This window comes from Kitasatospora sp. NPDC086801, from assembly GCF_044745805.1.
Taxonomy (GTDB): Bacteria; Actinomycetota; Actinomycetes; order Streptomycetales; family Streptomycetaceae; genus Kitasatospora.
Genome location: NZ_JBIVAX010000038.1, coordinates 1 through 85,468, shown reverse-complemented (window position 1 = coordinate 85,468; position 85,468 = coordinate 1). Strand labels below are relative to the sequence as shown.

General features: G+C 72.3%; 67 protein-coding genes, 2 tRNA genes, 1 pseudogene and 1 riboswitch. Of the genes and pseudogenes, 19 read left to right on the top strand and 51 right to left on the bottom strand.

Annotation, left to right across the window (positions count from 1 at the left end):
* Together ACIPLC_RS30025 and ACIPLC_RS30020 are read left to right on the top strand one after the other, a co-directional pair.
* Positions 1-91, top strand: a pseudogene (locus tag ACIPLC_RS30025) (ABC transporter ATP-binding protein); the annotation flags it as partial.
* 63 nt (positions 92-154) lie between these two features.
* Complete coding sequence (locus tag ACIPLC_RS30020; RefSeq protein WP_400476159.1) at positions 155-2,713, top strand: ABC transporter permease; 2,559 nt, start codon at positions 155-157, stop codon at positions 2,711-2,713.
* A gap of 202 nt (positions 2,714-2,915) precedes the next feature.
* Here ACIPLC_RS30020 and ACIPLC_RS30015 read toward each other — a convergent pair whose 3' ends face one another.
* The 7 genes from ACIPLC_RS30015 to ACIPLC_RS29985 form a co-directional block, all read right to left on the bottom strand.
* Positions 2,916-4,283 carry an NAD(P)/FAD-dependent oxidoreductase gene (locus ACIPLC_RS30015; RefSeq protein ID WP_063348030.1) on the bottom strand — a complete coding sequence of 456 codons (1,368 nt, stop codon included), beginning with the start codon at positions 4,281-4,283 and terminating at the stop codon, positions 2,916-2,918.
* A 428-nt stretch (positions 4,284-4,711) separates the two neighbouring features.
* Positions 4,712-5,647, bottom strand: a complete 936-nt coding sequence (locus tag ACIPLC_RS30010; RefSeq protein ID WP_400476164.1) for an exopolyphosphatase — start codon at positions 5,645-5,647, stop codon at positions 4,712-4,714.
* Between the two features lie 2 nt (positions 5,648-5,649).
* Positions 5,650-6,318 carry a DUF501 domain-containing protein gene (locus ACIPLC_RS30005; RefSeq protein ID WP_400476163.1) on the bottom strand — a complete coding sequence of 223 codons (669 nt, stop codon included), beginning with the start codon at positions 6,316-6,318 and terminating at the stop codon, positions 5,650-5,652.
* A complete protein-coding gene (locus tag ACIPLC_RS30000) occupies positions 6,290-6,787 on the bottom strand; it encodes a septum formation initiator family protein (RefSeq protein ID WP_400476158.1) in 498 nt (165 codons plus the stop codon). Before ACIPLC_RS30000 ends, ACIPLC_RS30005 begins: the two co-directional genes overlap by 29 nt.
* Before the next feature lie 206 nt (positions 6,788-6,993).
* On the bottom strand, positions 6,994-8,280 hold the full coding sequence (gene eno, locus ACIPLC_RS29995; protein ID WP_363588371.1) for a phosphopyruvate hydratase: 1,287 nt from the start codon (positions 8,278-8,280) through the stop codon (positions 6,994-6,996).
* Positions 8,281-8,547: 267 nt separating this feature from the next.
* Positions 8,548-9,459 (bottom strand): transglycosylase family protein, encoded by a 912-nt coding sequence (locus ACIPLC_RS29990; protein WP_400476157.1) that lies wholly within the window; start codon positions 9,457-9,459, stop codon positions 8,548-8,550.
* Positions 9,460-9,464: 5 nt separating this feature from the next.
* A riboswitch (cyclic di-AMP (ydaO/yuaA leader) is annotated at positions 9,465-9,632 on the bottom strand.
* Between the two features lie 210 nt (positions 9,633-9,842).
* Positions 9,843-11,138 carry a cytochrome P450 gene (locus ACIPLC_RS29985; protein ID WP_400476156.1) on the bottom strand — a complete coding sequence of 432 codons (1,296 nt, stop codon included), beginning with the start codon at positions 11,136-11,138 and terminating at the stop codon, positions 9,843-9,845.
* A 275-nt stretch (positions 11,139-11,413) separates the two neighbouring features.
* Here ACIPLC_RS29985 and ACIPLC_RS29980 point away from each other — a divergent pair, with 275 nt between their 5' ends.
* A complete protein-coding gene (locus ACIPLC_RS29980) occupies positions 11,414-11,839 on the top strand; it encodes an SDR family NAD(P)-dependent oxidoreductase (protein WP_400476155.1) in 426 nt (141 codons plus the stop codon).
* A gap of 17 nt (positions 11,840-11,856) precedes the next feature.
* Here the strand turns inward: ACIPLC_RS29980 and ACIPLC_RS29975 are convergent, their stop codons facing one another.
* The 3 genes from ACIPLC_RS29975 to ACIPLC_RS29965 form a co-directional block, all read right to left on the bottom strand.
* Positions 11,857-12,885, bottom strand: a complete 1,029-nt coding sequence (locus ACIPLC_RS29975) for a MazG family protein (protein WP_400476154.1) — start codon at positions 12,883-12,885, stop codon at positions 11,857-11,859.
* A 71-nt stretch (positions 12,886-12,956) separates the two neighbouring features.
* Positions 12,957-16,610 (bottom strand): transcription-repair coupling factor, encoded by a 3,654-nt coding sequence (gene mfd, locus ACIPLC_RS29970; protein ID WP_400476153.1) that lies wholly within the window; start codon positions 16,608-16,610, stop codon positions 12,957-12,959.
* Between the two features lie 593 nt (positions 16,611-17,203).
* A complete protein-coding gene (locus ACIPLC_RS29965; protein WP_400476152.1) occupies positions 17,204-17,464 on the bottom strand; it encodes a hypothetical protein in 261 nt (86 codons plus the stop codon).
* A 361-nt stretch (positions 17,465-17,825) separates the two neighbouring features.
* Here ACIPLC_RS29965 and ACIPLC_RS29960 point away from each other — a divergent pair, with 361 nt between their 5' ends.
* Entirely contained in the window at positions 17,826-18,545 is a 720-nt protein-coding gene (locus ACIPLC_RS29960) for a hypothetical protein (RefSeq protein WP_400476151.1), read from the top strand.
* Positions 18,546-18,560: 15 nt separating this feature from the next.
* On the opposite strand, the gene ACIPLC_RS29955 is transcribed toward ACIPLC_RS29960, so the two are convergent.
* From ACIPLC_RS29955 to ACIPLC_RS29935, 5 genes are all read right to left on the bottom strand, one after another.
* Complete coding sequence (locus tag ACIPLC_RS29955) at positions 18,561-19,952, bottom strand: hypothetical protein (RefSeq protein WP_400476150.1); 1,392 nt, start codon at positions 19,950-19,952, stop codon at positions 18,561-18,563.
* A gap of 266 nt (positions 19,953-20,218) precedes the next feature.
* Positions 20,219-22,888: an SUKH-4 family immunity protein gene (locus tag ACIPLC_RS29950; RefSeq protein ID WP_400476149.1), complete on the bottom strand. Its 2,670-nt coding sequence runs from the start codon at positions 22,886-22,888 to the stop codon at positions 20,219-20,221.
* 60 nt (positions 22,889-22,948) lie between these two features.
* Positions 22,949-23,950 (bottom strand): SMI1/KNR4 family protein, encoded by a 1,002-nt coding sequence (locus ACIPLC_RS29945; RefSeq protein ID WP_400476148.1) that lies wholly within the window; start codon positions 23,948-23,950, stop codon positions 22,949-22,951.
* Positions 23,951-24,055: 105 nt separating this feature from the next.
* Positions 24,056-25,186 carry a DegT/DnrJ/EryC1/StrS family aminotransferase gene (locus ACIPLC_RS29940; protein WP_400476147.1) on the bottom strand — a complete coding sequence of 377 codons (1,131 nt, stop codon included), beginning with the start codon at positions 25,184-25,186 and terminating at the stop codon, positions 24,056-24,058.
* Entirely contained in the window at positions 25,183-26,367 is a 1,185-nt protein-coding gene (locus ACIPLC_RS29935; RefSeq protein WP_400476146.1) for a Gfo/Idh/MocA family protein, read from the bottom strand. The genes ACIPLC_RS29940 and ACIPLC_RS29935 overlap by 4 nt, the downstream gene beginning before the upstream one ends.
* A 380-nt stretch (positions 26,368-26,747) precedes the next feature.
* On the opposite strand from ACIPLC_RS29935, the gene ACIPLC_RS29930 reads away from it, so the two are divergent.
* A complete protein-coding gene (locus tag ACIPLC_RS29930) occupies positions 26,748-27,209 on the top strand; it encodes a YwqJ-related putative deaminase (protein ID WP_400476145.1) in 462 nt (153 codons plus the stop codon).
* Positions 27,210-27,289: 80 nt separating this feature from the next.
* Positions 27,290-27,799 (top strand): SUKH-3 domain-containing protein, encoded by a 510-nt coding sequence (locus ACIPLC_RS29925; RefSeq protein WP_400476162.1) that lies wholly within the window; start codon positions 27,290-27,292, stop codon positions 27,797-27,799.
* A gap of 76 nt (positions 27,800-27,875) precedes the next feature.
* Here the strand turns inward: ACIPLC_RS29925 and ACIPLC_RS29920 are convergent, their stop codons facing one another.
* Positions 27,876-29,144, bottom strand: a complete 1,269-nt coding sequence (locus ACIPLC_RS29920; protein ID WP_400476144.1) for a sensor histidine kinase — start codon at positions 29,142-29,144, stop codon at positions 27,876-27,878.
* A gap of 334 nt (positions 29,145-29,478) precedes the next feature.
* Here ACIPLC_RS29920 and ppc point away from each other — a divergent pair, with 334 nt between their 5' ends.
* Complete coding sequence (ppc, locus tag ACIPLC_RS29915) at positions 29,479-32,214, top strand: phosphoenolpyruvate carboxylase (protein WP_400476161.1); 2,736 nt, start codon at positions 29,479-29,481, stop codon at positions 32,212-32,214.
* Between the two features lie 147 nt (positions 32,215-32,361).
* Here the strand turns inward: ppc and ACIPLC_RS29910 are convergent, their stop codons facing one another.
* The 6 genes from ACIPLC_RS29910 to ACIPLC_RS29885 form a co-directional block, all read right to left on the bottom strand.
* Positions 32,362-32,685, bottom strand: coding sequence for a hypothetical protein (locus ACIPLC_RS29910; RefSeq protein WP_400476143.1), 324 nt, complete (start codon positions 32,683-32,685; stop codon positions 32,362-32,364).
* Positions 32,686-32,822: 137 nt separating this feature from the next.
* On the bottom strand, positions 32,823-33,401 hold the full coding sequence (gene pth, locus ACIPLC_RS29905; RefSeq protein WP_400476142.1) for an aminoacyl-tRNA hydrolase: 579 nt from the start codon (positions 33,399-33,401) through the stop codon (positions 32,823-32,825).
* Between the two features lie 109 nt (positions 33,402-33,510).
* Positions 33,511-34,098: a 50S ribosomal protein L25/general stress protein Ctc gene (locus ACIPLC_RS29900; protein ID WP_400476141.1), complete on the bottom strand. Its 588-nt coding sequence runs from the start codon at positions 34,096-34,098 to the stop codon at positions 33,511-33,513.
* A gap of 283 nt (positions 34,099-34,381) precedes the next feature.
* Positions 34,382-35,359 (bottom strand): ribose-phosphate diphosphokinase, encoded by a 978-nt coding sequence (locus tag ACIPLC_RS29895; protein ID WP_400476140.1) that lies wholly within the window; start codon positions 35,357-35,359, stop codon positions 34,382-34,384.
* 201 nt (positions 35,360-35,560) lie between these two features.
* A complete protein-coding gene (glmU, locus tag ACIPLC_RS29890) occupies positions 35,561-37,015 on the bottom strand; it encodes a bifunctional UDP-N-acetylglucosamine diphosphorylase/glucosamine-1-phosphate N-acetyltransferase GlmU (RefSeq protein WP_400476139.1) in 1,455 nt (484 codons plus the stop codon).
* A gap of 144 nt (positions 37,016-37,159) precedes the next feature.
* Positions 37,160-37,230, bottom strand: a tRNA-Gln gene (locus ACIPLC_RS29885).
* A 247-nt stretch (positions 37,231-37,477) separates the two neighbouring features.
* Here ACIPLC_RS29885 and ACIPLC_RS29880 point away from each other — a divergent pair.
* Positions 37,478-38,470 (top strand): acyl-CoA desaturase, encoded by a 993-nt coding sequence (locus ACIPLC_RS29880; RefSeq protein WP_400476138.1) that lies wholly within the window; start codon positions 37,478-37,480, stop codon positions 38,468-38,470.
* A 26-nt stretch (positions 38,471-38,496) separates the two neighbouring features.
* Positions 38,497-39,252 carry a TetR family transcriptional regulator gene (locus tag ACIPLC_RS29875; protein ID WP_400476137.1) on the top strand — a complete coding sequence of 252 codons (756 nt, stop codon included), beginning with the start codon at positions 38,497-38,499 and terminating at the stop codon, positions 39,250-39,252.
* A 61-nt stretch (positions 39,253-39,313) separates the two neighbouring features.
* Here ACIPLC_RS29875 and ACIPLC_RS29870 read toward each other — a convergent pair whose 3' ends face one another.
* On the bottom strand, positions 39,314-40,105 hold the full coding sequence (locus ACIPLC_RS29870; RefSeq protein ID WP_400476136.1) for a methyltransferase domain-containing protein: 792 nt from the start codon (positions 40,103-40,105) through the stop codon (positions 39,314-39,316).
* A gap of 110 nt (positions 40,106-40,215) precedes the next feature.
* Between ACIPLC_RS29870 and ACIPLC_RS29865 the strand changes: the two genes are divergently transcribed.
* Positions 40,216-40,713, top strand: a complete 498-nt coding sequence (locus tag ACIPLC_RS29865) for a MarR family winged helix-turn-helix transcriptional regulator (RefSeq protein WP_063348053.1) — start codon at positions 40,216-40,218, stop codon at positions 40,711-40,713.
* Between the two features lie 15 nt (positions 40,714-40,728).
* On the opposite strand, the gene ACIPLC_RS29860 is transcribed toward ACIPLC_RS29865, so the two are convergent.
* From ACIPLC_RS29860 to ACIPLC_RS29840, 5 genes are all read right to left on the bottom strand, one after another.
* Complete coding sequence (locus tag ACIPLC_RS29860; RefSeq protein WP_400476135.1) at positions 40,729-41,676, bottom strand: LuxR C-terminal-related transcriptional regulator; 948 nt, start codon at positions 41,674-41,676, stop codon at positions 40,729-40,731.
* A gap of 299 nt (positions 41,677-41,975) precedes the next feature.
* Positions 41,976-42,938 (bottom strand): UDP-glucose 4-epimerase GalE, encoded by a 963-nt coding sequence (gene galE, locus ACIPLC_RS29855; protein WP_063348055.1) that lies wholly within the window; start codon positions 42,936-42,938, stop codon positions 41,976-41,978.
* 152 nt (positions 42,939-43,090) lie between these two features.
* Positions 43,091-43,759 (bottom strand): LuxR C-terminal-related transcriptional regulator, encoded by a 669-nt coding sequence (locus tag ACIPLC_RS29850; RefSeq protein WP_063348056.1) that lies wholly within the window; start codon positions 43,757-43,759, stop codon positions 43,091-43,093.
* A gap of 169 nt (positions 43,760-43,928) precedes the next feature.
* Positions 43,929-44,004, bottom strand: a tRNA-Thr gene (locus ACIPLC_RS29845).
* 272 nt (positions 44,005-44,276) lie between these two features.
* The gene (locus tag ACIPLC_RS29840; RefSeq protein WP_400476134.1) at positions 44,277-44,744 is read right to left on the bottom strand and encodes a winged helix-turn-helix transcriptional regulator; all 468 of its coding nucleotides are present in this window, start codon (positions 44,742-44,744) and stop codon (positions 44,277-44,279) included.
* 177 nt (positions 44,745-44,921) lie between these two features.
* On the opposite strand from ACIPLC_RS29840, the gene ACIPLC_RS29835 reads away from it, so the two are divergent.
* A complete protein-coding gene (locus ACIPLC_RS29835) occupies positions 44,922-45,518 on the top strand; it encodes a flavodoxin family protein (protein ID WP_400476133.1) in 597 nt (198 codons plus the stop codon).
* Positions 45,519-45,538: 20 nt separating this feature from the next.
* On the opposite strand, the gene ACIPLC_RS29830 is transcribed toward ACIPLC_RS29835, so the two are convergent.
* From ACIPLC_RS29830 to ACIPLC_RS29815, 4 genes are all read right to left on the bottom strand, one after another.
* Entirely contained in the window at positions 45,539-46,873 is a 1,335-nt protein-coding gene (locus ACIPLC_RS29830) for an MFS transporter (RefSeq protein ID WP_400476132.1), read from the bottom strand.
* A 125-nt stretch (positions 46,874-46,998) separates the two neighbouring features.
* A complete protein-coding gene (mycP, locus tag ACIPLC_RS29825) occupies positions 46,999-48,387 on the bottom strand; it encodes a type VII secretion-associated serine protease mycosin (RefSeq protein WP_400476131.1) in 1,389 nt (462 codons plus the stop codon).
* A 99-nt stretch (positions 48,388-48,486) separates the two neighbouring features.
* Positions 48,487-50,151 carry a WXG100 family type VII secretion target gene (locus tag ACIPLC_RS29820; RefSeq protein WP_400476130.1) on the bottom strand — a complete coding sequence of 555 codons (1,665 nt, stop codon included), beginning with the start codon at positions 50,149-50,151 and terminating at the stop codon, positions 48,487-48,489.
* 43 nt (positions 50,152-50,194) lie between these two features.
* Positions 50,195-50,641: a hypothetical protein gene (locus ACIPLC_RS29815; RefSeq protein WP_400476129.1), complete on the bottom strand. Its 447-nt coding sequence runs from the start codon at positions 50,639-50,641 to the stop codon at positions 50,195-50,197.
* 419 nt (positions 50,642-51,060) lie between these two features.
* Between ACIPLC_RS29815 and ACIPLC_RS29810 the strand changes: the two genes are divergently transcribed.
* A complete protein-coding gene (locus ACIPLC_RS29810; protein WP_400476128.1) occupies positions 51,061-52,959 on the top strand; it encodes an FUSC family protein in 1,899 nt (632 codons plus the stop codon).
* Between the two features lie 27 nt (positions 52,960-52,986).
* Here the strand turns inward: ACIPLC_RS29810 and ACIPLC_RS29805 are convergent, their stop codons facing one another.
* The 8 genes from ACIPLC_RS29805 to rsmI all read right to left on the bottom strand — a co-directional run bounded on the left by ACIPLC_RS29805 (position 52,987) and on the right by rsmI (position 61,928).
* Positions 52,987-54,846 carry an ABC-F family ATP-binding cassette domain-containing protein gene (locus ACIPLC_RS29805; protein WP_400476127.1) on the bottom strand — a complete coding sequence of 620 codons (1,860 nt, stop codon included), beginning with the start codon at positions 54,844-54,846 and terminating at the stop codon, positions 52,987-52,989.
* Between the two features lie 246 nt (positions 54,847-55,092).
* Complete coding sequence (locus tag ACIPLC_RS29800) at positions 55,093-56,010, bottom strand: 4-(cytidine 5'-diphospho)-2-C-methyl-D-erythritol kinase (RefSeq protein WP_400476126.1); 918 nt, start codon at positions 56,008-56,010, stop codon at positions 55,093-55,095.
* Positions 56,007-56,993: a 16S rRNA (adenine(1518)-N(6)/adenine(1519)-N(6))-dimethyltransferase RsmA gene (gene rsmA / locus ACIPLC_RS29795; RefSeq protein WP_400476125.1), complete on the bottom strand. Its 987-nt coding sequence runs from the start codon at positions 56,991-56,993 to the stop codon at positions 56,007-56,009. Before rsmA ends, ACIPLC_RS29800 begins: the two co-directional genes overlap by 4 nt.
* 28 nt (positions 56,994-57,021) lie before the next feature.
* Positions 57,022-57,621 carry a Uma2 family endonuclease gene (locus tag ACIPLC_RS29790; protein ID WP_400476124.1) on the bottom strand — a complete coding sequence of 200 codons (600 nt, stop codon included), beginning with the start codon at positions 57,619-57,621 and terminating at the stop codon, positions 57,022-57,024.
* 70 nt (positions 57,622-57,691) lie between these two features.
* Positions 57,692-58,570, bottom strand: coding sequence for a TatD family hydrolase (locus ACIPLC_RS29785; RefSeq protein WP_400476123.1), 879 nt, complete (start codon positions 58,568-58,570; stop codon positions 57,692-57,694).
* Positions 58,570-60,189 carry a methionine--tRNA ligase gene (gene metG, locus ACIPLC_RS29780; RefSeq protein ID WP_400476122.1) on the bottom strand — a complete coding sequence of 540 codons (1,620 nt, stop codon included), beginning with the start codon at positions 60,187-60,189 and terminating at the stop codon, positions 58,570-58,572. Before metG ends, ACIPLC_RS29785 begins: the two co-directional genes overlap by 1 nt.
* Before the next feature lie 126 nt (positions 60,190-60,315).
* A complete protein-coding gene (locus ACIPLC_RS29775) occupies positions 60,316-60,741 on the bottom strand; it encodes a hypothetical protein (protein ID WP_400476121.1) in 426 nt (141 codons plus the stop codon).
* A gap of 287 nt (positions 60,742-61,028) precedes the next feature.
* The gene (gene rsmI / locus ACIPLC_RS29770; RefSeq protein ID WP_400476120.1) at positions 61,029-61,928 is read right to left on the bottom strand and encodes a 16S rRNA (cytidine(1402)-2'-O)-methyltransferase; all 900 of its coding nucleotides are present in this window, start codon (positions 61,926-61,928) and stop codon (positions 61,029-61,031) included.
* A 106-nt stretch (positions 61,929-62,034) separates the two neighbouring features.
* On the opposite strand from rsmI, the gene ACIPLC_RS29765 reads away from it, so the two are divergent.
* Entirely contained in the window at positions 62,035-63,912 is a 1,878-nt protein-coding gene (locus ACIPLC_RS29765) for a dolichyl-phosphate-mannose--protein mannosyltransferase (protein ID WP_400476119.1), read from the top strand.
* Positions 63,913-64,086: 174 nt separating this feature from the next.
* On the top strand, positions 64,087-65,853 hold the full coding sequence (locus ACIPLC_RS29760; RefSeq protein ID WP_400476118.1) for a penicillin-binding transpeptidase domain-containing protein: 1,767 nt from the start codon (positions 64,087-64,089) through the stop codon (positions 65,851-65,853).
* Between the two features lie 44 nt (positions 65,854-65,897).
* Here the strand turns inward: ACIPLC_RS29760 and ACIPLC_RS29755 are convergent, their stop codons facing one another.
* The 6 genes from ACIPLC_RS29755 to ACIPLC_RS29730 all read right to left on the bottom strand — a co-directional run bounded on the left by ACIPLC_RS29755 (position 65,898) and on the right by ACIPLC_RS29730 (position 73,841).
* Positions 65,898-67,307 (bottom strand): glycosyltransferase 87 family protein, encoded by a 1,410-nt coding sequence (locus ACIPLC_RS29755; RefSeq protein ID WP_400476117.1) that lies wholly within the window; start codon positions 67,305-67,307, stop codon positions 65,898-65,900.
* Positions 67,308-67,441: 134 nt separating this feature from the next.
* The gene (locus ACIPLC_RS29750) at positions 67,442-69,010 is read right to left on the bottom strand and encodes an amino acid permease (protein WP_400476116.1); all 1,569 of its coding nucleotides are present in this window, start codon (positions 69,008-69,010) and stop codon (positions 67,442-67,444) included.
* Between the two features lie 236 nt (positions 69,011-69,246).
* Entirely contained in the window at positions 69,247-70,767 is a 1,521-nt protein-coding gene (locus tag ACIPLC_RS29745) for a penicillin-binding transpeptidase domain-containing protein (RefSeq protein WP_400476115.1), read from the bottom strand.
* On the bottom strand, positions 70,767-72,125 hold the full coding sequence (locus ACIPLC_RS29740) for an FtsW/RodA/SpoVE family cell cycle protein (protein WP_400476114.1): 1,359 nt from the start codon (positions 72,123-72,125) through the stop codon (positions 70,767-70,769). Before ACIPLC_RS29740 ends, ACIPLC_RS29745 begins: the two co-directional genes overlap by 1 nt.
* A 187-nt stretch (positions 72,126-72,312) precedes the next feature.
* A complete protein-coding gene (locus ACIPLC_RS29735) occupies positions 72,313-72,996 on the bottom strand; it encodes an ABC transporter (protein WP_400476113.1) in 684 nt (227 codons plus the stop codon).
* The gene (locus ACIPLC_RS29730) at positions 72,993-73,841 is read right to left on the bottom strand and encodes an ATP-binding cassette domain-containing protein (RefSeq protein WP_400476112.1); all 849 of its coding nucleotides are present in this window, start codon (positions 73,839-73,841) and stop codon (positions 72,993-72,995) included. The genes ACIPLC_RS29735 and ACIPLC_RS29730 overlap by 4 nt, the downstream gene beginning before the upstream one ends.
* Before the next feature lie 186 nt (positions 73,842-74,027).
* Between ACIPLC_RS29730 and ACIPLC_RS29725 the strand changes: the two genes are divergently transcribed.
* From ACIPLC_RS29725 to ACIPLC_RS29705, 5 genes are all read left to right on the top strand, one after another.
* Positions 74,028-75,347, top strand: a complete 1,320-nt coding sequence (locus ACIPLC_RS29725) for a VWA domain-containing protein (RefSeq protein ID WP_400476111.1) — start codon at positions 74,028-74,030, stop codon at positions 75,345-75,347.
* Between the two features lie 2 nt (positions 75,348-75,349).
* Positions 75,350-76,225: a peptidase gene (locus tag ACIPLC_RS29720; RefSeq protein ID WP_400476110.1), complete on the top strand. Its 876-nt coding sequence runs from the start codon at positions 75,350-75,352 to the stop codon at positions 76,223-76,225.
* A 107-nt stretch (positions 76,226-76,332) separates the two neighbouring features.
* Positions 76,333-76,788, top strand: coding sequence for a universal stress protein (locus ACIPLC_RS29715; RefSeq protein ID WP_400476109.1), 456 nt, complete (start codon positions 76,333-76,335; stop codon positions 76,786-76,788).
* A 669-nt stretch (positions 76,789-77,457) separates the two neighbouring features.
* On the top strand, positions 77,458-77,811 hold the full coding sequence (locus tag ACIPLC_RS29710) for a hypothetical protein (protein WP_400476108.1): 354 nt from the start codon (positions 77,458-77,460) through the stop codon (positions 77,809-77,811).
* Positions 77,812-77,891: 80 nt separating this feature from the next.
* Complete coding sequence (locus tag ACIPLC_RS29705; RefSeq protein ID WP_400476107.1) at positions 77,892-78,866, top strand: hypothetical protein; 975 nt, start codon at positions 77,892-77,894, stop codon at positions 78,864-78,866.
* Between the two features lie 130 nt (positions 78,867-78,996).
* On the opposite strand, the gene ACIPLC_RS29700 is transcribed toward ACIPLC_RS29705, so the two are convergent.
* From ACIPLC_RS29700 to ACIPLC_RS29680, 5 genes are all read right to left on the bottom strand, one after another.
* Positions 78,997-80,610 (bottom strand): DUF2079 domain-containing protein, encoded by a 1,614-nt coding sequence (locus tag ACIPLC_RS29700; RefSeq protein WP_400476106.1) that lies wholly within the window; start codon positions 80,608-80,610, stop codon positions 78,997-78,999.
* 1 nt (position 80,611) lies between these two features.
* Positions 80,612-81,748 carry a glycosyltransferase 87 family protein gene (locus ACIPLC_RS29695; RefSeq protein WP_400476105.1) on the bottom strand — a complete coding sequence of 379 codons (1,137 nt, stop codon included), beginning with the start codon at positions 81,746-81,748 and terminating at the stop codon, positions 80,612-80,614.
* Between the two features lie 353 nt (positions 81,749-82,101).
* Positions 82,102-83,304, bottom strand: coding sequence for a cupin domain-containing protein (locus tag ACIPLC_RS29690; RefSeq protein WP_400476104.1), 1,203 nt, complete (start codon positions 83,302-83,304; stop codon positions 82,102-82,104).
* Between the two features lie 769 nt (positions 83,305-84,073).
* Positions 84,074-84,730, bottom strand: coding sequence for a response regulator (locus tag ACIPLC_RS29685; protein ID WP_400476103.1), 657 nt, complete (start codon positions 84,728-84,730; stop codon positions 84,074-84,076).
* 55 nt (positions 84,731-84,785) lie between these two features.
* A complete protein-coding gene (locus tag ACIPLC_RS29680) occupies positions 84,786-85,367 on the bottom strand; it encodes a sensor histidine kinase (protein WP_400476160.1) in 582 nt (193 codons plus the stop codon).
* Between the last annotated feature and the right edge of the window lie 101 nt (positions 85,368-85,468).

Below are 85,468 nucleotides of genomic sequence, written 5' to 3'. Positions count from 1 at the left end.
CGGCCGCATCGTCGACGAACTCCACCACCCCACCGCCGACACCGTCCTGGACCGCATGCGCCGCTTCGACGCCAAGGGCCGCACCAGCTAGAGCCACGACCAGCCAGGGCCCGCCAGCCCAGCCGCCGCCCCTACGCGAAACCCAGGACACCCCATGTATCGCACCGCACTGCGCAACGTGCTGGCCCACAAGAGCCGACTCCTCATGACGATGCTCGCCGTGCTGCTCGGCACCGCCTTCGTCGCCGGCACCATGGTCTTCTCCGACACCTTCGGCAAGGCCATGCGGGACAGCAACTCCAAGAGCTACTCGGACGTCTCGGTCCAGGTCGTGGACTACTCGGCCGGCTCCCGCGCCAGCGCCAGGACGAAGAGCGAGAACGGCGACGCCGCACTCACCGACGCCACCGTCCAGCAGCTGGCCGCCCTGCCGGGCACCGCCGCTGCCCGCGGCGTGGTCGGCGGCTTCACCGGCGTCGCCGACCGGAGCGGCAACCTGATAGGCCAGTTCTGGGCGGCCAGGGGCGCCAACTTCGCCCCGGGCCAGGACGGCAAGGACCCGCGTTACCCGATGGCCGAGGGCCAGGGCCCGAAGAACGGCAAGGAGATCGCCCTCGACCGCAAGACCGCCGACAAGGCCGGTTACAAGGTCGGCGACACCGTCCGGGTCGCCATCAACGGCCCGGTGATCGAGGCGAAGCTCACCGGCGTCTTCACCACCGACGACCCGGTGGTGAACAGCGGCGGCACCCTCACCCTGTTCGACCGCGCCACCGCCCAGCAGCTGCTGCTGGAGCCCGGCCACTTCAGCAGCATCGTGCTCACCGCCAAGCCCGGCACCAGCGAGGACGCGCTGCTCGCCCAGGTCGAGCCCAAGGTGCCGTCCGACCGGGAGTTCGACGTCGAGACCGGCGCCAAGCTCAAGGCCGACGAGCAGGCGATGATCGCCAAGGGCACCGACAACCTGCGCACCATGCTGCTCGTCTTCGCCGGGATCTCGCTCTTCGTCGGCGTCTTCATCATCGCCAACACCTTCACCATGCTGGTCGCCCAGCGCACCAAGGAACTCGCGCTGCTGCGGGCGATCGGCGCCAGCCGCAGGCAGGTCACCCGCTCGGTGCTGATCGAGGCCCTGGCGATCGGCGCCGTCGCGGCGCTGGCCGGGCTGCTCGCCGGCGTCGGGATCGGCGCCGGCATGCAGTCCCTGATGGGTCAGCTGAACGAGAACATGCCGCACGGCACGCTGGTGATCAAGCCGCTCACCATCGCGGTGACCCTGGTGGTCGGCGTCCTGGTGACGGTGCTGTCGGCCCTGCTGCCGGCCGTGCGGGCCGCCCGGATCGCCCCGGTGGCGGCGATGAGCAGCGGCGACCAGCCGACCAGTCAGAAGAGCCTGCTGGTCCGCAACGCGATCGGCTCGGCGCTCACCGCCGGCGGCCTCGCGCTGATCGGCTTCGGCGCCTCCACCGGCAACGGCAGCGGCCGCATCCCGGTCGGCATCGGTGCCCTGCTGGCCCTGATCGGCGTGTTCGTCCTGCTGCCGCTGCTCTCCCGCCCGGTGGTCGCGCTGATCGGCCCGCTGCTGCGGGGGCTCGGCGGCACCCCGGGCAAGCTCGCCCAGCAGAACGCGGTCCGCAACCCGCGCCGCACCGCGTCCACCGCCGCCGCGCTCACCATCGGCCTGACCCTGGTCAGCGGTCTCACCGTGATCGGCGCCTCGGTCGGCGGTGTGCTCGACAAGGCCGTCACCAGCTCGATGAAGGCCGACTACATGGTCTCGGGCGCCAACAAGATGGGCCTGTCCGAGCAGGTGCCCGGTGAGATCGCCAAGGCCCCCGGGGTGGCCGCCTCCTCCCCGGTGACGACCGCCTACTGGAAGTTCGACGGCACCAACGTGTCGGTCACCGGCATGGACGCGAACACCTTCGACCAGCTCGCCGAGGTCAAACTGGCCAGCGGCGCCACCGCCGCGCTCGGCCAGGGCAAGGTCCTGGTGGACCAGGAGCTCGCCACGAAGCTCCACGTCACCGCCGGCTCGACCATCGCGGTCTCCTACCCGGACAAGTCCACCGGCCAGCTCACCGTCGGCGGCGTGTACGAGAAGGGCGGCATGCTCGGCCAGGTCGTCCTGGCCAACAGCGAGGTCGCCAAGCACGAGCCGAAGCCGTACATCGCCGACGTCCTGGTCAAGGGCAAGGACGGCGCCACCGCCGCGCTCAAGCAGTCCCTCAAGGACGCGACCGGCGCCAACCCGGTGATCGCGGTCAAGTCCAAGCAGGACGTCCGGGACGACTTCAGCCAGGACATCACCTTCGCGCTGAACCTGATGTACGGCCTGCTGGGGATGGCGGTCCTGATCGCGATCCTGGGCGTGATCAACACGCTGGCGATGTCGGTCTTCGAGCGCAAGCGCGAGATCGGGATGCTGCGGGCGATCGGCCTGGACCGCCGGGGCATCAAGCGGATGGTCCGCCTGGAGTCCGTGGTGATCTCGCTGTTCGGTGCCGGCATCGGCCTGCTGCTCGGCTGCTTCATCGCCTGGGCGATCAACGGCACCCTGCAGTCCAGCCTGAGCGGTCTGACCACCGTCCTGCCGTTCGGCCAGCTGGCGCTGTTCCTGGCCCTGGCCGGGGTGGTCGGCCTGGTGGCCGCGATCTGGCCCGCCCGCCGGGCGGCCAAGCTGGACATCCTGGAGAGCATCAAGACCGACTGACAGCCCCTCACGAGCCCGCCGAACGGGCGGACGACACGAGAAAGGGCCCCTGCCGGAGGGTTTCGGCAGGGGCCCTTCTACTTCTGTACTCCGCCCGGTCGCACGGCCGGCTGAGCACCACGGAGGTCGTGGTCCGGCGACACTGCCGGGCGGAGGGCCTCCGACTCATACCCCGGTGCTCCCACACCGGGGTCTCAGTCGCTTACTTGCTGGCGAGTTCCTTCTCGGCGGCCGGCTTGGCGGCCTCCACGGGCTTCGTGGGCGCCGTGACCTCCTGGATCGGCAGGCGCGGCTGCTCCATCTGGGAGAGGCCGACCATCTCGCGCTTCAGGAACATCGCCAGCGTCCAGTCGGTGAAGACCCGGACCTTGCGGTTCATGGTCGGGACCATGGCGCCGTGGTACGCGCGGTGGAACCACCAGGCCAGACGGCCCTTCAGCTTGACCTTGCCGAAGAGGATCGCGACACCCTTGTGCAGGCCCAGGCCGGCGACCGCACCGAGGTTCTTGTGCTCGTAGTTCTTCTGCGGGAAGCCCCGCATGCCCGAGATGACGTTGTCACCGAGGACGGCGGCCTGGCGCACGGCGTGCTGCGCGTTCGGCGGGCACCAGGCGCCCTCGCCGGAGGCGAGGTCCGGGACCTGGGCGTTGTCGCCGGCGGACCAGACGTAGTCGAAGCCCTGGACCTGGAGGGTCGGCGCGGTGTCGACGTGGCCGCGCGGGCCCAGCGGCAGGCCGAAGTTGGCCAGCACCGGGTTCGGCTTCACGCCAGCCGTCCACACGATGGTGGAGGCGTCCATCTCCAGGCCGTTCTTCAGCACCACGTGCTGGTCGACGCAGGAGTCCATCGAGGTCTCGATGTAGACCTCGATCTTCCGCTCCTCGAGCTTCTCCTTGGTCCACAGACCGAGGTCCGGGCCCATCTCCGGGAGGATGCGGTTGGCCGCCTCCACCAGGACGAAGCGCATGTCGTCACGGCTGACGGTCTTGTAGATCTTGGCGGCGTCGCGCGCCATGTCCTCGACCTCGGCGATCGTCTCGACACCGGCGAAGCCGCCGCCGATGACGACGAAGGTCAGGGCCTTGCGGCGGACCTCCTCGTCGGCGGTGGACTCGGCCTTGTCGAGCTGGGCCATGACGTGGTTGCGGAGGCTGATGGCCTCCTCCACCGTCTTCATGCCGATGCCGTGCTCCGCCAGCCCCGGGATCGGGAAGGTGCGGGAGACCGAGCCGGTCGCGACGACCAGGTACTCGAAGGGCAGCTCGTAGCTGTCGCCGGCCGCGGGCTGGATGGTGGCGACCTTGCGGGCGTGGTCCACACCGGTGACCGCACCGGTGAGCACCTCCGCCTTCTTGAGGGCGCTGCGCAGCGGCGCGACGAGGTTGCGGGGCGCGACGTTGCCGCCGGCCGCCTCGGGGAGGAAGGGCAGGTACGTCATGTACGACCGCGGGTCCACGACCGTGACGGTCGCTTCGCCGTAACGCATCTTCTTGAGGATGCGCATCGCGGCATACAGGCCGACGTAACCACCGCCGACAATGAGGATGCGAGGACGCTCCGTGGTGCTCATATCCGAAAGTATCCAGCACCGTCCGGAGTAGCCTTCGTGAGCCCGGTCACAAGCTTCTGGACACCCCGTGCTACACTGCGCGGCCGCAAATCCGGCCCCGGCACGGCGGCCGACGACCCCGCGCGACCCCTCGCGAGTGCGCGCCGGAACATCACCCGGCTGAGCAGCAACGATCCGTACAGCGCCCGGGTTCCCGCTCGTGATTTCGATTTTCAAACCTCAACCGAGGCCTGGCCTGCGATCCAGGGGTCGTCACGGCGAGCAGACCTTCGGTCCCACATTTCGGACGTAGCGGGCGAGCGGGTGCGACGAATGACTGGATCGCCATGTGAAGAAATTCACGAACTTTCCCGCAGGGGTCCGGGCGCGCCCCGGCCCCGGACCCCCGAAAGGGGTGCCGGGGCCGGTCGGGTAAGGCCCGCAGGAGGTCAGGAGGCCATACTCCAGGCGATGCCGTCCAGGATGTCGTGCTCGCTCACGACCACCTCGGCCGCGCCCGTCCGCTCCATGATCTCCAGCAGCTCCAGCGCGCCGGCCGCGATCACGTCCACCCGGCCCGGGTGCATCGACGGGATGGCCGCGCGCTCCGCGTGGGTGGCGCCCAGCAGCTCGCGGGCGATCCCGGCGACCCGCTCCCGGCCGATCCTCGAGTGGTGGATCGCCGCCGAGTCGTAGGCCGGCAGGTCCTGGGCGATCGCGGACACCGTGGTGACCGTCCCGGCCAGGCCCACCAGGGTGGCCGCGCCGCGCAGCGGGACGACCTCCTCGGCCTTGTCCAGCTCGGCCCGCACGTGCGCCCGGGCCGTCTCGATCTGCTCCGGCGAGGGCAGCTCGGCGCCGCCGAAGTGCCGCTCGGTGAGCCGGACGCAGCCGATGTCCACCGAGCGCGCCGCCTGCACGTCCGCACCGCCCAGCACGAACTCGGTCGAGCCGCCGCCGAGGTCGAACACCAGGTACGGCGCCGGGAACTGGCCACCGGTCAGCTCCTTGGTGGCGCCCACGAAGGACAGGTGCGCCTCCTCCTCGCCGCTCACCACCTCGGGCTCGACGCCCAGGATCGCGCGCACGCCCTCGACGTACTCGTCGCTGTTCTCGGCGTCCCGCGAGGCGCTGGTGGCGACGAAGCGGGTGCGCTCCGGGCCGACCCCGAACCCGGCGATGACCTCCCGGTACTCGCGGCAGGCCGCGAAGGTGCGGGCCAGCGCGTCCGGGTGCAGCCGGCCGGTCTGGTCCACGCCCTGGCCCAGCCGGTTGATGATCATGCGGCGGTCGAGGTCGGCGATCTCCCCGGTGGTCGGGTCCAGATCGGCGACCAGCAGCCGGATCGAGTTGGTGCCGCAGTCGATCGCGGCCACCCGGGTCATGCTCACGCGGACTCCCCGGGCTCGGACTCCTCGGCGGCCCGCTTCTTCGCGGCGCGCTCGGCGGCCTTCTGCTGCTTGGCCTCGATCACGGCCTGGTGGTCCTGGTCCTTGGCCCGGTTGCGGGCGACCCGCCCACCGGCGGCCTCGACCTCGGCCGGGGAGACGCACGGGCCCTTGGCCCACCAGTCCTCCAGCAGGCCGATCGCCTCGTCGCCGAGCGGGTTGACGCCCTCGCCGGCCGCCAGTGAGTGGCCGACCAGCACGTGCAGGCACTTCACCCGGTCCGGCATGCCGCCGGCGCTCGGGAAGCCCTCCAGCACCTCGATGGCGTCGCGCCGGGCGATGTAGTCCTCGTGCGCCTTCTGGTAGGCGGCGGCCAGCTCCGGATCCTCGGCGAGCCGGGCGGTCTGCTCCTTCATCACGCCGTCCGCCTCCAGGGTGCCGATCAGCGAGGCGGCCTTGGGGCAAGTCAGGTAGTACAGCGTCGGGAACGGCGTGCCGTCCGGCAGTCGGGGGGCCGTCTCCACGACGTCCGGGTTGCCGCAGGGGCAGCGGTGCGCCACGCCGCGCAGGCCGCGCGGCACCCGGCCGAGCTGGGCGGCGATGGCGGCGACGTCGGCGTCGGAGACGGCGGGGTGGTTCTCAGTGGTCATGGGGGGAGGTGTCTCCAGCGGGGGACGGGGGGAGCGGACGGGGGGAGGCGGGGGCCGGGGCGGCGGCGTCGGCGGTGTCGGCGGCGTCGACCGAGTCCCAGATGCTGGCGTACCAGGGCTTGGCCGCGGCCCTCGCCGAGCCGGTGGCCGCGCCGCCGGAGGCGGCGGTGCCGGCGGCGGACGCCGAGGGCCGGGCGGCGGCCGGGCCGGCCGGATCCACCGCGATGTACGGGGTCTCCCCCGGCATCGCGTAGTGCAGCCGGGCGCGGGCCTGCGCCTTGACGTACTCGGGGTCCTGCCAGCGGGCCTTCTCCCGGCGCAGCTGTTCGACCTGCTGGCGGGAACGGTCGGCCTTCGCCTGCTGGGCGGAGATCTCGGCGCGCTGGGAGATGAACTGCCGCGTCGGGTAGGCGAGGATCGCCACCAGCGAGCAGAGCACCAGGACGAGGACGGTCGCCCGGCTCGTGAAGCGAGGCCGGGCCGCCAAGCCCGGGATCCTCCAGCCTGCCATCTCCCGTTCCCCTCCTGGTCGCGACGGTGCCCCGCCGTCCACCCTACGGGGTGAACGGCGGGGCACCGGTCAGGCGTGCTCATCGGTCGGCGGAGCGACCGTGCTCGCCGCTCCGAGGAGCGGCTGAGCCTGCTGCTCCGCGGAGCGGCTGTGCGCGCTATTCCGCGGAGCGGCTGTGCTTGCTATTCCGCGGAGCGGAAGCGCGGGAAGGCGCCGCGGCCGGCGTACTCGGCGGCGTCGTCGAGGATCTCCTCGATGCGCAGCAGCTGGTTGTACTTGGCGACGCGCTCGGAGCGGGCCGGGGCACCGGTCTTGATCTGGCCGCAGTTGGTGGCGACGGCCAGGTCGGCGATGGTGACGTCCTCGGTCTCGCCGGAGCGGTGCGACATCATGCAGCGGTAGCCGTTGCGCTGGGCCAGCTCGACGGCGTCCAGGGTCTCGGTCAGCGAGCCGATCTGGTTCACCTTCACCAGCAGCGCGTTGGCGGTGCCGGTCTCGATGCCCCTGGCCAGGCGGGCCGGGTTGGTGACGAACAGGTCGTCGCCGACCAGCTGGACCTTGTCGCCCAGCTTGACGGTCATGGCCTTCCAGCCGTCCCAGTCCGACTCGTCCAGCGGGTCCTCGATGGAGACCAGCGGGTAGGCGTCGACCAGCTCGGCGTAGTACTCGATGAGCTCGGCGGCGGAGATGGCCTTGCCCTCGAACTGGTAGGCGCCGTCCTCGTAGAACTCGGACGCGGCGACGTCCAGGGCGAGCGCGATGTCACGGCCGGGCACGTAGCCGGCCTTCTGGATGGCCTCGGTGATGAGGTCCAGGGCCTCGCGGTTGCTGTCCAGGTTCGGCGCGAAGCCGCCCTCGTCGCCGAGGCCGGTGGACAGGCCGCGCTCCTTCAGCACGCCCTTGAGGGTGTGGTAGACCTCGACGCCCCAGCGGACGGCCTCGGAGAAGGACTCCGCGCCGATCGGGGCGATCATGAACTCCTGGATGTCGACGTTGGAGTCCGCGTGCGAACCGCCGTTGAGGATGTTCATCATCGGAACGGGCAGCACGTGCGCGTTCGGGCCGCCCAGGTAGCGGAACAGCGGCAGGTCGCTGGCCTCGGAGGCGGCGTGCGCCACGGCCAGCGAGACGCCCAGGATCGCGTTGGCGCCGAGCGAGGACTTGTCCGGGGTGGCGTCCAGGTCGAGCATGGCCTGGTCGATCAGGCGCTGCTCGGTGGCGTCGTAGCCGACCAGCTCCGGGCCGATCTGCTCGATGACGGCCAGGACGGCCTTCTCCACGCCCTTGCCGAAGTAGCGGTTCTTGTCACCGTCGCGCAGTTCGAGCGCCTCGAAGGCGCCGGTGGAGGCACCCGACGGGACAGCGGCACGGCCGGTGCTGCCGTCGTCGAGGCCGACCTCGACCTCGACCGTGGGGTTGCCACGCGAGTCGAGGATCTCACGGGCTACGACGACATCGATGGACGGCACGAGGCATCTCCTTGCGGAAGCAGGGTCCGGCTGACGTTGGGTGCTGCCGGCGGGACGATTGCGGAGTCGTTACGACCAGAGCCTAACCGCCCCGGCCCCCGGGGCCGCGCTGGCCTCGGCCCCGTCTCAGCGTGTGGCCCGGCTACCCACCGGTAGTTCACCTGCTTGCCCGATCGAAGCGGGCGAATACGGGGGAATGCGGGCGAAGGGGGACGGGTCCCGTCCCCCTTCGCCCGCCGGGCCCGGGCCGTTCAGGGCCCGGGCCGCTCAGCCGAGGTGCAGCACCTGGCCGGGCATGATCAGGTCGGGGTTGCCGCCGACGGTGCCGCGGTTGCCGTCGTACACCGACTGCCAGCCGCCGGAAACGCCCTGGGCGGTGGCGATGGTCGACAGCGTGTCGCCGGCCCGGACGGTGTAGTCGTGACCGCCCTGCGCGGCGGCGGGCTGCGCGACCGGGGCGGACTGCGCGGGCTGCGCGGCGCGGGGCGCGGACTGCGGCTGGGCGGCGGCCTGGCCCGCGTACTGCTGGTAGACGTTCTGGTGGCTGGTCCAGTACCAGGCGCCGTTGCTCTGGTACCAGTACACCTTCGTGTCGGCGTCCCAGCCGGCCTTGCCGGAGAAGCCCTGCGGCTGCGTCTGCTGCGGGGCCTGCTGGGCCTGCGGCTGGGCGGCCGGCTTCGGGGCGGCCTGCCGCACCGGCTGCTGGGCGGGCTTCGGGGCCTGCGCCTGCTGGGTCGGCTTGGCGGCGGGCTGCTTGGCGGGCTTGGCGTCCGAGGAGGTGTCCACGGAGGCCGGGGCGCCGCCCTTGCTCAGACCGGCCTTCTGCGAGCAGACCGGCCAGGCGCCGGGGCCCTGCGCGGCCAGCACCTTCTCGGCGACCGAGATCTGCTGCGCCTTGCTGGCCTGGTTGGCCTGCGCGGCGTAGGAGGTGCCGCCGTACGCCTTCCAGGTGCTGGGGGTGAACTGCAGGCCGCCGGAGAAGCCGTTGCCGGTGTTGATGCTCCAGTTGCCGCCGCTCTCGCACTGGGCGACGGCGTCCCAGGTGGAGGCGGGGGCGGCGGAGGCGCCGGTGGCGGTGAGGAGCGGCATCGCGAGTCCGACGCCGGCCACACCGGCGACGGCGATGGCCTTCTCGGCCTGGGTGCGACGACGGTGACGGCCAGTTCCAACGAACAGCATGAAGAGGTCCCTCTCCGCACGCCTGCGAGGTGAGCTGTCGGGTTCGGACCGGGAGGTGGCCCGGCCGCCGAAAGCGGAAACGATTCCGCTCGGGCGGCTTCACCCCAAGCCGTCGGGGAACGGCAACAAACCTGGTTCCCCCGCCCCTGCCCAGGGTCTGGTCGGTTTCCCGTGACGCGGCGGGCAGGATTCGGCGTTCCGCGCACGAGGTCCGCAGCTGCGAACTCCAGGGAGAGTAGACAGATCCTCAGACCAATCACAAGCTCATATCGCCGATATCACACACAAATTACGGCGCGTGGTCAATCGCCTACCAACGGCGGCGGTATGTCCGGATTGATGCTGGTTCAGACTCTCCTCCACGGGTGATCGGAGACGTCCAGTCAGCGTGTCGGAGCGTCGACCGGCGCGACCGGAGGTGCGTGCGGGGACCGGCTCTCGGGACTGAATTCGACCGGGAGTTCCCGCAGCCCACGCATGATCAGGCCACCCCGCCACCGCAGATTCTCCGGACTTTCCGCGAGCCGCAGATCCGGCAGCCGGGAAAGCAGCGTGGCCAGTGCACTCCGCCCCTCCAGGCGGGCCAGCGGAGCGCCGATGCAGTAGTGGATCCCGTGGCCGAAACCCAGGTGCGGATTGTCCGTCCGGGCCAGGTCCAGGGTGTTCTCGTCCGCGAACCTGGCCGGATCGCGATCCGCCGCGGCCAGCACCACCAGCACCGGATCACCCACCGGGATGTCCACCCCGCCGATCGACAGCGGCCGCGTCGCGAAACGCCACGTCGCCAGCTCCACCGGCCCGTCGTAGCGCAGGAGTTCCTCGATCCCGGTCTCCAGCAGCGCCGTCTCGCCGCGCGCCACCGACTCCTGCAACAGCCCGCGCTGCTCCGGGTTGCGCAGCAGCGCGTACGTGCCGTTGCCGATCAGGTTGACGGTCGTCTCGAACCCCGCGAACAGGAGGATGAACGCCATCGCGGCGGCCTCGTTCTCGTTGAGGTGCTCGCCGTGGTCGCTCGCCCGGATCAGGCCCGAGATCAGGTCCTCGCCCGGATCCGCCCGCTTGCGGTGGATCAGCTCCAGCAGGTACGCCCGCATCCGCTTCACCGCCCGCCCCACACCGCCGCGTTGGCCGCCGCCGTGCCGGATCATCATCCCGGCCCAGTCCCGGAAGTCGTCCTGGTCCTCGGCCGGCACGCCCAGCAGGTCGCAGATCGCGTAGATGGGGAGCGGGAACGCGAACTCGTGGATCAGGTCCGCCGAACCGCGCTGCGCGAAGCCGTCGATCAGCCGGTCCGTGAGCTGCTGCACCCTCGGCTCGAACTCCGCCACCCGGCGCGGTGTGAACGCCTTCGACACCAGCCGGCGCAGCCGGGTGTGGTCCGGCGGGTCGATGTTCAGCAGATGCGTCATCAAGTCCGCCTGGCGCTCCCCCGGAATCCCCACCCGCCCGGTGCGGTGCGCCTGCTCGCTGTGGTGCGCCGGATTCTTCGACAGCCTGCCGTCCGCCAGCGCCTGCCGCGCGTCCGCGTAGCGGGTCACCAGCCAGGCCTCCACCCCGCTCGGCAGCGTCGTGCGGTGCACCGGGGCGTGCTCGCGCAACCAGGCGTAGGCGGGGTACGGATCGGTGGCGAACTCCCAGGTGAAGAGCTGCGGGGCGGCGGGATCGGGCTGCACTGGCATGCGTCGACCGTATCCGGTGGGTCGGGGCCGCACCGCCCCCGACGGCCGCGACCGGCGGGACCGGATCGTCACCACCCGGCGGACGGCCCGCCAACGCTCCGTGGACGCCCCGTGGACGGTCCGTGGACAGCTCTTGGACAGCTCTTGGCCGGGTGGCGGGCGTGACCCTGGTCACCTGAGGGGTAATCCCTGTTGCGGAGGGTCAGGACCTGCCTACGATCCTCCGCAGAAATCGTGGGCGCCGGTGCGGTGTCGCCCACAGGGAGGAGCAGACCATGCGGGTCAGCGGGGCAGTCGTCGTCATCGCGGTACTCGACGGCGGATCGGGAGCCGAGCTCGCCCGCCGGTTCACCGCCGCCGGCGCCGCCGGAGTCCTGATCGCCGACCAACGGGCCGGCGTCGCCGAGGACCTCGCCACCGAACTCGACCGGCCGGGCTGCCCCGTCGTCGGCGTCGGCGGCGACATCCGCCGCCCCAGCGACGTCGCCGCCCTCGTCGACACCGCCGAGAAGCACCTCGGCCCCATCGACCTGTTCTGCGTCGCCGGCCCCGACGGCGAACGCATCGTCTCCCTCGCCGAACTGCCCGACCGTCTCGACCTCGAACGTCTCGCCGAACTCCTCGCCCTCGTGGGCGAGGCCATCGGCGAAGTCGTCCCCCCGCAGCGCCGCCCGGTCGAGAACACCGCCACGGCCGCCTGAGGCCCTGCCCGGGCCCGCTACTCGCCGACCGGCCCGAGGCCCTCGGCCGCGCGCACCGCGTCCCGGTAGCCGCGCGCGGCCGAGCGCAGCGCCGCGTCCACGTCCACCCCGGCGTCGTGCGCCCGCTGCGCCACCGCCAGCAGCAGCCGGCCCGCCGACTGCGCCGTCAGCCCCGCCGGCAGCGCGTACGGCTCGTCCGGCACGCCCGCGAAGCCCGCCCGGCGCACCCGCGACACCAGCTTCGCCGCGTACGCCAGCGACGGCAGCCCGGCCGGCACGCCGTCCAGCACCGACTCCCGATCCGCCTTCTCGGCCGCCTTCAGCTGCTCCCAGTTCGCCTCCACCTCGGCGGCACCCTCCGCCTCGACGTCCCCGAACACGTGCGGGTGCCGGTACATCAGCTTCTCGACGATGTCACCGGCCACGTCGTCGATCGAGAACGCCTCCGCCGGGTGCTCCTCGGCGATCCGGGAGTGGAAGAACACCTGGAGCAGCACGTCGCCCAACTCCTCGCGCAGCGTCTCCCGGTCACCCTCCTCGATCGCCTCGACCAGCTCGTACGCCTCCTCGACCAGGTACTTCACCAGGCTCTCGTGCGTCTGCTCGGCGTCCCACGGGCAACCGCCCGGCGAGCGCAGCCGGTCCATCACCGACACCAGGTCCAGCAGCCGCGCCCCCGGCAGGTCGTACGACCCCGGCAGCACCTCGATCTCCGGCACCTCACCGGCGTGCTCCACCGCCAGCCGCGCCAGCGCGTCCGTCAGCCCCGGATCCCCGTCCGGGCTGCCCAGCCACACCGTCGGCCCAGCCCCGCCCGGCTGCCCGGTCAGCAGCCGCGCCAGCGCCGGTGCCGATCCCGCCGCCACGACCTCGACCTCCACCCCGGCCTGCCGCACCGCCGCCACCTGCGGATGCCCCGCGTCCCCCGCCAGCACCCGCCCCGCCGACCGCAGCGCCTCCCACGCCGGCCACGCCAGCAACCCGGGGGCCACCCGGTGGGTGGTCGTCAGCAGGATCAGCTTCGCGTCCGGAACATTCGTCGTCACACCCCGAACCTACCCGCCGCCCGCCCGGGGCGGGGACGGGCCCGACGGGACCCGCCCCTCCCGCCGGGGTCCTACTTCTTCGACCCCGCCAGGTCGTCGAACATCGCCGACAGGAACTCGCTGCACCAGCCCAGCAGCTCCCGCCCGACCAGCGGCTTGCCGCCGATCCGCCCGGTGCTCGGCCGCGGCACCAGCAGCTGCTGGGCGGCCGCCTTGACCTGGCTGCGCGGGTAGAGCCGGTTCAGCCGCAGCTGCTGGGACTCCCGCAGCTCCACCGGCCCGAACCGGACGTTGGCCCCCTGCAGGGTGATGTCCGAGATGCCGCACCGCCGGGCGTACAGCCGCAGCGCCGCGACCAGCAGCAGGTTCTCCACCGGCTCGGGCAGCTTGCCGTAGCGGTCGGCGAGTTCGTCCCGGACCTGCTGGATGTCCGCCTCCGAGTTGACCGCCGCGATCGAGCGGTACGCCTGCAGCCGCAGCCGCTCGCCGGGCGCGTAGTCGTGCGGCACGTGCGCGTCGACCGGCAGCTCGATCTTCACCTCCAGCGGCTCCTCCTCCGGCTCGCCGCCGTTCGCCAGCGACTCGCGGAACTCGGCCACCGCCTCGCCGACCATCCGCATGTAGAGGTCGAAGCCGACGCCCGCGATGTGCCCGGACTGCTCGCCGCCGAGCAGGTTGCCCGCGCCGCGGATCTCCAGGTCCTTCATCGCCACGTACATGCCGGCGCCCATCTCGGTGTGCTGGGCGATGGTGGCGAGGCGCTCGTGCGCGGTCTCGGTGAGCGGCTTCTCCGGCGGGTACAGCATGTACGCGTAGCCGCGCTCGCGGCCGCGGCCGACCCGGCCGCGCAGCTGGTGCAGCTGGGAGAGGCCGAAGGTGTCGCCGCGCTCGACGATCAGGGTGTTGGCGTTGGAGATGTCGATGCCGGACTCCACGATCGTGGTCGACACCAGGACGTCGAACTCCTTCTCCCAGAAGTCGACGACGACCTTCTCCAGCTGGGTCTCCCCCATCTGCCCGTGCGCGGTGGCGATCCGCGCCTCGGGGACGAGGTCCTTGAGCCGGGCGGCCGCCCTGTCGATCGACTCCACCCGGTTGTGGATGTAGAACACCTGGCCCTCGCGCAGGAGTTCACGCCGGATCGCGGCCGAGATCTGCTTCTCGTCGTAGGGGCCGACGAAGGTCAGCACCGGGTGCCGCTCCTCCGGCGGGGTGGTGATGGTGGACATCTCGCGGATGCCGGTGACGGCCATCTCCAGGGTGCGCGGGATCGGCGTCGCGGACATGGTGAGCACGTCGACGTTGGCGCGCAGCTTCTTCAGCTGCTCCTTGTGCTCGACGCCGAAGCGCTGCTCCTCGTCGACGATGACCAGGCCGAGGTCCTTGAACCTGGTCTCGGCGGAGAACAGCCGGTGGGTGCCGATGACGACGTCCACCGAGCCCTCGAACAGGCCCTCCAGCACGGCCTTGGCCTCGCTGTCGGTCTGGAACCGGGAGAGTGCCTTCACCGACACCGGGAAGTTGGCGTACCGCTCGGCGAAGGTGGAGAAGTGCTGCTGCACCAGCAGCGTGGTCGGCACCAGCACCGCCACCTGCTTGCCGTCCTGCACCGCCTTGAACGCGGCGCGCACCGCGATCTCGGTCTTGCCGTAGCCGACGTCGCCGCAGATCAGCCGGTCCATCGGGACGGACTTCTCCATGTCGGACTTGACCTCGGCGATGGTGGTCAGCTGGTCCGGCGTCTCCGCGTACGGGAAGGCGTCCTCCAGCTCGCGCTGCCAGGGGGTGTCCGGGCCGAAGGTGTGGCCGGGGGCGGCCATCCGGGCCGAGTACAGCTTGATCAGGTCGGCGGCGATCTCCTTGACCGCCTTCTTGGCCCGCTGCTTGGTCTTCGCCCAGTCCGCGCCGCCGAGCCGGTGCAGCGTCGGGGCCTCGCCGCCGACGTACTTGGTGACCTGGTCGAGCTGGTCGGTCGGCACGAACAGCCGGTCGCCGGGGTGGCCGCGCTTGGCCGGGGCGTACTCCAGCACCAGGTACTCGCGGGTGGCGCCCTGGACGGTGCGCTGCACCATCTCGACGTACCGGCCGACCCCGTGCGCCTCGTGGACGACGTAGTCGCCGGCGGCCAGGGCCAGCGGGTCGATCGCGTTGCGGCGCCGGGACGGCATCCGGCGCATGTCCTTGGTGGAGGACCTCTGGCCGGACAGGTCGGTCTCGGTGATGACGGTGAGCTTCAGGGCCTCGTCGACGAAGCCGTGCTCGATCGAGCCGCAGGAGACGTAGACGACGTCCCGGGTGGGCGCCTCGGCGAGGTCGGCGACCAGCCGGGCCGGGATGCCCTCGTTGCCGAGCACCTCGGCGAGCCGGGAGGCGGGCCCGTGGCCCTCCGTCACCATGACGACCCGCCAGTCGGCGGCCAGCCGCTCCTTGGCGTCGGCGATCGCCCGGGCGGTGTCGCCCCGGTAGGCCTCGACGGCGTGCATGCCGAGGGTGAGCGTGTTGGCGTCGCCGTGCCAATCAGCGGCTCCGCCGCGGGCAAGCACCCCGTCCACCGTGGACTCGCTGGTCGCGAACGGGCTGACCGACCACCAGGGCAGGCCGATCTCGGCGGCGTGCTCGCGCACCTCGGCGAGCGAGCGCAGCGAGGCGGCGGAGACGTCGATGGTCTCCAGGTCGATCGGCCGGTCCCCGCCGGCCGCGGCCGCCACCCAGGAGGCGTGCAGGAACTCCTGGCTGGTCGCCACCAGGTCGGCGGCCCGGGTGCGGACCCGCTCGGGGTCGCAGACCACGGCGACCGAGCCGAGCGGCAGCACGTCCATCAGCAGTTCCATGTCGTCCACCAGGACGGGCGCCAGCGACTCCATGCCCTCGACCGCGATGCCCTCGGCGATCTTGTCCAGGATCTCGGCCAGCCCGGGGTGCTCGGCGGCCAGCCCGGCGGCCCGCGCCCGCACCTCGTCGGTGAGCAGCAGCTCCCGGCAGGGCGGCGCCCACAGGCCGTGCTCGGCGATCTCCAGCGAGCGCTGGTCGGCGACCTTGAAGTAGCGGACCTCCTCGACCTCGTCGCCCCAGAACTCCACCCGCAGCGGGTGCTCCTCGGTCGGCGGGAAGACGTCCAGGATGCCGCCGCGGACGGCGAACTCACCGCGCTTCTCGACCAGTTCGACGCGCGCGTAGGCGGCGGCGGAGAGCCGCCGGGCGACCTCCTCCAGGTCGTGCGACTCGCCGCGCTGGACGGCCACCGGCTCCAGCTCGGCCAGCCCCTTGACTTGCGGCTGGAGCACCGAGCGGACCGGCGCGACGATCACCTGCACCGGGCCGGCCGCCGGGTCGTCCGCCCGCGGGTGCACGATCCGGCGCAGCACGGCCAGCCGGCGCCCGACGGTGTCCGAGCGGGGCGACAGCCGCTCGTGCGGCAGGGTCTCCCAGGCCGGGTACTCGGCGACGGCGTCCGGCGGCAGCAGCGAGCGCAGCGAGGCGGCGAGGTCCTCGGCCTCCCGGCCGGTCGCGGTGACGGCGAGCACCGGACGGCCGCGCTCGCCGGCGGCCTGGCCGGCCAGCGCGCGGGCGAGCGCGGCGATGGCGAACGGCCGGGCGGCGGGCGGTCCGACCAGGTCCAGGTGGCGGCGGCCGCCGGCCGCGGCTCCGGTGGCGGTCGCCGCCTCGATGGCCTCGGCGAGCGCCGAGTCCCGCGCGACGACATCGAGCAGTCCGGTCAGACTCATCTGGGGTCTCTTCTTCGTCCCGTGGCTGGTGCTGCCTCCGGGCGGCGGAGGCCTGCCGGGGCAACGCGAACGGCCCGGCACGCCGAGCGGCCGGGGGTCTCCAGCCTACGCCGCGGCACGGACGCGCACGCGGCGTACGGCCCCGGCGGGGCCGGGCGGGAACGAACCACCGCCCGGGGCGGTGAACGGGCCCCGGACGGCCCCTGGCGAAGCCCGCGACCGGACCGGGACCGACCGCGGACGAACCACTGGACAGAACACCGGACCGGCCGGTGGACGAACCAGCCCGCCCCCGGTCAGGTTCGGCTCCGCGATCTGCCACGAACTGGACATACTCCTGTCACTACCTGTCCATGGAGATCGCGCACCATGGTGAATGTGCCCGCCGCACCCAACCGTGGGGGATGGCTGTGGCGGCACTGTCGCACCCCCGATGGGGGTCGGAGGTGCGAGGCCGGGCGACCCTGGGTGGGGGCGCCCGCCCAAGCGCCGGGAACCGTGGCGCCCTTTCCTGGAGGGCGCCACGGGTCTCGGCCTCACTCGTGCCTCCCGGGTTCCCGCTCCCCGGGCCCCGCCCACCACCGGTGCGGCGACTACCGGCGCGACAGGTTGACGTCGTAGATCCGGACGGCCATCCAGCCGTCGCTCGCGCAACAGAGCCGACCGCCGTAGCCGTAGTCGTACACCTTCGCGAAATCGTTCCGGTTTCCGCAGTCGACCCGGTCCACGGCATTCGCCCCGGCCGCCGGAAGCAGCGTCGCGGCGGCGGCCGCGAGGACCACCAGCGCCCCCGCTCGACGGGCCTTTCCTTTTCCGTTCCGGTGGTCCGCCCAGGGATTTGTGCGGCGAATCATGAAACCCCTCCATCGGTAGCGGTTACGCCTCCAGGGATTTGCACGGCGGAACATCACCCGACAGTCGTTTTCCGGCCGAGCCGGGCCCTGGCGGGCGCCCCGGAAACGCCTCGGGAACGCCCTTGGAACGCCTCGACGGGGAATGCGCTAGGGTCCGAACACCCTTGCCGCGCCTGAGGATCGGAGCAGAAGATTGCCGCCTCCCGCCCGAGTCGGACGACGCACCGCTTTCGCACTGGTGACCGCCCTGTCGGTGTTATCCGCAGGTTGTTCAGGTGGCCCCTCGCACGGCTCCACGGAATCCAGTCCGCCCCCGCCCGAGGTGGTCGCGCCGACCACCCCGGAATCCGGCCGGGGCGGAATGAACGGACTCCCCTTCTCCGCTTATCGAGCGGATGACCGGATCGCCGCCAAGGAGATTCAGGCGCGCAATGCGCTGACCGTCTCCCGCATGCACCGGGCCGGATTCTCCGCATTCGACGGGGCCGGCCTTCAGCCAGCGCAGCCGCCGGACGACGCGACCGCGCTGCCGGCCGGCGCCTGGGGGTACCTGGGGGCGGAGGCCGCGGCCTCGCTGGGCTTCCACCCGCCGAAGCGGACGCTCCCCCGGCCGACCGCCGCCCCGGCCGACGCCGGCGAGGCGTACGACGCCGCCCGGGTGGACTGCGACCAGCAGGCGATGGAGCGGCTCGGCTCGCCGCAGGGGCCGGGCGCCGAGCTGGTCGGCCGGCTGTTCGACGAGTCGCTGAAGGCCGTCGGCCGGGACGACCGGGTGGTGGCGGCGACCCGGCAGTGGTCCGCCTGCATGGCGACGGCCGGCTTCGAGGCGGCGGCCCCGGGGAAACTGTCGCAGCGGTTCCAGGGCACGCCCGAGATCACCGGGGTCGAGCTGGCCACCGCCCGGGCCGACGCCGACTGCACCGCGAGGACCAACCTGGCCGGCCTCTGGTTCGCCGTCCTGGCCGGCTACCAGCGCCAGCTGATCGACCGCAACGCGCAGGCCCTGGCCGCCCAGCGGGAGGCGGTCAGGGCCCAGGACGCGAAGCTCACCCGGCTGATCGCGGGCGAGCCGCCGGCGTAGGCGCCGGCGCGATGGTCAGCGGCGCCGGTAGCTCACCGTGTTCGGGGGGGCGTAGCCGACACCGTCGTCCACGATGACGATCTTCGGGATGACCCGGGTCTCGTCCTCCGGCTCCTTCTCGGCGCCTTCGCCGTCCTCGTCGGCAGCCGCCGACCGGGGCGGTCCGACCGGCTTCGGCGGCGCCGCGGCCGGCACGACCGGACCGGTCGCCACCGCACCGGCGGGCGCCTTGCCCGCGGACGCACCGGACGCGCCGGACGCGCCGGACCCAACGGGCCCAGCGGACACACCGGACCCAGCGGACGCACCGGACGCGCTGGAACCACTCGCGCCCCCGGAGCCGGAGACCCCGCCCACGACCGGCATCCGCGGCCCGGCCACGGACTTCTCCCGCGCCGCCGGTGCGACGGCCTTCCGCAGGTCGGCCACCGCGATCTCACCGGTGTCCGCCTCCGAGTCCACCGGCGCCGCGTCGGCGACCGCGTCCTCGACCGGCGCGGTGGCCGCCGCCAGCTGGTCCGGCTCGATGGCGCCGACCGCGGCGCCGGTGAGCGAGGCCAGGGTGGCCTTGATGTGGTCCAGGTGCTTCTGCACGGTCTCCAGGCGGCCGTCGAACTCGCCCTGCTCGCGCTCACTCGCCGCGTTGATCCGCTCGGCCTCCCGGCGGGCCTGTTCGATCAGCTGGTCGGCCTTGGCCTGGGCGTCGGTCTCCAGCTGCTTGATCCGGCCGAGCACGGTCTCCCGGTGCTGCTCGGCCTCCTTGACCCGGCGCTCGGCGGTCGCGGAGACCTGGGCGTCCTCGGCGTCGGCCTTGGTCTGGGCCTGGGCGAAGGTCTCGTCGGCCTTGCGGCGCAGTTCGGCGAGCGTGGCCTCGGCCTGCTCGCCGGCCTCGGCGGCGGCCACCCGCACCTTGGCGGCGTAGGAGGTGGCGGCGTCCCGGGCGCCGCGGCTCTCCCGGTCAGCGTCGGCCCGGATGCCCTCGGCCTCGGCACGGGTGCGCTCGTCGGTGCGCCGGGCGGCCTGGTCGGCCTCGGAGCGGGTGGTGGCGGCGTACTCCTTGGCGGCGTGCTCGAGCGCCTGGCCGGCCTCGTAGACCTCGTCCCGGAGGTCCTCGGCGAAGCGCTCGGCCTTCTCCCGGACGGCGCTCGCCTCGTTCTGGGCCATCACCGCCAGTCCGGCGGCCTGTTCGCTGAGCACCTCGTAGTCGGGCTCCGGGGCGTCCTCGGCGGCCCGACGGATGTCGGCCAGCCGGGTCTCCATCTGCCGGAGCCCGGCGCCGAGGACGCTCAGCCGCTCCCACGCCTCGTCGCGCTGCGCGGTGAGGGCGGTGAGGGCTCGGTCGACCTGCTCGGGCGCGTAACCGCGCCGGGCAGCGGTGAAGCCGTACTCGGGGACGGCATCGCTCATGGGCTCTTCCCCTCATGTCGCGGGCTGCGGAGCCCATGATCGGACGGAACGGACGGATCCGGAACCGGTTCGGCGGCCGGGGCTGAAATCGGACGCCTGGCGGACCGGAATACGTCGAGGACCGGACGAATAGACCCATCCTCTTGACCTATTTTGCGCAGATCGGGGCGAAACCCCAACGAGGCACAGCCACGACGGCATGCCGGAGGGGTCGTTCCGAACACCGGAACGACCCCTCCTCACCTGCGAGGATCCATGACGACCAGCTACAGCAGGCCGTCCCAGAACTGCTCCAGCAGCACGGCCCACCACGTGTCCGCGGTCTGCAGGGCCGCCGGGTCGATCGCGGCGAGCTGCGCCTGGAAGTCGGTCGTCCAGCGACCGGCCTGGTCCGGCGTCAGCCCGTACCGCAGTCGCCACATCCGGCCCAGCAGGGCCATCGCGCGGACGAACTCCGGTACACCCGTGTTGACGAACCGGGGCGGCTGGCCGGTTCCGTCGACGTCCACGGCGACCACGTTCGCGGTGCCGTACTGGACGCAGAGCTGGCGGCCGTAGTCGTTGCCGAGCACCAGGTAGCCGCCGAAGTCCGGGGCCGCGGGCAGACCGCGCTCGGCGGCCAGCTCGGCGAGCGTCGGGATCGGCCGGCCCTCCTGCGCCTGCGCCCAGAAGAACGGGCCGAAGTCGCGCGGCAGCCCCGCCCACATCAGGGACTGCGACACCGGCTCGGGCACGCCCTGGCGGGAGACCGCGCGCTGCTCGTAGCGGAACACGTTCTGGCCGAAGGCCGCCCCGAGCTCCTGGGCGAGCTGCTGCGGCGGGAGCGGCGGCAGCGGCTGGACCGTCCCCGGCGCGGGCGGCGGCACCCGGAACGGGCGGACCCGCTGGGCCCCGGAGGCCAGCTGGTGGAGCTCGTCCAGGTGGTCGAGCAGCTCGGCCATCCCGGCCTGCCGGGACGCGTGGTCGCGGCCGTAGGCGGCGGTGTGGGTGAGCCGGACGTTCGGCCAGGACGCGGCGATCATGCGGTTGCAGTAGCCGCCCGGCAGGTCGCACGACTCCAGCTCGGTGTAGAGCTCCAGCACCTGCTCCGGCGGCACGTTCAGCCGCCGCAGGTCCTGCAGGATCTTCCACTCCGGGTGCGGGGTGCCGGGCTCGCTGCGGTGCAGCAGCTTCTGCTCGGAGCCGTCCGGGCCCCGGTAGCTGAGCGCGGCGAAGTAGCCGGGGCCGACCGCCGGCACCCCCGGCGGAACGGCAGCGCCCTGCGGCACGCCGGGCGCCGGCGGGACGGCCGGGGCCGCGCCGCCCGCGTTCGGGTAGCCGTACCCGGCCGCGGGCGCGACGGGGGCCGCCGGACCGCCGGGCGGCGGCGGGACGGCGGGGCCGCCGGACGGCGGGGTGCCCGGGTCGGCCGGTACGGCGCCCAGCAGCGCCGGGTCGATCGCGCCGGCCAGCTGGGTCGCCTCGTACGCCACACCGGCGGCGGGCGCGGCCTGCGGAACCGGGGCGGGCGCCGGGGCGACGGCCCCGCGCAGGCCCGCCGGAGGCGGGGGCGGCGGGGTCGACCCGGCCGCGCGGCCGCCGGGGCCGGCGGCGGGCGCGCCGGAACCCGGGGTGTGCCGCAGCTCGGCGGGCGGGGGCGGCGGCGGGGCGGAGCCCGGGTTGCGGCCGAGCGCGACGCCGTGCGCGGCACCCGGACCGGGCGCGCCACCGCGCAGCGCGGCCGGTGGGGGCGGCGGCGGGGCCGACCCCGGGTTGCGGCCGAGCCCACCCTGCGGCGCCCCACCCGGCGCCGGGGCCGCGGGCGCCCCGGGGGCCCCGGGGGCCGGGGCACCGGGCAGACCGCCCAGGCCTGGCAGACCGCCGGGCGTGGCGAGCATGGTCGGCGCATGCTCCGCCGGCGCGGCCGCAGCGGGGGGCGCGGTCGGCTGCGGGGCCGCGGCGGGCGGGGCCAGTACGGTCGGCGCCTGCTCCGCCCCGCCGGGCGGCCCGGACGGCGCACCCGGCAGGCCCATCAGCCCCGGCATGGCGTCCGGCGACGCGAGCAGCGTCGGCGCGGGCTCCACGGCTGCGGGCGGCTGGACGGCTGCGGGCGGCTGCGGGGCGGCGGGCACGGGCGCCTGGGCCCGGGCGGCGCGCGGCGGGACCGGCGGCATGCCGTAGCCGCCCTCCGGCGGCATCAGCATGGTCGCGGCCTCGGCCCCGGCCGGCGCGGGCGCGTCGGGCACGTCGGAGCCGGTGGTCCGCAGGCCCTCGGGCATCAGAACGGTGGCCGCCTCGGCCCCGGCTGGCGGCACCGGCACGGGAGCCGGACCCTGCGACGGAACGGCAGGACCGGCAGGACCGGCAGGACCGGAGGGCGGAGCGAGCATGGTCGGCGCGTCCCCGGCGGGCCGGTCGGAGACCGGCGGCGCGGCCAGGACGGCTGGCGCGACCGGCACGGGCGACTCGGTCACCGGAGCAGCGGAAGCAACCGGAGCAACCGGAGCAGCGGCAGCCGGAGCCCCCGGGGCGCCCGGGGCGCCCAGCCGCTCCGCCTCCGCCGCGATCGCCGCGGCCCCCGCCTCCTGCAGCCACTGCGGCGGGCTGAGCAGGAAGGACGTCGCCTCGACCGGCCCGGGCGCGGGCTTCGCCGCCCCCGCCGGGTTGGCCGCGACCGGCCGCCCGTACGCCTCCTCGTACTGCCGGACCACCTCGTTGACGGGCAGCGCGGGCCAGAGCGTGGTCGCGCCGGAGTCCCGGGCGATCACCAGTCGCGCCTCACCGGCCGACCCGTCCCCCGCGCCCGACGGCCCCGGTGTCCCGTCCCCGGGGGCCACCGCCCAGCAGACGAAGCCCAGGTCGAACTCCCGGACCCGCACCTCGCGCTGCTGCGGCTGCGGCACCCCGTCGTTGATCCACTCCTCGGCGAGCTCCTGCGCCTGCGCGTACGTCACCACGCCCGGTTCACCCCTGTCCCCATCCTCGTCGTCCCCGCTCGTTCCACCGCCGCGGCCACGTCAGTCCACCGGGACGGCCCGGGCGAACCCGCCGTCCACCATCAGCTCCGCGACCGTCTCCAGCTCCGGCGGGCCGCCGGCCAGCCGCAGCAGGAAGGCGTCGAAGTCCTCGCCGCAGGGCAGCAGCAGCCGGGCGCAGCGGTCCTCCGGGGCCTCCGGCGCGCCGGTGTCGCGGGCGTCGTCGTACAGGTGGAACCAGACCGAGCCGGTCCGGTCGCCGCGCACCTTGAGCGCGACGATGCCGCCCTGCGCGTAGGCGACGCCCAGGTAGTCCTTGGTGAGGTGGTCGCGCAGGCACTTGTTGGCGTACACGACGTCCTGGGTGCCGTACTCCTCGCTGAGGGTGAGGAAGGGCTGGTCGAGCAGCATGCCGAGCTCGGTGTCCAGCGCCACCCCGACCGGGGCGCGGCCGCCGCCCAGCTTGAGGAAGGTGCGGTAGGCGCCGGGCAGCCGGTAGCCGAGGCGCTCCTCGGCGCGCTGCACCAGGTCCTCGGGCACGCCGATCGGGTCGCCGCCGTCCTTGGCCAGCGAGAAGTGCACGGGCCGGCGCTCCTGCAGCGGGCGAGTGCCGCGGCGGGTGTGGTCGGCGGAGGAGGTGGCCAGGCCGGCGTGGTGCCGCAGCAGCGCCTTGACCTCGACCGGGACGAGTTCCATCCGCCGCCAGCCGGGGGCGGCCCGGCCGACCGCGTGGTGCCAGGTCCAGCCGGGCGGGGTGGCGACGGCGGTGTCCAGGTCGGCCCAGAGCGGGTGGCCCTGGGTGAACAGCGCGGCGTTGGCCGACACGTAGTCGGTCAGCCGCAGTTCGTCCACGCCGAAGCCGTCCGGCGGGTCGGCGACCTCGGCCGCGGCGGCGGCGTACGGGCCGAAGTCCGGGTAGCCGTACTCGTCCACCCGGACCCCGGCGGGGTGTCGCTCCGCGCGGACCGGGTCCGGGAACTGCACCACCTGACCTGCGTACGCCGCGTTCGGTGCGGCGGCGACGCCGGGCCGACCTGTCGTCATCTGGGAGCCCCCACTGGCTGCTGCAAATTCTCGGTGCGCTTGCTGGACACCAGCGTAGGGGGTCGCCCCCGGGCCCGGGCCCCCGCCCGGGGAGAAGGGGAGCCGTCAGAACCGGTGCCCGAGCGCCCCCGCCAGCACCCCGGCCACCCGGGTCTGCTGCGCCTCGGTGAGGTGCGGGTGCAGCGGCAGGCTGAGCAGTTCGCGGGCGGCCCGCTCGGCCACCGGGAACGCCCCGGCGCGGTGGCCGAGGTGACGGAACGCGGGCTGCAGGTGGACCGGGACGGGGTAGTGCACCCCGGCGCCGATCCCGGCGGCGTGCAGCGCGGCGAGGACCGCGTCGCGGTCCCGGCCGGGGCCGATCCGCACCGCGTACAGGTGCCAGACGTGCTCGTTGCCGGGTGCGGTGCGCGGCAGGGTGAGGCCGTCGAGGCCGCCGAGCAGGGCGTCGTAGCGGGCGGCGGCGGCCCGGCGGGCGGCGTTCCAGGCGGGCAGCCGGCGCAGCTTGGCCCGCAGTACGACGGCCTGCAGCGCGTCCATCCGGGAGTTGAAGCCGAACCGCTCGTGCCGGTACTTCTCGCGGGCGCCGTGGTCGCCGATCAGCCGGACGGCGGCGGCGAGTTCGTCGTCGTCGGTGAGCACGGCCCCGGCGTCGCCGTAGCCGCCGAGGTTCTTGCCCGGGTAGAAGCTGGTGGCCGCGATCCGCCCGTAGCCGGTGCGGCCGTGCTGCCGGGCGCCCTGGGACTGCGCCGCGTCCTCCACCACCGGCCGTCCGTCGGCCAGTTCCAGCAGCGGCCCCATCGGGGCGAGCTGGCCGTTCAGGTGGACGGGCAGCAGCGCGACCGCGCCGGGCAGCGCCCCGGCGGCCCGCTCGGGGTCGATCAGCAGGTGCACCGGGTCGGCGTCGACCAGCACCGGGCGCAGCCCGGCCCGCTGCACGGCCTCGGCGGTGGCGACGAAGGTGTTGGCGGGCAGCACGACCCCGCCGCCGGGCGGCAGGTCGAGGGCGCGCAGGGCGAGTTCGAGGGCGTCGGTGCCGTTGCCGGCGCCCACGCAGTGCCGGGCACCGGTGAAGTCGGCGTACTCCCGCTCGAAGCCCGCCACTTCGGGGCCCTTGACGTAGCCGCCGGAGGCGAGCACCCGGTCGAAGCCGGCCCGGACCTCGGCCGCGACCTCGGCGTGCGCGGCCGCCAGGTCGACCAGCGGGATCGGGTCGGCCGGCGGGATCTCGGCGCTCACCGGACGGCCGCCCGCTCCCCGGACCCCACCGGGACGGTGGCGCCGCCGAGTTCGAGGCTGAGCGAGGCCGCCTCCAGCAGCTGGAGCACCCGCACCCCGGCCCGGCCGTCGGTGAGCGGGGCCCGGCGCTCGGTGATCGCGGCGGCGAACTCGGCCATCACGTTGCGCAGCGCCTCCTGCTCGACCAGTGCGGGCGCGACCATCTCGCCGACCCGGTAGGAGATCAGCGCCCGGTGCCGGATCGCGTCGGTCAGTTCGTCGGGCGGGGTGAGGTCGACGCCGCGGTCGTGCACGGCCAGCCGGGCCTGCGGGTTGAGGTCGTCCCAGACCAGGGTGCGCCGGGAGCCGCCGATCAGCGTGGTGCGGACCTTCGTCGGGGAGAGCCAGTTGACGTGGCAGTGGGCCAGCGCGCCGTTGCTCAGCCGGACCGTCAGGTACGCCACGCAGGCCCGTCCGGCGCCGATCGGGTCGGCGCCCTGGGCGGACACCCCGACCGGTTCGACGCCGGGCGGCAGCACGAAGTCGAGGATCGACAGGTCGTGCGGGGCGAGGTCCCACAGCACGTCCACGTCGGGTTGCACCAGGCCGAGGTTGATCCGCACCGAGTCGAAGAACTGGACGTCGCCGATCTCGCCGCCGTGCACCAGCTCGCGGATCCGGCGCACCACCGGGGTGTAGCAGAAGGTGTGGTCGCACATCAGCACCAGCCCGCTGCGCTCGGCCAGGTCGACCAGTTCGGCGGCCTCGGCGGCGGAGGTGGTGATCGGCTTCTCCACCAGCACGTGCTTGCCGGCCTCCAGCGCGGCCCGCACCAGCCGGTAGTGCGCGGCCGCGGGCGTGGCCACCGCGACCGCCCCGACCCGCTCGTCGTCGAGCACCCGCCGGTAGGAGCCGGTCGCCCGGACCGTGCTGTACTCCCCCAGCACGGTACGGGCCTTGGCCTCGTCCAGGTCGCACAGCCAGTGCAGCCGCAGCGCCGGGGTGTGCTGCGCGTTGCGGACCAGCTTCGGGCCCCAGTAGCCGGCCCCGACCACGGCGAGCCCGACCGGGCGTTCCGGCGCCGGCCGGGGCGGCTCGCCCGGCGTGGGCACGTGCCCACCGGGCGCCTGGTTGGCGGCCTGCGCGTCCCAGGCCCCCGACCGCCGCTGCGGTCCGGTCGGACCGGGCTGCTCCGACGTCATCCACGAGCCCCTTCGCTCCGCCGCCGGGGCGGGCGCGGGCCCACCCCGGCGGCCCCAACGTCCGGCGCGGGCACCGGGACCGGCCCCGTCCGCACGTCCGCGGACGGTCGGCCGGATCCCCTTCGGCCTCGCTGCCGGAACGGTACCGGCCGCGCCCCCGGCCCCGGGGCGGTTTCGGGAAATCGGCGGACAAGTCGTGACGGCGGTGTGCGGATCCGGCCCCGGTCCAGCGAGGATCGGGTGACGACCCGGCCGGTCCCGCACGGTCGTTCGTCCGCCCCCGCACCCCGGTTGTGCGGATGTCGGTGTCGTTTGACAGGCTTGCCCCGGACCGTCCCACCGGTCCTTCCGTCAGCGGGAACAGAGGAGGAGGACGACGCATGACCACCGGTGAGCCCGCGGGCCCGCCCGTGCTGCGCCACCACCGCGACAGCCTGCTGCCCGCCGTCGCCGCCGCGCTGTCGCTCAAGGGCGGCGAGGTGCACACCCTGGCCGGGGACAAGGACGCCCGTCGGCCGGTCCTGCACCCGCTGGTCGGCGAGTTCCTGGACACGCTGCCCGTCGAGGCGCGCGAGCGGTTCACCGGCCGCTGCCCGGAGGCCGTCCTGCTCTCCCAGTACCTGGCCACGGTCGACGGCCGGCGCTCCAAGCGCGCCGCCCGCAAGCCGATGACCCTGCACGAGGCCCGCAAGGCGCTCAAGGGCTCCCGGATGACGACGGTGCGCATCCGGGAGGAGGGCGACCCGGCACACGGCACGCACGCCCCGCCGTGCCGTTCCTGCGCCCCGATGCTGGAGCACTTCACCGTGCAGAGCGTCGCCGTCGGGCCGCCCGCGCCCTGACCGCGCCCTCGTACGCCCCCTGTCCCCGAGCCCTGGAGTCCGCCCTGAACCCGCCCAGTCCGCCCCCGCCGCCGGCCACCCTGTCCGCCGCCCCCGCCGGGCGGACCCGCCCGCGCTTCCCCGCCGACGTCGCCGCCGAGCTCAAGGCGGCCGGCTGGCACCCGGGCCGCTGGCAGATACGGCAGGCCGAGGAGTGGGCCGACGCCCTGGTCGGGTACGGCGGGCCGTCCGGTCTGCGGCACGCGGTGTTCCCGGCGGCGGTGGAGGCCTGGGCCGAGTTCGGCGGCCTCGCCTTCGACCTGGCCGGCCCGGGACGCCAGCTGGCCCGCACCCCGTTCCTGATCGACCCGCTGTGCGGGCTGCACCAGCCGCGCACCCTGCTCGACCTCGGCCGCGCCCTGGACACCCGGCTCGCGCCGCTCGGCGAGGAGGCGTACGGGCAGGCGCTGCTGGCCGTCGACGAGGAGGGCCGGGTCTACAGCCTGGACCACACCGGCGAGTGGTTCCTCGGCCACGGCATCGACCAGGCCGTCACCACCCTGGTCCTGGGCACCGCCCCGGAGCGGCTGCGCACCGCCGACGGGTCCTGACGGCGGTCCGCCGGGCCCCGGGGCGCTCCGCCGACGCGCGCCCGGGGCGAGTCCTCGGACCCGCCCCGGCGGCGCGTCACCGCAGCCGTTCGGCCCGGACGGCCAGCCGGGACGGCAGCACCGCCTCGACCCGGAACCCGCCGTCCGCCTCCGGCCCGGAGGAGAAGGTGCCGCCCAACGCGATCACCCGCTCCCGCATCCCGACCAGCCCGTTGCCGCCGCTGGGCAGCTTCGCCGCGCCCCCGCCGCCGCCCGGGCAGGCGTTCACCACGCTCACCCGCACCCCGTTGGGCGCGTACGCGAGCAGGACGGACACCTGTGCGCCGCCGGCGTGCTTGTGCGCGTTGGTCAGCCCCTCCTGGACGACCCGGTAGGCGGTCTGCTCGGCCTCGCCGGTGAACTCCTGCCGGCTGCCGCTGACGGTCAGCGTCACCGCCATCCCCGCCGCCCGGGACTGGTCGACCAGCCGCGGCAGCCCGGCCAGCGAGTCCGGCTCCGGCTGGCGCTCGTCGTCCATCCGGAGCACGCCGAGGATCTCCCGCAGCTCGTTCAGCGCCTGCCGCCCGACCTCGCCCATCAGCTTGGCGCTCTGCGCGGCCTTCTCCGGGTCCTTGGCGACGATCCGCTCCAGCGCCCCGGCGTGCACCACCATCAGGGACACCCGGTGCGCCACCACGTCGTGCATCTCCCGGGCGATCCGGGTGCGCTCCTCCAGCCGGGCCCGGCGGGCGCGCTCCTGGGCCTGCTCGGCCAGCAGGTCCAGTTCGGTCTCCAGGCCGTGCGCCCGGTCCTTGAGCGAGTCGATCAGCCGCCGCCGCGCGCCCACGTACAGCCCGGTGACCACCGGCGGGACGGTCAGGCCGACGGAGACCAGCACCGCGATCAGCACCTGGCCCCAGAGCGGCGGCTGCTCCACCGTCGTGTCGCCGGGCGTCAGCATCGACACCATCATCACGGCGACGGTCTCGGCGAAGGCCAGTGCGGACAGCGCCACCACCCGCCAGCGCCGGGTGGGCCACTCCCAGGTCGCCGCCAGCGTGTACAGCGACACCACCAGCAGCAGGACGCCCAGCATCCCCGGCATCGCCACCAGGGTCACCAGCACCGGTACGGCCGGCCAGCGGCGGCGCAGCACCAGCGAACCGCCCGCCACCGCGCCGAGCAGCGAGATGCCGACCACCCCGGCGGCGTCCAGGTGCACCCGGCCGGAGAGGAAGGCGATCGCGCTGAGCGCGCACTCCAGCGCGGCGAGCACCGCCAGCCCGATGTCCAGGAAGGCGCTGCGCGGCCGCTTCCACCACCAGAACGGCCGGACCGGCGCGCGCTCCCCAGGCGACTTGCTCATGGTCGACAGCCTAAGCGGCAACCCCCTCCCCTCCCCACCGGGATTGCCCCCGACACCTCGCCAGGCTCCCAAGTGGTCCAGACCACATGCGGCCTGCGGCGTTCCTGTCCGCCATCCGGCCACCTCGCGGACAGCGACCGCCCCGACACCTATGCTGGTCGCGTCGGACAGCGCGGTCCGCACGCGTCACACCCGCCACACGCGGGCGGACCTGTGACGATGAGCCGTTGCCGAACCCCACCACCACAGGGAGCCAGCCGTGACCGCTCCGGTCCCCGCCCCGGCGGACAGCCCCAATGTCAACGCCGCCGGCCCAGTCGCCGACAACGCGGCCCTGCGTGCGGACATCCGCCGCCTCGGCGACCTGCTCGGCGAGACGCTGGTCCGCCAGGAAGGCCCCCAGCTACTGGGCCTGGTCGAACAGGTCCGCCTGCTCAGCCGGACCGACGGCGAGGCCACCGCCGAACTCCTCTCCGACATCGACCTGGACACCGCCGCCAAGCTGGTCCGGGCCTTCTCCACCTACTTCCACCTCGCCAACGTCACCGAACAGGTGCACCGCGGCCGCGAGTTCGCCACCCGCCGCGCCCGGGAGGGCTCGCTGCTCGCCCAGACCGCCGACCAGCTCGCCGAGGCCGACCCCAAGCACCTCGAGAACACCCTGGCCCACCTCGCGGTCCGCCCGGTCTTCACCGCCCACCCCACCGAGGCCGCCCGCCGCAGCGTCCTCAACAAGCTGCGCCGCATCGGCGAACTCCTCGACCGCATCCACCGCGAGGAGATCGCCGCCGGCCTCTCCCAGGCCGACCCGGCCCGCACCAGCAGCGCCCGCCGCCAGGCCGACCGCCGCCTCGCCGAGGTCATCGACCTGCTCTGGCAGACCGACGAGCTGCGCATCGCCCGCCCCGAGCCCACCGACGAGGCCCGCAACGCCGTCTACTACCTGGACGAGCTCTACCGCGACGCCGTCCCCCAGGTCCTGGAGGAGCTGCACGAGGAGCTCGGCCGGGTCGGCCTCACCCTGCCCGACGGCGTCCGCCCGCTCACCTTCGGCACCTGGATCGGCGGCGACCGCGACGGCAACCCCAACGTGACCCCGCAGGTCACCTGGGACGTCCTCAACCTCCAGCACGAGTACGGCATCAAGGACGCCCTGGCCGCCGTCGACGACCTGCGCGGCACCCTCTCCACCTCCGAGCGGCTGGCCGGCGCCTCGGTCGAGCTGCTCGCCTCGCTCAACACCGACCTGCACCAGCTCCCCGAGCTCAGCCCCCGCTACAAGCGGATGAACGCCGAGGAGCCCTACCGCCTCAAGGCCACCTGCGTCCGGCTCAAGCTGGAGAACACCCGCGAGCGGCTCGCCCAGGGCACCCCGCACGTCGAGGGCCGCGACTACCTCGGCACCCGCGAGCTGATCACCGACCTGCGGCTCATCCAGGACTCCCTGCGCTCCCACCGCGGCGAGCTGATCGCCGACGGCCGCCTCGCCCGCGCCATCCGCACCATCGAGGCCTTCGGCCTCCAGCTCGCCACCATGGACGTCCGCGAGCACGCCGAGGCCCACCACCACGCCCTCGGCCAGCTCTTCGACCGCCTCGGCGAGGAGGCCTGGCGCTACGCCGACATGCCCCGCGAGTACCGGCAGAAGCTGCTCGCCAAGGAACTCCGCTCGCGCCGCCCGCTCGCCCCCACCCCGGCCCCGCTGGACGCCGCCGGCACCAAGACCCTCGGCGTCTTCAACACCATCCGCGAGGGCTTCGAGCGCTTCGGCGACGAGATCGTCGAGAGCTACATCATCTCCATGTGCCAGGGCGCCGACGACGTCTTCGCCGCCACCGTCCTGGCCCGCGAGGCCGGCCTGATCGACCTGCACGGCGGCATCGCCAAGATCGGCATCGTGCCGCTGCTGGAGACCACCGAGGAGCTCCAGAAGGCCGACCTCATCCTCGACGAGATGCTGTCCGACCCCTCCTACCGGCTGCTCGTCTCGCTGCGCGGCGACGTCCAGGAGGTCATGCTCGGCTACTCCGACTCCTCCAAGTTCGGCGGCATCACCACCTCCCAGTGGGAGATCCACCGCGCCCAGCGCCGGCTGCGCGACGTCGCCCACCGCTACGGCATCCGGCTGCGCCTCTTCCACGGCCGCGGCGGCACCGTCGGCCGCGGCGGCGGCCCCTCCCACGAGGCCATCCTGGCCCAGCCCTGGGGCACCCTGGAGGGCGAGATCAAGGTCACCGAGCAGGGCGAGGTCATCTCCGACAAGTACCTGCTCCCCTCCCTCGCCCGGGAGAACCTGGAGCTGACCATCTCCGCCACCCTCTCCGCCTCCGCGCTGCACACCGCCCCGCGCCAGGCCCCCGAGGAGCTGGCCCGCTGGGACGCCGCGATGGACCGGGTCTCCGAGGCCGCCCACACCGCCTACCGCGCCCTGGTCGAGCAGGACGACCTGCCGAAGTACTTCTTCGCCGCCACCCCGGTCGACCAGCTCGCCTCGCTGCACCTGGGCTCCCGCCCGTCCCGCCGCCCCGACTCCGGCGCCGGCCTCGACGGCCTGCGGGCCATCCCGTGGGTCTTCGGCTGGACCCAGTCCCGCCAGATCGTCCCCGGCTGGTACGGCGTCGGCTCCGGCCTCGCCGCCGCCCGCGCGGCCGGCCTCGGCGACGTGCTCGACGAGATGCACGGCCAGTGGCACTTCTTCCGCAACTTCCTGTCCAACGTCGCCATGACGCTGGCCAAGACCGACCTGCGGATCGCCCGCCACTACGTCGAGCAGCTGGTGCCCGCCGAACTGCACCACGTCTTCGACCAGATCGTCACCGAGCACGACCTCACCCTGCGCGAGGTGCTCCGGCTCACCGGCGAGGGCGAACTGCTGGAGCACAACCCGGTGCTCAAGCAGACCTTCACCGTCCGCGACGCCTACCTCGACCCGATCTCCTACCTCCAGGTCGCGCTGCTGCGCCGCCAGCGCGAGGAGGTCGCGACCGGCCGCCACGAGGACCCGCTGCGCGCCCGCGCACTGCTGCTGACCGTCAACGGCATCGCCGCCGGCCTGCGCAACACCGGCTGACGCCGCGCCCGTACGGGACAGGGCCGCCGTCCACCTTCCCGGGTGGGCGGCGGCCCTGTCCCGTACCGGAAGGGCCCGGGGCACGCGAAAGGGCCGGCGCCCACTTCCGTGGACGACCGGCCCGGTGTCGTGGAACCGCGCGGGCGGCTACTCGCCCGGCTCGCCCGCGCGCCGGCGCTTCAGCCACAGCGCGGCGCCGCCGGCCGCGACCACCAGGCCGCCGCCGACCGCCAGCAACCCGGCGTCCGGGCCCATCGACTCGCCGAGCAGCGGCCCGAACTGCGCCGCCGCAGGATCCGGGGAGACCCCCGGATCCGGCTCGGCCACCGCGTCGGCGTGCGCCACCGCGCCGCCCGAGAGCAGCACCCCGGCCGCCCCCAGCGCACCGGCCGTACCGACCCGCCGCCCGAGCTGCTTCAGTCGGACCACCCGGAGCCGCCGCAGTCGGCGGACCGGACGAAAACCCCGCATCGAGAACTCCCCAGGACTCGTTCGCGTACCAGGCCGACGCTATCCGATCCCGCACGGGCTTCTCACACGGATTCAGGTGTGGACCGGCAAGCGTTGTACGACTGTTGCGTACCACCGCTCCCGGACTTGATGGAGCATCAGGAGTTGTAGGTGCCCTGCGCCCGCTCCAGCCCCTCGGACAGCAGCGCCTCCACCGCGTCCGCCGAACGGTCCACGAACCACTCCAGTTCCTTGCGCTCGGCGCCGGAGAAGTCCTTCAGCACGAAGTCCGCGACCTCCATCCGGCCCGGCGGCCGGCCGATCCCGCACCGCACCCGGTAGTAGTCCGGCCCCAGCGACTTGGTGATCGACTTCAGCCCGTTGTGGCCGTTGTCCCCGCCGCCCAGCTTGAGGCGCAGCGCCGCGTAGTCGATGTCCAGCTCGTCGTGGACGGCGACCAGCGCCGAGGCCGGCGCCTTGTAGAAGTCCCGCAGCGCCGTCACCGGGCCGCCGGAGAGGTTCATGAACGACATCGGCTTGGCCAGCACCACCCGGCGGCCGGACAGCCGCCCCTCGGCCACCTGCGCCCGGCTCTTGTGCGCCTTGAACTTCGCGCCCATCCGCTGCGCCAGCAGGTCCGCCACCATGAACCCGATGTTGTGCCGGTTCCGGGCGTACTGCTCGCCCGGGTTGCCCAGCCCCACCACCAGCCAGGGACCCTCGTACTCGTCAGCCATGCCCTCTCTCCTCCTGTGCGCGCTCTACGTCATCTTCCCGGACACACCGCTGCCCCGGCCGCTCCGACGGGAGCGACCGGGGCAGCGGTCACAGCTGGTGGCGCGAGGCTCAGGCCTCGGTGCCCTCGGCCTCGGCGGCCGCGTCCTCGGCCGGGGCGGCCTGGGCGCCGATGACCTGCAGCACGACGGCGTCGGCGTCGACGGCCAGGGTGACGCCGGCCGGCAGGACGATGTCCTTGGCCAGGACGGAGGCGCCGGACTCCAGGCCCTCGACCGAGACGGTGACCGACTCGGGCAGGTGGGTGGCCTCGGCCTCGATCGGCAGCGAGTTGAGGACGTGCTCCAGCAGGTTGCCGCCGGGGGCCAGCTCGCCCTCGGTGAGGACCGGGATCTCGACGGTGACCTTCTCGCCGCGCTTGACCAGCAGCAGGTCGACGTGCTCGATGGTGCGCTTGATGGCCTCGCGCTGGACGGCCTTGGGCAGCACGTACTCGTCCTTGCCCTCGATCGGCACGACCAGCAGGGCGTTCGGGGTCTTGAGGGCCATCATCAGGTCGTGGCCGGGCAGGTTCAGGTGAACCGGGGCGTGGCCGTGGCCGTAGACGACACCGGGGACGAAGCCGGCACGGCGGGCGCGACGGGCGGCACCCTTGCCGAACTCGGAACGGGTCTCAGCGGCGATGCGGATCTCGGACACGACTGCACTCCTCGGGAAGACTGGCGCGGGGGTGCAGGCAACGCGAAAAACCGCCGGGACCACACCCTCAGTACGTTCGGGGGTCACTCGGCGGTAACGGCCTCTGCCGGCGGACGGGAATCCGACACCGGCAGCGCGTCGATCACGGAGCGGGCACCCGGCAAGCAGGCACACGGCATCCCTCGCCGAGCAGTTTCACGAGTCTAACCGCATGAACGGCCTCCCGTGAAATCGGCGGCGGCCCCGGTCCGATCCGGACCGGGGCCGCCGCCGTGGGGCTTCGTCAGTGCACGCCCTCGAAGAGGCTCGTGACCGAACCCTCCTCGAACACCTCGCGGATCGCGGCCGCGATCGAGGGGGCGATGGACAGCGTGGTGATCTTGTCCAGCTGGAGCTGCGCCGGGGTCGGCAGCGTGTTGGTGAACACGAACTCGCTCACCCGCGAGTTCTTCAGCCGGTCCGCGGCCGGGCCGGAGAGCACGCCGTGGGTGGCCGCCACCAGGACGTCCGCCGCACCGTTGTCGAACAGCGCGTCGGCCGCGGCGCAGATCGTGCCGGCGGTGTCGATCATGTCGTCGACCAGGACGCACACCCGGTCCTTGACGTCACCGACGACCTCGGCCGACAGGATGGTGTTGGCCTGGGTCATGTCACGGCGCTTGTGGATGATCGCCAGCGGCGCGTCCAGCCGGTCGCACCACTGGTCGGCCACCTTCACCCGGCCGGCGTCCGGCGACACGATGGTCAGCTTGGAGCGGTCCACCTTCCCGCCCACGTAGTCCGCCAGCATCGGCAGCGCGAACAGGTGGTCCACCGGGCCGTCGAAGAAGCCCTGGATCTGCGCGGTGTGCAGGTCCACGGCCATCAGCCGGTCGGCACCCGCCTGGCGCAGCAGGTCGGCGACCAGGCGCGCCGAGATGGGCTCGCGGCCCAGGTGCTTCTTGTCCTGGCGGGCGTACCCGTAGAACGGCAGGATCGCGGTGATGCTCTTGGCGGAGGCCCGCTTCAGAGCATCGATCATGATCAGCTGCTCCATGATCCACTGGTTGATGGGAGCCGTGTGGCTCTGCATCACGAAGCAGTCCGCACCGCGGGCCGAGTCCAGGAAGCGGACGTAGATCTCACCGTTGGCGAAGTCCAGGGCCTTGGTCGGGACGAGCTCGGTCCCGAGCGCCTCGGCCACCTCCCTCGCCAGTTCCGGGTGGGCACGGCCGGAGAAGAGCTTCAGTTTCTTCTCACCCGACGTCGTGATCCCGCTCACTGCACCGTCTCCTCGCGTTGCTGACGCTGAACCCCGTCATCCCGTGCGGGCAGGCGCAGCCGGCTCGCACGAGGGGTCGGGGGAATTGTCGGTACGCCTGGACACGGGCCGTAAGCCCAGTGGCGCACGTATGTCCCCAAGGTTACGCGCCCACGCAGAAACCGTCCGCCCCGGGCCGTCCCTCGGGCGCCGCCCGCCCCGTCAGGCGTCCGCGGCCCCGCCCGTCGCGGCCTTCGCGGCCTGCGCGGAGGTGGTCCCCGGGCGCTTGCGCTCCACCCAGCCCTCGATGTTGCGCTGGTGCGCCCGGCTCACTCCGAGCGCGCCCGGCGGGACGTCGGTGGTGACCACCGAACCGGCCGCGGTGTAGGCACCGTCCCCGATCGTCACCGGGGCGATGAACATGTTGTCGGAGCCGGTGCGGCAGTGCGCACCGATCACCGTGCGGTGCTTGTTGACGCCGTCGTAGTTCACGGTGACCGAGGCCGCGCCGACGTTGGTGCCCTCGCCGATCGTGGCGTCGCCGATGTAGGAGAGGTGCGGCACCTTGGCGCCCTCGCCCAGCTCGGAGTTCTTCACCTCGACGTAGGTGCCGACCTTCGCCTTGCGGGCCAGCTTGGCCCCCGGCCGCAGGTAGGCGTACGGGCCGGCGGTGGCCAGCTCGCCCACCTCGGCGCGGTCCGCCGTGGTGTTGCTCACACGGGCACCGGCGCCGATCAGGGTGTCGGTCAGGGTCGAGTTCGGGCCGACCTCGCAGCCCTCGCCCAGGTGGGTGGCGCCCTGCAGCTGGGTGTTCGGCAGCACGACGGCGTCCGGCTCGTACGTCACCTGCACGTCGATCCAGGTGGTCGCCGGGTCCACCACGGTGACGCCGGCCCGCATCGCCCGCTCCAGCAGGCGGTCGTTCAGCAGCCGGCGGGCCTGCGCCAGCTGCACCCGGTCGTTGATGCCCAGGATGTCCCGGTGGTCCTCCGCGACCACGGCGCCCACCCGGTGCCCGGCAGTGCGCAGGATCTCCAGGGTGTCGGTCAGGTACTCCTCGCCCTGCGAGTTGTCCGTGGTGAGCTCGGCCAGCGCCTCGGCCAGCAGCTTGGCGTCGAAGGCGAAGACGCCCGAGTTGATCTCGGCGATCGAGCGCTGGACGGCGGTGGCGTCCCGCTCCTCGACGATCGCGGCGACGGTGCCGTCCTCGTCCCGCAGGATCCGGCCGTAGCCGAAGGGCTCGGGGACGACGGCGGTCAGCACGGTGACCCCGTTGTCCTGGTCGGTGTGGGCCTTCGCCAGACGGCGCAGCGTGGCCCCGGTGAGCAGCGGGGAGTCCCCGGCGGTGACGATCACCGTGCCGTCCAGCACCACGCCGTCGGCGGCCAGCGCCTCCAGCGCCGTGCGCACCGCGTGCCCGGTGCCCTTCTGGTCCTCCTGCACCACCGGGCGGGCCGCCGGGTAGTGCGCCGCGAGGTGTTCCTGGACCTGCTCCCGCTGGTGTCCGACCACCACGACGAGCTGCTCCGGCGTCAGTTCGCAGGCCGCCGAGACGGAATGGCCCACCAGCGACCGGCCGCACACCTCGTGCAGCACCTTGGGCAGCTTGTTCGACTTCATCCGGGTCCCGCCACCGGCGGCGAGCACGACAACGGCGGCAAGCGAATTGGCACCCATGCGGGGAGGCTCCTCGGTCGGTTCACTGAGCGGGCAGAACGGGCCCGGCCCGGACCGAGGCCGGTCGCCATTCGCACAGTCCGCCGAGCAGCACCGACAATACCGGCGGTTCGGCAGTACGCCCGAACCCGAGGCGTGCAAAGGCTCCGCCGCTAGGATTCGAACCCAGACAAAGGCCTCCAAAGGGCCCTGTGCTGCCATTACACCACGGCGGATGGTTGCTCAGACCCTACCCGAGTCGACCCTGCCGTGGGTATCAACTGCCGCGATCCGCGGGCCCCGATCCACCGGGGACGGTCGAACAAGCCGGGCCGCCGGTTCATCCATCCAGTCGGGTGAATTCACTCAAGCGCCGTGCGGCGGCGTGTTCCCTTCGCCACGGAGCGCAACCTACGATGCCGTAGGTTACGCCAACGTAGCCTCCGCTCCTCTCCCGCACAGGGATGCCGCAAGGGGACACTCATGACCGCCAAGGCCGGCGAACCGGGCGCGGGGACCGCCGCGCTTCCCACCGAATCACCCGATCCCACCGACACCGCCGCCACGCAGCTGTCCGCCACCCGCGGCGGGGAGAAGCAGGGCCTCGCCGAACGGCTCGCGCTCGGACTGTTCATCCTCCTGCCGTTCGCCGCGCTGCTGGCCGCCGTACCGGTGGCCTGGGGGTGGGGGCTGGGGTGGACGGACGCGGCGATCGCCGTCACCATGTACTTCCTCACCTGCCACGGCATCACCGTCGGTTACCACCGCTACTTCACCCACAGCGCCTTCAAGGCCAACCGCCCGATGCGGCTCGCCCTCGCGATCGCCGGCAGCCTGGCGGTCGAGGGCCCGCTGGTGCGCTGGGTGGCCGACCACCGCAAGCACCACCGGTTCAGCGACAAGGACGGCGACCCGCACTCGCCGTGGCGCTACGGGGAGAGCCTCCCGGCCCTGCTCAAGGGCCTGTGGTGGGCGCACATGGGCTGGATGTTCGACGAGGAGCAGACCTCGCAGCTCACGTACGCGCCGGACCTCGTCCGCGATCCGGCCATACGGCGGATCTCCCGGCTGTTCTGGCTCTGGACGATGATCTCCCTGCTGCTCCCCCCGCTGGTCGGCGGGCTGGTGACGCTGTCCTGGTCGGGCGCGCTGTCCGCCTTCTTCTGGGGGTCGCTGGTCCGGGTGGCCCTGCTGCACCACGTCACCTGGTCGATCAACTCGATCTGCCACGCCGTCGGCCGGCGCCCGTTCCGCTCCCGGGACCGCTCGGGCAACGTCTGGTGGCTCGCGGTGCTCTCCTGCGGCGAGTCCTGGCACAACCTGCACCACGCGGACCCGACGGCCGCCCGGCACGGGGTGCTGCGCGGGCAGATCGACTCCTCGGCCCGGCTGATCCGCTGGTTCGAGCTGGCCGGCTGGGTCCGGGACGTCCGTTGGCCGGACGCGCAGCGGATCGCCGCCCGCCGCGCCGCATGACGCGTCGCTTCCAGCATGATGTAGGGGTGAACGGGAGCAGCGCAGACAGCACAGGCGGCCACCAGAGCACGCGGACGGACGCGGCGCCGGCCCGTCCGCGAACCGCTGCACCGGCGGGCGGGGGCGCCTCGGGAGGTGCGCCCGCCCCGGCGCCGCGCCGCCGGGGCGGGCGGGTCCGGATGACCGGCAAGCAGCGGCGGGAACAGCTGCTGGAGATCGGCCGGACGGTGTTCGCGGAGCGCGGCTACGACGGCACCTCGGTGGAGGAGATCGCCGAGCGGGCCGGGGTGTCGAAGCCGGTGGTGTACGAGCACTTCGGCGGCAAGGAGGGGCTGTACGCGGTGGTGGTGGACCGCGAGATGCAGTTGCTGCTGGACATGGTGACGGGGGCGCTGACCGGCGGGCACTCGCGGGAACTGCTGGAGCAGGCCGCGTTCGCGCTGATGGACTACATCGACACCTCGACGGACGGCTTCCGGATCCTGGTCCGGGACTCCCCGGTGGCCCAGTCGACCGGCACCTTCGCGTCGCTGATCAGCGACATCGCGACGCAGGTGGAGGACATCCTCGGCCTGGAGTTCAAGTCCCGCGGCTTCGACGCCCGGCTGGCCCCGATGTACTCGCAGATGCTGGTCGGCATGGTGGCGCTGACCGGGCAGTGGTGGCTGGAGGTCCGCAAGCCGGACAAGGCGCAGGTCGCGGCACACCTGGTGAACCTGGCCTGGCACGGGCTGGAGGGCCTGGAGCGGCACCCGAGGCTGGTCGGCGGGCGCAAGGACTGACCTGCGGGGGAAGGAGCGACCGACGGGCGGGCGGAAGGGCCGGTGGCCCTCCCGCCCGGGATCAGTCCCTGGTCCCGACGGCGAAGATCCGCCGGAACGGGAAGACGGTGCCGTGCGGTCCGGCCGGGTAGGCCTCGCGCAGGAGCGCCCCGTACTCGGCGAGGAAGGCCGCCTGGCGGCCGGGGTCGGTCAGTCGGGTGAGGACGGGGCGCAGGGCGGTGCCCTTGACCCAGGCGAGGACCGGGTCCGGGCCGGGGAGCAGGGTGCGGTAGGTGGTCTCCCAGACGTCGGGCGTGCAGCCGGCGGCGGCGAGGGCGTCCAGGTAGCGCTCGGGCGGGTGGACGCCGGCCCTGGTGTCGTCGTCGCCGAGGAGGCCGCGCCAGCGGGGGCTGCGCCGGAGTTCGGCGAGCAGGGTGTGGCTGGGGGCGTCGAAGTTGCCGGGGACCTGGAAGGCGACGGTGCCGCCGGGCCGCAGGGCGCCGGCCCAGCGCGGGACGAGGTCGAGGTGGCCGTCGATCCACTGCAGGGTGGCGTTGGAGACGATCAGGTCGGGTCCGGCCGGGGCCGGGTCGTAGTCGCGGGCGTCGGCGAGCAGGTAGTCGGCGGTGGGTTCGCCGTCGGTGCGGGCGGTGGCGAGCATCGGGGCGGAGTTGTCGACGCCGGTGAGCCGGGCGTGCGGCCAGCGTGCGCGCAGCACGGCGGTGGAGTTGCCGGGGCCGCAGCCGATGTCGAGGATCACGGGATCGCTCGGGTTCGGGAGGGCGGGGACGCGGGCGAGCAGGTCGCGCAGCGGACGGGTGCGTTCGTCCGCGAAGCGCAGGTACTGCGCCGGGTCCCAGACAGGACTGGTCATGGTCCACCTCGCAAGTATCTCGACATCAAGATATCCCAGGTAGCCTTGCTGGCACATTTCTCGACGTCAAGAGACTTCACATCGACACATCCACCGATACACTGATCGTCATGGAGGACGAGGTCGACAGGCTGGTCGCAGCGTGGCGCCGAGAGCGCCCCGACCTCGACGTGGAGCCGCTGGAGGTACTCAGCCGGGTCAGCAGACTCGCCCGGCACCTCGACCGCGCCCGCCGCACCGCCTTCGCCGAGCACGGGCTGGAGCCCTGGGAGTTCGACGTCCTGACCGCCCTGCGCCGGGCCGGCTCCCCCTACCAGCTCTCCCCCGGCCAGTTGCTCACCCAGACCCTGGTCACCTCCGGCACCATGACCAACCGCATCGACCGCCTCACCGGCAAGGGCCTGGTCAAGCGCCTGCCCGACCCGGACGACCGGCGCGGCGTGCTCGTCCGGCTCACCGACGACGGCCGCGACCGCGCCGACCAGGCACTCGCCGGGCTGCTCGCGCACGAACGCGAACTGCTCGCCCAGCTCAGCTCCGGCCAGCAGGGCGAACTCGCCGCACTCCTGCGGCAGTTGGTCGCCCCGTTCGACAACATCCCGGGCTGATCCGGGCGCTGGAGCTCACGTCCGGTCCACCGTGGTCGCGACGGGCGGCGGCGCCGGCAGGGCCGGCTCGGCCGGGCTGACCCCGGCCCGGCGGGCCACCGCGACCGCCGCCAGCGTGGAGTGCACCCCGAGCTTGCCGAGCACGTTCTGCATGTGCGTCCGGACGGTGTGCGGCGACAGGTAGAGCCGCTCCGCGACGGCCTGCCGGCCCAGGCCCGCGACCATGCAGCGCAGGATCTGCTTCTCCCGCGGAGTGAGGGTGTCGACCAGCCGCTCGCTCTCGGTGCGGTCCCGCCGGGCGGTGGTCAGCTCGCGGATCACCCCGGTCAGCAGCGCCGGCGGCAGGTGCGTCTCGTCCCGCAGCACCCCCCGGACCACGGCGAGCAGCCGGGCCAGTGAACTCTCCTTGGCCACCCAGCCGGTGGCACCCGCGTGCAGGGCCCGGGCCGCGCGGTGCGGGTCGTCGGCGACGGCCAGCACCACCGCCCGCAGCCCCGGATGGGCGCGGCGGACCCGGGCGAGCAGGGTGATGCCGTCCGGTGCCGGAGGCGCGGCTCTCAACTGGTCGGCCCGGTACGCGTCGGGGCGGGACGGCTCCGTGCCGCGCACGCCCGGGCGGAGCAGGTCCACCGGGCGGCCACCGGACGCCGCCGGCGACGGGACGGCCGGGTAGCGGGGCGGCGGCACGGCCGGGGCCGGGCGCCGTCGGGCCGCGTCGGCGGCGTCCGGTCCGGGTCGGCCGCGGGCACCCGCCGAACCGGCGCCCTCCGCCCCCAGGTCGGCGTCGATCAGGACCACGTCGAAGGCCCGGCCCTCGACGGCGGCACGCTCCAGCGCCCGCTCGGCGGCGGCCCCGCTGCCGGCCGCCCCCACCTCCACGTCGGGCTCGGCGGCGAGCGCCGCGGCCAGGGCCTCGGCGAAGATCCGGTGGTCATCGACCACCAGGACGCGGATCCGCCCCATCGTCACTACCCCCCTGCTCAGACCGACCCGAGCCCGGGGGCGGGGACCGGCCCCGGCACCCGCGATCTGGGCCCGTCACTCCGCCCGCCCACCGGTGGCCGGCGAGGCCGAAAAGGGCGCCGGCCCCCACCGGTACCGCACTCAGCGTACGGGCCGGGAAACCCCCTCGTGGCGGTTTGGTGAAGTTTTGTCAGGAGGTGCGTGAGTGGCGGGATTTCGCACCATCACCGGTCGAAGCGGGCAACGCCGAGGCGCCGCCCCCGAACCCTCCGGGAGCGGCGCCTGCGGGGTCCTCCGGCCTACTGGCCGTGCTTCTCCAGGGCGAACTTCCAGGCGTCGGCCACGATGTCGTCCAGGTTCGGGCGGCGCGGCGTCCAGCCCAGCGCCTCGTGGGCACGGGCGGCCGAGGCCACCAGCACGGCCGGGTCACCGGCCCGGCGGCCGGCCGCCTGCACCGGAATCTCCCGGCCGGTGACGCGCCGGACCGACTCGATCACCTCGCGCACCGAGAAGCCGCTGCCGTTGCCCAGGTTGCAGATCAGGTGCTCGCCCGGCTTGGCCGCGTCCAGCGCCAGCAGGTGCGCGTCGGCCAGGTCCGCGACGTGGATGTAGTCGCGGATGCAGGTGCCGTCCGGGGTAGGGTAGTCCTCGCCGTACACCGCGATGTGCGGGCGCTGGCCCAGCGCGGCCTGGAACACCAGCGGGATCAGGTGCGACTCGGGGTCGTGGCGCTCCCCGTAGGCGCCGTACGCACCGGCCACGTTGAAGTAGCGCAGCGAGACGGCGGCCAGGCCGTGCGCGACGGCCTCGCTGGTGATCAGGTGGTCCACGGCGAGCTTGGTGGCGCCGTAGGCGTTGGTCGGCGAGGTGCGGGCGGTCTCCGCGATCGGCACCACCTCCGGCTCGCCGTAGACGGCGGCGGTGGACGAGAACACCAGCTTGCGCACGCCCGCCGCACGCATCGCCGCGACCAGCTCCAGCGAACCCGCCACGTTGTTGCGCCAGTACTTCTCCGGGTCCACGACCGACTCGCCGACCTGCGAGGAGGCGGCGAAGTGCAGCACACCGTCGAAGGAACCGTCCAGCACCCGACCGGCCTCCTGGACCCGGCCCTCGACGAACTCGGCACCGACCGGGACGCCCTCACGGAAACCGGTGGAGAGATCGTCCAGGACGGTCACCTGGTGCCCCGCCTCCAGCAGGTGGGCGGCCACCACGCTGCCGACGTAGCCGGCGCCACCCGTGACCAGGTACTTACTCATGATGAGACCTCCAGCGGGCGACGGTCCGCCGGATCAGCGGCGGCCGTCGATGACGTGTGTACGACTGAGGCCATTCTCCCTGCCCGCCGGGGTGCCCAGGACCACCCGACCGGGCCGCCCGGGGGCCGGTTCCACGAAACCCGAGGCCCCTCTCAGCCGCCGGCCATCCGCTCCAGCAGCCCGGTCCGGGCCGCCACCGCGGCCGCCTCCAGCCGGGTCCGCGCACCGAGCTTCATCAGCACCCGCTGGACGTGCGTCCGGGCGGTGCTCGCGGCGATCCGCATCCCGGCGGCGATCGCCGCCGTGTCCTCCCCGTCCGCGATCCGGGCCAGCACCTGCACCTCACGGCGGGTCAGCAGCCGCAGCAGCCGCACCGCCTCGTCGTCCGGCTCGGCGACCGGCCGCAGCAACTGGTCGAAGGCGCCGCGCAGCACGTCCACGGCCACCGCCGCCTCGCCCGCCCGGGCCCGCCCGATCGCCCGCTCGACCACCCCGATCCGCTCGTCGCTCGGCACGTACCCCGCCGCCCCGGCCGCGAACGCCCCTGCCACACCACGCAGTTCACCCACCGGCCCGAGCACGATCACGGCCACCTCGGGGCGCTCCCGGCGGATCCGGCGCAGCCCGTCGAAAGCCGCCGGCTCGCTCGGCGCGGCCACCCCCAGCAGGCACACCTCAGGCCGCCGGCCGACCACCAGATCGGCCGCGACCCCGGCCGGGCAGCCGACCGCGAGCACCCGGTGGCCGCGCAGCTGCAACGCCGTGGCCAGTGCCTCGGCCAACAGCCGGTGATCGTCGACCACCACGAGTCGAACGCCCATGACGCCCTCCCGGTCGGGGTTCGGCTCGCGCCCGCGCCCCTCGGGCGGGCGGCCGATGACGCACCATCACAGCGCATTCCGTACCCGACCCGCTAGGCCGCCGCGCTCCGCCCGGCGACCTGATCGGGGAACAGCAAAAGGCCCTCGCCATGAAGCGAGGGCCTTCGAATGGAGCCCCCATGCGGAATCGAACCGCAGACCTTCTCCTTACCATGGAGACGCTCTACCGACTGAGCTATAGGGGCTTGCCGGGCTTTCACCGGGCCGGTCGAACAAGGAAGACCCTACACGGCGGGCGGCCCGGAAGGGAAATCGGGTCCGCGCCCCCGGCGCATGCCGGACCGACCCCCGGCGGGCGGGTGCCCGCCCCTCGGCGCGGGCCCGGTCGACCCCCGGTGCGCGCCCGGTCGACCCCCGGTGCGGGCCCGGTCGACCCCCGGTGCGCGCCGGTTCGGCCTTCGAGGCGGGCCCGGTCAGACCCCGACGCGGGCCCGGCCAGACCCCGGCGCGGGCCCGGTCAGCCTTCGGTGTGCGCCTGGTCGAACTCCTCACGGGCAGCCAGCATCTGCCCGGTGTGCTGCTCCGTCCACCGGCCGAGCGGCGCCAGCAGCACGGCCAGCTCCCGGCCGAGCGGCAGCAGGTCGTAGACCACCCGCGGCGGCGTCTCCGGGAACACGGTGCGGCGCACCAGGCCGCTGCGCTCCAGGCTGCGCAGCGACTGGGTGAGCATCTTGCGGCTGACCCCGCCGACGCCGCGCTGCAGTTCGGAGAACCGCTGCTGCCCGCAGGCGGCGAGGCTCATCAGGATCAACATCGACCACTTGTCGGCCAGTTCGGCGAACATCGCGCGACTGGGACAGAGCTGGGCGAAGACGTCGAGCTCCTGCTCCCGGTCCTGCCCGCCCTCCTGCTCCGACTCCTGTTCCCGCTCCTGCCCCTGCCGCCCGGTGCCGATCTCCGCCCGGGCCGCTTCCTCCGTCGTCATGCCGTCCAGGGTAGCCCTGCGGTCTCCAATCCACCCCTGGTAACCAATAGAGACTTGGTCTATATTGGAGACCGATCGACGGGCCGGGGTGCGCCGGCACGCCCCACCGCCGCCATCTGCCCTGCCCTACCCCTCTGCCCGCACCCGTTCCCCCTTCCCGTACAGGAGTGCCCCCGCATGACCGCCATCCGCCCGACCGTCGCCCTCGCCTACCACTCCGGCTACGGCCACACCGCCGTCATAGCCGAAGCCGTCGCCCGCGGTGCCGCCGCCGCCGGCGCCGAGGTCGTCCCGATCGCCGTCGACACCATCACCGACGAGCAGTGGGCCCAGCTCGACGCCGCGGACGCGATCGTCTTCGGCTCCCCCACCTACATGGGCACCGCCTCCGGCGCCTTCCACGTCTTCGCCGAGGCCAGCAGCAAGCGCTGGTTCTCCGACGCCTGGCGGGACAAGGTCGCCGCCGGCTTCACCAACTCCGCCTCCAAGAGCGGCGACAAGGCCGGCACCCTCGGCTTCTTCCAGACCCTCGCCGCCCAGCACGCCATGAGCTGGGTCAACCTCGGCCTCAAGCCCGGCTGGAACGCCACCACCGCCACCGAGAACGACCTCAACCGCCTCGGCTTCTTCAACGGCGCCGCCGCCTCCAGCCCGTCCGACGCCGGCCCCGAGGCCGTGCACAAGGCCGACATCGCGACCGCCGAGTACCTCGGCGAGCGGGTCGCCCAGCACACCGCCGTCATCCTGGCCGGCCGCGCCGCCCTCGCCGGCTGACCGCACCGCACGGTCGGCACCTACGCCGCCGGATCCGCCCCCAGAACGGGCGCCCGGCGGCGTCCGCCGTCCACCGCCCCCAACTCCGCGCCGCCGGTCTCCGGCAGCAGCCACAGGCACCCCAGCGCCACCACACCCAACCCCACCAGGTACCAGCCGACCGGCTCCGCCGTCCCGTACACCTCCGTCAGCCGCGTCGCCACCAGCGGCGTCGTCGCACCGCCCACCACACCGCCCAGGTTGTACGTCAACGCGGCGCCCGTGTACCGCACCCGGGTCGGGAACAGCTCCGGCAGGAACGCCGCCACCGGCCCCATCAGGCACCCCAGCACCACCAGCGCACCCGCCAGCGCCACGAACATCAACGGTCGGCGCACCGTCTCCAGCAGCGGGAACAGCACCAGCGACCACCCCGCCGCCAGGCCCGTCGCCCAGCACAGCGTCCGCCGCCGCCCCCACCCGTCACTGCGCGACGCACTCACCCACACCGTCACGCCCATGCCCACCGCACCCACCAGCAGCATCACCAGCACCAGCGAACTCGCCACCCCGAGCCCGGACGTCGCATACGCCAACGCGTACGTCGTGGTCAGGTAGAACAGCGCGTACCCCACGGTGATCGCCCCACAGCCCAACACCACCGTGCGCCAATGCCCGCGCAACACCTCCACCACCGGCGCCCGGTCCCTCGGCTCGTCCGCCCGGAACAGCGGCGTCTCCTCCAACCGCAGCCGCACGAACAGCCCCACGGCCACCAGCCCCGACGACGCCAGGAACGGCACCCGCCAGCCCCACTCCCGGAACGCCTGTCCGTCCAGGCCGAGTTGAACCGCCAGGAACACCCCGTTCGCCAACACGAACCCGCTCGTCGGCCCCAACTGCAGGAACGCCCCGTACCGCCCCCGCCGCCCGGCCGGCGCGTTCTCCGCGATCAGCAGCGCCGCCCCGCCCCACTCCCCGCCCAACCCCACGCCCTGGCACACCCGCAACGCCACCAGCGCCACCGGCGCCCACCACCCCCACGACCCGAACCCCGGCAACACCCCCACCGCCGCCGTCGACAACCCCATCAACAACAGCGACACCACCAGCGTCGCCCTCCGCCCCACCCGATCCCCGAAATGCCCGAACACCACCGCCCCCAGCGGCCGGGCCAAGAACGCCACCGCGTACACCGAGAACGCCGCCAACAGCGCCCCCACCGTGCCCAGTTCGGGAAAGAACACCGACCCGAACACCAGGGCCGCCGCCGTCCCGTACAAAAAGAAGTCGTAGAACTCGATCGCCGTACCGATCAGCGCCGCAGCCGCCGCACGCCGCAACTGCCCCACCCGCCGGGCTTCCTCCGCATCCATACCACCACCCTGGACACCCGCCCACCCCGGCCACCAGCCCCCACCCGAGTGACCCCCGCGCACACCCCCACCCCACGCGCCCCCGGCTCAACACCGGAGGCGCACAGCAGCGCAGACCCCCGCCATCACCGCGCGTACGGGTTCTCCCCCGGCGGCACCGGCGGCTCATACGACGGCGGAGGCGGCGGAGGCGGCGGCGGAGTCACCGAACCCACCTGCGGCGGCACCGCAGGCTGCCCGCCCACCTTCCGCCGCCGCAACACGACGAACACCACACCGGCGACCAGCGCCAACCCGCCCACCACAGCAGCCACAACCAGCAGCGCGCCGCCCGAGCCGGACGGCTTCTCCGTCTTCGACTCCACCGGCGGCGCCCCCACCGCCACGTCACTCGGGCTCGGGGCCGCAGAACTCGGCGCGGGCGACGCAGTAGCCGACGGACTCGCAGACGCGGACGGGCTGGCCGCAGGCGCAGTCTCAGCCGCCGGAACCGGAGACACATCCGCCGGGCCGGGATCACCAGGGTCCGTCAGAGCAATCCGAGGCCGCACTACGCCATAACCGACATCGTTGTTGCGGACGGATCCGTCGGTCGGCTTCCCTGTCGTACTGATGAGAACCCGAAGAATCTGATTCGCAGTCCAATCCTTGTGAACGGCCCAGACTAGTGCCGCCGAGGCCGATACCAGAGCAGCGGCATCAGACGTTCCATGACTCTTGCAATACCCGGTATCAGCCACACAAGCCGCGACGATGTCCATGCCGGGGGCGGCCAGGATTACCTGCGGCCCTTGCTCGGATTCCGCCGTCGCAACGACATCATGATCGACAGCCCCGACACCGACGACATTGGGCAGCCCACCTGGATAAGAGACCGGATTTCCGGACTGCGCCTCATTTCCAACGCTAGCTACTACCAGAGCACCCTTCGCCCTCGCCGCCGCAAGGATGCGATTCAACTTGGCGACATCGTCCGGGGATGTCCTGGCCGCCGCCATGCCCTGCGAGATGTTAATGACCTTTGCCCCCTGGTCGAGGGCGTAGTTCACGGCCTGGCCGATCTGGTCGAGGAAATCGGCCGAGGTAGCTGCCCCGACGGAGCCGTTATTGATTTTTAGCGGAAGAATTTTGGCGCCCGGCGCCAAACCGTAAGCCCCTGTTCCCTCCACGCTGATGCCGGTGCCCGCGATGAGACTGGCCATCTCCGTGCCGTGTCCGTCTCCATAAGACCCCACGCCACCAGAACTGCCGCTAAAGTCCTTGCCGGGAAGAAACTGGCCCGCCAGGTCGGGATGGTCCAGCTTGAATCCGCCGTCGACCACCGCAACCGTGACCCCCTGCCCCTTGGAAACCTTCCACATCTCCGACGCGTGCATGGCATCCAGATGCCATTGCTTCTCGCGGATCGAACCATCGGCAGCCGCCGGCACTGCAACCGGGCCGACCACGGCTCCCGCCGCCAAAAGCGCCGCAGCGAACATTCGCCAACGAGCGCGTGCGTTCGTCCGCCCCATCACAACTCCTCGTCAATCTCTCCGTCGACCGGGGAGCGCGCCCCGAACAGGTCTGCCCGGCCACCGGGAGAGCCCAGTGGCCGGGCAGTCGTTGCCGTCCTACTCAATCACGTCCGGGTTGCTGTGCGGCGTACCGCTGGTCCAAGTCTCCTCGTCCTCATGGAGGTAGTCGGCCCGCTTGCGGCGATCGCGTTCGTTCCGCCCGGAGTGACCCGCCGTTCCAGGGGCCATCATGCCGTTCTGCCCGGATCGGGCTTCGCCCTCAGCAGCTCCCGCAGCAGCAGCCCGGTTGCGCAGGCCCGTACCACCCGGCGTGAACTCCCCGCCGGCAGCTGGTCCCTTGCGTCCGCCGACTGCCCCTCCTCCGGTCGAGGTCAGGCCCCGGCCCCGCGAACTGCCACCCGAACCGCCGACTCCGTGGCCGCCGCCCATCCCCGGGTGCATGCCGCCCATCCCGCCCGCGCTACCGGCCGTTCCCGCCCGGCCCGCCTGGGCCTCGCGGGCGCCGAAGACCGTCCCGCTGGGCAGACCCGGGTTACCGCCGGACTTCCCCGGCACCGAGCCGCCACCGAACGGAACCGTACGAGCAGGGATCGAGCCGCCGCCCTTGCCTGGGATAGAGCCGCCACCCTTGGCCGGGATCGAGCCGCCGCCGGCCCCGGCCGGGAAGCCGGTCACCGGGCCGCCGCCCGGACCGCCCGGATATCCCGGGGTCCCACCGGGACTACCCGGGTACCCGGGAATCCCGCTCGGACCGTCAGGAGGAAAGCTTCCACCACCACTGGGGCCCAGCGGGCCGGTCTGACCCGGCAGGGTCGGCAGGCTGTCGAGGCCGGTGCCAGGGCGGTGAACGGGTTCCGACGGCACAAAGGACGGCGTCGAGGAACCCGGGTCCACCGGTGTCGGCGGCACCTGGCCGCCACTGCGCGGCGGAATCGGGCCGACGTGTCCCGGCTCGCTCGGCACCTGCGAGTCCGACCGGGGGTTGTGAATCGCGACCGAGTCGCCGCTGTAGCTGCCGCCGGATGAACGGTAGCTCCCGCCGCCGCTGCCACTGCTCGTCCGGGGCCTACGAACAGCACCGCCGTAACCGGAACCGCTCGCACCATCACGGGAGATAGCAGAGGAGTCGTTCTGGTTAGTGGCATCCGGCGTACCCGGCAGAGCCACGTCCCCGAGCCCGGCCAGCTTCGTCGTCGCCGCCTCGTACGCCTGCCCCAGCTTCTCCATCTGGTGGATGGCTTCCTGGTGAGCCTTGTAGACCCGCTGGGACGCGGCCAGAGCCTCCGTCTCGGTGACCCAGGAGCAGTTCTGCTTCTTCATCATGGCGTCGACGGTGGCGGTGGTCGGACCGGTCGGGGCGAAGTTGGCGCTCGTGAGCGCCATTTGGTTGGGCACCCCCTGGGTCGAGCGCGTCTTGACGATGGTGACATCGTCGTGTGGCACGTCCGGCACGGCCACCTTGGCGGTGCTGAGTGCCTCACCCGCCTGGTGCATGGCGTCGCCGGCGGTTGTGGAGTAGTCCCCGAGCAACGCGGCCGACTGTTGCAGGTTGCCGGCCCAGGTCTTGAAGCTCTCGGCGGCCGGCCCTTCCCAGGTGACGTTGCCGATGTGCGACTTGAGTGCCGCGCCGAGTTCCTTCAGGACGCGGCCGGCCGACTGTAGCTGGGTGCCGCGACTCAGCACCGTCGTGGGGTCGGTACTCTGGACCATCTTCTTGAGCTGGGCGTGCTCGACGTCCTCGAAGTTCGTTCCGTCTGCCACTACTTACTCCCCGTTTCCCCGTGAGCGTCCTCGCCGACCGCCATCAGAAGCCCTCGCCGCCGTCCCGCTTCGGCGTCGTACCGCCCGCGTTCGTCGCGACGGCCTTCTGCGCCGCCGTCGTGTCGTCCTCGTTGGTCGAGTAGTTGCCCGCCGTCGCCGCGACCGCCGTCTTCATCGCCTCGATCTGCGACACGAAGTCCTTGTGCAGCTTGACGAGCTGGGTGTGCACCTTGCCGTAGGCCGCGGTGAGGGCCGTCGCCTCGGCGAACTCCGCGCTGGCGAAGCTTCCGCCGGTCAGCTTCTGTTCCTGGAGCTTGTACGGGGCCGCCGGGGAGCCTTCCATGGCCTGGAGCAGGGCTTCGATCTTCTTGGCGAACGCGGTGAGCGTGTCGAGCTCGACCTTGACGTCCTTCTTGCCGAAGGCGGACACCAGGTCGGCGGCGCTGACGTTCGTCTGCGCGGTGCTGATGAGGGGGCCGAACCCCATCATGTGGCTGAGCATAAATGGCGTGACGTCACCGGACGGGTCCGGATTGGCCCCCGTGTTCGGTGGAACCTCTCCTGCCACAGCAGTTCACCTCTCCCCCCGTACGGGCGGTGGTTCGGGGTCACCCCGGGGCCGCCGCTCCGCAACATACCGTCAACTTCTCGGTCGTACAGTCCTGGTCGGTGCACCGCCCGCCCTGGGGGCGGTTTCCGCCTCCGTCATCGTAGCCACCGCCCCTGTCGGGCTGGCAGGGACCTTGGCCTGTCTGCGCGGGATCGGTACGAACTTGACACGTGCGGCCCTCAGGGGTGCCGTGCCCGGTCCCCGGTAGACTGGCCCCGCCCGGTTGGACCGGGTACGCCCCCATCTGCCGCGCAATGTCGCACAGCAGCGACCCTTGGCCGCAGAACGGACGTGACCTGATGCCCGCAGACGAGTCCGCCCCCTCCTGGTGGGCCCGTGCCGCCCGTCCTTCCCGGCCGCCGTTGCCGCTGGCGCTGATGGCTCGCGCGGCCGTGGGCATGGCGGTACCGCTGGCCGCCGGGCTGTTGGCGCACCGGCTGGATCTGGGGGTGTTCGCCGGTCTGGGCGCGATGCACGCGACGATGAACGACCGCGCGGAGCCGAGTGGCCTGCGGGTGTCCCGGATCGCGTCGGCGGTGCTGGCTTCGGCGCTCGGCATGCTGATCGGCACTTCCCTCCAGCACGTGCACGTTTCGGCGGCCGTTCTCGGTACGGCGCTCACGTTCACGGCGTTCGCGTCCGGCGCGCTGAGTGCGACGGGCCCGCGTGGTTCGGCGGCGGGGATGCTGTTGCTGGTGTCGGCGGCGTTGGGCAGTGGGATGCCGTTGCCGGATCCGTGGTGGGCGGCGGCGCCGATGATGCTGGCGGGTGCCGGGTTCGTGGCGGTGCTGGGCCTGCCGGGGGGCGCGCACCGGCGCCCCGCCTCGGATCCGCGCAACCGTGCGCTGGCGGCCGTGTACGAGGCGTTCGGCCGGACGCTGGCCGATCTGGGCACGCCGCAGGGCGCGGCTTCGCGCCAGGTGTTGACGGCCCGGTTGAACCAGTTGCAGGACCTCCTCCCACGGCCGCACCGCCCGGGGTCGGAGTCCGCCCGCACGGTTCGGCTGCGCCGGATGTACGAGGCGGCGTTGGCCGCCACCGAGGCGGCGACGGGCCTGTTGTGGGCGTGGCGGCCGGTGCCGCCCGAGGTCGCGGAGGTGCCGCTCCGGTTGGCGGCCGCGGTCCGGCGGGGCGGCGGTGAGGTCGCCGTTCCGGACTGGCGGCCGGACACGCCGTCCCGGCAGGCCCTGGACGTGGCGTTGCGTGCGGCGGCCGACACCGTGGCCGGCCGGGAGGTGGAGGTCGGTACCGCCCCGGCGCCGCCGCCCGATCCGTGGCGGCTGCGGGTGCGGCTGCTGTCGCGCGGTTCGGTCCGGTACGGACTGCGGGTGGCGTTGTGCATCGCGGTCGGTTCGGCGGTGACGGCCAGCTACCCGCTCAGCAAGAGCTACTGGGTGCCGATGACGATCGCCTTCGTGTTGAAGCCGGATCTCGGTTCGGTGTTCCTGCGGGCGGTGAGCCGCTCGATCGGCACGGTGCTCGGGGTGGCGGTCACGGCGGCCGTGGTGTCGCTCACGACCGACGAGTGGGTGCTGACGGCGATCGCCGCGTTCTGCGTGGCCCTGTTGCCGTACGCGACGGCGGCGCACTACGGGCTGAACACGGTGGCGATGACGCCGATGGCGTTGATCCTGCTCCAGTTGGGCGGTCAGAGCAGCGCGGCCGAGTTCTGGCCGCGGGTGCTGGACACGGTGCTGGCGAGTGCGATCGTGCTGCTCTTCGGCTATCTGCTGTGGCCGGAGCGCCCGCGACACCGGATCGAGCCCCGGTTGGTGGACGCGGCGACCGCGCTGCGGGCCTATCTGGACGCGGTCACCGGGGACACGGGCCGGGCCGAGGTGTGGCTGCGCCGTACGGCGTACCGGGCGCTGGCGGACGCCCGCCAGGAGGTGCGGCAGGGGCTGGCCGAGCCGCCTCCGACGGGCCGGCTGGCGGAGCAGTGGCTGCCGGCGACGGCGGCGTTGGAGCGGCTGGGGGGCGCGGTGGCGGCGTTCACGGCGCAGCTCCGGTACGGCGGCCGGGTGCTGGATCCGGCGGAGGTGGAGCGGGTGCGCCGGGCACTGGACGAGCTGACGGCCGCGGCCCGTGAGCACCGCCCGCCGACCAGGGCGGCGACCCGCCCGACGGCGCCGCACGACCCGGCGCGCAGTGCGCTGGGCCGTGCGGCGGACGAGTTGGAGGCCCTGCTCGCCCGGTAGGGCCCGAGCGGGGCCCCGGCCCCGGGCTCAGACCTGCTCGGCCAGCTCCAGCCAGCTCATCTCCAGCTCCTCCTTCTCCTCCCGGACGGCGCGCAGCTGCGCGTCCAGCTCCGCGACCTTGGAGAAGTCGGCGGCGTGCTCGGCGAGTTGGGCGTGCAGCTTGGACTCCTTCTGGTCCAGCTTGGCGATCTGCCGCTCCATCTTCTGCATCTCCTTCTTCGCCGCCCGCAGGTCGCCGCCCGACAGGGCCGACGCGGCGGTCCCGGTGCCCGAGGCGTCCGAGCCGCCCGGCACCGCGGCCGAAGCGGCCGAGGCGGAGGAGGCAGCCGAAGCGGCGGCGGCGATCGCGGCGGCCATCCGTGCCCGCCGCTCCAGGTACTCGTCGACGCCGCCCGGCAGCATCCGCATCTTCTGGTCACCGAGCAGCGCGTGGACGACGTCGGTGGTCCGCTCGATGAAGAAGCGGTCGTGGCTGATGACGATCATCGAGCCGGGCCAGCCGTCGAGCAGGTCCTCCAACTGGTTGAGGGTCTCGATGTCGAGGTCGTTGGTGGGCTCGTCGAGGAACAGCACGTTGGGCTCGTCCATGAGCAGGCGCAGCAGCTGGAGCCGCCGCCGCTCGCCGCCGGACAGGTCACCGACGGGCGTCCACTGCTTGTCCTTGCTGAAGCCGAACTGCTCGCACAGCTGGCCGGCGCTCATCTCCCGGCCCTTGCCGAGGTCGACGCGCGAGCGGACCTGTTCGACGGCCTGGAGCACCCGGATGGCCGGGTCCAACTCGACGACCTCCTGCGACAGGTAGGCGAGCCGCACCGTCTTGCCGACCTTGATCAGGCCCGACGCGGGCTGCACGTCGCCCTCGGAGGCGTACGCGTCGCGCAGGGCGCGCAGCAGCGAGGTCTTGCCGGCGCCGTTGACGCCGAGCAGGCCGATCCGGTCGCCGGGGCCGAGCTGCCAGGTGAGGTTCTCCAGCAACAGCTTGGGGCCGGCCTTGACGGTGACGCCTTCCAGGTCGAAGACGGTCCTCCCTAGCCGCGCGTTGGCGAACTTCATCAGCTCGGACCGGTCCCGGGGCTCCGGCACGTCGTCGATCAGGGCGTTGGCGGCCTCGATCCGGTAGCGCGGCTTGGAGGTGCGGGCGGGGGCGCCGCGGCGCAGCCAGGCGAGTTCCTTGCGAGCGAGGTTCTGGCGCTTCTGCTCTTCGACGGCCTCGATCCGGGAGCGCTCGGCGCGGGCGAAGACGTAGTCGGAGTAGCCGCCCTCGTACTCGTGGACGGCGCCGCCCTGGACGTCCCACATCCGGGTGCAGACCTGGTCGAGGAACCAGCGGTCGTGGGTGACGCAGACCAGCGCGGAGCGGCGCTTCTGCAGGTGCTGGGCGAGCCAGTTGATGCCCTCGACGTCGAGGTGGTTGGTGGGCTCGTCGAGGACGATCAGGTCGGGCGAGCCGAGGAGCAGCTTGGCGAGGGCGATCCGGCGGCGCTCGCCGCCGGAGAGCGGGCCGATGACGGTGTCGAGGCCGTCGGCGAAGCCGGGCAGGTCGAGGCCGCCGAAGAGGCCTTCGACGATGTCGCGGATGCGGGCGTCGCCGAGCCACTCGTGGTCGGCCCGGTCGGCGATCACCTCGTGCCGGATGGTGGCCGTCGGGTCGAGCGAGTCGTGCTGGGTGAGGACGGCCAGCTGGAGGCCGCCGTTCCAGGTGATCCGGCCGCTGTCGGCCTCCTCCAGCTTGGCGAGCATCCGGATCAGGGTGGTCTTGCCGTCGCCGTTGCGTCCGACGACGCCGATCCGGTCGCCTTCGCTGACGCCGAGGCTGACTCCGTCCAGGAGGGCGCGGGTGCCGTAGACCTTCGTGACGGACTCGATGGTGGCGAGGTTGACGGCCACGTCTGCTGCGCTCCTGGGATTGGCGGTCTCGGGGCGGCCCGCCGGTCGCGGCCGGGTACCCCTGTCGGGGACGCCCCGATCTCCCCAGCCTAATGGGCCTGCCGAAGCGCCCTCACCGCCTGCGGCGGCGGGGGCCCGAACCGGCGGGACCCCTACGACACCGGCAGGGCCCCTACGACACCGGCGCGACCCCTACGGCAGCCACGGGGCATACGACGCCGACACCGCTCCCGGCACCGGTGGCCGCTACGGTACGAGCGCCGCCCCCGGCACCGGCCCGTACGTGGCGTGCGCGGTCCGGCAGGTGCCGGAGGCGCGCAGCGCCTCGGCGACGGCGGCGGCCGCGTCGGCGTCCTTGGCGAGGAACGCGCAGGTCGGCCCGGAGCCGGAGACGAGGGCACCGAGCGCGCCGGCCTCGGTGCCGGCCCGCAGGGTGGCGGCGAGCGCGGGGCGCAGCGAGAGGGCGGCGGGCTGGAGGTCGTTGGCGAGGGCGGTGGCCAGGGCGACGGCGTCGCCCTGGGCGAGGGCGGCGAGCAGCGCGGGGTCGGCGTCGGGGGTGCGGACGTCGGTGTCGCTGGAGCCGGTGCCGGCCTCCTCGCGCAGGCGGTCGCACTCGTGGAAGACGGCGGGGGTGGACAGGCCGCCGTCGGCGACCGCGAACACCCAGTGGAAGGTGCCCTCGACGGTGAGCGGCTGCAGGATCTCGCCCCGGCCGAGGCCCAGCGCGACGCCGCCGAGCAGGGCGAACGGCACGTCGGAGCCGAGTTCGGCGGCCAGCTCCAGGAGGGTGTCGAGGGGGGTGTCGAGCTGCCAGAGCGCGTCGCAGGCGACCAGCGCGGCGGCCCCGTCGGCGCTGCCGCCGGCCATGCCGCCGGCGACCGGGATGGCCTTGGCGATGTGCAGGTGCACGCGGGGTTCGGCGATGCCGTGGTGGGCGGCGAGCAGGCGGGCGGCGCGGGCGGCCAGGTTGCTGTCGTCGAGCGGTACGGCGTGGGCGTCCGGCCCGGTGCAGGAGAGCGTGACGCCCTCCCCCGCCGTGGCGGTGACCTCATCGCCGAGGGCGACGGCGAAGAACACGTTGGCCAGGTCGTGGAACCCGTCGGCGCGCAGTCCGCCCACCCCGAGCTGGACGTTGACCTTGGCCGGAACCCGCACGGTGATCACTGGGAGTCCGCCTCCGGCTCGTGCTCGGCGAGCTCCGGCTCGTGCTCGGCGAGCTCCGGCTCGTGCCCGGCGAGCTCCGGCTCGTGCCCGGCGAGCTCCGGCTCGTGCCCGGCGAGCTCCGGCTTGTGCTCGGCGATCGCGGCGAACTGCTCCACCGTGAGCATCTCGCCGCGCAGCTTGTGGTCGATCCCGGCGGCCGCGAGCGCCTGCTCGGCCCCGGCGGCGGAGCCGGCCCAGCCGGCCAGCGCGGCGCGCAGGGTCTTGCGCCGCTGGGCGAACGCGGCGTCGACGACGGCGAACACCTCCCTGCGGCTGGCGGTGGTCTTCGGCGGCTCGCGGCGGATCAGCGAGACCAGCCCGGAGTCCACGTTGGGGGCGGGCCAGAACACGTTCCGGCCGATGGCCCCGGCCCGCTTCACGTCGGCGTACCAGTTGGCCTTGACGGACGGGACGCCGTAGACCTTGTTGCCGGGCTTGGCGGCGAGCCGGTCGGCGACCTCGGCCTGCACCATCACCAGGGTGCGCTCGATGCTGGGGAAGGTCGCCAGCATGTGCAGCAGGACGGGCACGGCCACGTTGTACGGCAGGTTGGCGACCAGCGCGGTGGGCGCCGGCCCGGGCAGCTCGGTGACCTCCATGGCGTCGCTGAACACCAGGTCGAAGCTGTCGACCTTGCCGGGCATCCGGGCCGCGACGGTCGCCGGCAGGTGCTGTGCCAGCACCGGGTCGATCTCCACCGCCGTGACGTGCGCGGCCACCTCCAGCAGCGCCAGCGTCAGCGACCCGAGCCCGGGCCCGACCTCGACCACCGCGTCCTCGGCCGTCACCCCGCCTGCCCGGACGATCCGCCGCACGGTGTTGCCGTCGATGACGAAGTTCTGCCCGCGCTGCTTGGTCGGCTTCACGCCGAACGCGGCCGCCAGTTCCCGAATGTCGGCGGCGCCCAGCAGGTGGCTGTCAGGGGTGGGGTCGGTGGTGCTCACGCGCCAAGGATACGGGCGCGCGGGGCCCTCAGAGTTCGACGACCTGGGCGAGGTCGATCTCGACGGGGTACGGCACCGAGGTGCGGAGCACGCCCTCGTGCTGGGCGACGGGCAGGTAGACGCCCTTCTCGTCGTCCCGGTGGAACTCGTGCACGATCGGCAGGTTGTCGAGGCCGCGCTCGACCCGCCAGTAGTACGGGATCTTCTTCTCGGCGTACTGGCCTGGCTTGCGGAAACGGTCGGCGACCCTGGAGCCGTTGGAGACCACCTCGACCGTCAGCACCACGGACTCGACCGGCTGGCAGTCCAACGCAAAGGGGTCGATGCCGGTCTTGTCGAAAACCACCACGTCCGGCTTGGTCGTGTTGGCCTCGTCGACCAGCACGCACCGCTCCGGCAGGACCGCGTACGGCACGACACACGCACTGTGCAGCGCTCGCTCCAGTCCCGAACGCACGAGGTCATGCCAGAAGTTCGTCTGCCCCCGGACCGCGATGACTCCGTCCACCAGTTCCCATTCGAACGGCAGGTCGAAGTTCTGAGCCTGCTCGTACGTCCAGCCCTGGGACGGCGGATGCATCCAGTCGATCGGCTCGGCGGTCATCGCCACCTCCCTCACTGCACTCATGCTAGCCAGCCTAAGAAGCAGCCGGGAGTGCCGAATCGTTCCGCCGGAATCCGACTTTCGTTCGACCGGCTCAGTACCCGAAGGCCCGGGCCGTGTTCTCCGCGATCGCCGTGGCCAGCTCGTCCTCGTGCAGCCCCAGCGTGCCGGCCATCGAGCGGACGGTGACCGGGATGAGGTACGGGGCGTTGGGCCGGCCGCGGTAGGGGTGGGGGGTGAGGAAGGGCGCGTCGGTCTCGACCAGGACCCGGTCGAGGGGGGTGGCGGCGAGGGCGTCGCGCAGCGGCTGGTTGGCCTTGAAGGTGACCGGGCCGGCGAAGGACAGGTACCAGCCGTGTTCGGCGCAGACCTTGGCCATCTCGGCGTCGCCGGAGTAGCAGTGGAAGACCGTCCGCTCGGGGGCGCCTTCCGCCAGCAGGACGGCGATGACGTCCTCGTGGGCGTCGCGGTCGTGGATGACCAGGGCCTTGTCGTGCCGCTTGGCCATCTCGATGTGGCGGCGGAACGACTCCTTCTGGATCTCGACGCCCTCGGGGCCGGTGCGGAAGTAGTCGAGGCCGGTCTCGCCGACGGCGCGGACCTGCGGGAGGGCGGCGAGCCGGTCGATCTCGGCGAGGGCCTCCTCCAGCGCGGCCTCGCCGCCCGCCTTCCGCTGCTGGCCCGACCAGCCGTCCGCGTCGCCGAGGAAGATCCGCGGCGCCTCGTTGGGGTGCAGGGCGACGGCCGCGTGCACCTGCTCGTACTGGGCCGCCAGGTCGGCGGCCCAGCGCGAGCCGGGCACGTCGCAGCCCACCTGGACGACCGTGGTGACCCCGACCGAGGCGGCCCGGGCCAGTCCCTCGGCCGGGGTGCCGGCCTGCATGTCGAGGTGGGTGTGCGAGTCGGCCACCGCCACGGCCAGGGGTTCCGGCAGTGGCGGCGGGGTCGACCGGGCGTCGTCCTTGGCAGACATCAGGAGGCGGGCTTCTCTTCGAGGCGCGGGAACAGGATCTCGCCCTTGGTGACGGTGCTGCCGGCGGGCAGCCGGCCCCAGTCGGCGGTGGTGGCGACGGTCTGCGCGGCGAGCGCGCCGAGGCCGGCCTCGGCGCCGAGCGAGGTCCACAGCTTCTCGGCGGTGGACGGCATCACCGGGTTGAGCATGACGGCGGTGCCGCGCAGCGCCTCGGCGGCGGTGTAGAGGATGGTCGCGAGGCGGGCCCGGCCCTGCTCCGAGTCGTCCTTGGCCACCTTCCACGGCTCCTGCTCGGTGAGGTAGCCGTTGACCTGCTTGACGAACTCGAAGATCGCCGCGAGGCCGCCGGCGAAGTCCAGCTCCTCGCCGATCTTCCGGTCGGCGGTGGCGACGGCCGTGGCCAGCCCGTCCGCGATGGCCTGCTCGGCCTCGCCGGCCGCGACGGAGGCCGGCAGCGCGCCGTCGAAGTACTTGCCGACCATGGCGGCGACCCGGGAGGCCAGGTTGCCGAAGTCGTTGGCGAGTTCGGAGGTGTACCGGGCGGTGAAGTCCTCCCAGGAGAACGAGCCGTCGGTGCCGAAGGGGATCGCCCGCAGGAAGTAGTAGCGGTAGGCGTCCACGCCGAAGTGCGAGGTGAGGTCGGTGGGCGAGATGCCGGTCAGGTTGGACTTGGACATCTTCTCGCCGCCGACCATCAGCCAGCCGTTGGCGACGACCCGCTTGGGCAGCGGCAGGCCCGCGGCCATCAGCATGGCGGGCCAGATCACCGCGTGGAAGCGCAGGATGTCCTTGCCCACCAGGTGGACGGAGGCCGGCCACAGTTCGGCGAAGCGCTCCGGGTCGCTGCCGTAGCCGGCCGCGGTGATGTAGTTCTGCAGCGCGTCCACCCACACGTACAGGACGTGCTTCTCGTCCCAGGGCAGCGGGACGCCCCAGTTGAAGGTGGAGCGGGAGATCGAGAGGTCCTTCAGGTCCTGCTCGACGAAGCGCAGCACCTCGTTGCGGGCCGAGGCGGGCTGGATGAAGTCCGGGTTGGCGGCGTAGAACTCCAGCAGCTTCGGGCCGTAGGCGGAGAGGCGGAAGAAGTAGTTCTCCTCCTCCAGCCACTCGACCGGCCGCTTGTGCACGGCGCAGAGCTTCTCGTCCGCGGTGGCGCCGTCGAGCAGCTCGGCCGGGAGCTTGAACTCCTCGCAGCCGACGCAGTACGGGCCGGAGTAGCCGCCCTTGTAGATCTCGTCCTTGTCGTACAGGTCCTGGACGAACTCCTGCACGCGGTCGGTGTGGCGCTGCTGGGTGGTGCGGATGAAGTCGTCGTTGGCGATCTCCAGGTGCTCCCAGAGCGGCTTCCAGGCCTCCTCGACCAGCTTGTCGCACCACTCCTGCGGGCTGACGCCGTTGGCCTCGGCGGTCCGCATGATCTTCTGACCGTGCTCGTCGGTGCCGGTCAGGTACCACACCTTCTCGCCGCGCTGGCGGTGCCAGCGGGTGAGGACGTCGCCCGCCACGGTGGTGTACGCGTGGCCCAGGTGCGGGCGATCGTTGACGTAGTAGATCGGGGTGGAAACGTAGTACGCCGGGGCGTTCGCCCCGGTGGTGCTGTGGTCTGAAGTGGCCGCCATGGTCGGAAAGCTTAGTCGGGCCCGCGCGCACCCCTCGACCGGATTGCGCCCGGCCGACGACGGCCGGGGCCGCCCGCCGCGCTGCTCGCGGCGGGCGGCCCCCGTGTGCGCTCCCGGTGCCGGCGGTCAGCCCAGCAGCCGCGACCAGAACCGGGCCCAGCGTCCGCGCGGCTTCACGGGGTCGGACACCGGGGGCGTCCCGGCCGGCTCGGCGTGCGCCGGGTAGCCGGGGGCGTGGTGCCAGGACTGGTCGGCGGTGGCGACCCGGCCCTCGCGCATGATCCGGACGGTGTGTCCGCCGCACCCCGGGCAGGTCGGCTTGAGCAGCGGGGACGGTACCCGGACACCGTTGGCGTGGTACTCGAACACGACGTGCCCGTCCTTGCCGGCGTGGTGCTCGATGTCGTACGCCTGTTCCCAGCCGTACCCGCATCGCAGGCAGGCGAAGGAGTAGGCCTCCCGCACGGTCTCGACGGGAGTGTGCGGCCGTCCGGCCAGGCCGGGGGCGCTCAGCGCGTTGCCACCGAGGGGGCTACCGATCATCTCGCTCATAGCCGTCTCCCAGCGCCCGCCGGGCGCTCGCCCGGCTGGGTCTTTCCATTCCAGGAAATGCCCTGACGGCCTCGGCCGATGCCCTGCTTGTGAAGAGTTGGACGCGGGTTGGGAACTCCTATACGAAAGGGCTGGATCGTTCCGGAAACCGCGACCGAATCTTCAGCTCCGTGGGCGTTTACCGGGGCCTTCCCTCAAAGGTACGACTCCCCCGGGGTCACGCAACCCCCGGAATTCACCCCTCTTTCAGAGCCGCGTTCCGGCCGCCGCCGAGCCCGCTTACGGCGCTACTTCCCGGCCTCGTTCCCGGCCCCCTTCGCGGCCCCGGTCTTGGCCTCGTTCCTGGCCTCGTTCTTGGCCGCCACCACCGCGTCGAACACCTCCCGCTTCGGCAGCGCGAGCTCCGCCGCGACGGCCGCGATGGCCTCCTTGCGGCGTTCCCCGGCCTCCTCCCGGACGGCCACCAGCCGGGCCAGTTCGGCCGGGGTGAGCTCCTGCGGCGCCGCCGGCGGGGCGCCCGCGACGACGACGGTGATCTCGCCCCTGACGCCCTCCGCGGCCCAGGCCGCCAGGTCGCCGAGGGGCCCGCGCTTCACCTCCTCGTACGTCTTGGTGAGCTCGCGGCAGACGGCGGCGGGCCGGTCGGCGCCGAACGCCTCGGCCATCGCGGCGAGCGCCTCGGCGATCCGGTGCGGTGCCTCGAAGAAGACCATGGTGCGCGGCTCAGCCGCGATCGAGGCGAGCTGCCGGGCCCGGTCGCCGGTCTTGCGCGGCAGGAAGCCCTCGAAGGTGAAGCGGTCGACGGGCAGGCCGGACAGCGCGAGCGCGGTGAGCACGGCGGACGGCCCGGGCACCGCGGTGACCTTGACGTCGGCCTCGACGGCGGCGGCGACCAGCCGGTAGCCGGGGTCGGAGACGGACGGCATGCCGGCGTCGGTGACCAGCAGCACCCGGGCGCCGCCGAGCAGTGCCTCGACCAGTTCGGGGGTGCGGCCGACCTCGTTGCCCTCGAAGTAGGAGACCACCCGCCCGGCCGGGGTCACCCCGAGCGCCTGGGTGAGCCGGCGCAGCCGCCGGGTGTCCTCGGCCGCGATCACGTCCGCCGTGGCGAGTTCGGTGATCAGCCGGGGCGGGGCGTCCGAGACGTCGCCGATGGGGGTGCCTGCGAGAACGAGTACTCCTGTCACGGGCCCCATCCTTGCAGCTACCGCGGCCCGGGGGCTTTTGGTGACGATTCGGGCAGCTTCCGAGGGAGCGGTCACACGTGCGAGGAGCGCACCTACGATGTGGCGGATGAACGGCGACACGGCGGCTCGGACGCCCACGGGTACAGACCACACCGCGCAGGATGGCGGCGACGTGGCCGGCCTGCCGTCCTCCGCAGTCCCGGCTCCGCGGCCCTCCGAGCAGGCCGGTAAGCCCGGGAAGCCCGACCAGCCCCACCAACCCGACCAGCCCGACCAGCCCGACCAGCCCGACGACGCCGCGCGAGGCTGGCGGGAGCGGCTGGCCGGGTTCGGCTATGCGGGCCGCCCGGTGGCCCCGCTGGCCGAGCGCCTGGTCCCGCCGATGCCGGACGGCCCCGGGGTGACCCCGGCGGTGGTGCCCCCGTCGCCGCTGCTGCTGCGGCTGGGCGTGTCCGTGCCGCCGGCCCTGTGGTCGTGGCTGTGCCGCTGGTCCGGCTGGCTGGGCCCGATCGCGGTGGCGGTGTTCGCCGGGATCCTGCGCTTCACCAACCTCGGCCAGCCGCACGCGATCATCTTCGACGAGACGTACTACGCCAAGGACGCCTACGCGCTCTGGCACGGCGGCTACGAGATCAACTGGCCGGACGGCGCCAACGAACAGATCATGACGCCCGGCGCGGCCGTCCCGTACCGCTCGACGGCCTCCTACGTGGTCCATCCGCCGGTGGGCAAGTGGATCATCGGCGCCGGCGAGATGCTGTTCGGCATGAACCCCTTCGGCTGGCGGTTCGCGGTGGCCCTGCTCGGCACGCTGTCGGTGCTGATGGTGGCCCGGATCGCCCGCCGGATGTTCCGCTCGACCCTGCTGGGCTGCGTGGCCGGCCTGCTGCTCTCGGTGGACGGCCTGCACCTGGTGCTCAGCCGCGCCGCGCTGCTGGACCTGGTGGTGATGTTCTGGATCCTCGCCGCCTTCGGCTTCCTGCTGCTGGACCGCGACCGCACCCGGGCCCGGCTGGCCGACCGGCTCGGCGGGGTGCCGGACGCGGTGCTGGCGCAGCGGGTGAACCTGGGCTGGCGCCCGTACCGGATCGCGGCCGGCGTCTGCGTCGGCCTGACCTGCGCCACCAAGTGGAGCGGCCTGTACGTGGCGGCGGCCTTCGGCGTGATGACGGTCCTGTGGGACGTCGGCGCCCGCCGCCTGGCCGGGGCCCCGCGCCCGTACCTGGCGACGCTCGCGCGGGACGTGGTGCCGGCCTTCGTGTCGGTCGTGGTGGTCTCGCTGGTCGTCTACGTCACGTCCTGGTGGGGCTGGTTCGCCAGCAGCAACGTGCCGGGGAAGGGCGGCTGGGGCCGGGACTGGGCGGTCGGCCGCTCGACCGACTACCCGTGGATACCCGAGGGGCTGCGCGCCCTGTGGCACTACCACTCGACGGTCTACGACTTCCACACCCACCTGAGCGACCCGCACACCTACCAGTCGAACCCGTGGTCCTGGCTGGTGCTGGGCCGGCCGGTCTCCTTCTTCTACGAGTCCCCCAAGCAGGGCCAGAGCGGCTGCACGGCCGCCGAGTGCGCCCGCGAGGTGCTGGGCATCGGCACCCCGCTGCTGTGGTGGGCGGCCGTGGTGGCGCTGGTGTACTGCCTGTGGCGCTGGGTGGCGCGGCGGGACTGGCGGGCGGGCGCGGTGCTGTGCGGCCTGGCCGCCGGCTACCTGCCGTGGTTCGCCTACCAGCAGAGGACGATCTTCCTCTTCTACGCGGTGGTGTTCGTCCCGTTCCTGGTGCTCGCGGTGACCATGCTGGTCGGTGCGCTGATCGGGCCGACGGGGGCCTCCCGGGACCGCCGGATCATCGGTTCGGCGGCGGCCGGGCTGCTGGTGCTGCTGATCGTGTGGAACTTCCTCTTCTTCTTTCCGCTGTTCACCGGGCAGTCGATTCCGATGGACGACTGGCGCCAGCGGATGTGGTTCAACAGCTGGATCTGACCGACACGGCTCTTCCCCGAATCGTCCGTATGCGGTGCACGACACGTACCAGATCCGTCACAACTCCCGGGCGTTTCGTCGGCGCACCGATCGGCGCTGCCTAGGGTGGGGGGAACAGCGTGTCCGGCCCCGGTCGGTCGCGCCCGTCCGGCAGACCCTTGGGGGAACAGCACCATGCGCAGAGGCGCGAAGATCGGCATCATCACCGGCGTCTCCGTCGCCGTGCTCGCAGGCGGCGGCTACGGGGCGTACAGCCTGATGGGCGGCTCGGACTCCGGATCGTCCTCGGCGAAGAAGCCCCGCACGGTGGTCGCCGAGCCGCCTTCGGCCGAGCAGGCGACCAACGGTGCGAAGGACTTCCTGGCGGCCTGGACGGCCGGCGACCTGGACAAGGCGGCCGCGCTGACGGACGACCCGGCCGCGGCCACCACCGCGCTGACGGCGTTCCGGGACCAGGTCAAGCCGAGCGCGCTGACCCTGGCCCCGGCCGGCCCGGCCACCCCGCAGGCCTTCGCCTCGGCCACCGGCTCCCCCGCGCCGGCCAAGCCCTCCGCCGGAGCCCCGGCCACGCCGTCGGCGGGCGCGACCCCCGGTGCCACCGACTCGCCGTCGGCCTCCGCCTCGGCCGGCCCCGCCGGTGTGCTGATGGGCTTCAAGGCGCGCGCCGAGTTCGCCGGCACCAACCGGGTCTGGGACTACAACGGCTTCCTGAACGTCGTGAAGATGAGCGACAACACCCCGGCCGTGCACTGGGCGCCGACGGTGATCCACCCGCACCTGTCCGGCAACGAGACGATCGCCACCCAGCAGGTCTTCGCCCCGCCGTCCACCGTGGTGGACCGCAACGGCAAGCCGCTGCAGGGCGCCTCGCTCACCCCGGCGCTGCTGTCCACCCTCCAGGACAACGCCCACAAGCTGCTGCCGCCGGACCCGAACAAGGACCAGGACGCGGGCAGTGCGGTGGTGATCAGCGACCCGGCCGGAAAGGGGGCCTCGGACAAGCTGTTCACCATCGTCGAGCCCAAGCCCGGCAAGCCGTTCAAGGTGACCATCGACAACACCATCCAGGCGGCGGCCGAGAAGGCGATGACGGACCTGGGCGGCAAGTCCGGGTCGGTCGCCGCGATCGAGCCGAGCACCGGCCAGGTGCTGGCCTTCGCCAACGCGCCGGCCAGCGGTCAGAACCGGGCCTTCACCGGCCTGCTCGCGCCCGGCTCCACGATGAAGATCGTCACCTCGACGGCGCTGCTGGAGGCCGGGGTCAACCCGGACACCGTGGTGGCCTGCCCGGAGAAGAGCAGCAACCCGGTCGCGATCCCGAACGACTTCCCGGGTGCCTTCCCCAACAACACGCTCCAGCAGGACTTCATGGTGTCCTGCAACACGGCCTTCATCAACCAGGGCCTGACCAGCCTCAAGCCCGAGACGCTGTCCAGCACGGCCAAGGACGTGTTCGGCATCGGCCTGGAGTGGAAGACCGGCCTGCCGAACACCGACGGCAAGGTGCCGCCGACGCCGGGCAGCAAGGACGAGCAGGCCATGAACTACATCGGCCAGGGCAAGGTCCAGATGAACCCGCTGGCCATCGCCTCGATCACCGCGACCGTCCAGAGCGGCGCGTTCAAGCAGCCCATCCTGGTCGCCGGCCTGCCGCAGCAGGCGGCGGCCCGGCAGATCTCGCCGGACGTCGCGGGCAAGCTGCGCGCGATGATGAACGCCACCGCCACCGGCGGCACGGCCAAGGACGTGATGGCCGGGATCACCGACAACGCGGGCGCCAAGACCGGCTCCGCCGAGGTCGCCGGCGCCTCCACCACCAACAGCTGGTTCACCGCCTTCCGCGGCAACATCGCGGTCGCCGCCGAGGTGCAGGGCGGCGGCCACGGCGTGGACGCGGCCGGCCCGGCCGTCGCCTCGCTGCTCAAGGCGGCCGGCCGCTAGGGCGCGCTTCATCGTTCCCGCCACTCCCGCCGGACGGAGCCCGCTCAGCCTCGTGGCAGGGCGGGCTCCGGTCTGCCCGGCAGCCGGTGCGGCGGGACCGGGCGCCGGCTGCTCCAGCGCCGGGCCGCCAGCCGGGGCCAGATCATCAGGACCACCGGCAGGGCGAGGTAGCCGAACCGCCCGGCCGGGGCGAGCATGAACGCGATCGCCAGCCCGGCGGCCAGCAGGTCGGCGGCCGCGATCGCGGACACCGGCGGCCGGGCGAGCAGCCAGATGGCGACCCCGACCCCGCCCGTGGTCATCAGCGCCAGCGAAATGGAGTGCCCGGTCGGCCCGAAGCCCGCCAGCACCTTGCCGGGCAGCGGGCTGCCGGCCGGGGTGCGGATCGCGGTGAGTCCGAGCGGGAAGCGCACCACCTGCTCGCGCAGCGCGTCCGCCCGGGTCAGTACGGAGGGCAGGAGCACGGCCAGGCCGGTGCCGAGCGCGATCAGCGTGGTCCGGGCGGCGGGTCGGCGGCCGTACAGCCGCCAGAGCAGCAGGGCGGCGACCGGCAGCGCCGGCCAGGCCGTCCACTTGAGGGTGCAGGCGAGGGCGAGCACCAGTCCGGCGCCGACGGTGCGGTCCCGCTCGGCGAGCGCCATGGCGAGGCAGCAGAGGCCGATCAGCGGCAGGTCCACCCCGCCGACCACGAGGGCCAGCGAGATCAGCGGCGAGGCGGTGAGCACGGCGAGCGGCAGCAGCGGCGCGCGCTCGCGGGACGGCCGCAGCAGTCGCCAGCCGGCCAGCAGGCAGACCACGAAGGCCAGCGCGAACCAGATCCGGGCGTCCCCGGCGACCCGGGTGAAGACGGTGCCGTCGCCGAGCAGTTGGCGCGGCATCCCGAACAGGGTCATGGCCGGCAGGTACGGGTTGTAATCGGTGACCACCACCGGGTGCGGCAGGTACGGGCTGCCGGTGGTGAGCAGCAGGTGGGCCGAGCGTTCGACCACCATCACCTCGGACTGGTGGCGCCCCTGCACGGCGAGCAGGGCGAGCGGCGCGAGGACGGCCCCGACGAGGGCGACCACGGCGGCGGCGCGGGCCGCGAAGCGGCGCGGCAGGGTGAGGCAGAGCAGCCCGGCCAGGACGTAGGCGGGGGCCGCGACGAGGCCCCACAGCCGCTGGTTGGGCAGGTCGGAGACGAGCGGGAAGGCGGCCGCCCAGCCGGCCGCGAACAGGCAGCCGAACAGTTGGACGGTGCGCAGCGAGGCGAGTCGGGCGGGATTCAGCCGATCGGGCGTGGGCGGGAACGTGCTCTCGCCACGCTGACGGGGGAACGGCCGGCTGGAGAAGCCGAGGGGCGGCCGCCCTGGTCCGGGCGGCGGTCCGGCGGGGGTCGGCGGGGCCGGCGTTCTGCTACGGCCGGTGAAGCGGCCGCGCGGGCGGGAGAAGCCGGGCGTGCGGGTGCTCACCATGGTGGAAGGTTATGGGTGGGGGCAAGGCCCTGTCGCCATGGCGTGGGGCCCGGAGCGGGAGGTGGCGCGGGAGGTGGCGCGGGAGGGGCCGCCGGGTGTCGTGGTCGGCGGCCCCGTGTCCGGTTCCGTCCGGCTCAGCCGTTCTTGCGGCCGGCGGAGCTGTCCGCCGTGGCGGCCCGTGCCTGCTGCTCCAGCTTGGAGTGCTTGATGCTGTAGCCGAAGTAGACGACCACCGCGACGGCGAGGGCGATCGCGCCGGCCCGGAAGGTGTCGGCGTGCAGGCCGGTGATCAGGTAGGCGCAGAAGGCGACGCTGAGCAGCGGGACGACCGGGTAGCCGGGGACCTTGAAGCCGCGCGGCAGGTCGGGCTGGGTGCGGCGCAGGATGATCACGCCGATCGAGACGACCGAGAAGGCGATGAGCGTCCCGAGGCTGGTGATGTCGGCCAGTTCCTTCAGCGGGACGAAGGCGGCCAGCGTGCCGACGCCGAGGCCCACCACCAGGGTGTTCCAGACCGGGGTGCCGGTGCGCGGGGAGAGTTCGGCGAAGCGCTTGGGCAGCATGCCGTCGCGGCCCATGGAGTACAGGATGCGGGTCTGGCCGTAGATCACCACCAGGGTGATGCTGAAGATCGAGAGGATCGCACCGATCGCGAAGACGATCGAGGGCCAGGTCTGGCCGGTGATGTCCTGGAGGATCTGGGCGAGGCCGGCCTCCTGGCCCTGGAACTTCTGCCACGGCTGGGCGCCGATGCCGGCGAGGGCGACCAGGATGTAGAGCAGGGTCACCACGACCAGCGAGATGATGATCGCCAGCGGCAGGGTTCGGCGCGGGTTCTTGACCTCCTCACCGGCGGTGGACACGGCGTCCAGGCCGATGAAGGAGAAGAAGATGCTGGAGGCGGCGACCTGCACGCCGCCGATGCCGAGCGGCATGAACGGGGTCAGGTTGCCGGAGTGGAAGCCGGTGAGCGCGATGCCGATGAACAGCAGCAGGATGAGGATCTTGATCCCGACCATGGCCGCGTTGACCTTCACCGACTCGCTGACGCCGCGGATGAGCAGGACGCAGACCATGGCGACCAGCAGCAGCGCCGGCAGGTTGAACCAGTGGGTGCTGTCCGGCGCGCCGGACAGCTGCTCCGGGATGGTGAAGCCGAAGGCCAGGTCGAGGAACTTGTTCAGGTACTCGGCCCAGCTCACCGCGATCGCGGAGGCGGAGACGCCGTACTCCATCAGCAGGCAGATGCCGACACCGAACGCGACGCCCTCGCCGAGGGTGGCGTAGGCGTAGGAGTACGAGGAGCCGGACACCGGGATCGCGGAGGCCATCTCGGCGTAGCAGAGCGCGGTGAGTCCGGCGGTGATCGCGGCGAGCACGAAGGACAGGATCACGGCCGGGCCGGCCGAGGGCACCGCGGTGCTGAGCACGAAGAAGATGCCGGTGCCGATGGTGGCGCCGATGCCGATCGAGGACAGCTGCCAGAGGCCGATCGTGCGGCGCAGGTGGATGCCGGAGCGTCCGCCCTCCTCGGGTGCACCGGCCGGGGGGCCGTCCCGGCCTTCGCTCTCGGCGATGAGGGACGAGACTGGCTTGCGTCGCAGCAGACGCGCACCAAGAGAGTCGCTGGTCACAACTGCGGTCCTTCTAGGCGGGGGAGGGTGTCCTAGCGGCCGGTCACTCGACGCGCCATGGGGTGTCATCGGGGACCAACCGAACAAAGATGGGACAGTACCCCGCGAAAGCACCAGTGTCGCAAACGAACAGCCTCGATCGGCGCATTGTACGAATCGGCGCATCAGCCTATACAAACCGGACACTTCGCAGACGGCGGATTCGCCGTCCAGCAGCTAAAGCAGCAGCTCAGCAGCGGTCAGTCGACTCAGCGGCCGTCGACCGGCCCAGCGGCCATCGACCGGCCCCTCGGCCGTCGACCGGCTCAGCGGCCGAGCACCGCCCGCATCACCGAGCGGGCGATCGGCGCGGCCAGCCCGCCGCCGGTGACGTCCGTGGCGTCACTGTCCGCGATCACCACGGCCACCGCCACCGGCGGCACCGCGTCCGAGCCGGCGGGCTTGGCCCAGGAGATGAACCAGGCGTACGGCGTCCCGCTGTTGTCCACCCCGTGCTGTGCGGTGCCGGTCTTCCCGCCGACCACCGCGCCGCCGATCCGGGCGTTGCCACCGGTGCCGTTCTCCACCACGTCGGTCATCAGCTTCTGCACCTGCCCGGCCACCGCCGGGGTCATCGCCCGCCGGTACACGACGGGCTTCATCAGCTGCACCGCGGTGCCGTCGTTCTTCGTCAGTTTGTCCACAAGCTGTGGACGCATCACCGTCCCGTCGTTGGCGATCCCGGCCGCGACCATCGCCATCACCAGCGGGGTGGCCGCGGTGTCGAACTGCCCGATCGAGGAGAGCGCCACCTGCGACTGGTTCATCCCGGTGTCGAAGTTGGACCGGGCCGGGCGCACCGGCATGTCCAGCCTGGCGTCGTTGAAGCCGAAGTTCTCGGCCATCGCCACCATCCTGTCCAACCCGGTCTGCACCCCGAGGTAGCCCAGCACGCTGTTGCAGCTGTAGACCATCGCGGTGTCCAGCGACTGGTTGGGCCGGTCGCACGCCGAGGTGTCGTTGACCAGCGGCGTGGTCGTCCCCGGCAGCACGTACGGGTACGGCACGCCGGTCGGCGCGTCGGGGTCGGTGACCACCCCGCCCGCGAGCGCGGCCGCCGCCGTGACCACCTTGAAGGTCGAGCCCGGCGGATAGGTCTGGCGCAGCGCCCGGTTGAGCATCGGCTGGTCGGTGTCGGCCTGCAGCCGGTTCCAGGCGGCCTGGTCGGTCGCGGAGGAGCCGGCGAAGCTGCCCGGGTCGTAGGACGGCGTGCTGGCCAGGGCCAGGATCCGGCCGGTGGCCGGCTCGATCGCGGCCACCGCGCCCTTCTGGCCGCCGAGCCCGCGCACCGCGGCCTCCTGGGCGGCCCGGTTCAGGGTGGTGTAGACGTCCCCGCCGGGGTTCTGCCTGCGGGCGACGGCGTCCCAGACCGCCCAGCCGGCCAGCCTGCTGTCGGTGCCGGACAGCAGGTCGTCCTCGACCCCCTCCAGCTGGGTGTTGCCGTACGCCTGCGAGGCGAAGCCGGTGACGGCCGCGTACGTCGGGCCGTCGGTGTAGGTGCGCTTGTAGTCGTACCGGCCGCCGGTGGGTTCGGAGCCGGTCACGGTGTCCGCGCCGACCCGGATGTCGCCGCGCGGCTGCGAGTACCGCTCGACGGTGAGCCGCTGGTTGGCGGCGTTGTGGTCGAGCTCCTCGGCCTGGAACACCTGCACCCGGGTGGCCTGGACGCACAGCGCCGCGACCAGCAGCAGGCAGAAGACGCCCGCGCGGCGCCCGGTGACGGAGATGCCCGGCAGGCCCTGCGGCCCGTTGCCCCGGGCGCGCGGACGGGAGCGGGTGCGCACCATCAGTCCTCCTCCGGCAGAGACGCGGACACGGGCAGGGCCGGGGCCGGCCGGCGCGCGATGTCGCTCATCCTCACCAGCAGCGCCACGATGATCCAGTTGGTGACCACCGAGGAGCCGCCCTGCGCGACGAACGGCAGCGTCATCCCGGTCAGCGGGATGAGGTCGAGCACCCCGCCGGCCACCACGAACACCTGGAGGCCGACGATCGCGGCCAGGCCGATCGCCAGCAGCCGCCCGAACGGGTCGCGCAGCGCGATGCCCGTCCGGAACCCCCGGGAGATCAGCAGCGCGTACAGCAGGAACACCGCGACGAGCCCGGTCAGGCCGAGTTCCTCGCCGATGGTGGCGAGGATGAAGTCCGACTTGGCGGCGAAGCCGATCAGCACCGAGTGCCCGTCGCCGAGCCCGGTGCCCAGTTCCCCGCCCCAGGCGAAGGCGAACAGCGACTGGGCGATCTGGTTGGCGCCCTTGCCCGCCGCGATCGAGCCCAGCGGGTCCAGCCAGTCCGTCACCCGGCTGTGCACGTGCGGCGAGAGCCAGCCCACCGTGACCGCCCCGACCGCCGCCAGGAGCAGCCCGATCACGATCCACCCGGTGCGCGCGGTGGCCACGTAGAGCATCACCACGAACAGGCCGAAGAACAGCAGCGAGGTGCCGAGGTCCGTCTCCAGCACCAGGACGCCGACGAACGCCGCCCAGATCAGCAGCACCGGCCCGAGCACCCGGCCGCGCGGCAGCTGCCAGCGCCAGACCCGGCGGCCGGTGAGCGCCAGCGCGTCCCGGTGGACCGCCAGGTAGGCGGCGAAGAAGACGGCCAGCAGGATCTTGGCGAACTCCCCCGGCTGGAAGGACAGCGGCCCGAGGACGATCCAGATCCGCGAGCCGTACACCGGCGGGAAGAAGATCGGCAGCACCAGCAGGACCAGCGCCACCAGCGCCCCGAGGTAGGCGTACCGCTGCAACCGCCGGTGGTCGCGCACCAGCAGCACGACCGCGATGAACAGCGCCACCCCCAGGCTCGACCAGAGCAGTTGGGTGGAGGCGGCACCGGCGCCCGAGGTGGCCCGGTCGAGCCGGTAGATCACCACCAGGCCGATCCCGTTGAGCAGCACCGCGATCGGCAGCAGCAGCGGGTCCGCGTACCGGGCCCGCCGGCGGACCACGGCGTGCGCCAGCAGGGCGAGCACGCCGAGCGCGGCGCCGTACTGGGCCGCGTCGGCCGGCACCTCGCCGTCCAGGTTGACGCCGACCTCGACGTAGCCGAACACGGCGATCAGCACGGCGGCCAGGACCAGCAGCAGCTCGGTGGTGCGCCTGGTCGGCACCGGCCGGCTCGGCCGGGCGGCGGTTCTCGTCACGGCGGGGGGTGTCGCCACGGACCGTCCTGGGGGTCGCGGGGAGCCGGGAGCACTGTTCCGGGGGATGACGATCGGGGCGGACCGGCGGTACGAGGCCGGTTCACCCAGGTTCGTCACCCTAACGAGAACTATCCATGTGTATTGGCTCTTCGCTGCGGTGTGTCCGCTATCGGCGGGAATCCCCCGCTCACTCGGGCCGCCGCCCGGCCAGCGCCGCCGTCCCGGCCGCCACTGCGGCCAGCAGGGCGGCGGCGAGCGGCAGTTCCGCCCACGGCACGGCGACCCGACCGGTCCGGGCCGCGGAGACCAGACCGCGGACCGCCGCGTTGGCCGGCGAGAGGGGCGCCACCAGCGCCAGCGAGACGAGCACCAGCGCCACCGCGATGCCGTACTGCGGCCGCACCGGCACCGGCCGGTTGGCCAGCGCCCCGGCCGCCACCCCCAGCAGCACGCACACCACCGCGGCCGACGCCCCGGCCGCCAGCGCCGGTCCGGCCGGCGGCTGCCGCTCGGCCCCCGGGTTGGCCACCGTCCCGCTCAGCCACCACAGGGCCGCCACCTCGGCCGCCGCCAGCACCAACCCGGCCGTCAGCGCCGCCAGCAGCGCACCCAGGTGCACCCGCGGCGGCCCCGCCGCCGCGACCAGGCAGGCCCGCGAGGCCGGCGGCTCCGCGCCGAGCACGCTGCGCACGTACCAGGCGCTCACCGGCAGCAGCACGGCCGCACCGTAGCCGAGGTCGCCCAGCAGCGGGTTGCCCGCCGTCACGCCCACCACCAGCAGCAGCGCGTACGCCAGGAACGGCGGCAGCCAGGCGTGCGAGCGCACCAGCAGTTCCAGGTGGTACCGGGCCAGCGCCCCGATCTGCCTCACCGCTGCTCCTCCCGCTGCCGCACCGCCAGCACCCGGACGGCCGGGCGGCCGAGCAGCAGCCGGCGCAGCAGCGCGTCCGAGTGCGCGGCCGGCACGGTCAGCCGCACGGCCGTGCCGGCCAGCGGGGTGAGCCGCGGCGCCCCGGGCAGCCGGGGCGGCAGCGGTGTGCCCTCCGGGACGTCCACCTCGACCTCCACCGCCGGGCCGCCGCCGTCCGGCGCGGGCCCCGTCTCCTCGGCGGGCCGCAGCCCGCCGTCCTCGCCGACCCGGTAGGCGGCGCTGGTCAGCCCGGCCAGCCGGGCCGGGTCGTGGTCGACGAACAGCACCGCGCCGCCGTCCGCCGCCCGCTCGGCGGCGGCCTCGTCCAGCACCGCCCTGGCGTCGGGGTCGAGCCCGGTCCAGGCCTCGTCCAGCAGCAGGACCGGGGCCTCGGCGAGCAGTGCCTGCACGACCGCGACCTTCTGGCAGGTGCCCTTCGACAGCCGGCTCAGCGGCGTGCCCGCCCGGTCCGCGATGCCGAAGCGGTCCAGCCAGTCCCCGGCCCGCCGCCGCGCCAGCTCCGCCGACAGCCCGTGCACCCGGCCCACCCGCAGCAGGTACGAGGCGGCGTCGAACGGCAGCGCGGGCGGGAAGCGTTCGGGCACGTACGCGGCGGCGCCCGGGCGGGCCACCCGCCCGGCGGTCGGCCGCTCGATCCCGGCAGCCAGCCGCAGCAGCGTCGACTTGCCGCTCCCGTTCGCCCCGGCGATCCGCACCAACTCCCCCGGCCCGACGGCGAGATCGACCCCGCGCAGGACCCACCGGCCGCGCCGACCGTACCGTTTGCCGACCGCCGCCAGTTCCACCCTGCCCCCGCTCCCGCCCGGACTCGCACGAAACCCGCACGAAAGGCTATCCGGCCCCGGTAGGGCGAGCGTAAGTCGGCGCAGCCCCGACAGCCCTTCCCCGCACCGGAGTTCACGCCGGGGCGGGGTGGCGCACGATCCGGACTCGTTTCGCCATGGCGAACTGATGATCCCTAGGATCACCAGGTGACTACCGGACGACGACCAAAGACCAGGCTCGGCAGCCTGCTGGCCGCCCTGGCGATAACGGGCGCCTCGCTGCTCCTCGGCCTGCCCGCCCACGCCGACGAACCATCAGCCGGCGCCGCCACGCCCAAGGAGGCCCCCAGGGTCGACCTCGTCCTGGACGTCAGCGGCTCCATGAACGAGCGGGACATCCAGGGCAAGAGCCGGATCTCGGTGGCCCAGCAGTCGCTGAACGACGTGATCGACGCGCTGCCCGCGGAGACCGAGTTCGGCATCCGCACCCTGGGCGCGAACTACCCCGGCAACGACAAGACCCAGGGCTGCCTGGACACCAAGCAGCTGTACCCGGTCGGCAAGACCAACAAGGTCGAGGCCAAGACGGCCGTCGCCACCCTGCGGCCCACCGGCTGGACCCCGATCGGCCTGGCCCTGCGCGGCGCGGCCCAGGACCTCGGCAAGGGCGAGACCACCCGCCGGGTGGTGCTGATCACCGACGGCGAGGACACCTGCACCCCGCCCGACCCCTGCGACGTCGCCCGCGAACTCGCCTCCCAGGGCATCCACCTGGTCGTCGACACCCTCGGCCTGGCCCACGACGACAAGACCCGCCAGCAGTTGCTCTGCATCGCCAACGCGACCGGCGGCACCTACACCGACGTCCGCACCCAGGAGCAGCTCACCGACAAGGTGAAGCAGTTGGTCGACCGCTCCAACGACACCTACGCGGTGACCCCGGTGAAGACCTCCGGCGCCGACAAGTGCGAGAGCGCCCCGGTGCTCGCCCCGGGCGTGTACAGCGACCGCGAGAAGTTCTCCGAGCACCGCGTCTACAAGGTCCCGGTCAAGTCCGGCCAGGAGCTGCGCGCCTCGGTCAGCGTGGGCCTGGACCGCGCGGTGGCCCGGGACTACGGCGTCCTGCTGCAGGCCACCAGCGCGACCGGCCAGGAGCTGGTCCGCGGCACCGACGCCGGCAGCAGCCGCACCGACGTGATCTCCACCGGCCTGCGCTGGTCCACCAGCGACTCCAAGGGCTACCTCACGGCCGGCCCGACCGCCTCGCCGAGCGCCAAGCCGGAGACCACCGTCTGCCTGGTCGTCAGCAACTCGCTGGCCCCGCAGGCCGGTGTCCAGGCCGACCCCGGCCTGCCGCTGGAGCTGACCGTCGACCTGGCCACCGCCTCGTCCGCCCCCGAGGGCGCGGCGATGGGGCTGGGCCGCGGCTGGATCCTGCTGCTCACCCTCACCCTCGCCGGACTGCTGTTCGGCCTGGTGTTCGGCTGGATCGCCCGCTGGCGCATCTCTGTCTGGCGGGAGAACTGACCATGCGTACGACCCTTCGCGGCGCCCTCGCCGCCCTCGCCCTGCTGCCCGCCCTCGCGCTGGCCGCCCCGGCCGCCTCCGCTGCCTCGCCCTCGCCCTCGGCGAGCGCGAGCGGCACCCCGGCCCCGGCCACCAAGGCCGGCACCTCCTTCCTGACCGCGACCAACCTCTCCCCCGGCCAGGACGCCAACGTCGCCGCCTCCACCGGCGACTACCTGTACTGGGCGTTCGGCGCCTCCGAGGGCCAGACCCCGACGATCGGCCTGACCGTCAACCTGGCCCCCGCGACCGACCGCCACGGCCCGCAGACCTGGTCCGTCGAGGTCTTCGACGGGCTCCGCCGCCGCCAGGCCTGCACCGCCGGCACCCAGAACACCACCGGCGACCAGGCCGCCACCACGCTCGCGCTGAGCTGCACCCTGCGCGAGATCCGCTCCTGGGCCGAGCCGTGGTCCGGCGACCCGCTGCCCGGCACCTACTACGTGCGGCTCTCGGTCAGCGACGTCCCGCAGCCCGACCTCGGCCTGGCCACCTCCGTTCAGTTGCACGTCGCCGCCAAGGGCAACGCCGACAACGCCCAGCCGGAGGGCGGCGAGCTCAAGGCCCCGCTGGTCCCACCGGCCGGCGGCGGCGCCAGCACCGCCAAGGCGGCCGCCCCGGTGGCGGCCGAGGAGCACTGGTACACCGGCTGGTTCTCCGGCTGGAACAGCCGCTGGTACTGGACCATCGGCGGCGGCGCCCTGGCCGCCCTGGCGGGCGTCCTGGGCTACAACCTGACCCGGCACCCGCGCGGCCACCGCCCGCCCCGCTACGGCGCCGTCCCGCCGCAGTCCGGCGCCCCCCAGCCCGGCCCCTACGCCGGCTCCCAACGCCCCTGACCCACCCCGCCCCACCCCGCCCCACCCCGAGGGCCGGCCGGACTCCTCCGGCCGGCCCTCGGTCGTTCCCGTCCCCGTCCGCGCCCGAACGGGCCTACGCTCGAACCATGGCCCGGCAGCCCGGCGGCAGGATCGTGGTCGGCGTGGACGGCTCCCCGCCCTCCCGCGCCGCCGTCCGCTGGGCGGCCCGCCAGGCCGGCCTCACCGGCGGCCCGCTGGAGGCGGTGGCCGTCTGGGACTTCCCCTGCCTCTACGGCGAGCACGGCCTCGTCCCGCCCGCCCTGGACGGATTCGGGCCCGAACGCCGCGCGGCCCAGATCCTCGACGAGGCCCTGGCCTCCTGCCCCCGGCCCGACCGCACCCCGCCGGCGCGCCCGCCGCCCGTGCGCCGCCGCCTCACGACGGGACCGCCCGGCCCCGCCCTGGTCGCCGCCGCGGCCGGCGCGGCCCTGCTCGTCCTCGGCAACCGCGGCCGCTCCACCCCGCCCGACGCCCCGCTCGGCACCGTCGCCCAGTACTGCCTCCACCACGCCCGCTGCCCCGTGGTGATCGTCCGCGACTGACCGTCAGCTCACCGGCCCACCCCCGCCGCGACGGCCGTCACACGGCCAACTCCCGAGCCCCCGCGCCGGATCGCCCCCGGACGACGCAGCAGCCCCGCCCGGCCTGACGGCGGTTTCTAGGGGCCCTTGTTGGGTGGGCCGTTCACGAGTGGGGCTGACCTGCTACGACGCGGCAGGGTGCCCGTACCCTTCCCACAACTGCGAAGATCACTTCCCGAATCGCCGTGCCCGCCGTGACCACGCCGAGGCCCACCGGTGTTCCGCGAGAAGCTCTACTGAGCATCGGTTCGCCGTGGCGGCGGCAGGAGCCTTCCCCGGTACATCCAGGCCAGGTGCCACCGTCCACGGCAAGACCGACGGGCGGTTCCGCCTGCGCCCACTCGACTACTCTTCCGCCTGCTCAGGCCACCGTGGTTCCCATTCGGCCAATCCAGCACTGAAAATCCCCCGCGCCATCGCTTGGCCGGCCACCAGACATGTGCCTCAAATGAGGATAAGCGCCACCACTCGCCTTACGGATTGCAGCGACACATCCAGACAGGAAGACGTAAAGTAACGGCCAAATGTAAATGTTTACAAAAAAACGTCGCCCCCGTACCGATACAGGCGAGATAGATTCCCATCGAAGCGCGACCGCAGGGGTCGGGGCTTTTCGAGGGGAATAACGACATGAAGCTCACCCAGCGGATTTCGGCTGTCGCGCTGGCGACGGCGACGCTCGCCGGCGGCATGACTGCCATGGCCACCAGCGCAAGTGCGGAAACCAGCACAAACGGCGGCGGCCTCTCAGTGACCAGCATCAACAACGGTTACGACGCTTACTACGCCGCCTCGACCTCATCCACTGTCCGATTCAAGCTGGAGTGCCGCGACAACACGTTCCGGTGGGACCAGGGATACTTCAACGCCGCAGCCGGCTCGGGCTACTCCTACTTCTTCAACGTGGGCTCCGGCAAGGGCTGCCGGGTCCAGCTCATCAACACAGCAGGCAACATCATCACTCAGACCGGATTCGTCGCCTGAGGATCGTAATCCACATTGAGGCCGCGCTGCCATCCGGCGGCGCGGCCTCAAACGATACAGATGAGACGGGTTCCTGCCCCATGAAATTCACCGCCACTCTGGCCTTGCCCCTCATTTTCGCCTCCATGCCGATCGCGCAGACCGCGCCGCCATCGGATGTGCCGCGGGCCGACCTGCGCAGCCTCGTTGAGAACGTCGTCCTGGCCGACGGCTACCGCTATCAGGCGACTGACAGTGCGGGGCGGTCGATGGATGCTGCGAAGATCATCCAGGATGAGACCGGCGACTACCTGGCCGTCTACCACACCATGCGAGCCGATGGGCGCTATCACGCGGCGATCGCATTCTCTTCCGACCTTCTCACCTGGACTTTCGCTCAGGATTTCGGCGCCGGAAGTTCGCAACCGACAATCAGTCGGGTCGGAAACGGCGGCTACGTTGTCGCCTGGGAGCAAGATCCGAACAATCATGTCGCAGTACGCTACTACGCCAATCGGGTAAATCTCCTCGCAGCTTCGGCCTCACGCCAGTTCGATGCCCCACGGACCCTGTCGCGCTGCGCCGAAGGAACACCCAATATCTACTCGGTCACCCTTGGTCCGGATATTGATCACTCGACCATCGACATCGGAGGCCACTACTACGCGAACTGCGACGTGGACCGCCAGATGCGCGCAACGCTCACCAACTTCTCCTCCTGGTCGGCATCGACCCAGCCGAACTTTGACAACGCTCTCCTGTACTGGAATGTCCGAGGAAATATCGGCGACCGGGATTCCTTAAGTTTCAAGGGATTTCCATTCGGGCTGATCGAGGGGCAGTACGAGAAGGGAAAGTTCGAATCCTGGAGAACATTCATCTACGATTACACGACTGGGAACGCCGACAGGACCAGCATCCATACACATGCCGGGAGTGTCGCTTTCGCCAATCCGAGCATCACCAGGATCAAGACCCCTGCGGGAGCGGATGCCCTTCTTGTCAGCCTTTTTATCCCCTCAGAGGGTGCGGCTGGCGGGGAAGCCGGCCAGCTAATTTACTTCCGCAAATACTGAGGGCTTCGAACCACCAAATCCCCAGCGACTCCGCCTGCTACACCGCTCATCCCTTCTCTGCCCTGAGGAGAAGCAGAACGGTCGAATCAGCGCGACCGCGAGGGCCTCCTCTACGAGGCCGGCAGGTACGTCAGCCACCGAACAGATCGTGCCCCACATCGGACGGGACTACGTCCTGGATCGGCTTGCTGTCCGGGCCCGGCACGTGTTCCCCGGGAATGGGGGTGCTGCCCTCCCGGTGCAAGAGGGCTACTCCGTCCTCGGCCCAGACCTGTCGGTACCCGTGATCCAGTAGGAGCTGAATTCGGTCGGCCTGCTGCTTGTCTGTGGCAAACGGGAAGGACCGCTTGTTGGACCTGGTGAGGACGTACTCACGTCCTCGTGGCGTCTCGTCCACCAGCACCACATTCGTTCTGGCAGTCAGCCGCGGTGCGATCTGGTTGTCCGCCTCGACCGATGCGCCATCGGGAATGAGCGCCGCTGCCCGCACCAGCGCAGCCTCGCTCGGTTTGGGCTGCCAGTATGACGGCACCGCGAGATGCGCCAGTCCCATCGGCACTGCAGCGACCAACGCGCAGCAAGCGGTGGCCAGGCCCAGCCCGCGGGTTCGTCGAAACGTCCGCTCGTCGGTGATCAGTCTGCCCAGCACTTCGACAGTGGCCGTGAGCATGATGGGCCAGAGCATGGAGTCGTAGTGGCGGGCGATCGACCAGTGGTTGGGGTTGTTGGAGAGGATCCGCTCGGCCAGTAGCGGAAGCGCGCACAGCACGGTCGCCGACCGCAGCGGCAGCAGGAACATCGTGCCGAAGAGCCAGAGCAGCAGCAGCGGCTTGAGGGGTTGGTCGAAGGCCGCCTGGACCAGCAGCAGCGGGTCACTCAGCACGTTGCGGAGAGCACTGCCGGCATCGGGGCCGAGCAAGCCGTAGTTCCAGTAGTACCCCGGTTCGCCGCCCATCCCCGGGATCAGCCACTTGATCGCCACCTCTGATGCGAGCGGTCCGCCCACCAGCAGGCCGACGCCCGTGAATCGACCGGCGCGATCCTCTGAACCGCGTGCACGCAGCAGCAGCACCAGGCCGTAGGCCGCCACCATGAGGCCGAGGTCTTCCTTGGTGCAGCACAGAAGGACGGCTGCGAGTGCCACCGTGCCGTACTTCCGAGCCAGGCCTCGCTCCAGCATCAGCAAGGTCAGGGGGACCGCGAAGGCGACCTCGTGGAACCCGACCCGTGAGGCGACCAGGAGCGGCCACCCCAGCGCGTAGACGAGGCCAGCCAGGTCGGCGGCACGACGGGCGGTCCTGGGCTCTGCGGCGGCGAAGCAGTGGACGGTGATCCGTCGGATCAGTGGCACTCCGGCCGCGAAGAGCAGAGCCTGGCCGATGATCAGCGAGCGGGGATCGTCCCAGATCCAGTACAGCGGTGCGAGCAGAGCCAGGATCGGGGAAAAATGGTCACCCAACAGAGAGAAGCCCGGCGGGAACTCGTGGTGGTAGCTCTTCAACGACGAGACGGGCAGCCCGAAGTGGGCGTATCCGCGCACGCCCTGGTCGAAGATGCCGAGATCGAAGCCGCCGAGCGACGCGGACGTCCAGCCCTGCATGCCGATAGCGCACATGACGGTGAAGCAGAGGACGCTGAGCATCGCGGTGCGCCGGGCTGGCGTGAGACCGACGATCCAGGAGGGCTTCCGGTCACCCTGCGCAGCGGCAAGCGGCGGCAGCGCGGATTCCGTCTGAGTGGTCACGTCAGACCTGATTCGTCAGCGCGGCATCATGATCGGTCCTGCTGGCCGGGAGGCCTCGGTCTTCTCCGGAGCCGTTGCCGACCGGACGCCACGCACGGTACAGGCGCAGCCCCACGACGACGAGAACGGCGATGCCCAGAGGCGGGTAGATCGAGCCGGGTAGTTGCCAGTACCAGGCGACATCGCGTCCCCATCGGTGGGGCGGTATCCACATGGCGTGGGAGAGGAAGACCGCCAGCGTGATGCCGAGCAGCACCCGCCGCGCCGTGCTCCTGGCCTCCACGGCCAGCAGCGCGATGAGAGGGATGCACCAGACCCAGTGGTGGGTCCAGCTGATCGGCGAGATCAGCAGCGCGGTGAACGCGGTGCAGACAGCGCCCCAGGCGTCGGCCCGGCGCAGCACCCGTGCGGAGCGCCCGGCCAGGACGGCCACCGCGAGTCCGAGCGTCCCGACGAGAGCGGAGGCGGCGAGCCCGACCAGACCCGGGTCGTTGACGTCGAGGAGTCGACAGACGGCGCCCCGGAGCGACTGGTTGTCCATGAGGACCGTGACGCCTACCCGGCTCGGGTCCCAGAGGTAATTGGTCCAGAAGCCGAAGGAGGCGTCGGGCAGCACGAGCCAGCCGATCAGACCGGCCGCCAGGAACGTGCCTCCTGAGACCAGTGCGGCTCTGATGCGTCCGGTGAGGAGCAGGTATACGGCGAACAGGCCTGGAGTGATCTTGATGGCGGTGGCCAGGCCGATGCCCACGCCCTTGAACCGGCTCCGGTCCGGCCGGGTCAGGTCCCAGAGAACCAGGCAGAGGATGCCGAGGTTGACCTGGCCGTACTGGAAGGTGGTGTACACCGGCTCCAGCCAGACGCTGAGGCCCGTCGCGAGAAGGACGGCGGCCGAACGGTGACGTGCGCGGGGCCACCCGATCAGGCGGAGGGAAAGGTGCACGGCCACGGCGAGCAGGGCGAGGTTGAGGAGCATCACCAGAACCCGCAGCGTGCTCACGTCGAACCAGGTGCTCGGCACGAAGAGCATCGCGGCGAAAGGCGGGTAGGTGGCCGGCAGGTCCCACCCGGGCACTCGCATCGCGTACAGGTCCTCGCCATGGACGACCGCGGCGCCCTCGGCTCGGTAGACGATCATGTCGACCATCGTCGCCCCGTGGAAGTGACGTACGACGGCGAACACCGCCAGTGACGCCACTGCGACACAAGCCGCAACCACGGTCCAAGGTGTCGATCTTGCGGGGCCGGAGGTACCGATGCGTTGATCCATATCTGCCTGCCGTACCCACCGTTTCAGATCGAACTCGCGCACCGCGATGGCACCCCGTTGAGATAGACCAGATCGTTTCCCTCATCAGCGTCTGGGCCCGACCACGATAACCGACCCCTAACGGCCGACCCCGACCTCTCCGGGGACCGCGCCTACACCCACGCCCGCGCAGAGACCTTCCACCAGCCCGTACGCGCGCTCGGCTGGGAACCCGTCCTGGACTACCGCACCGACATGATCCGCAAGCTTCCCTGGCGCCCGGCCTCGTCCAGCTCGCCCGGAATGGTGGCCGCCGTGAAGACGCCGCTGCTCCTCTGGGCGGTGAACCGCACCTCATCAGCGACGTGAGCAGGGAAACTGACGGTCTTGCCGTGGAAGTCCAGATTCACCGTCTGCGCGTCCACGGTTACGTTCCACTGGATGGGCAAGCGCCTCTGCACCTTGGTCTCAGGCGTGATCTCGTCCAGCCGCTCCAGGTCCAGCAGGTGCCCTCGGAGTGCAGGCGCGTTCAGTGAGACCCCCTGGGTAACGACCGCCGCCACTGCGCTGTCGACGTCGATCTTCGACGACAAGTCGGCAACCAGTTCTGCCAGGGTGCCGCGGACCTGTTGTTGCACCTCTTCGCTGCCCGTGAAGCCCATCGGCAAGCCACCCCGGTACCTGACGTCCGACTCAACCACCTTCTGAACGGCCTCGTACAGCACGTTCGCCCAAAGGATCGGGTGCACCCCGATGGTCAAGTGCAGCGATGCCTCATCAGTGGAGGTTCCGGCGTGCACCGTGCCTCGCGGCAGGTACAGCAGATCCCCAGCCTTCAGCTCGAACTCCGATACCAGGGCAGGGGTCGGCTGATCACGGTCGTACGGCTGGCTGCGAAGCGGCAACGGCAGCGGGGAGTCGAAGAGCTGCCAGCGATTGGTCCCGTGCACCTGAACGATGAAGACGTCGTGCATGTCGTAGTGTGATGCGAACCCCCTGGCACTGGCCGGCGTCAGGTAGGAGTTGACCTGGATTCGGGCACCGATCTCGGACCCAAGCGACCGTGTCAGGCGGTTTATCGCCGGAAACCGGTCCTGGATCGAGTTCATGACGACCGTCGCGCCCGCACGGTATCGCGAGTAGACAGCCTCCAGGGCAGTGTAAGAGCTACCCGATCCCAGCTCCGAGACGGGCGTCTCCTTACCGTCCTGTACGACGCGCAAATGCTCCAGGTTGCTCCCCGACAAATTGAGAGAATGATCGTAGTCGGCGAGCGTCACCAGTTCCGAGAAGTACTCACGATCCTCTCGTTGCACGAGCAGAGGCTTTCGCTCCCAGTTCTCTTGCTGGAACTGCGAGAAGTTCATCGGGTAAAGAAGTCGCGCAAGCCAGAAGTACAGGTTTTCCTCTTCCTTCGCGCCGATGGAGCGCAAGGAATCATTCATTTCTTTCCCCTTTCGCGACTACCACTGTCGGCCACTCGATGGCCACCTGGAGATATTCCCGAAGTGACTCAGAAGCCTCGAAAGGCGCTACATCCAGGCGGCCGTGCGTCACAGGGTTGACGCACCGTGTCCACCTCTGGAACATTGAGCCACCCTTTGGGGCTACTCAGCTTGCAGCACAAGGCTCGTGCGCATACGTCTCAATGACCTTCGGGCGGCACCCGCCGGCAAGCTCCGGCCTGCGACATGTGAGGCCCATCACGTTTGACGACGAATTGATGTGAATGGATCGGCGCCAAGCTCACTCAAGGCGCGTAAACCGGAAATTCCCTGAGAGGTCGAAGGTGAATTGCTGATTGACATGCCTGGCATTCTGGCCCTTAGCTTGATTCCGGGCGGCCGATTGGCGCCCCGAACCTAAATCAGGAGTTGGGAGAATCATGGCAACGTCGCTCAATCCCGAGGACATCACGGTCGTGTAATCCGCCGGCGCTGGAGCTTCGGCTCACGACCGCAGCCACGGCAAGTACGACGACCAGGACAGCAATGACAGCGGTCTGCAGGACGCCTACCAGCGTGCGCTCGGCAACTACACCGGCCCTGTCGACGACAACGACTGATTCGCGGCTTCCACTAGCGCGGATAGAAGTGTCGTAGCGTAATTCCGAACGACCCCATGGGTGGTGCCGCCCCGCGGCCGCACCACCCATGGGAGTCGCTGGTGCCATGTGAGAAGCACTGGAACGGCTCGGTCCGGTGCGATCAGGTTTCAGCCCAGTGGGTCCAACCCAGCCTCGTAGACCGCGATCACCAGCTGGGTCCGGTCCCGGGCCCCCAGTTTGGTGAGCAACCGACTGACGTGGATCTTGACTGTGCCGACGCTCAGGAAGAGCTGATCGGCGATCTCCGCGTTGGACAGGCCCCGAGCAACGAGGAGAAGAATCTCCAACTCTCGTGCCGTGACTCCCGTCGGCTGACGCCGGGGCGGACCTGCAGCCGGCCGGGCCGTGTACTCCTCGATCAGCCGCCGCGTGACGCGGGGAGTCAGCAGTGACTCCCCGGCCGCCAGTACACGGATCGCGTTGATCAACTCCTGTGGCGGCGTGTCCTTCAGCAGAAAGCCGCTGGCCCCGGCCTTCAGCCCCTCGAAGGCATACTCATCGAGGTCGAAGGTGGTCACGATGAGTACCCGCACACGAGCCGGCGAGAGGCCGGCGAACAACCTGCGGGTGGCGTCGATGCCGTTGAGTACCGGCATCTGTACATCCATCAACACGACGTCAGGCTGTTCGGTCCGCACCAGGGCGACCGCTTCCTCACCCGTCCGTGCCTCCCCGACCACCTTCAGGTCCGGAGCAGAGTTGACCATCAGACGGAAGCCTGCCCTGACCAGTTCCTCATCGTCTGCGATCAGTACCCGTGTCATGCAGCTCTCCGGACACTGTGCGTGCGGCGAGACCGGATCCGCGTGTACGCCACCGTTACTGGCCCCCATCCGCGTCCAGCTCGGCCATGGCCTTGATAGGCAGGCTCGCTGTCAGACGGAAACCGGCCGGCAACACCGTTCCGGCGGTCATGCACCCGCCGTACAACGCGACCCGTTCCTGGACCCCCACCAGCCCGTGTCCCTTGGTGAGCTGACCGCAGCCGGCCCCTGCACCTCGATCAAGGATCTCAACCACGACTTCGTTCTCACGATAGGTGACGGTCACACCTGCCCAATCGGTGTTGGCATGCTTGATGACGTTGGTCAGTCCCTCCTGTGCGATGCGAAAGGCTGCAAGGTCAATCCCGCGCGTCAACTGGCAAGGATCCCCTTCGGTGGTCACCTGGACCTTGACCCCGGCGAGTTGAGCCTCCTCAACCAGCCTCGGGAGGTCAGCCAGGCCCCCCGCTGTGAACTCCGCCTCCTCGCCGTCCCGCAGGACGCCGAGTAGCAGGCGAAGCTCGCGCAGAGCCGTACGACTCGTGTCCTGCACCGCTGCCAGGCACACAGCCGCCTCTTCGGGCTGGGTGGCGATGATATGGCGAGCGACTCCGGACTGGATCGCGATGATGCTCAGGCTGTGTGAGGTGACCCCCGGATTGTGGACACAGGGGTTTACGCCGCGAGTGAGAGTTTAGCCGTCGTGCGTTGCTGTTGTTCGAACTCCATCGGGGAGAG

What these genes read in the sequence shown, in the direction of transcription:
- ACIPLC_RS30020 (WP_400476159.1), top strand. Translation starts at nt 155, where the DNA reads ATGTATCGCACCGCACTGCGCAACGTGCTGGCCCACAAGAGCCGACTC.
- ACIPLC_RS30015 (WP_063348030.1), bottom strand. Translation starts at nt 4,283, where the DNA reads ATGAGCACCACGGAGCGTCCTCGCATCCTCATTGTCGGCGGTGGTTAC.
- ACIPLC_RS30010 (WP_400476164.1), bottom strand. Translation starts at nt 5,647, where the DNA reads ATGACCCGGGTGGCCGCGATCGACTGCGGCACCAACTCGATCCGGCTG.
- ACIPLC_RS29990 (WP_400476157.1), bottom strand. Translation starts at nt 9,459, where the DNA reads ATGCTGTTCGTTGGAACTGGCCGTCACCGTCGTCGCACCCAGGCCGAG.
- ACIPLC_RS29985 (WP_400476156.1), bottom strand. Translation starts at nt 11,138, where the DNA reads ATGCCAGTGCAGCCCGATCCCGCCGCCCCGCAGCTCTTCACCTGGGAG.
- ACIPLC_RS29980 (WP_400476155.1), top strand. Translation starts at nt 11,414, where the DNA reads ATGCGGGTCAGCGGGGCAGTCGTCGTCATCGCGGTACTCGACGGCGGA.
- mfd (WP_400476153.1), bottom strand. Translation starts at nt 16,610, where the DNA reads ATGAGTCTGACCGGACTGCTCGATGTCGTCGCGCGGGACTCGGCGCTC.
- ACIPLC_RS29965 (WP_400476152.1), bottom strand. Translation starts at nt 17,464, where the DNA reads ATGATTCGCCGCACAAATCCCTGGGCGGACCACCGGAACGGAAAAGGA.
- ACIPLC_RS29960 (WP_400476151.1), top strand. Translation starts at nt 17,826, where the DNA reads ATGAACGGACTCCCCTTCTCCGCTTATCGAGCGGATGACCGGATCGCC.
- ACIPLC_RS29955 (WP_400476150.1), bottom strand. Translation starts at nt 19,952, where the DNA reads ATGAGCGATGCCGTCCCCGAGTACGGCTTCACCGCTGCCCGGCGCGGT.
- ACIPLC_RS29945 (WP_400476148.1), bottom strand. Translation starts at nt 23,950, where the DNA reads ATGACGACAGGTCGGCCCGGCGTCGCCGCCGCACCGAACGCGGCGTAC.
- ACIPLC_RS29935 (WP_400476146.1), bottom strand. Translation starts at nt 26,367, where the DNA reads ATGACGTCGGAGCAGCCCGGTCCGACCGGACCGCAGCGGCGGTCGGGG.
- ACIPLC_RS29930 (WP_400476145.1), top strand. Translation starts at nt 26,748, where the DNA reads ATGACCACCGGTGAGCCCGCGGGCCCGCCCGTGCTGCGCCACCACCGC.
- ACIPLC_RS29920 (WP_400476144.1), bottom strand. Translation starts at nt 29,144, where the DNA reads ATGAGCAAGTCGCCTGGGGAGCGCGCGCCGGTCCGGCCGTTCTGGTGG.
- ACIPLC_RS29910 (WP_400476143.1), bottom strand. Translation starts at nt 32,685, where the DNA reads ATGCGGGGTTTTCGTCCGGTCCGCCGACTGCGGCGGCTCCGGGTGGTC.
- pth (WP_400476142.1), bottom strand. Translation starts at nt 33,401, where the DNA reads ATGGCTGACGAGTACGAGGGTCCCTGGCTGGTGGTGGGGCTGGGCAAC.
- glmU (WP_400476139.1), bottom strand. Translation starts at nt 37,015, where the DNA reads ATGGGTGCCAATTCGCTTGCCGCCGTTGTCGTGCTCGCCGCCGGTGGC.
- ACIPLC_RS29880 (WP_400476138.1), top strand. Translation starts at nt 37,478, where the DNA reads ATGACCGCCAAGGCCGGCGAACCGGGCGCGGGGACCGCCGCGCTTCCC.
- ACIPLC_RS29870 (WP_400476136.1), bottom strand. Translation starts at nt 40,105, where the DNA reads ATGACCAGTCCTGTCTGGGACCCGGCGCAGTACCTGCGCTTCGCGGAC.
- ACIPLC_RS29865 (WP_063348053.1), top strand. Translation starts at nt 40,216, where the DNA reads ATGGAGGACGAGGTCGACAGGCTGGTCGCAGCGTGGCGCCGAGAGCGC.
- ACIPLC_RS29860 (WP_400476135.1), bottom strand. Translation starts at nt 41,676, where the DNA reads ATGGGGCGGATCCGCGTCCTGGTGGTCGATGACCACCGGATCTTCGCC.
- galE (WP_063348055.1), bottom strand. Translation starts at nt 42,938, where the DNA reads ATGAGTAAGTACCTGGTCACGGGTGGCGCCGGCTACGTCGGCAGCGTG.
- ACIPLC_RS29850 (WP_063348056.1), bottom strand. Translation starts at nt 43,759, where the DNA reads ATGGGCGTTCGACTCGTGGTGGTCGACGATCACCGGCTGTTGGCCGAG.
- ACIPLC_RS29840 (WP_400476134.1), bottom strand. Translation starts at nt 44,744, where the DNA reads ATGACGACGGAGGAAGCGGCCCGGGCGGAGATCGGCACCGGGCGGCAG.
- ACIPLC_RS29835 (WP_400476133.1), top strand. Translation starts at nt 44,922, where the DNA reads ATGACCGCCATCCGCCCGACCGTCGCCCTCGCCTACCACTCCGGCTAC.
- ACIPLC_RS29830 (WP_400476132.1), bottom strand. Translation starts at nt 46,873, where the DNA reads ATGGATGCGGAGGAAGCCCGGCGGGTGGGGCAGTTGCGGCGTGCGGCG.
- mycP (WP_400476131.1), bottom strand. Translation starts at nt 48,387, where the DNA reads ATGGGGCGGACGAACGCACGCGCTCGTTGGCGAATGTTCGCTGCGGCG.
- ACIPLC_RS29815 (WP_400476129.1), bottom strand. Translation starts at nt 50,641, where the DNA reads ATGATGGGGTTCGGCCCCCTCATCAGCACCGCGCAGACGAACGTCAGC.
- ACIPLC_RS29810 (WP_400476128.1), top strand. Translation starts at nt 51,061, where the DNA reads ATGCCCGCAGACGAGTCCGCCCCCTCCTGGTGGGCCCGTGCCGCCCGT.
- ACIPLC_RS29790 (WP_400476124.1), bottom strand. Translation starts at nt 57,621, where the DNA reads ATGAGTGCAGTGAGGGAGGTGGCGATGACCGCCGAGCCGATCGACTGG.
- ACIPLC_RS29785 (WP_400476123.1), bottom strand. Translation starts at nt 58,570, where the DNA reads ATGTCTGCCAAGGACGACGCCCGGTCGACCCCGCCGCCACTGCCGGAA.
- metG (WP_400476122.1), bottom strand. Translation starts at nt 60,189, where the DNA reads ATGGCGGCCACTTCAGACCACAGCACCACCGGGGCGAACGCCCCGGCG.
- ACIPLC_RS29775 (WP_400476121.1), bottom strand. Translation starts at nt 60,741, where the DNA reads ATGAGCGAGATGATCGGTAGCCCCCTCGGTGGCAACGCGCTGAGCGCC.
- ACIPLC_RS29765 (WP_400476119.1), top strand. Translation starts at nt 62,035, where the DNA reads ATGAACGGCGACACGGCGGCTCGGACGCCCACGGGTACAGACCACACC.
- ACIPLC_RS29760 (WP_400476118.1), top strand. Translation starts at nt 64,087, where the DNA reads ATGCGCAGAGGCGCGAAGATCGGCATCATCACCGGCGTCTCCGTCGCC.
- ACIPLC_RS29755 (WP_400476117.1), bottom strand. Translation starts at nt 67,307, where the DNA reads ATGGTGAGCACCCGCACGCCCGGCTTCTCCCGCCCGCGCGGCCGCTTC.
- ACIPLC_RS29750 (WP_400476116.1), bottom strand. Translation starts at nt 69,010, where the DNA reads ATGACACCCCATGGCGCGTCGAGTGACCGGCCGCTAGGACACCCTCCC.
- ACIPLC_RS29745 (WP_400476115.1), bottom strand. Translation starts at nt 70,767, where the DNA reads ATGGTGCGCACCCGCTCCCGTCCGCGCGCCCGGGGCAACGGGCCGCAG.
- ACIPLC_RS29720 (WP_400476110.1), top strand. Translation starts at nt 75,350, where the DNA reads ATGCGTACGACCCTTCGCGGCGCCCTCGCCGCCCTCGCCCTGCTGCCC.
- ACIPLC_RS29715 (WP_400476109.1), top strand. Translation starts at nt 76,333, where the DNA reads ATGGCCCGGCAGCCCGGCGGCAGGATCGTGGTCGGCGTGGACGGCTCC.
- ACIPLC_RS29710 (WP_400476108.1), top strand. Translation starts at nt 77,458, where the DNA reads ATGAAGCTCACCCAGCGGATTTCGGCTGTCGCGCTGGCGACGGCGACG.
- ACIPLC_RS29705 (WP_400476107.1), top strand. Translation starts at nt 77,892, where the DNA reads ATGAAATTCACCGCCACTCTGGCCTTGCCCCTCATTTTCGCCTCCATG.
- ACIPLC_RS29695 (WP_400476105.1), bottom strand. Translation starts at nt 81,748, where the DNA reads ATGATCGTCTACCGAGCCGAGGGCGCCGCGGTCGTCCATGGCGAGGAC.
- ACIPLC_RS29690 (WP_400476104.1), bottom strand. Translation starts at nt 83,304, where the DNA reads ATGAATGATTCCTTGCGCTCCATCGGCGCGAAGGAAGAGGAAAACCTG.
- ACIPLC_RS29685 (WP_400476103.1), bottom strand. Translation starts at nt 84,730, where the DNA reads ATGACACGGGTACTGATCGCAGACGATGAGGAACTGGTCAGGGCAGGC.